Origin of the sequence: Nonomuraea sp. NPDC050202, from assembly GCF_040656115.1 — a bacterium.
Classification (GTDB): Bacteria; Actinomycetota; Actinomycetes; order Streptosporangiales; family Streptosporangiaceae; genus Nonomuraea.
Map to the genome: position 1 here is coordinate 55293 of NZ_JBFALF010000010.1, position 111950 is coordinate 167242.

Annotated in this window: 106 protein-coding genes (2 of these 106 cut by a window edge); 45 read left to right on the top strand and 61 right to left on the bottom strand. The window is 71.7% G+C overall.

Features of this window, described 5'->3' with window-relative positions; genetic code table 11:
* The 3 genes in view from AB0I79_RS26430 to AB0I79_RS26440 are tightly spaced (at most 10 nt apart) and all read left to right on the top strand, a layout consistent with a single transcriptional unit that may run on beyond the window.
* A protein-coding gene (locus AB0I79_RS26430) for a prolyl oligopeptidase family serine peptidase (RefSeq protein WP_357877612.1) crosses the window boundary here: on the top strand, window positions 1-1004 show its end. 1054 nt of this gene lie to the left of the window's left edge; only the last 1004 of its 2058 coding nucleotides appear in the window; the start codon falls outside the window, past its left edge; the stop codon is at window positions 1002-1004.
* A gap of 10 nt (window positions 1005-1014) precedes the next feature.
* Complete coding sequence (locus tag AB0I79_RS26435) at window positions 1015-1818, top strand: AraC family transcriptional regulator (protein WP_357877615.1); 804 nt, start codon at window positions 1015-1017, stop codon at window positions 1816-1818.
* On the top strand, window positions 1815-2165 hold the full coding sequence (locus tag AB0I79_RS26440; protein WP_357877618.1) for a VOC family protein: 351 nt from the start codon (window positions 1815-1817) through the stop codon (window positions 2163-2165). The genes AB0I79_RS26435 and AB0I79_RS26440 overlap by 4 nt, the downstream gene beginning before the upstream one ends.
* Before the next feature lie 3 nt (window positions 2166-2168).
* Here AB0I79_RS26440 and purU read toward each other — a convergent pair whose 3' ends face one another.
* Window positions 2169-3023 carry a formyltetrahydrofolate deformylase gene (purU, locus tag AB0I79_RS26445; protein ID WP_357877621.1) on the bottom strand — a complete coding sequence of 285 codons (855 nt, stop codon included), beginning with the start codon at window positions 3021-3023 and terminating at the stop codon, window positions 2169-2171.
* Between the two features lie 190 nt (window positions 3024-3213).
* On the opposite strand from purU, the gene AB0I79_RS26450 reads away from it, so the two are divergent.
* The 4 genes from AB0I79_RS26450 (at window position 3214) to AB0I79_RS26465 (ending at window position 6316) form a co-directional block, all read left to right on the top strand.
* Window positions 3214-4170 carry an inorganic phosphate transporter gene (locus tag AB0I79_RS26450; RefSeq protein ID WP_357877624.1) on the top strand — a complete coding sequence of 319 codons (957 nt, stop codon included), beginning with the start codon at window positions 3214-3216 and terminating at the stop codon, window positions 4168-4170.
* A 13-nt stretch (window positions 4171-4183) separates the two neighbouring features.
* Window positions 4184-4816, top strand: coding sequence for a DUF47 family protein (locus AB0I79_RS26455; protein ID WP_357877627.1), 633 nt, complete (start codon window positions 4184-4186; stop codon window positions 4814-4816).
* 70 nt (window positions 4817-4886) lie between these two features.
* The gene (locus AB0I79_RS26460) at window positions 4887-5861 is read left to right on the top strand and encodes a DUF523 and DUF1722 domain-containing protein (protein ID WP_357877629.1); all 975 of its coding nucleotides are present in this window, start codon (window positions 4887-4889) and stop codon (window positions 5859-5861) included.
* A gap of 20 nt (window positions 5862-5881) precedes the next feature.
* On the top strand, window positions 5882-6316 hold the full coding sequence (locus AB0I79_RS26465; protein WP_357878262.1) for an NUDIX domain-containing protein: 435 nt from the start codon (window positions 5882-5884) through the stop codon (window positions 6314-6316).
* On the opposite strand, the gene AB0I79_RS26470 is transcribed toward AB0I79_RS26465, so the two are convergent.
* From AB0I79_RS26470 to AB0I79_RS26510, 9 genes are all read right to left on the bottom strand, one after another.
* On the bottom strand, window positions 6297-7043 hold the full coding sequence (locus AB0I79_RS26470) for an MBL fold metallo-hydrolase (RefSeq protein ID WP_357877632.1): 747 nt from the start codon (window positions 7041-7043) through the stop codon (window positions 6297-6299). The genes AB0I79_RS26465 and AB0I79_RS26470 overlap by 20 nt on opposite strands.
* Window positions 7040-7810, bottom strand: coding sequence for a hypothetical protein (locus tag AB0I79_RS26475; RefSeq protein WP_357877635.1), 771 nt, complete (start codon window positions 7808-7810; stop codon window positions 7040-7042). Before AB0I79_RS26475 ends, AB0I79_RS26470 begins: the two co-directional genes overlap by 4 nt.
* 16 nt (window positions 7811-7826) lie before the next feature.
* Window positions 7827-8453 (bottom strand): helix-turn-helix domain-containing protein, encoded by a 627-nt coding sequence (locus tag AB0I79_RS26480; RefSeq protein ID WP_357877638.1) that lies wholly within the window; start codon window positions 8451-8453, stop codon window positions 7827-7829.
* Between the two features lie 14 nt (window positions 8454-8467).
* Entirely contained in the window at window positions 8468-9613 is a 1146-nt protein-coding gene (locus AB0I79_RS26485) for a pyridoxal phosphate-dependent aminotransferase (protein ID WP_357877641.1), read from the bottom strand.
* A 101-nt stretch (window positions 9614-9714) separates the two neighbouring features.
* On the bottom strand, window positions 9715-10155 hold the full coding sequence (locus tag AB0I79_RS26490) for a hypothetical protein (RefSeq protein WP_357877644.1): 441 nt from the start codon (window positions 10153-10155) through the stop codon (window positions 9715-9717).
* An 8-nt stretch (window positions 10156-10163) separates the two neighbouring features.
* Window positions 10164-11891: a tetratricopeptide repeat protein gene (locus AB0I79_RS26495; protein WP_357877647.1), complete on the bottom strand. Its 1728-nt coding sequence runs from the start codon at window positions 11889-11891 to the stop codon at window positions 10164-10166.
* Window positions 11892-12091: 200 nt separating this feature from the next.
* Complete coding sequence (locus tag AB0I79_RS26500) at window positions 12092-13339, bottom strand: DMT family transporter (protein WP_357877650.1); 1248 nt, start codon at window positions 13337-13339, stop codon at window positions 12092-12094.
* A gap of 320 nt (window positions 13340-13659) precedes the next feature.
* Window positions 13660-14148: a GNAT family N-acetyltransferase gene (locus tag AB0I79_RS26505; protein WP_357877653.1), complete on the bottom strand. Its 489-nt coding sequence runs from the start codon at window positions 14146-14148 to the stop codon at window positions 13660-13662.
* Window positions 14145-15695 (bottom strand): XRE family transcriptional regulator, encoded by a 1551-nt coding sequence (locus AB0I79_RS26510; RefSeq protein ID WP_357877656.1) that lies wholly within the window; start codon window positions 15693-15695, stop codon window positions 14145-14147. The genes AB0I79_RS26505 and AB0I79_RS26510 overlap by 4 nt, the downstream gene beginning before the upstream one ends.
* A 274-nt stretch (window positions 15696-15969) precedes the next feature.
* Here AB0I79_RS26510 and AB0I79_RS26515 point away from each other — a divergent pair, with 274 nt between their 5' ends.
* The 4 genes from AB0I79_RS26515 to AB0I79_RS26530 all read left to right on the top strand — a co-directional run bounded on the left by AB0I79_RS26515 (window position 15970) and on the right by AB0I79_RS26530 (window position 19609).
* The gene (locus AB0I79_RS26515) at window positions 15970-16254 is read left to right on the top strand and encodes a hypothetical protein (protein WP_357877659.1); all 285 of its coding nucleotides are present in this window, start codon (window positions 15970-15972) and stop codon (window positions 16252-16254) included.
* A 552-nt stretch (window positions 16255-16806) separates the two neighbouring features.
* The gene (locus AB0I79_RS26520; protein ID WP_357877662.1) at window positions 16807-17670 is read left to right on the top strand and encodes a mechanosensitive ion channel family protein; all 864 of its coding nucleotides are present in this window, start codon (window positions 16807-16809) and stop codon (window positions 17668-17670) included.
* A gap of 10 nt (window positions 17671-17680) precedes the next feature.
* Entirely contained in the window at window positions 17681-18061 is a 381-nt protein-coding gene (locus AB0I79_RS26525; protein WP_357877665.1) for a globin, read from the top strand.
* 18 nt (window positions 18062-18079) lie between these two features.
* Window positions 18080-19609 (top strand): alpha-amylase family glycosyl hydrolase, encoded by a 1530-nt coding sequence (locus AB0I79_RS26530; RefSeq protein WP_357877668.1) that lies wholly within the window; start codon window positions 18080-18082, stop codon window positions 19607-19609.
* On the opposite strand, the gene AB0I79_RS26535 is transcribed toward AB0I79_RS26530, so the two are convergent.
* Genes AB0I79_RS26535 through AB0I79_RS26545 form a run of 3 tightly spaced genes read right to left on the bottom strand, consistent with a single transcriptional unit; the run spans window position 19572 to window position 22623 of the window.
* Window positions 19572-20735 (bottom strand): MFS transporter, encoded by a 1164-nt coding sequence (locus AB0I79_RS26535; protein WP_357877671.1) that lies wholly within the window; start codon window positions 20733-20735, stop codon window positions 19572-19574. The two genes, AB0I79_RS26530 and AB0I79_RS26535, sit on opposite strands and share 38 nt — an antisense overlap.
* Window positions 20732-21169 (bottom strand): thioesterase family protein, encoded by a 438-nt coding sequence (locus AB0I79_RS26540; protein WP_357877674.1) that lies wholly within the window; start codon window positions 21167-21169, stop codon window positions 20732-20734. Before AB0I79_RS26540 ends, AB0I79_RS26535 begins: the two co-directional genes overlap by 4 nt.
* Window positions 21170-21192: 23 nt before the next feature.
* Complete coding sequence (locus AB0I79_RS26545) at window positions 21193-22623, bottom strand: MFS transporter (RefSeq protein ID WP_357877677.1); 1431 nt, start codon at window positions 22621-22623, stop codon at window positions 21193-21195.
* Window positions 22624-22697: 74 nt separating this feature from the next.
* On the opposite strand from AB0I79_RS26545, the gene AB0I79_RS26550 reads away from it, so the two are divergent.
* Window positions 22698-23597, top strand: a complete 900-nt coding sequence (locus AB0I79_RS26550; RefSeq protein ID WP_357877679.1) for an SDR family oxidoreductase — start codon at window positions 22698-22700, stop codon at window positions 23595-23597.
* Window positions 23598-23603: 6 nt separating this feature from the next.
* Window positions 23604-24422 (top strand): MaoC/PaaZ C-terminal domain-containing protein, encoded by an 819-nt coding sequence (locus AB0I79_RS26555; protein WP_357877682.1) that lies wholly within the window; start codon window positions 23604-23606, stop codon window positions 24420-24422.
* A gap of 274 nt (window positions 24423-24696) precedes the next feature.
* On the opposite strand, the gene AB0I79_RS26560 is transcribed toward AB0I79_RS26555, so the two are convergent.
* Window positions 24697-25308 (bottom strand): helix-turn-helix domain-containing protein, encoded by a 612-nt coding sequence (locus AB0I79_RS26560; RefSeq protein ID WP_357877685.1) that lies wholly within the window; start codon window positions 25306-25308, stop codon window positions 24697-24699.
* Between the two features lie 109 nt (window positions 25309-25417).
* Here AB0I79_RS26560 and AB0I79_RS26565 point away from each other — a divergent pair, with 109 nt between their 5' ends.
* The gene (locus tag AB0I79_RS26565; protein WP_357877688.1) at window positions 25418-26572 is read left to right on the top strand and encodes an acyl-CoA dehydrogenase family protein; all 1155 of its coding nucleotides are present in this window, start codon (window positions 25418-25420) and stop codon (window positions 26570-26572) included.
* A 5-nt stretch (window positions 26573-26577) separates the two neighbouring features.
* The gene (locus AB0I79_RS26570; RefSeq protein ID WP_357877691.1) at window positions 26578-28659 is read left to right on the top strand and encodes an acetate--CoA ligase family protein; all 2082 of its coding nucleotides are present in this window, start codon (window positions 26578-26580) and stop codon (window positions 28657-28659) included.
* 188 nt (window positions 28660-28847) lie between these two features.
* Here the strand turns inward: AB0I79_RS26570 and AB0I79_RS26575 are convergent, their stop codons facing one another.
* The 4 genes from AB0I79_RS26575 to AB0I79_RS26590 form a co-directional block, all read right to left on the bottom strand.
* Window positions 28848-29099, bottom strand: a complete 252-nt coding sequence (locus AB0I79_RS26575; RefSeq protein ID WP_357877694.1) for an SCO4226 family nickel-binding protein — start codon at window positions 29097-29099, stop codon at window positions 28848-28850.
* Between the two features lie 64 nt (window positions 29100-29163).
* Window positions 29164-30291 (bottom strand): thiolase, encoded by a 1128-nt coding sequence (locus AB0I79_RS26580; RefSeq protein ID WP_357877697.1) that lies wholly within the window; start codon window positions 30289-30291, stop codon window positions 29164-29166.
* Window positions 30288-30695: a Zn-ribbon domain-containing OB-fold protein gene (locus tag AB0I79_RS26585; protein WP_357877700.1), complete on the bottom strand. Its 408-nt coding sequence runs from the start codon at window positions 30693-30695 to the stop codon at window positions 30288-30290. The genes AB0I79_RS26580 and AB0I79_RS26585 overlap by 4 nt, the downstream gene beginning before the upstream one ends.
* A 56-nt stretch (window positions 30696-30751) precedes the next feature.
* Entirely contained in the window at window positions 30752-31264 is a 513-nt protein-coding gene (locus tag AB0I79_RS26590; protein WP_357877703.1) for a VOC family protein, read from the bottom strand.
* 150 nt (window positions 31265-31414) lie between these two features.
* Between AB0I79_RS26590 and AB0I79_RS26595 the strand changes: the two genes are divergently transcribed.
* Both AB0I79_RS26595 and AB0I79_RS26600 read left to right on the top strand, forming a co-directional pair.
* The gene (locus tag AB0I79_RS26595; RefSeq protein ID WP_357877705.1) at window positions 31415-32725 is read left to right on the top strand and encodes an MFS transporter; all 1311 of its coding nucleotides are present in this window, start codon (window positions 31415-31417) and stop codon (window positions 32723-32725) included.
* A 387-nt stretch (window positions 32726-33112) separates the two neighbouring features.
* Window positions 33113-34432 (top strand): MFS transporter, encoded by a 1320-nt coding sequence (locus tag AB0I79_RS26600; protein WP_357877708.1) that lies wholly within the window; start codon window positions 33113-33115, stop codon window positions 34430-34432.
* 153 nt (window positions 34433-34585) lie between these two features.
* Here AB0I79_RS26600 and ettA read toward each other — a convergent pair whose 3' ends face one another.
* The 11 genes from ettA to AB0I79_RS26655 form a co-directional block, all read right to left on the bottom strand.
* Window positions 34586-36250, bottom strand: a complete 1665-nt coding sequence (gene ettA, locus AB0I79_RS26605; protein ID WP_357877711.1) for an energy-dependent translational throttle protein EttA — start codon at window positions 36248-36250, stop codon at window positions 34586-34588.
* Between the two features lie 171 nt (window positions 36251-36421).
* The gene (locus AB0I79_RS26610; protein WP_357877714.1) at window positions 36422-37579 is read right to left on the bottom strand and encodes a GGDEF domain-containing protein; all 1158 of its coding nucleotides are present in this window, start codon (window positions 37577-37579) and stop codon (window positions 36422-36424) included.
* 855 nt (window positions 37580-38434) lie between these two features.
* Entirely contained in the window at window positions 38435-39472 is a 1038-nt protein-coding gene (locus tag AB0I79_RS26615; protein WP_357877717.1) for a single-stranded DNA-binding protein, read from the bottom strand.
* Window positions 39473-39836: 364 nt separating this feature from the next.
* Window positions 39837-41459 carry a GTP-binding protein gene (locus AB0I79_RS26620; protein ID WP_357877720.1) on the bottom strand — a complete coding sequence of 541 codons (1623 nt, stop codon included), beginning with the start codon at window positions 41457-41459 and terminating at the stop codon, window positions 39837-39839.
* On the bottom strand, window positions 41456-44284 hold the full coding sequence (locus tag AB0I79_RS26625) for a dynamin family protein (protein WP_357877723.1): 2829 nt from the start codon (window positions 44282-44284) through the stop codon (window positions 41456-41458). Before AB0I79_RS26625 ends, AB0I79_RS26620 begins: the two co-directional genes overlap by 4 nt.
* The gene (cobA, locus tag AB0I79_RS26630) at window positions 44281-45513 is read right to left on the bottom strand and encodes a uroporphyrinogen-III C-methyltransferase (protein WP_357877726.1); all 1233 of its coding nucleotides are present in this window, start codon (window positions 45511-45513) and stop codon (window positions 44281-44283) included. The genes AB0I79_RS26625 and cobA overlap by 4 nt, the downstream gene beginning before the upstream one ends.
* Window positions 45514-45592: 79 nt before the next feature.
* A complete protein-coding gene (gene speB, locus AB0I79_RS26635; protein ID WP_357877729.1) occupies window positions 45593-46606 on the bottom strand; it encodes an agmatinase in 1014 nt (337 codons plus the stop codon).
* Window positions 46607-46632: 26 nt separating this feature from the next.
* Window positions 46633-47703, bottom strand: a complete 1071-nt coding sequence (gene cobT / locus AB0I79_RS26640) for a nicotinate-nucleotide--dimethylbenzimidazole phosphoribosyltransferase (protein WP_357877732.1) — start codon at window positions 47701-47703, stop codon at window positions 46633-46635.
* 143 nt (window positions 47704-47846) lie between these two features.
* Window positions 47847-48692 (bottom strand): sirohydrochlorin chelatase, encoded by an 846-nt coding sequence (locus tag AB0I79_RS26645; protein ID WP_357877735.1) that lies wholly within the window; start codon window positions 48690-48692, stop codon window positions 47847-47849.
* Between the two features lie 70 nt (window positions 48693-48762).
* Window positions 48763-49938, bottom strand: a complete 1176-nt coding sequence (locus tag AB0I79_RS26650) for an SAM-dependent methyltransferase (protein ID WP_357877738.1) — start codon at window positions 49936-49938, stop codon at window positions 48763-48765.
* Window positions 49939-50097: 159 nt separating this feature from the next.
* Window positions 50098-51177: a GNAT family N-acetyltransferase gene (locus AB0I79_RS26655; protein WP_357877741.1), complete on the bottom strand. Its 1080-nt coding sequence runs from the start codon at window positions 51175-51177 to the stop codon at window positions 50098-50100.
* A gap of 75 nt (window positions 51178-51252) precedes the next feature.
* Here AB0I79_RS26655 and AB0I79_RS26660 point away from each other — a divergent pair, with 75 nt between their 5' ends.
* Window positions 51253-51660: a DUF2795 domain-containing protein gene (locus AB0I79_RS26660; protein WP_357877744.1), complete on the top strand. Its 408-nt coding sequence runs from the start codon at window positions 51253-51255 to the stop codon at window positions 51658-51660.
* Window positions 51661-51663: 3 nt separating this feature from the next.
* Window positions 51664-52686: a Vms1/Ankzf1 family peptidyl-tRNA hydrolase gene (locus AB0I79_RS26665; RefSeq protein WP_357877747.1), complete on the top strand. Its 1023-nt coding sequence runs from the start codon at window positions 51664-51666 to the stop codon at window positions 52684-52686.
* A 63-nt stretch (window positions 52687-52749) separates the two neighbouring features.
* Here the strand turns inward: AB0I79_RS26665 and AB0I79_RS26670 are convergent, their stop codons facing one another.
* Genes AB0I79_RS26670 through AB0I79_RS26680 form a run of 3 tightly spaced genes read right to left on the bottom strand, consistent with a single transcriptional unit; the run spans window position 52750 to window position 55413 of the window.
* Entirely contained in the window at window positions 52750-53307 is a 558-nt protein-coding gene (locus AB0I79_RS26670) for a lactate utilization protein C (RefSeq protein WP_357877750.1), read from the bottom strand.
* Window positions 53294-54685, bottom strand: a complete 1392-nt coding sequence (locus AB0I79_RS26675; RefSeq protein WP_357877753.1) for a lactate utilization protein B — start codon at window positions 54683-54685, stop codon at window positions 53294-53296. The genes AB0I79_RS26670 and AB0I79_RS26675 overlap by 14 nt, the downstream gene beginning before the upstream one ends.
* Window positions 54682-55413, bottom strand: a complete 732-nt coding sequence (locus AB0I79_RS26680; RefSeq protein ID WP_357877756.1) for a (Fe-S)-binding protein — start codon at window positions 55411-55413, stop codon at window positions 54682-54684. The genes AB0I79_RS26675 and AB0I79_RS26680 overlap by 4 nt, the downstream gene beginning before the upstream one ends.
* An 87-nt stretch (window positions 55414-55500) precedes the next feature.
* Here AB0I79_RS26680 and AB0I79_RS26685 point away from each other — a divergent pair, with 87 nt between their 5' ends.
* Entirely contained in the window at window positions 55501-56199 is a 699-nt protein-coding gene (locus AB0I79_RS26685) for an FCD domain-containing protein (protein ID WP_357877759.1), read from the top strand.
* On the opposite strand, the gene AB0I79_RS26690 is transcribed toward AB0I79_RS26685, so the two are convergent.
* Complete coding sequence (locus tag AB0I79_RS26690) at window positions 56196-57626, bottom strand: sulfatase (RefSeq protein ID WP_357877762.1); 1431 nt, start codon at window positions 57624-57626, stop codon at window positions 56196-56198. The genes AB0I79_RS26685 and AB0I79_RS26690 overlap by 4 nt on opposite strands.
* 82 nt (window positions 57627-57708) lie before the next feature.
* On the opposite strand from AB0I79_RS26690, the gene AB0I79_RS26695 reads away from it, so the two are divergent.
* Window positions 57709-58710: an LLM class F420-dependent oxidoreductase gene (locus tag AB0I79_RS26695; protein WP_357877764.1), complete on the top strand. Its 1002-nt coding sequence runs from the start codon at window positions 57709-57711 to the stop codon at window positions 58708-58710.
* Here AB0I79_RS26695 and AB0I79_RS26700 read toward each other — a convergent pair.
* Both AB0I79_RS26700 and AB0I79_RS26705 read right to left on the bottom strand, forming a co-directional pair.
* Window positions 58707-60647, bottom strand: coding sequence for an FtsX-like permease family protein (locus AB0I79_RS26700; RefSeq protein ID WP_357877767.1), 1941 nt, complete (start codon window positions 60645-60647; stop codon window positions 58707-58709). The genes AB0I79_RS26695 and AB0I79_RS26700 overlap by 4 nt on opposite strands.
* Complete coding sequence (locus AB0I79_RS26705; protein WP_357877770.1) at window positions 60644-61327, bottom strand: ABC transporter ATP-binding protein; 684 nt, start codon at window positions 61325-61327, stop codon at window positions 60644-60646. The genes AB0I79_RS26700 and AB0I79_RS26705 overlap by 4 nt, the downstream gene beginning before the upstream one ends.
* 92 nt (window positions 61328-61419) lie before the next feature.
* On the opposite strand from AB0I79_RS26705, the gene AB0I79_RS26710 reads away from it, so the two are divergent.
* Window positions 61420-62067 carry a response regulator transcription factor gene (locus AB0I79_RS26710; protein WP_357877773.1) on the top strand — a complete coding sequence of 216 codons (648 nt, stop codon included), beginning with the start codon at window positions 61420-61422 and terminating at the stop codon, window positions 62065-62067.
* A 46-nt stretch (window positions 62068-62113) separates the two neighbouring features.
* The gene (locus AB0I79_RS26715; RefSeq protein WP_357877776.1) at window positions 62114-62839 is read left to right on the top strand and encodes a DUF4328 domain-containing protein; all 726 of its coding nucleotides are present in this window, start codon (window positions 62114-62116) and stop codon (window positions 62837-62839) included.
* Here AB0I79_RS26715 and dnaE read toward each other — a convergent pair.
* The 3 genes from dnaE to AB0I79_RS26730 are packed head-to-tail and all read right to left on the bottom strand — an operon-like array spanning window position 62836 to window position 67583.
* On the bottom strand, window positions 62836-66492 hold the full coding sequence (gene dnaE / locus AB0I79_RS26720; RefSeq protein WP_357877779.1) for a DNA polymerase III subunit alpha: 3657 nt from the start codon (window positions 66490-66492) through the stop codon (window positions 62836-62838). The genes AB0I79_RS26715 and dnaE overlap by 4 nt on opposite strands.
* On the bottom strand, window positions 66492-66758 hold the full coding sequence (locus AB0I79_RS26725; protein WP_253759025.1) for a DUF6504 family protein: 267 nt from the start codon (window positions 66756-66758) through the stop codon (window positions 66492-66494). The genes dnaE and AB0I79_RS26725 overlap by 1 nt, the downstream gene beginning before the upstream one ends.
* A 57-nt stretch (window positions 66759-66815) precedes the next feature.
* Window positions 66816-67583, bottom strand: coding sequence for a GntR family transcriptional regulator (locus tag AB0I79_RS26730; protein ID WP_357877782.1), 768 nt, complete (start codon window positions 67581-67583; stop codon window positions 66816-66818).
* A 112-nt stretch (window positions 67584-67695) separates the two neighbouring features.
* Between AB0I79_RS26730 and AB0I79_RS26735 the strand changes: the two genes are divergently transcribed.
* The 6 genes from AB0I79_RS26735 (at window position 67696) to AB0I79_RS26760 (ending at window position 73907) form a co-directional block, all read left to right on the top strand.
* Complete coding sequence (locus AB0I79_RS26735; RefSeq protein WP_357877785.1) at window positions 67696-68850, top strand: ABC transporter substrate-binding protein; 1155 nt, start codon at window positions 67696-67698, stop codon at window positions 68848-68850.
* Window positions 68847-69671 carry an ABC transporter permease subunit gene (locus AB0I79_RS26740; protein ID WP_357877788.1) on the top strand — a complete coding sequence of 275 codons (825 nt, stop codon included), beginning with the start codon at window positions 68847-68849 and terminating at the stop codon, window positions 69669-69671. Before AB0I79_RS26735 ends, AB0I79_RS26740 begins: the two co-directional genes overlap by 4 nt.
* A complete protein-coding gene (locus tag AB0I79_RS26745) occupies window positions 69659-70504 on the top strand; it encodes an ABC transporter permease subunit (protein ID WP_357877791.1) in 846 nt (281 codons plus the stop codon). Before AB0I79_RS26740 ends, AB0I79_RS26745 begins: the two co-directional genes overlap by 13 nt.
* Complete coding sequence (locus AB0I79_RS26750; protein WP_357877794.1) at window positions 70501-71574, top strand: ABC transporter ATP-binding protein; 1074 nt, start codon at window positions 70501-70503, stop codon at window positions 71572-71574. The genes AB0I79_RS26745 and AB0I79_RS26750 overlap by 4 nt, the downstream gene beginning before the upstream one ends.
* Entirely contained in the window at window positions 71564-72142 is a 579-nt protein-coding gene (locus AB0I79_RS26755) for an HAD family phosphatase (protein WP_357877797.1), read from the top strand. Before AB0I79_RS26750 ends, AB0I79_RS26755 begins: the two co-directional genes overlap by 11 nt.
* Window positions 72143-72269: 127 nt before the next feature.
* Window positions 72270-73907 carry a serine/threonine-protein kinase gene (locus AB0I79_RS26760; RefSeq protein ID WP_357877800.1) on the top strand — a complete coding sequence of 546 codons (1638 nt, stop codon included), beginning with the start codon at window positions 72270-72272 and terminating at the stop codon, window positions 73905-73907.
* Between the two features lie 143 nt (window positions 73908-74050).
* On the opposite strand, the gene AB0I79_RS26765 is transcribed toward AB0I79_RS26760, so the two are convergent.
* Entirely contained in the window at window positions 74051-74638 is a 588-nt protein-coding gene (locus AB0I79_RS26765) for a TetR/AcrR family transcriptional regulator (RefSeq protein ID WP_357877803.1), read from the bottom strand.
* A 76-nt stretch (window positions 74639-74714) separates the two neighbouring features.
* Here AB0I79_RS26765 and AB0I79_RS26770 point away from each other — a divergent pair, with 76 nt between their 5' ends.
* Both AB0I79_RS26770 and AB0I79_RS26775 read left to right on the top strand, forming a co-directional pair.
* Window positions 74715-76466 (top strand): ABC-F family ATP-binding cassette domain-containing protein, encoded by a 1752-nt coding sequence (locus AB0I79_RS26770; protein WP_357878265.1) that lies wholly within the window; start codon window positions 74715-74717, stop codon window positions 76464-76466.
* Between the two features lie 65 nt (window positions 76467-76531).
* The gene (locus AB0I79_RS26775; protein ID WP_357877806.1) at window positions 76532-77404 is read left to right on the top strand and encodes a virginiamycin B lyase; all 873 of its coding nucleotides are present in this window, start codon (window positions 76532-76534) and stop codon (window positions 77402-77404) included.
* A 164-nt stretch (window positions 77405-77568) separates the two neighbouring features.
* On the opposite strand, the gene AB0I79_RS26780 is transcribed toward AB0I79_RS26775, so the two are convergent.
* Entirely contained in the window at window positions 77569-78516 is a 948-nt protein-coding gene (locus AB0I79_RS26780; RefSeq protein WP_357877809.1) for a quinone oxidoreductase, read from the bottom strand.
* Between the two features lie 209 nt (window positions 78517-78725).
* On the opposite strand from AB0I79_RS26780, the gene AB0I79_RS26785 reads away from it, so the two are divergent.
* Window positions 78726-79346, top strand: coding sequence for a LysE family translocator (locus AB0I79_RS26785; protein ID WP_357877812.1), 621 nt, complete (start codon window positions 78726-78728; stop codon window positions 79344-79346).
* A 128-nt stretch (window positions 79347-79474) separates the two neighbouring features.
* On the opposite strand, the gene AB0I79_RS26790 is transcribed toward AB0I79_RS26785, so the two are convergent.
* The 4 genes from AB0I79_RS26790 to AB0I79_RS26805 form a co-directional block, all read right to left on the bottom strand.
* On the bottom strand, window positions 79475-79660 hold the full coding sequence (locus AB0I79_RS26790) for a hypothetical protein (RefSeq protein WP_357877815.1): 186 nt from the start codon (window positions 79658-79660) through the stop codon (window positions 79475-79477).
* Window positions 79661-79906: 246 nt separating this feature from the next.
* A complete protein-coding gene (locus tag AB0I79_RS26795) occupies window positions 79907-81037 on the bottom strand; it encodes a helix-turn-helix domain-containing protein (RefSeq protein WP_357877818.1) in 1131 nt (376 codons plus the stop codon).
* Window positions 81037-81828 (bottom strand): ABC transporter permease subunit, encoded by a 792-nt coding sequence (locus AB0I79_RS26800; RefSeq protein WP_357877821.1) that lies wholly within the window; start codon window positions 81826-81828, stop codon window positions 81037-81039. The genes AB0I79_RS26795 and AB0I79_RS26800 overlap by 1 nt, the downstream gene beginning before the upstream one ends.
* Window positions 81806-82717, bottom strand: a complete 912-nt coding sequence (locus AB0I79_RS26805; RefSeq protein WP_357877824.1) for an ABC transporter ATP-binding protein — start codon at window positions 82715-82717, stop codon at window positions 81806-81808. The genes AB0I79_RS26800 and AB0I79_RS26805 overlap by 23 nt, the downstream gene beginning before the upstream one ends.
* Before the next feature lie 147 nt (window positions 82718-82864).
* Between AB0I79_RS26805 and AB0I79_RS26810 the strand changes: the two genes are divergently transcribed.
* A complete protein-coding gene (locus AB0I79_RS26810) occupies window positions 82865-83146 on the top strand; it encodes an antitoxin (RefSeq protein WP_357877827.1) in 282 nt (93 codons plus the stop codon).
* Window positions 83147-83194: 48 nt separating this feature from the next.
* Here AB0I79_RS26810 and AB0I79_RS26815 read toward each other — a convergent pair whose 3' ends face one another.
* Window positions 83195-84532 carry an MFS transporter gene (locus tag AB0I79_RS26815; protein WP_357877830.1) on the bottom strand — a complete coding sequence of 446 codons (1338 nt, stop codon included), beginning with the start codon at window positions 84530-84532 and terminating at the stop codon, window positions 83195-83197.
* A 125-nt stretch (window positions 84533-84657) separates the two neighbouring features.
* Between AB0I79_RS26815 and AB0I79_RS26820 the strand changes: the two genes are divergently transcribed.
* Complete coding sequence (locus tag AB0I79_RS26820; protein WP_357877833.1) at window positions 84658-86145, top strand: cobyric acid synthase; 1488 nt, start codon at window positions 84658-84660, stop codon at window positions 86143-86145.
* Between the two features lie 73 nt (window positions 86146-86218).
* Here the strand turns inward: AB0I79_RS26820 and AB0I79_RS26825 are convergent, their stop codons facing one another.
* The 4 genes from AB0I79_RS26825 to AB0I79_RS26840 all read right to left on the bottom strand — a co-directional run bounded on the left by AB0I79_RS26825 (window position 86219) and on the right by AB0I79_RS26840 (window position 89370).
* The gene (locus AB0I79_RS26825; RefSeq protein ID WP_357877836.1) at window positions 86219-87034 is read right to left on the bottom strand and encodes an SAM-dependent methyltransferase; all 816 of its coding nucleotides are present in this window, start codon (window positions 87032-87034) and stop codon (window positions 86219-86221) included.
* A gap of 97 nt (window positions 87035-87131) precedes the next feature.
* Window positions 87132-88142 carry a 1-acyl-sn-glycerol-3-phosphate acyltransferase gene (locus AB0I79_RS26830; protein WP_357877838.1) on the bottom strand — a complete coding sequence of 337 codons (1011 nt, stop codon included), beginning with the start codon at window positions 88140-88142 and terminating at the stop codon, window positions 87132-87134.
* 25 nt (window positions 88143-88167) lie between these two features.
* Window positions 88168-88983, bottom strand: a complete 816-nt coding sequence (locus tag AB0I79_RS26835) for a patatin-like phospholipase family protein (RefSeq protein ID WP_357877841.1) — start codon at window positions 88981-88983, stop codon at window positions 88168-88170.
* Window positions 88984-89007: 24 nt separating this feature from the next.
* A complete protein-coding gene (locus AB0I79_RS26840) occupies window positions 89008-89370 on the bottom strand; it encodes a MerR family transcriptional regulator (protein WP_357877844.1) in 363 nt (120 codons plus the stop codon).
* 83 nt (window positions 89371-89453) lie between these two features.
* Here AB0I79_RS26840 and AB0I79_RS26845 point away from each other — a divergent pair, with 83 nt between their 5' ends.
* Both AB0I79_RS26845 and AB0I79_RS26850 read left to right on the top strand, forming a co-directional pair.
* Entirely contained in the window at window positions 89454-90152 is a 699-nt protein-coding gene (locus tag AB0I79_RS26845) for an SDR family oxidoreductase (protein ID WP_357877847.1), read from the top strand.
* A gap of 33 nt (window positions 90153-90185) precedes the next feature.
* The gene (locus AB0I79_RS26850; protein WP_357877850.1) at window positions 90186-91259 is read left to right on the top strand and encodes a MerR family transcriptional regulator; all 1074 of its coding nucleotides are present in this window, start codon (window positions 90186-90188) and stop codon (window positions 91257-91259) included.
* Here the strand turns inward: AB0I79_RS26850 and AB0I79_RS26855 are convergent.
* The gene (locus tag AB0I79_RS26855; protein WP_357878268.1) at window positions 91234-91572 is read right to left on the bottom strand and encodes a TetR/AcrR family transcriptional regulator C-terminal ligand-binding domain-containing protein; all 339 of its coding nucleotides are present in this window, start codon (window positions 91570-91572) and stop codon (window positions 91234-91236) included. The genes AB0I79_RS26850 and AB0I79_RS26855 overlap by 26 nt on opposite strands.
* Between AB0I79_RS26855 and AB0I79_RS26860 the strand changes: the two genes are divergently transcribed.
* Window positions 91557-92444, top strand: coding sequence for a hypothetical protein (locus tag AB0I79_RS26860; RefSeq protein WP_357877853.1), 888 nt, complete (start codon window positions 91557-91559; stop codon window positions 92442-92444). The genes AB0I79_RS26855 and AB0I79_RS26860 overlap by 16 nt on opposite strands.
* On the opposite strand, the gene AB0I79_RS26865 is transcribed toward AB0I79_RS26860, so the two are convergent.
* Complete coding sequence (locus AB0I79_RS26865; RefSeq protein ID WP_357877856.1) at window positions 92425-92769, bottom strand: MarR family transcriptional regulator; 345 nt, start codon at window positions 92767-92769, stop codon at window positions 92425-92427. The genes AB0I79_RS26860 and AB0I79_RS26865 overlap by 20 nt on opposite strands.
* Before the next feature lie 182 nt (window positions 92770-92951).
* On the opposite strand from AB0I79_RS26865, the gene AB0I79_RS26870 reads away from it, so the two are divergent.
* Window positions 92952-93320: an STAS domain-containing protein gene (locus AB0I79_RS26870; RefSeq protein WP_357877858.1), complete on the top strand. Its 369-nt coding sequence runs from the start codon at window positions 92952-92954 to the stop codon at window positions 93318-93320.
* Between the two features lie 4 nt (window positions 93321-93324).
* Here the strand turns inward: AB0I79_RS26870 and AB0I79_RS26875 are convergent, their stop codons facing one another.
* A complete protein-coding gene (locus AB0I79_RS26875; protein ID WP_357877861.1) occupies window positions 93325-93612 on the bottom strand; it encodes a hypothetical protein in 288 nt (95 codons plus the stop codon).
* Between the two features lie 92 nt (window positions 93613-93704).
* Window positions 93705-94283, bottom strand: a complete 579-nt coding sequence (locus AB0I79_RS26880; RefSeq protein WP_357877864.1) for a hemerythrin domain-containing protein — start codon at window positions 94281-94283, stop codon at window positions 93705-93707.
* Window positions 94284-94448: 165 nt separating this feature from the next.
* Here AB0I79_RS26880 and AB0I79_RS26885 point away from each other — a divergent pair, with 165 nt between their 5' ends.
* Complete coding sequence (locus AB0I79_RS26885; RefSeq protein ID WP_357877867.1) at window positions 94449-95651, top strand: hypothetical protein; 1203 nt, start codon at window positions 94449-94451, stop codon at window positions 95649-95651.
* Window positions 95652-95657: 6 nt separating this feature from the next.
* Here the strand turns inward: AB0I79_RS26885 and AB0I79_RS26890 are convergent, their stop codons facing one another.
* The 4 genes from AB0I79_RS26890 to AB0I79_RS26905 all read right to left on the bottom strand — a co-directional run bounded on the left by AB0I79_RS26890 (window position 95658) and on the right by AB0I79_RS26905 (window position 102902).
* On the bottom strand, window positions 95658-97022 hold the full coding sequence (locus tag AB0I79_RS26890; RefSeq protein WP_357877870.1) for a HAMP domain-containing sensor histidine kinase: 1365 nt from the start codon (window positions 97020-97022) through the stop codon (window positions 95658-95660).
* Between the two features lie 76 nt (window positions 97023-97098).
* A complete protein-coding gene (locus AB0I79_RS26895) occupies window positions 97099-97731 on the bottom strand; it encodes a hypothetical protein (protein ID WP_357877873.1) in 633 nt (210 codons plus the stop codon).
* Between the two features lie 58 nt (window positions 97732-97789).
* A complete protein-coding gene (locus tag AB0I79_RS26900; protein WP_357877876.1) occupies window positions 97790-101749 on the bottom strand; it encodes a metallophosphoesterase in 3960 nt (1319 codons plus the stop codon).
* Between the two features lie 151 nt (window positions 101750-101900).
* The gene (locus AB0I79_RS26905) at window positions 101901-102902 is read right to left on the bottom strand and encodes a LacI family DNA-binding transcriptional regulator (protein WP_357877879.1); all 1002 of its coding nucleotides are present in this window, start codon (window positions 102900-102902) and stop codon (window positions 101901-101903) included.
* Between the two features lie 243 nt (window positions 102903-103145).
* Here AB0I79_RS26905 and AB0I79_RS26910 point away from each other — a divergent pair, with 243 nt between their 5' ends.
* The 5 genes from AB0I79_RS26910 to AB0I79_RS26930 are packed head-to-tail and all read left to right on the top strand — an operon-like array spanning window position 103146 to window position 108101.
* Complete coding sequence (locus AB0I79_RS26910; protein ID WP_357877881.1) at window positions 103146-104372, top strand: extracellular solute-binding protein; 1227 nt, start codon at window positions 103146-103148, stop codon at window positions 104370-104372.
* 12 nt (window positions 104373-104384) lie between these two features.
* Entirely contained in the window at window positions 104385-105323 is a 939-nt protein-coding gene (locus AB0I79_RS26915) for a sugar ABC transporter permease (RefSeq protein WP_357877884.1), read from the top strand.
* Window positions 105320-106132, top strand: coding sequence for a carbohydrate ABC transporter permease (locus AB0I79_RS26920; RefSeq protein WP_357877887.1), 813 nt, complete (start codon window positions 105320-105322; stop codon window positions 106130-106132). Before AB0I79_RS26915 ends, AB0I79_RS26920 begins: the two co-directional genes overlap by 4 nt.
* Window positions 106133-106146: 14 nt before the next feature.
* Complete coding sequence (locus tag AB0I79_RS26925; protein ID WP_357877890.1) at window positions 106147-106926, top strand: ThuA domain-containing protein; 780 nt, start codon at window positions 106147-106149, stop codon at window positions 106924-106926.
* Window positions 106923-108101: a Gfo/Idh/MocA family oxidoreductase gene (locus AB0I79_RS26930; protein WP_357877893.1), complete on the top strand. Its 1179-nt coding sequence runs from the start codon at window positions 106923-106925 to the stop codon at window positions 108099-108101. The genes AB0I79_RS26925 and AB0I79_RS26930 overlap by 4 nt, the downstream gene beginning before the upstream one ends.
* Window positions 108102-108131: 30 nt before the next feature.
* Here AB0I79_RS26930 and AB0I79_RS26935 read toward each other — a convergent pair whose 3' ends face one another.
* Window positions 108132-109514, bottom strand: a complete 1383-nt coding sequence (locus tag AB0I79_RS26935; protein ID WP_357877895.1) for a S28 family serine protease — start codon at window positions 109512-109514, stop codon at window positions 108132-108134.
* Window positions 109515-109605: 91 nt separating this feature from the next.
* Entirely contained in the window at window positions 109606-110034 is a 429-nt protein-coding gene (locus AB0I79_RS26940) for a hypothetical protein (protein ID WP_357877898.1), read from the bottom strand.
* A 123-nt stretch (window positions 110035-110157) separates the two neighbouring features.
* Between AB0I79_RS26940 and AB0I79_RS26945 the strand changes: the two genes are divergently transcribed.
* Window positions 110158-110979 (top strand): helix-turn-helix transcriptional regulator, encoded by an 822-nt coding sequence (locus AB0I79_RS26945; RefSeq protein WP_357877901.1) that lies wholly within the window; start codon window positions 110158-110160, stop codon window positions 110977-110979.
* Between the two features lie 46 nt (window positions 110980-111025).
* On the opposite strand, the gene AB0I79_RS26950 is transcribed toward AB0I79_RS26945, so the two are convergent.
* Both AB0I79_RS26950 and AB0I79_RS26955 read right to left on the bottom strand, forming a co-directional pair.
* Window positions 111026-111457, bottom strand: coding sequence for a TetR-like C-terminal domain-containing protein (locus AB0I79_RS26950; protein WP_357877904.1), 432 nt, complete (start codon window positions 111455-111457; stop codon window positions 111026-111028).
* Between the two features lie 42 nt (window positions 111458-111499).
* A protein-coding gene (locus AB0I79_RS26955) for an erythromycin esterase family protein (RefSeq protein ID WP_357877907.1) crosses the window boundary here: on the bottom strand, window positions 111500-111950 show its end. It continues 839 nt past the right edge of the window; 451 of the gene's 1290 nt are visible here — the last part of the coding sequence; the start codon falls outside the window, past its right edge — the gene reads right to left on this strand; the stop codon is at window positions 111500-111502.

A 111950-nucleotide genomic window follows, 5' to 3' on the forward strand; every position in this document is an offset into this window, starting at 1 on the left:
TCACCGTGCACGACCTGGCGACCGGCGAGCGCGTCGGCGAGGTGCCGGCCCCCGGGCTCGGTTCGATCGGCGGCATCGCCGAGCGTCCCGAGGGCGGCTACGAGGCGTGGTTCGGCTACACCGACAACACCACGCCGCCCACCATCCAGCGCTACGACGCCCGCACGGGCGAGACCACGCTCTGGGCGGCCTCCCCCGGCGCGGTCGAGGTGCCCCCGGTGCACACCGAGCAGGTGGTCTACCGGTCCAAGGACGGCACCGACGTCCGCATGCTCGTCATCTCCCCCGTCGGCGAGTCGCCTGGCCCGCGCCCGACCATCCTGTACGGCTACGGCGGCTTCGGCCTGTCCATGACCCCCGGCTACTCGGCCTCGGTCCTGGCCTGGGTGGAGGCCGGCGGCGTCTACGCCATCGCCAACCTGCGCGGCGGCGGCGAGGAGGGCGAGGACTGGCACCGCGCGGGCATGCTGGCCAACAAGCAGAACGTCTTCGACGACTTCCACGCCGCGGCCGAGCACCTCATCGCCACCGGCGTGACCACGCCGCAGCAGCTCGGCATCTCCGGCGGCTCCAACGGCGGCCTGCTGGTGGGGGCCGCGCTGACGCAGCGCCCCGAGCTGTACGCGGCCGTGGTCTGCTCCGCGCCGCTGCTCGACATGATCAGGTACGAGCAGTTCGGGCTCGGCGCCACCTGGAACGTCGAGTACGGCTCGGCCGACGACCCCGAGCAGTTCGGCTGGTTGTGGGGATACTCGCCCTACCACCACGTCAGGGAGTCGGTGGCGTACCCGGCGACGCTCTTCACCGTCTTCCAGTCCGACACGCGGGTGCACCCGCTGCACGCGTGGAAGATGTGCGCGGCGCTGCAGCACGCCTCGACGGCCGACCGGCCGGTGCTGCTGCGCAACGAGACCGAGGTCGGCCACGGCGCCCGCTCGGTGAGCAGGTCGGTGGACCTGTCGGCCGACACGCTGACCTTCCTGGCCAGGCACACCGGTCTGTAGTCTCGAAGGCATGGGCACGACGCCGGGGCTCGCCATGCTGGAGGCCACCCCCAGCGCTGCCCTGCGGCCCTACGTGACCCGCCTGTGCGCCTACCGCGAGCACTACGCCGCGCCGGTGACCAGGTCGGAGATGGCGATACCCGGCTCGGTGCTCATCCTGGCCTTCGGCACGCCGATGGAGGCCGGCGGGCAGCGGGTCACGGCGTTCGGCGGCGGCCTCGGCGACCGCTTCACCGTCACCCGCGTCGCCGGGCCGTCGGAGGGCGTGGAGGTGTTCCTCACGCCGTTCGGCGCCCGGCGCCTGTACGGGATGCCGATGCGGCACCTGACGAACCGGGTGGTGCCCATCGCCGACCTGCTCGGCCCGTGGGCCGGCCTGACGGTGGAACGGCTGGCCGGGACCCCGTCCTGGCGGGCCAGGCTGGCGCTGGCCGACCGGCTGCTGCGCGAGCGGATCGCGGCGGGCCCCGCGCTGGGGCCGGAGCTGCCGTGGGCGTGGGCGCGGCTGGTGGAGTCGGGCGGCCGGCTGGGCGTGTCGTCGCTGGCCGAGTCGCTGGGCTGGAGTCACCGCCATCTCGTCGCCCGCTTCCATGACCAGGTGGGGCTGCCGCCGAAGACGGCGGCCCGGGTCATCCGGTTCGAACGGGCGCTGCGGCTGCTGCGCGCGGGCACGGCCCCGGCCGTTGCGGCGGCGGAGTGCGGCTTCTACGACCAGGCGCACATGAACCGGGAGTTCCGGGTGCTGGGCGACACCACGCCGGGTCAGATTCGTCCAAGACCCGGCGACGCGGCCGGGGCATCGTGGGCCTCATGACACGCACCGTTTACGCACTGGCCCGCTACAGCGACTGCCGGGCCGCCATCGACTTCCTGACCGGCGCGTTCGGCTTCCGCGTGCACGAGGCCGCCAAGAACGACGAGGGTGTCGTCAACCACGCCGAGCTGCTCGCCGGCGACGACATGATCATGATCGGTCAGGGAAGGCCCGGCGGCCCCGGCATCTACGTCGCCGTCGAGGACGTCGAGGCCCACCACGACCGCGCGAGGGCCGCGGGCGCGACGATCACCATGGAGCTGACGGACCAGCCGTACGGCTCGCGCGAGTACGCCTGCCAGGACCCGGAGGGCAACCCCTGGTTCTTCGGCACCTACCGGCCGTGACGATCACCTCGGGAAGATGATGGTCTTGTGGCCGTCGAGCAGCACCCGCTGCTCGGCGTGCCACTTGACCGCCCTGGCCAGGGCCAGGCACTCCACGTCGCGGCCCATGGCCACCAGGTCCTCGGGAGAGTGGCTGTGGTTGACCCTGGCCACCTCCTGCTCGATGATCGGCCCCTCGTCGAGGTCGGCGGTCACGTAGTGGGCCGTGGCGCCGATGAGTTTGACCCCGCGGTTGTAGGCCTGGTGGTAGGGCTTGGCGCCCTTGAACGACGGCAGGAACGAGTGGTGGATGTTGATCGCCCGCCCTGCCAGCTTCTCGCACAGGTCCTCCGAGAGCACCTGCATGTAGCGGGCCAGCACGACCAGGTCGACCTGGTAGTGCTCGACCAGCGCCAGCACCTCGGCCTCCTGCTTCGGCTTGGTCTCCGGGGTGACCGGCAGGTGGTGGTAGTCGATGCCGTTGGACTGGGTGAGCGGCCGCAGGTCGGGGTGGTTGGACACGACGGCGGCGATCTCGATGTCGAGGGCCTTGGAGCGGACGCGGTAGAGCAGGTCGTTCAGGCAGTGGTCGAACTTGCTCACCATGATCAGCACGCGCGGTTTCCTGGCCACGTCGCGCAGCTTGAACTCCATGGCGAAGTCGGGCGCGAGCGCGGCGAAGGCGGCGTTCAGCTCGTCCTCCCCCTGCTCTCCCGCGAACTGCACGCGCATGAAGAAGCGCTGCCCCACCCTGTCGCCGAACTGCTGGCTCTCGATGATGTTGCATCCGCGCCCGGCGAGCAGGCCGGAGACGGCGGCCACGACACCGGGCCGGTCGGGACAGGACAGCGTCAGGATGTATTCGGCAGGGCTGGTCATGCCTTCACTCTCACGGACGTCGACGTGCTCGAACGTTGTGGTGCTCGAAGCTTGAGACGAGGGTACCCGTGGCGAGGGCTTGCGGGCGCGTGACCAAGACCGCAGAGACGTTCTGTCCTTTTTGGGTAGTTGTCCGGAGCCGACCCCCTGAAACGCATGTGTCCCGCCGAGGCGGGACGGGATGGAGTGCATGCTGTTGGACGCCTTCGTGCTGATCGTGGTGGCCGGCCTGTTCGCCGTCGTGGCCGGGGTCAACGACGGGGGCGCGCTGCTGGCCACCGGGCTCAAGCTTCCCACGGTGCGCCCGGTGACCGGGATCGTGCTGCTGGCGGCGCTGGTCGCGGCCGTGCCGCTGCTCACGCACCAGGTGGCGTTGACGTTCGTGACCCGGCTGGGCTCCTTCCAGGACCCTGGCGGCCGGCTCGCGATGGTCATCGCGGTGGTCTCGGCGCTCACCGTGGTGGGCCTGCTCAGCGCGAGAGGCCGCCCGACCAGCCTGACGCTGGCCGTGGTGGGCGGGCTCACCGGGGCGGGGCTGGGCTGGGGGCTGCAGGTCTCGCCGGAGTGGGTGGCGCTGGTGCTGGCGTTCGGGCTGGCCGCGCCGTTCGCCGGCGGGCTGCTGGCGTGGGTGCTCATCCGGGTGCTCGCGGCCAGGACCACGGCACGGGGGTTGTGGCGCTGGCACTGGGTGGGCTTTCTGCTGCAGACGCTGGCGTACGCGGCCAACGACGCCCAGAAGATGCTGGCCGTGTTCATGATCGCGATGGGTTTCACCGGCGCGCCGGTGGAGTACACGGTGCTGGTGGCCGTGCTGTTCGCGATCGGCACCCTGTACGGGCTGCCCAAGGCGGGCCGCACGCTGAGCCGCGAGATCATCGCCTCCCGGCCCCCGCACGGGGTCGCGGCCGAGCTGGCCGCGGGCGCCGCGGTGATCGGGTGCGCGGCGGTCGGCATGCCGGTGAGCATGACGCAGGCCATCGCCGGCGGCCTCATCGGCGCGGGCGTGGCGCAGGGCGGCGGCCGGGTCCGCTGGTACGCGGCCGGCAGGATCGCCGCCGCCTGGCTGCTGACGCTGCCCGCCGGCGGCCTGCTGGCCTGGGGGCTGGCCCTGCTGGTGAAGGGGTTCGCGAGCGTGAGAGTGTCATGAGGGGGAAGGCGGCGTGAAGCGGCTGCGGCGGATCAGGGATCTCATGACCGGGCGCATGGACGGCGCGCTCACGGAGGCGCTGCTCGGCCAGCTCAAGGCCACCAAGGAAGGGGCGTGGCTGGCCATGGCCATGATCGGCGGCGAGGTCGGCAGGACGGGCGCGCACGAGCAGATGCGCTCGATCGAGCACCTCGGCGACGAGGAGCGCGCCCGGCTCATCGACGAATTGCGGACCGCGCTCGTCACGCCCATCGACCGGGAGGACCTGTTCCGGCTGTCGCGCTCGATCGACGACGTGCTCGACTCGTTGCGGGACTTCGTCCGCGAGTCCCACCTGTACAGGGTGCCCGACCAGATCCGCTTCACCCCCATGCTCGACCAGGTCATCGTGGGCATCGAGGCGCTGGAGGAGGCCGTGCGCAGCCTGGCCTCGCGGCCGTCCGTGGTCTCCCACGACGCGCTGGAGGCGAAGAAGGCGGGCGGGGCCATCCGGCGGATGTACCAGTACGAGATCTCCCGCATCTTCTCCGAGGAGATCACCGCGAACGCGATGAAGGAGCGGGAGCTGGTGCGCCGGCTGGAGATCGTGGGCGTGGCCATCGGCGAGGCGGCGGACGCCATCGCCGACGGCGCGATGAAGCGCTGAGTCCGCGCGGCCAAATGATCTCCTCGGGCTTGGTTGCCCCTGCGGCCTCCCCCGCGCTGCAATGTGAAGGGTGATCAACGAACCCGGGACGGCAGGCGAGCAGGCGGTACGCCCCCGGGTGGCCGTCTCGGCCTGTCTTCTGGGCGAGCCTGTCAGGTACAACGGCGGGCACAGCCGCGACCGTTTCCTGACCGACGTGCTCGGCCCGTACGTGGACTGGGTCCCCGTCTGCCCCGAGATGGAGGCGGGCCTGGGCACCCCGCGCGAGACCCTGCGGCAGGAGCGCTCCGAGGAAGGCCCCCGCCTGGTGACGCGGACGACGCGGACGGACCTGACCGGCCGCATGACCGGCCTGGCCGCCCACCGCGCCGCGGAGCTCGACGTGGACGGGTACGTCTTCAAGGCCAAGAGCCCCACCTGCGGCATCCATGGCGTGCCCGTCTACCGGCCCGACGGCGCGCCGGCGGAACGGCGCAACAGGGGGCTGTTCAGCGGGATCGTCATGGAGCGGCACCCGCTGCTGCCGGTGGAGGACGAGGGGCGCCTGCACGACCCGCTGCTGCGGGAGAGCTTCGTGGAGCGGGTGTTCGCACACGCCAGGCTGCGGGCCCTGGTCGAGGGGGACTGGCGGCCGCGCGACCTGATCTCCTTCCACGCGCGGCACAAGATGCAGTTGCTCGCCCACGACCCCGTGCTCTACCGGGAGGCGGGCCGCGTGGTGGCCGCGGCGGGCGCCCGGCCACGCGAGGAGGTCGCCGCCCGTTACACCGAGACGTTCCGGCGCACGCTCGCCACGAAGGCCACCACCGGCAAGAACGTCAACGTGCTGCAGCACTGCCTGGGCATGCTCGACCTGGACCCGGTCAGGCGGGCCGACGTGGTGGACGTCATCGACGCCTACCAGGCGGGCCTGGTGCCGCTGAGCGTGCCCACGACACTGCTGCGCCATCACGCCCGGGGGGAGGCGGCGGCGTACGTGCGCGACCAGACCTACTTCTCCCCCTACCCCGACGCCCTGCGCCTGCGTCACCACGTCCCCAGGTAGCGTCTGCGAGCGTGACTGACATGGACGACCGTCCCGCCGCGCGCGTGGTCTGCCTCGACCGCGACGGGCGGGTGCTGCTGATGCACTGGTACGACTCCGTCGGCGACGCGCAGGTCTGGGAGCCGCCGGGCGGCAGGCTGGAGCCCGGCGAGACCCCCTTGGAGGCCGCCAGGCGGGAGCTGGCGGAGGAGACCGGGCTGCCGGGCGCGGCGGTGCTGGACCGCCACGTCGAGGTCGAGCGCGACTTCCGCTGGCTGGGCACGCGGTTCCTGAAGCGGGAGCTGTTCTACCTGGCGAGGTTCGCCGGGGAGCGGCCGGAGGTGGTCCCGGGGGCGCTGACGGAGGAGGAGCGCGCGGCCTTCCTGGGTTACGTGTGGGCCGAGGAGCTGCCGGAGGGTGTCGAGCCGCCCGAACTGGCGAAGGTCGTCGAGCGGCTCACGCGAGATCCACGGTGACGCCGGCCGTGGCGACCGACAGCTCGCCCGTGTACGACGCGGCCGCGGCGGCGAGCGCGGGCTCGGCGGGCGTGCCCGGCCACAGGTGCGTGAGCAGCAGGCGGGCCGCTCCCGCCGACGCCGCGGTGCGTCCGGCGTCGCGCGCGCTGGACAGGTAGGGGGCGTCCTCTTCCGGGACGCGCTCCGGATAGGTCGCCTCGGCCAGCAGCAGGTCCGCGTCCTTGGCCAGGGAGACCAGCTCGGTGGACGGGCCGGTGTCGCCGGTGTAGGCGATCACCCGGCCGGCCGCGCCGGTCAGCCGCAGCCCGGCGTTCGGCACGTGGTGGGGCAGGTCGAAGGTGTCCAGGCGGAAGGGGCCGAGCTCGCTCGGCAGGCCGGGCCGCAGGTCGTGGCGCGTCAGGGCGGCGGCCAGCATGCGCGGCTTGTCCAGCGCCATGACCGCGTCGAGCGCGCCGGGCGGGGCGTGGACGGGCAGCGGCGGGGCCGGGTCGTCGGCCAGCGCGCGGGCCCGCAGCAGCGGGTTGAGGTCGGCGCAGTGGTCGGGGTGGCCGTGGGTGACCAGGACCGCGTCGATCTCGTCGGCGCCCATGAGCGCCAGCAGCCTGGGCAGGGTGGCGTACCCGGGATCGACGAGGACGCGGAAGCCCTCCTCCTCCACGAGGTAACCGCTGCACGCCTGACCGGCGCCCGGCCACGCTCCGCAACCGCCCAGCACGGTCAACCTCACGAGCCCAGCTCCTTCTTCGTCGTCGTCATCAGCCCGCGCAGCAGCGTGCCGGACACCTTCTCGTGCTCCGCCTCCACGGGCAGGCCCTTGCCCACGTTCTCGCGGTAGACCTCGCGCTCGTGCGGGTCGGTGTAGGGCAGCGCGGTCATCGCGACGATCACGCTCACCCTGGTGCCGCCGCGCGGCTGGACGGCCACGGCGTGCGTGCGCAGGACGGTCTCGTCGGGCGCGCCGTACCAGCCGCACTTGACCGCGGCCTGCGGCCAGCCCAGCGCCTCGCGCGCGCCGAACGCCTGCGGCTCGGCCACCTGCCCCATCCACTCCAGCACGGTGCCGGCCACCGGGTCGCCCGCGACGGCCGCCTGGGCGAGCACGGCGTAGGCGGCGCTCACCTCGCCGGCCGTGACCTCGACGGAGCCGAACCTGGACGGGTCGCCGTTCGGCAACGTCCAGGCCACGCCCGTGCGGTCGCGCAGGTCGTCGAGGATGACGCGGGGACCGACCGCGAGCCACAGGTTGAGCGTGTCGGAGTTGGAGGAGACGACGACGGCGGGCTCCGCGTGGCGGCGCCACCGGTCGGTGTCGGGGATGCGGGCCGCGCTCACCCACGCGTACAGGGGCTTGAGCACCGAGGCGCAGCGCAGCCGGGTCATGCCCGCGGTGAAGCTCACCGCGCGCGCCGGCGGCCCGCCGTAGCCGCGTCTGATGCCCGCTGCCTGGGCGGTGGCACTGTGATCAAGGTCGTCGAGCAGCTCGTTGAAGCCCACGCACCCCACCGTAGACCTACGGGGGGCTTCCCCAGCGCCGTTCGTACCACTCCATGGCCGGCGCTTCACCCGGCAGCTCCGTCCGGCCGGGCGCGCGCAGGCCGTCGAGGGCGATGGCCAGCAGGCGTTGCTTGACATGCTCGTGCTCCGGGCGGGGCGGCCCCGCCGCCGGGCGGCTGAACTGCTCCATGAGCAGCGAGATGTCCAGCATGGTCACGTCGCTCCTGAGCACGCCGGCCTCGTGCGCGCGGGCCACCAGCCGCTCGGCGGCCTCGTCGGCGCGGCGCGAGGTGCGCCACATCTCGTCGGTGACCTCGATCGTGCCCGCTACCGGCGCCAGCGCGCCCGACCTGTTGGCCACGCAGGTGCGCACGTAGAGCGCCAGGCCCTGCCACGGATCGGGCTCCGCCAGCGCCGCCTCGGCCGCCTCCACCACCCGCTCCATGGCGATCAGGCACAGGCGCTGGAGCAGCTCCTCCTTGGTGCGGTAGCGGCGGTAGAGGCTGCCCATGCCGACGCCCGCCTGCTTGGCGATGGCCGACACGGGCGCGTCGAAGCCCTGCGTGGTGAACACCTCGTGCGCCGCTTGCAGCAGCCGCAGATCGTTGCGTGCCGCCTCGGCCTGCCTGCCGCGTGTGCCCATGCGGTACAGGATATTCAGGCCAGCGCGGCCTCGAACCTGGCCCGCAGCCCGGCCAGCCGTTCGACCGGCTCGTTGCTGAAGACCAGGCGGACGAACCGCGGTGCCACCGTCTCGCCCCACGCCGTCATGGGGGTGGCGGCGACGCGGCCGCGGTCGAGCAGGCGGGCCGACAGGTCGGCGGCCGTCAGCCCCATGGCCTCCGCGTCCACCAGGCACGACCAGCCGCCGTCGGCCCGCACCAGCGGCAGGCCGTCGAGCTGGGCGGCCACCGTCTCGTGGCGGGCCTGGTACTCGGCCACCGCCTCCGCCACGCCTGACGGGTCCCTGAGCGCGGCCGCGGCGCCGAGCTGGTGGAAGCCGCTGGCCACGGTGGTGTTGTAGATGGTCGCGACCATGACGCGGGACATGATGTCGGCGGGGCCGGCGACCCAGCCGATCCGCCAGCCGATCATGCGGTACTCCTTCGACATCGAGCCGATGATGATCGTGCGCTCGGCCAGGCCGTCGATCCGGCACGGGTGGATCCGCGGATGGCCGTCGAAGACGATGCGCTCCATGGCCGCGTCGTAGATCAGGTACGCGCCGGTCCGCTCGCACACCTGGGCCACCTGCGCCCAGTCCTCCCGGTCGAGGACGGCGCCCGACGGCATCGACGGGCTCATCAGCAGCAGGGCGGCGGCCCGGCTCACCCCGGCGAGGGCCTCGCGGTCGAGCCGCCAGTGCCGGCCGTCCACGCGCAGCGGCACGAGGTGGGGCCGGGCTCCCGACAGCCGTACGCGCTGGAGCAGCCCCGCGTACGTGGGGTCGGTGAGCACCACCGGGTCCCCCGGCTCCGTGGTGGCCAGCAGCACGGGCATCACAGCGGACGTGCCGCCCGAGGTGACGGCGATCTGGCGCGCCGGGTCGTAGTCGTGCCCGGTGCGGACCCGCAGGTCGGCGGCCACCGCCGCGCACAGCTCGGGCAGGCCGGTGAACGGCAGCCAGCTGTTGCCCGTGCCCTCCGCCAGCGAGCGTCTGGTGGCCTCGACGGCCACGGGCGGGGGCGGCACGTCGGTGTCGAGGTTCTCCATGCGCAGCACGCCGGGGTCGGCTCCGGCCGCGGCGGCCACCTTGTCGATGTCGATCGGCTGCACGTGCGCGAAGCGGGTGTTGGGTCGCATGACAGCACCTCCGTGGGAAGTGTTCCGTATATGGAACACTCCGCCGCCGCGGCCCCGCTGTCAAGGGAGCAGCGTCCCGGATGCCGTGCCTGGTGAGGGTCTCAGAGGCCGTGCCTGGTGAGGGCGGCGACGAGCGCGATCGGCAGCAGCGCGGCCACGGCGAGCGCGGTCCACACGCGCCGCCGCCGGGACGCCCCGGACTCCGTCACGAACGCCGCCAGCGCCCCCGCCCCCGCGAACGCCACCCCGGCCACGGCCGCGTCCGCGAGCGACGACGTCCAGGAGGGCAGCGACTCCGCGGCCAGCCGCAACACGACCAGCACCCCGGCCGCCGTCAGCGCCACCCGCCGCCCCGGACGCACCGCCACCCGCTCCAGCGCGAGCGCGGAGCCGGCGAGCAGGGCCAGGCTGATCACCACGACGACGCCGACGGCCGGCACCAGGCAGCCCCAGTCCTCGCAGCCGACGCCGGCCCAGGCCAGCCGTACCGTGGCCCACCACAGCACTCCCAGAGCGGCGCACACCGCGGCCGCTCGCCCCATTCGCCCCCTCATACGCCAATGTTCCCATCAGCCGTCCCCGCCGCCCGATGGTCGTCCGCATCCGCCTCGGCGTGACGGCCCAGGGCGCGCAGGGCGACCGCGCGGTTGGCGTACAGGTCGGGCTGGGGGTGCAGCGCGATGGCATGCGTCAGGTCGCCGACCGCGCCTTCCAGATCGCCGCTCGCGTACCGGAGCGCTCCCCGGCTCCCCCAGGCCGACGCCAGCTCCGGCGCCCGCTCCAGGGCCCGCTCCAGCGCCACCTCGGCCTCGGCGTACCGGCCCGCCGCCGTCTCGAGCTGGCCCAGCACCGTCAGCAGGTACGGGTTCCCCGGCGCCAGCCGGAGCCCGGTCTCGACGTCGGCCCTGGCCTCCTCGTCCCGCTCGCAACCGGCCAGCAGCCCGGCGCGGTTGATGTAGGCGTCCAGGTAGCCGGGGTCGAGCTCGATCACCCGTCCCAGGTCCGCCAGCGCCGCCTCGACCTCCCCCCGCACGGCGCACAGCTCCGCCCGGTTGTAGTACGCCTCCGGCAGCGGCGGCCCGGCCCGCATGGCCTGCTCGAAGTCCGCCATCGCCTCCTCGTGGCGGCCCAGCTTGAACAGCAGGTTGCCCCGTTCCAGGTAGTGGTCGGGAAAGCCGGGATCGATCGCGATCGCCGCCCGGTAGTCCTCCAGCGCCTCCTTGGTCCTGCCCAGCCCGGCCAGGAGCTGGGCCCGGTTGGCCAGCAGCACCATCCGGTGCGGCCGGTGGCGCTCCCCCAGCTCGCGCGCCAGCTCGATGGCCGACTCCACCAGCGCCAGCGCGGCGTCGTGGCGGCCCTGCCGTAACTCGATCAGCGCCAGGCCGTTGCGGTCGAAGCCGAGCTTGAAGGCCCGCTCGGCGGGGTCGGGCAGGATGGTGGAGATCGCGATGGCCTCGTTGATCCAGGCCCTGGCCCGGGTCAGGTCGCGCCGGGCGGGGTCGGGGTGGCGGGCGTCGAGCATGGCGGTGCCGTACGCGGCGGCCGCGTGCATCGCCGGATCCTGGCTGACCAGGCGCACCCGGTCCCAGATCGCGCGGGCCTCGCCGGTGCGCCCGAGGCCGCCGAGCGCGGTCGCGGTGCGCTGGGCGAAGCGCCACCAGCTCGTGCCGCCAGGGGGCGAGGCCGCCATGCCGAGCTCCCCCAGCTCCGCCACGGCGTGCAGGAAGCCCTCGCGGGTGCAGCGGTCCACGACGGCCCAGAGCTCGCCGGCGTCACGGGTGTCGGGCGGAGGCTCGGGGCCTCCGGAGTACGTCATGATCGTCAGGGTGCCGGGCGGGATCCGCCGCATCATGACGTCCAGCAGCTCGGTGTCCGTCGGGTCGGCCGCGTCGGCGTTGCACACGGCGATCGCCCGCCCAGGCCGTACGGCATCGCGGACGAACTCCGCGATCCCGTTGGCCAGCCGCAGCGTGCGGCGGGGCGCGGGCACGAGGATGCGCTCCTCGTCGGGCAGCTCCACGTCGATGGTGACCCGCCTGGCCGGCACGGTCCCGGCCAGTTCGGGGGCGGCTGCCAGGATCTCGATGTCGTGCGCGGCCACCAGCTCAGGGGAGCGCCGCAGCACCGGCGGCACCAGCCGGCGCAGCAGCCCGGCGGCGAAGGTGTAGGGGCCGTGCGGCCGGCGATGCGCGTCGATCAATGGCGTCAGCAGCCGCACGGCCCCCCATCGGGCGGGTGGTTCGCCCTGGACCCTGAGGTGGGACCTCTCCTCAGTCACCCCTTGTGAATGACGCTGGAGGTCCCAGCCAGCCTCGCGGTTCCAGGCTTGCGGACGACGATGCGCTTCATGATGTGCCTCTCCACTCGGGGTTGAACACCCATTATTGGGTCACCCCACCGAATATCAAGGTTTATCGCTAATAAGTGGGAGACTAATGGATAAAATGCACTTGCCTTTTGTGGGGCATATCTAACCTATTAGGACCGAAACCAACGCTGCAATCGTGTGGTATGTACCTGCCCGGATTCCTCCATCAAGTCGCACAGGCACCTGCCCAGCAGCGTGACCGACTGGCAGCAGCCGGGCCCCGGGAGGGTCCTCGCCCGCACGATGTGGGTGGCCCGCTCGATCAGCCGCTCCAGGCTCGGCTCGGCCCCTCCCTTGAGCGAGCGCGTCTGCCAGGGACAGGAGGCCGAGTCCAGGCAGGCGCTCTTGGCGATGTACGGCGCCGCGCCGCTCTGGAGGCGCAGCGGGTCCTCACGCTTGACCCGGTGGCCGGCGAGCACCCGGGCGGCCCGGTTCGCGACGAACAGCAGCCGGCGACGTTGTTTTCTTCTGACCTCGCTCCTGCTCGGCAGCGCGAGCAGCATTGCCCCGGCCATCAGCACCCCGCCCACGACCATGCCCCAGCCCAGCCGCTCCTGGAACCAGATCACCGCGATCGCGGCCACCCAGAGCGGCTGGGACGACATGAGGATCTGGCTGGGCACCGCCGGCAGGTGCGCCTGGGCGTGGGAACGTGCCAGGAAGCCCAGCGCGCACGAGATCACGGACAGGTGCAGCAGGATCATCCAGTCGGACGGCCCGACCGGCACGGAGATCCCGTCGTGCACGGCGAAGCCACCCGTGAGCACGCCGATGGTGAAGAGCTGGATCACGGTCAGCGCGTACGCCGGGAAGCCGGCGGGACGCTCGGACAGCCGGCCGAGGAGCAGGGTGTGGCCGGAGTAGAGCGCGGCGGCGGTGAGCGTGACCCCGAGCGCGAGCAGCGAGATGCCGTGCTCCTCCACCCCGCGCACCATCGTGAAGACGGCCATGCCCGCCACCGCGAGCACGACCCCGGCCCAGATGCGCCGCCGCACCGGCTCCTTGAACAGCACCAGCGACAGGATCGGCGTGATCACCACGCTGCACCCGACGGCGAACCCGGACACCGCCGACGGCAGGCTGCCGAGCGCCATGGCCTGGCCCACCTGCCCCACCCCGAACATCACACCCAGCAGGGCCCCGTTCAGCCAGGTGTCGCGCGACAGCCCCCGAAGGCAGCCGGGCCTGATGAGGAACAGCGTCAGCGCGGCCAGCAGGTAACGCTCGGCGAGCAGGTCCTCCACCGGTAACCGGTGGATGAGATCTTTCATCAGCGGGAAGGCCGACCCCCAAGCGGCGCTGACGAACAACAGAAGCACGGCTCCCAGAAGGGGGCGGGGAGCGGCCACGACTGCCATAGGAAAAGCATGGCACTACTATTCGCAGCCCTAGATGTACAGGGAGCAGCCGGTGATGTTTGCTTACACCTGGGTGGTAAGAGCCTCACCCGCGGGTTCGTACATCCTTATCCGGGGAGCCGCTTTACGGCGCCTCCGACATATCGCTCATGGGAATTAGGCGAAAGTTGTCGGGTGCAGCGGCCGGGGAAACGTCACTCAGCGTGACGGCGAAGGCTCGGCGGGAACGTCACGCCGAGCGGGCCCGGGACAGGTCACCGGGAACGACGGGAGTGGCGGCCCCTGGAGGGGAAGGGCGGGGCCGTGCTTCGAGGTGCGGTCTACAGCTCCAGGACCGCCGGTGGGACCAGGCGTTTCTCACCGTAGACGACCGTCAGGCCGCCGACCCGCTCCCTCGACACCTCGCGCCAGCCCTGGCGTTCGTACAGCGCCAGCGCGGCTTCCTGGTTGAGTGTCGTGTCTCCTCTGACGCTGTGGAACCCGAGCTCCACCGCACGCCGTTCGAGCGCGATGAGCATGGCCGCGCCGTGGCCGCGCCGCTGGAACTCGGGATGGACCCGCAACCGGCAGATCTCCGCCGTGCCGGTGTCGACGGGTCTCAGCCCGCCCATGGCCACGACCCGCGAGCCGATCTCCCCGACGAGGAAGTCGCCGCCGCAGGCCAGGTAGATCTCCTGGATGCGCGGGAAGTCGTCGTCGTAGTAGACGCCGTCACCGGGCACCAGGCCCACCTCGGCGAGGCAGATCCGATGGAGCGCGAGGATGGTGTCGAGATCCGACCACCGGTAGCGTCTGATCGTCAGTGTCATCCATCGCCCCCTTTCAACTCGGGCTGTCTGGACCGCCGGAGGGCGGCCGACAAGCCGTCCAGTCCTGGAACGCTGGCGTCCCGCGCGAGGATCGCCCGTTCGAGCTGCAGCGCGGGCCGCATGATGAGGTCGGTCAGGTATTCGTCGGTGACCAGGTTGAGCGCCCTCGTGGCGATGGACACCGCCTCCTCGACGTCTCCGTCGATCAGCCGGCACTGGGCCTGGTCGAGCCTGATCAGCGTCTGGTCGAGGATGTGGTCCTGGTACTTCTCCAGCGCCTGGTCGAGCACGACCTCGGCCTCGATCGTCTGGCCGAGCTTGGTGAGCACGTCACCCTGGTAGAAGTAGAGCTGCTTCTCGGTGTAGCCGAACGCCACGTCCTCCTGGTCCTCGGGGCGCATGTGCGCGAAGGCGTTCCTGGCCCGCGCCAGCGCGCGCTTGGCCTGGTCGACGATCTCCTTCTTGCTCTCGCCGTTCGACATCATGGCCAGCGCCCTGGCCTCGACGACCGGCGCCATGGCCTGGGCCGCGCACGGCGTGGAGCCGGCCATGTCGCGGCTCTTCTTGGCCAGGGTGAGCGCCTCGCGGGCGTCGCCGAAGTAGAGGGGCACGAGCGACTCGCGAGCCGCGATCCACGCGCGCAGCGCCCGGTCGCCGGTCTCGTCGGCGGCGGTGCGGCCGGTGCGGAAGAACGACCGCGCCAGCCGGTGATCGCCCAGGTTGATCATGATCATGCCGGCCAGCCCGGCGAGCTGGGCGGCCATCCTGCACAGGCGCTCCTGCAAATCGATGGGCTGGCGCCGGGACATCGCCGTGCGTACGGCGCTGAGCTCCAGCAGCACGTCGCACAGCAGCCGCAGGGGCGCCGTCGTGGTGTACTGCCGGCCGAAGCTGACCGTCGACTCCTCCCACTGGTCGAGCATCGCGGCGGACACGGTGGCGGAGACCAGCGTCTCGTCCATCCTGCGCCTGATGCCCTCGCACGCCCCCAGCACGGGGCCCTCCAGATCGGTGAGGTTGGCGTCGGCCTGGAGGGAGTTTAAAAGGGTGCGGCGGAGGATGTTCTCGTTCTCCTCGTCCTCCGGGTCCGTCTCCATCGGCGCGAGCAGCAGCTCGCGCTCCGGGGGCCGCTGCGCCCGCTCCTTGGCCTCCACCGCGCCGAGCACCCCCGGCATCCGGTGGCCGTGGCCGCAGATGCAGGGCGCGTCGTAGCCGAGCGCCCCGGGCTCGACCCGGTAGACCGTGCACAGGTAGTGCAGGTATTCGGGGCCAGGGCGCTTGAGCCCGCTCTCGTACGCGGACAGCAGCGTCTCACCGATGCCGGGCATCGCCTTGCCGTCGCGTTCGAACAGGGCTCGCACCTGCTCGATGACGTCCGCCAGCGCGATGCCGTAGGCCAGCCGATGCGCTTTGATGCGGCTCGTGCTGAAAGCCGCGCACGCCTCGTGGATCTCATCAGCTATCTGAGCCGACGTGCGCCCGGCGGCCAGGCCCTTGGCCCTGATCTGCCGGGCGATCTCCGTCTCTCTGTGCTGTCTGCCGGACATCCCGGCCCCTCTCACGCATGTCTCGACCGGTCCGCAACTGGTGACTCAGCGTAGCCCTCAAGTTGCCCTGCGCCTACCCATGACTATGAAGCAATGCCGAGTTGATTGGAACGCCCACACCGAACCTACGGTTAAGGAACATCCTCCCCGGGACTGTTTCTTACACCCCATGAGGAAGAAGCGACTCCCCGTGAGCGAATCGGCTCGTTGCGCGAGCTCTTGACTTGGGCCATCTTTGGCCCACCAGCAACGATTGCCGAGGGAGGAACGAACGGTGGGGGACGACAACTTCGAGCACCTTGAGCGTCTCGTGGCGGAACTGGACGCGCGCGGGTTGCTCGCACGAGTGGTCCGGACCCAGAGCGGACGGACGTTCGTACGGGTCATCAACCCGAGCGCCACGAGCCTGTCCGAGAACGTCACCTGCCGGTCGGCGACCGTCTCCGACATGCGCGACTGGTGGTACTGCTGGTCCTGGGGCGAGCGGATGCACACGGCCGACGACCCGGCCGGCGCCGCGACGAAGGTCGCCCGCGTGCTCGCCGCCGTGGGGGAGTGACGACCCGGTGAACCGGGTGGAGCGCAGCCACCACGGCTCACCGTACCCACGGCGGCTACTGGGAGCCGGCGGAGTGGCCGGTGCGGAGGGTCTTCCGCACGTCGGAGCCCTGGTCACTCCGCCGGTTCCGGGTCACCTGCGTGCCACGCGGCGCCGCGCGCCGCGTCCACAAGCCGCCCGCCCGGGTCAGCCGGGCGGGTGTTCGGGGGATCCCTCCCGGAACCGGCACGGGACACGCTTCCGGGTGCGTGTCCCGTTCCGAGCCGTCCGTCATCGGAGCGTCTGCTCTCTCCCTCCGCGGCCCAGAGAGCGGGCGACCCCGTCTTCCCCGGCGTGATGTGACGGCGGGCGGTTCGGTCAGCGGTATTTTTGGATCGAAACGGTCCATTTTCCTGACCGAACCGCTTCCGGAGGGGATCCACCATAGTGTTACTGCTGGTGACGCCGTCGCCACCGCCGACGACTCCATCGGTACTGCCCGATATTGACAAGGTGACCTCACAAGTGGCCGTGACCTGCCAAAACGACCCGGTTTGCTCGACGATCGCCGGGGTGTTCAACAACGCGGCCTGGGCACCACTGGCAGCCATGCTGGTCGTCGTCTTCCTGATCCTCGTGTTCGCGATCGTGCTCCGCAACGTCGCGCACCGGGTCATCACGCGGGTGGTCAACCGGGCGGCCACGGGCGGCTCCCTCACCAGCCGGTTCCGTAAGGGGGTGGCGACCGACGGCATCGACGCGCTGCTGCACGAGCGGCGCAAGCAGCGGGCCGAGACGATGGGGTCGGTGCTCAAGCACATCGCCTCCGTCGTCATCCTCGGCACCGCGGTGCTGACGGTGCTCGACAGGCTGACGATTCCCATCGCGCCGCTGCTGACCAGCGTCGGCATCCTCGGCGTGGCCATCGGCTTCGGCGCGCAGGAGCTGGTGAAGGACTTCATCGCGGGCATGTTCATGCTGCTGGAGGACCAGTACGGGGTGGGCGACGTGATCGACGCGGGCCCGGCTGTCGGCACGGTCGAGGCGGTCACCCTGCGCGTCACGAGGCTGCGCGACGTGGACGGCCGCGTCTGGTACGTCCGCAACGGCACGATCACCCGGGTCGGCAACGAGTCGCAGGGCTGGTCGCGCGCGTTCATGGACGTGCCGGTGGCCTACGACGCCGACGTGGTCACCGTGCGGGTGCTGCTGGAGCACGTCGCCGAGGAGATCTGGGCCGACCCCGAGCTGCGCGAGGTCAAGATCGTGGAGCAGCCGCAGGTGTTCGGGGTCGAGCAGCTCTCCGACAGCTCGCTGGTGTTCCGCATCACGGCCAAGACGCTGCCGTCCGCGCAGGCGGAGGTGTCGCGTGAGCTGAGGCTCAGGGTCAAGACGGCACTCGACGGCGCGGGCATCTCGATGGTCGCCACCGCCTAAGCTAGGAAACGTGACAGAGACCTCCTTTTACGACGCCGTCGGAGGCGAGGAGACCTTCCGGCGCCTCGTGCACCGCTTCTACGAGGGGGTCGCGGAAGACCCGACCCTGCGGCCGCTCTATCCGGAGTCCGATCTGGCGGGCGCCGAGGACCGGCTGCGGGGCTTCCTGATCCAGTACTGGGGCGGCCCCAACACCTACAGCCAGCAGCGCGGCCACCCCCGGTTGCGCATGCGGCACATGCCGTTCGTGATCGGCGAGCCGGAGCGGGACGCCTGGCTGCGGCACATGCGTGACGCGGTCGATTCGCTCGACCTGCCCGACGAGCTGGAGACCAGGCTTTGGGACTATCTGGTCTACGCTGCCCACAGCCTGGTGAACTCGCCCACATAACGGGGCATGACACGCCACATGGATATCCCCTGGTGGCGTGACGCAGTCGTCTACGAGATCTATGTCCGCAGCTTCGCCGACGCCTCCGGAGACGGCGTCGGCGATCTGGCGGGGGTGCGCGAGCGCCTTCCGTACCTGCGGGGGCTGGGTGTCGACGCGATCTGGCTCACCCCGTTCTACCGCTCCCCCATGGCCGACGGCGGCTACGACGTGGCCGACTACCGCGACGTGGACCCGCTGTTCGGCACGCTCGGCGACTTCGAGGCGCTGGTCGCCGACGCGCACGAGCAAGACCTGCGGGTGATCGTGGACATCGTGCCCAACCACAGCTCCTCGGAGCATCCCTGGTTCCAGGCGGCGCTGCGGGGCGACGGGCGCGACCGGTACATCTTCCGCGACACCGTCAACAACTGGCAGTCCACGTTCGGCGGGCCGGCGTGGACGCGGACGCCCGACGGGCAGTACTACCTGCACCTGTTCGCTCCCGGGCAGCCCGACTTCAACTGGCGCAACCCCGAGGTGCACGCGGAGTTCCTCGACATCCTGCGGTTCTGGCTGGACCGTGGCGTCGACGGCTTCCGCATCGACGTGGCGATGGGCCTGTACAAGGCGGAGGGGCTGCCCGACGTGGGCGACCAGTCGTTCAAGTCGGTCTCGCCGGTGTGGGGGCAGCCGGAGGTGCACAACGTCTACCGCGACTGGCGGCGCGTGCTCGACGGCTATCCGGGCGAGCGGATGGCCGTGGGCGAGGTGTGGACCGACAGCCCCGAGGACCTCGCCCTCTACCTGCGGCCCGACGAGCTGCACCAGAGCTTCAACTTCGCCTGGCTGCAGGCGCCGTGGTCACCGACGGCGTTCAAGAAGGTGATCGACGACACCATGTCCACGGTGCCGTTCGCGACCTGGGTGCTGTCCAACCACGACGTCGTACGCCATCGCACCCGCTACGGCACGGCCGACCCGGGCACGGGCCTGGCGCGGGCCAGGGCGGCGCTGCTGACGATGCTGGCGCTGCCCGGCTCCGCCTACCTCTACCAGGGCGAGGAGCTGGGGTTGCCCGAGGTGACCGACCTGCCGGACGAGGCCAGGCAGGACCCGGTGTTCCTCCAGTCCAAGGGCAAGCTGCCGGGGCGCGACGGGTGCCGGGTGCCGATCCCGTGGACGGTGGACCCGCCCTCCCACGGGTTCTCGCCCGGCGGGGTGGAGCCGTGGCTGCCGCAGCCGGAGTCGTTCGCGGAGCTGAGCGTCGAGAAGCAGGAAGGGGTCGCGGACTCGACGCTGGAGTTCTACCGGCGGGCCCTGGCCTGCCGTCGCGAGCTGGTGCGGAGCATTCCTTACACCCTGGAGTGGCTGGATTCTCCCGAGGGAGCGCTTTTCTTCGCCCGGGGGCCGCTGATCTGCGCGGTCAACTGCGGCCCCCAGCCGGTACGCCTGCCGCAGCACGAGGAGGTGCTGCTGTCGAGCACGCCGCTGAAGCGCGGGCTGCTGCCGCCCGACACGGCGGTGTGGCTCAGGAGCGCCTCGCCCGCTCCCAGCGCCGGGGAATGACGGGCAGCGAGGCCACGGCGCAGGCCAGCCCCGCCGCGAAGCCGGCCCAGTAGCCCGCGCCGACGATCAGGGCCCCGGCCACCGGCGTGACGGCCAGGGAGACGGTGTTCTGGATCGTGTTGTGGGTGCCGAGCACCTTGCCCGCCCAGCCCGGCCCGGCCAGCTCGCCCGCCGCGAGGTAGGCCAGCCCGTTGCCGGACACCGTCATCACCGAGGCCAGCACGAGCGCCGCCACCCCGAGCCGGGTGGCGGTGAGCGTGCCGGCGACCAGCAGCGCCAGCACCGCGAGGTTGCCGAGGGTGAGGATCAGCAGGGGCCGCATGCGCAGGCCGGTGCGGTCGGACCAGCGCCCGGCCGCGACGCGGATCAGGGCCCCGCCGATCGCGGCCACGCCGAAGAGCCGGCCGGCCGCCACGTCGTCCCAGCCGTAGGTCGTGACCAGGCAGTCCACCCCGTACGTGCTGACCACGACCTGCGGCACCACGTGCAGGGCGCTGGTGGCGTGCACCCGCCACAGGGCGGGCTGCCGGTACGGCGAGCCCGCCCGCTCCGCGCCCGGCCCGGAGATCGCACGCGGCGGCTCGGCCATGAACAGCGCGGCCAGCACGGCGGCCAGCAGGCTCACGCCGGAGCAGAGCAGCAGCACGCCCGGTAACCCGTGGGCCCGCGCCATGGGCGGCAGCGCGAAGGCGGCCACGGCCATGCCGAGGGTGAAGGAGACCTGGCGCACCCCCATGGCGACGCCGCGCTCCGCCGGCTCGAACCAGCGCAGCACGATGCGCCCGCCGCCCACCATCGCGGCCGAGCCGGCGGCGCCCGCCAGTGCCAGCAGCGTGATCACCGCCCAGGTGCTCCCGGCGAAGGCCGTGGCGGCCAACGACGCGGCGGCCATCCCCACGCCGGCGCCCAGGACGACCCGCTCGCCGTACCGGTCGGCCAGCGCGCCCCAGGCGACGAGGGCGCACATGACCCCGATGGCGGGGGCGTTGGCGATGAGGCCGCCCACGGGCAGCGAGACGTTGAAATGTCGCAAAATTTCGGGCATGACCAGCGGCAGGCCGAACAGCCCCAGGGTGACGCCGGCGTGCGCGTTGACGCCCAGCGCCAGCATCCACCAGCGTTTCATTCCGCCGCGTAGCGCTTCAGGTAAGCCCGTTCGTGCTCGGTCAGCCTGCGTGGTGCGGCCCGCTCGACGTCGTAGGCCGCCATGACGGACTTGGCGGTGACGTAGAGCCCCTCCTCGTCGCGGATCTCGTACTGCAGCGTGAACCGCACCGCCCTGATCTCCGTCACCCAGGTCTCGACCCGTACGGGCTGCGCGCGGAAGCCCAGCGGGCGGCGGTAGTCGATCTCGTGCCGGGTCACGACCAGGCCCTTGAACGGCTCGTCGCCCGCGACGTACGGATCGATGCTCAGCATGCCGAAGCGGGCGTCCTCGAGGTAGTCGAGGAAGCGCACGTTGTTCACATGCCCTTGGGAGTCGATGTCGCCGAATCTCACCGCGCGGGGATAGACGTGCCGTTCGGCCGGGGTGCTTTCGGACGGGGTGCGTTCAACCACGTCCGCCACCGTACCCGTCCGGGTCAGGTGGCCCTGCGCCGGGCCAGGCAGGACAGCACGGTCAGCACCGAGATCGCGGCCATGGAGCCCAGCGCCCAGCGGTAGCCGGTGACGAGCTGCTCGACCGCCCCGCCCGACAGTTGCGCGAGCGTGCCGGCGAACACGCTCTGGTGCAGCCCGGCGGGGAGCGGCGCGGTGATGATCGACAGGACCAGGCCGGTGCCGACGACGTTGCCGGTGTTCTGCAGCATGAGGCGCATGGCGTTGACGATGCCGAGCCGGTTGGAGGGCAGGCCGTCCAGGATGGCGGTGGTGTTGGAGGGCAGGAACGCGCCCGAGCCGAGCCCGATGAGCACGAGCCCCGCCGCCACGGCCGGGTACGGCATGTCCGCCGACATCACCGACAGCATGACGACCAGCCCGCACGTGGTTGTCGCGGCGCCGGCCACGGCGAGCGTGCGCGCGCTCATCAGGCGCTGCAGGAAGCCCGAGCTCACCGAGCCGATCATGGCGGCGACGGCCAGCGGCAGCACCTTCAGCCCCGCCTGCACGGGATCGTCGCCGCGCACGGCCTGGAAGTAGAGCGCGACCAGGAAGACCATGCCCATGCGCGCCACGGCGTTGAGGAACGAGGCCAGCGTGCCGAACGCGAAGGCCCGCTCCCTGAACAGGGTCAGGTCCACGACCGGATGCGCCGCCCGCGACTCCCTGAGCAGGAACAGCGGCAGCCCCGCCACGAACGCCGCCAGCCCGCCCAGCACCACCGGATGGTCCCAGCCGAGCCGGGTGAACTCCGACAGCGCCAGCAGCAGCCCGCCGAGGGTGGCCAGGACCAGGACGTTCCCCGGCCCGTCCAGCCCGCCCTCGTGCTCGGCCCTGGGCGGCCTGGGCAGCACGAGCACGCCCCACAGCAGGCAGAGCAGGCCGACGGGCACGTTGAACCAGAACACCCACCGCCAGCCCAGGCTCTCGGCCAGCACCCCGCCCAGCGTCGGCCCGATCAGCCCGGCGATCGAGAACGAGGCCACGTACACGCCCATCCCCTCGCCCAGCCGCTCGCGCGGGAAGGCGTCGCTGATCAGGGCGGCGCTGTTGGTGAGCAACATCGCGCCGCCCACGGCCTGCAGCACCCGCATGGCCACGATCACCCACGCGTTCGGCGCCAGGCCCGCGAGCAGGGCCGCCAGCGTGTACGTGGCCAGCCCCAGCAGGTACATCCTGCGCCTGCCGAACAGATCGGCCAGCCGGCCGAACACCACCATGAGCACGGTCGTGGTCAACTGGTAGCCCAGGAGGATCCAGCTCGCGGCCGTGGCGCCGGCCCCGGTGTGCCTGGCGATCTCGGGCAGCGCGACGTTGATGGCGCTGCCGCTGAGCCCGGTCAGCACGCTCGCCAGGCTCACGACCGACAACGTTCGCCAGGCGTCACGGGTGGGGGTGGTCGTCGCCGGCAAGGGCCCTGTCCTTTCTAGATTTTAATACTAGAATCCAATTCAAAACGTCAGCCGGTCAAGGATCGAGGTGTCGGATGAGCGGGATCGTCGAAGGCCGCGTGGTGATCGTCACCGGTGCGGCCAGGGGCATCGGACGGGGACACGCGCTGGAATTCGCCAGGCAGGGGGCGAAGGTGGTGGTCAACGACCTGGGCGCGGAGGTGGACGGCACCGGCTCGTCGGGCGCGGCGGCCGAGGTGGTGGCGGAGATCGAGGCCATGGGCGGGCAGGCCATCGTCAACGGCGAGGACGTCTCCGACTTCGACGGCGCCGAGCGGCTCGTCCGCGCCGCCGTCGACCACTTCGGCGACCTGCACGTGCTGGTCAACAACGCGGGCATCCTGCGCGACCGGATGCTCGTCAACATGACCGCCGACGAGTGGGACGCCGTCATCAGGGTGCACCTGCGCGGCACCTTCGCCCCGCTGCGCCACGCCGCGGCCTACTGGCGGAACAAGGCCAAGGCGGGCGAACGGGTGGACGCCCGGATCATCAACACCACCTCGTCCTCCGGCATCTACGGCAACCCGGGGCAGGGCAACTACGGCGCCGCCAAGGCCGGCATCGCGGGCCTGACGATCATCGCCGCCAGGGAGCTGGAGCGGTACGGCGTCACCGTGAACGCCATCGCCCCCGCCGCGCTCACCCGCATGACCGAGAACCTCATGCCCGCCGGCGCCACCGGCGCCGACCCCGACGACATCGCGCCGCTGGTCGTCTGGCTCTCCAGCGCGGAGGCGCGCGGGATCACCGGGCGCGTGTTCAACGTGCGGGCCGGCAAGATCAGCGTGGCCGAGGGCTGGCACGCCGGGCCGGAGGCCGACAAGGGCAGCCGCTGGGACCCGGCCGAGCTGGGCTCCGTCATCCCCGCCCTGGTCGAGAAGGCCGCGCCCAACGCGCTGACGAACGGCCGCATCCCCGGACGGGAGGACTGACCCGCCATGGCACTCGACCACTCGCTGATCGGGGCCGACGGGCCCGTGCACGAGCGTACGTGGACCGCGAAGGACACCATGCTGTACGCGCTCGGCGTCGGGGCGGGCACCTCGGAGCTGGAGTTCACCACCGAGAAGGAGCAGCGCGTGCTGCCCACGTTCGCCGTCCTGGCCGCCCAGGCTCCCGGGCGGCGGCTCGGCGACTACGACCCGGCCATGCTCGTCCACGCTGAACAGGGCTTCGAGCTGCACCGCGAGCTGCCCGCGGCCGGTGGCGTGCGGACCACGTCACGGGTGACCGGCATCTACGACAAGGGCTCGGGCGCGCTGGTCACCTCGGAGGCGCGGGCCGTGGACCTGGAGACCGGGGAGCTCGTCATCGCCTCGCGGAGCTCGGTGTTCATCCGGGGCGAAGGCGGCTTCGGCGGGGACCGGGGGCCGCGTGACACGTGGGCGCCGCCCGACCGGGCGCCCGACCACAAGGTCACCTACTCGACCCTGCCCGAGCAGGCGCTGATCTACCGGCTGTCGGGGGACTACAACCCGCTGCACAGCGACCCGTCGTTCGCGGCCAGGGCCGGCTTCGACCGGCCCATCCTGCATGGGTTGTGCACGTACGGGGTGACGGGGCGGGCGCTGCTGCACGCTGTGGCGGGGTCCGATCCGGGGCGGTTCAAGGCCATGTCGGGGCGGTTCTCCAGCCCGGTGTTCCCCGGGGAGTCGCTCACGGTGTCGATCTGGGTGGACGGGGCCGACGTGCTGTTCAGGACCGCCAAGGACGACGGGACCGTGGTGATCGACCGGGGCCGCGCGACCATCACCTGACCCTCTGGCCGAACGCCTCCCGGCGGGCGGGTGGTCCCTTCCCCACCACGCCACCCACCCGCCGGCGGGACGGCACTCCCCTCAGCATCGCCCGCGTCGCGCGGAGCACCGACCCGGCGTCGGTCCGGCGAGGGCGCCCCCACCTATGACGCACCCAAGAAACGGCGCACCTACCTACGGCCCGCCCGCTCCGCCGCCGCGTGCCTCGGCACCGCCGGCGGCATGCCGGACGCCCACCGCCCTGCGCCCGTGGGGCGAGAGGGGGTGGGAGGGGTCAGGTCTCGTCGAGGGCCCGGAGGGGGTCGAGGCGGTGGATCAAGGTCATGGCGGCCTCGATGACCTCCCGGGCCTCCTCCTCGGTGTCCGACGTGGCGACCTCGCGGGCGGCCTCGCCGATGATGCTGGTCAGGACGGCCACGGTGAAGCGGTCGAGAGGGTCGCCGCCCGCGCCCAGCAGCACCGCGTTCTGCCGGACCCACTCGCGCCCCCGCGTGCGGCGGATGAGCTCGAAGCCCGGGGGGCCGTCGCCGTCGATGAAGAGGCGAACCAGGTCGCGCCGCTCCCACGCCCCCGCGAGGTACGCCCGCGCCCCCGCGATCAGCAGCTCCACCGGGTCGCAGACCCCTTCCTTCCTGGCCTTGGCCACGCTGGAGGCGGAGGCCTGCTCGTGGGCGGCCTGGTGGTCCTCGTACAGGGCGAGGAAGAGCTCGGTCTTGCCACCGAAGTGGTGGTAGAGGCTGCCCACGCTGGAGCCGGCGCGGGCGACGACCTCCGAGACGTTGGCCTCGGCGAAGCCGTGCTCGCTGAAGACCTCGCGCGCCGCCTGCAGCATGCTTTTGCGGGTCTGCGCCGTACGGCTCCACTCCCACGAGGACTTGCGTGCCATGACGCCATCCTAGCCGCCGAAATTCTAGAATCAGATTCTTGACACAGAGCCGTAACGGTTAGAATGTCTTCCTAGAGAAGGATTCTAGAAATTGCACCAGGAGGCGGCTGTGGACTTCTCGCTCACCCCCGAGGAACGCCAGATCCGCGACACCGTCCGCACCTTCATCGAGAAGGAGGTCATGCCGCTGGAGCCCGAGGTCCTGCGCAACGAGCGCGAGGGCCGCCCGGGCCTGGACCCCGACGTCCTGCGCGACCTGCGCGCCAAGGCCAGGAAGTCCGGCTTCTGGGGGATCAACACCCCCGAGGAGTACGGCGGAGCGGCCCTCGGCCCGATCATGTCCGCGATCATCGCCATGGAGATCGGCCGCACGTTCGTGCCGTTCTCGTTCGGCGGCAGCGCCGACAACATCCTCTACGCCGGCAACGAGGAGCAGAAGCAGCGCTACCTGATCCCCACCATCGAGGGCGAGCGTCGCTCCTGCTTCGCGATCACCGAGCCCGGCGCCGGCTCCGACGCCCGCAACATCCGCACCAAGGCCGTACGCGACGGCTCCGAGTGGGTGATCAGCGGCGAGAAGACGTTCATCACGGGCGGGAACGAGGCGGATTTCGTCATGGTCTTCGCCGTGGCCGAGGAGCACGGCGTCACCTGCTTCCTGGTGGACCGCGACATGGGCTGGAAGTCCGAGCCCATCCCCACCATGGGCCAGTGGGGCCCGGCCTCGCTCGTGTTCGAGGACGTGCGGGTGCCGGAGGAGAACATCCTCGGCGAGCTCGGCAAGGGCTTCGAGCTGGCCATGCAGTGGATCGGCCAGGGCCGCTACATGATCCCGGCACGCGCCATCGGGTCGGCCGAGCGCATGTTGCAGATGGCCATCGACTACGCCAAGATCCGCAAGTCCATGGGCCAGACCATCTCCAACTACCAGGCCATCCAGTGGATGATCGCCGACTCCCAGGTGGAGATCGAGGCGGCCAAGTGGCTGACGCTGTACGCGGCCTGGCGGGTGGGCGAGGGCCTGGACGCCCGGCACGCCTCCTCGATCGCCAAGCTGAACGGCGCCGTCATGGCCAACCAGGTCGTGGACCGGGTGCTGCAGATCCATGGGGGTATGGGGTACACCAAGGAGCTGCCGATCGAGCGGTGGTACAGGGAGCTGCGCCTGCTGCGCATCTTCGAGGGGACCGACGAGATCCAGCGCCGTACGATCGCCCGCAACCTCATCAAGGGCCACGCCCGGCTCGGACTCATCGGGGAATGACGTACATGTCGGTTGGGGAGCTGTTCAATCCGCGCTCGATCGCCCTGGTGGGGGCCACGGACAAGTCGGGATGGTCGATCAGCACGCTGGCCAACCTGCGTGCGCACGGGTTCCCCGGGCCCGTCCACCTGGTCAACCCGCGGGGCGGCGTGGTGCACGGCCAGGCCGCGTACCGGAGCCTGACGGAGATCCCCGAGCGGGTGGACCTGGCGTACGTGATGGTGCCGACCGCGGCCGTGCTCGGCGTGCTGCGGGAGGGGGCCAAGCTGGGGATCCGGTGTTACGTGATCCTCACGGCCGGCTTCGGGGAGGCCGGGGAGGAGGGCGCGCGGCTGGAGGCGGAGATCGCGGCCTTCGCCACGGAGAACGGGCTGACGATCCTGGGGCCCAACGGCAACGGTTACATCAACGCGGCCGCCGGCGTGACACCGTACGGGCTGCCCATCCCCCCGCCGCTGCTGCGCGGCGCGGTCGGCGTGGTGCTGCAGAGCGGGGCGCTGGCCAGCTCCGTGCTGGGGTTCGCGCAGGCCCGCAACGTGGGGATCAGCCTGCTGACGTCGATGGGCAACGAGTCGGTCGTGACCGTCACGGACGTGATCGGCTACCTGGTGGACGACCCGGCGACCAGGGTCATCGCGCTGTTCCTGGAATCGATCAGGAACCCGGCCGAGTTCTCCCGCGTGGCGCGGCGGGCCCTGGAGGCGGGCAAGCCGATCGTGGCGCTCAAGATCGGGCGCAGCAAGCTGGCCTCGCACACCGCGCAGGCGCACACGGGCGCGCTGGTGGGCGACGACGACGTCATCGACGCGGCACTGCGGCAGCTCGGCGTGATCAGGGTGCGTTCGCTGGAGGACCTCATCATCACGGCCGGGCTGCTGGCTTCCTCGGGGCCGCTGCCGGGACGGCGGATCGGGGTCGTCACCCCGTCGGGCGGCGCCTCGGAGATCATCGCGGACCGGGCCGAGGACGAGGGGCTGGAGCTGCCGCCGTTCGCGCCTGAGACGGTGGCGCGGCTGGCGGAGATCGTCCCGGCCTTCGGCACCGTGCAGAACCCGCTCGACGTCACCGGGTACGTGCTCATCGACCGGACCCTGCTCGGCCGGGCGCTGGAGGCGGTGACCGCGGACCCCCGGATCGACCTGATCATGCTGTTGTCGGAGCCGCCCAAGGTGGCGCCGCCCGATCCGGCTCCGGTGCTGGCCACGTACGCGGCCAGCGCGGGGCGGATCGCCTCCTCGCCGGTGCCGGTCGTGGTGGTGAGCAACGTGCTGACCGACGTGACCGAGTTCGGGCGGCGGGTGCAGGCGGAGACCGGGTTCCCGTACGTGGCGGGCGGGATCGAGCACGGGCTGCACGCCATCGGGGCGGCCGTGCGCTGGTCGGAGCAGCGTGAGCGGGTCCTGTCCCGGCCGGCCCCGCTCCCCCGCGCCGTCGCGCCGCCCGAGGGCGCGCGCGGGGTGTGGGCCGAGCACCGGGCCGCCGCGCTGCTGGCCTCCGCCGGGCTGCCGGTGGTGCCGTCGGAACTGGCCCGCGACGAATCGGCGGCGGTGGCGGCGGCGGAGCGGTTCGGCTGTCCCGTGGTGCTCAAGGCGGCCGCCGAGGGTCTCGGGCACAAGAGCGACGTCGGCGGGGTCCGGCTCGGGCTCGGCGGGGCGGAGGAGGTGCGGCAGGCGTACCGGGAGATCGTCGCCGCGGTGCCGTCGCTGGACGGCGTGCTCGTCCAGCCGCAGCGCCGTGGCGGGATCGAGCTGCTGGTCGGCGTCGTACGGGATCCGGCCTGGGGCCTCACGCTGGCCGTGGGGCTGGGCGGGGTCTGGGTGGAGGTGCTGCGCGACACGGCGCTGCGCGTGCTGCCGGTGGACGCTAGCGAGGCGCGTACGGCGCTCACGGAGCTGCGCGGCGCGGCGCTGCTGAACGGGGTCAGGGGCAGCGAGCCCGCCGACCTGGACGCGGTGGCGGACGTGGTGGCCCGGGTCGCGGCGTTCGCCGAGTCGCTGGGCGACGGGCTGGAGTCCCTGGAGATCAACCCGTTGCTCGTCAGCGGCTCCCGCGTCGAGGCCCTGGACGCCCTGATCACCTGGCGCTGAGGCGATGCCGAGCGGGACGGTGGCGCGGGGCGAACGGCGCTGGAGCGATCGGCACTGGAGCGATCGGCACTGGAGCGATCGGCACTGGAGCGATCGGCGCTCAGGCGATCGGCGCTCAGGCGATCGGCGCTCAGGCGATCGGCGCGCGAAACGGGCGGTCCTGGGGCCGCCCGTTTCGTTTCGGTGGGTTACTCCACCTCGACCGGCAGCTCGTAGATCTCCGTCGTCGGGTGCCCGGCCTTGTCGTGCACCCGCAGCACCGCCTCCTTCGACGGCCCCGACGACAGGCAGAACACCTTCCCCGAGTCCGGGTCGAGCCAGGCGCGCTCGAAGTGCACCCCCTCCCCCGCCTCGATCGCGAGGTCACGCTCGTGGGCGGCGCGGAGCTGCTCCTCCGTGGCGCCGACGAATCCACTGTGCACGTCCATGAACTTCGGCATGGCGCATCCCTCCTCCTGGGCAGAGTGTCCCTCTACCCAGGAAGGCGTTCCATCCCGTGCCACCTCAGGGCAGGCGGTTGGCGAGCACCAGGGTCGCGGCCGAGGCGAACATGCCGCCGTTGCCCAGCACCACGCTCACCTCCACGTCCGGCACCTGGGCCGCCGCCTCGCCGCGGAGCTGGCGTACCGACTCCTGGATGGCGAACATGCCGTACATGCCGGTGTGCGTGTACGACAGGCCGCCGCCGTTGGTGTTCAGCGGCAGCCGTCCGCCGGGCGAGGTGTGCCCTTCCGCGATGAACGCGCCGGCCTCGCCCCGGCCGACGAAGCCCAGGTCCTCCAGGCCGTAGATGGGCACGTGGGCGAAGGCGTCGTACACCATGAGGTGGTCCACGTCCTCGTGGGTGATCTTGGCCTCGGCGAAGGCGGCCTCGCCCGACAGGCGGAAGCCCTTGGAGGTGGTGAAGTCCTCCATCTGCGAGATGATCGGCGACTCGGCGGCCTCACCCGAGCCCAGCAGGTAGACCGGGGAGCGGCGGGCGCGTTCCGCGGAGGTGACGATCAGCGCGCCGCCGCCGTCGGTCACCAGGCAGCACTCCAGCAGGTGGAACGGGTAGGCGACCAGCCGCGACGCGAGCACGTCCTCGACCGTGATGAGGTCGCGGTACAGGGCGCGCGGGTTGCGGTGCGCCCACCGCCGCTGCGCCACCGCGACCTCGGCGAGCTGCTCGTGCGTGAGGCCGGTCTCCTTCATGTAGCGCAGCGCCGTGATGGTGAACGAGGTGGGCGGCCCGACCACCCCGTACGGCAGCTCGAACTGCCCCAGCAACGAGTCGGCCCCCAGCCCGAACCGCCCTGCCCCGACCCGCGACCGCCCCGACTCCCCATGGGTGATCAGCACGGTACGGCACAGCCCTGCCTTGATGGCCGCGGCCGCGTGGCGGACGTGGAACAGGAACGACGAGCCGCCCACCCCCGTGCCGTCCAGCCAGGCGGGTGTGATGCCGAGGGCGTGGGCGATCTGGATCGGGCCTGGGGTGCCGACCGTGGCGACGCCGTCGATGTCGTGGATGGTCATGCTCGCATCGGCGAGGGCGTTCCTGGCGGCCTCCAGGTGCAGTTGCATCGTGGAGTGGCCGGGCAGGCGGCCCACCTCGTCGGTCTCGGCGGCGCCCGCGATCACGACGGTCATCCGGCGCCTCCCACCGGCTCGAAGAGCGGCACGCTGACGTCCCCGCGCCGCTCGAACACCACCCGGAGCTCCATGTCCAGCTCCAGGTGTTCAGGGGTGTTCGGCACGCCGACAAGGTTCGTCATCATGCGCACGCCCTCCTCCAGCTCGACGACGGCGATGGCGTACGGGGCCTCGTCCTCGAAGCCGGGCGCCGGGCGGTGGTTGATCACGTAGGAGTACAGGGTGGCGCGACCGCTGGCGCGCACCCATTCGACCTCGTCGCCGCCGCAGCGCGGGCAGCTCGGCCGCGGGTAGAAATAGTGCCGCGCGCACGGTTTGCAGCGCTGGATCCTGAGCTCGCCCGCGGCCGTGCCGTCCCAGAACGGCTGGGTCTCCGGTGTGGGCTTAGGTGCCGGCTTCATCGGCCTCCCCAATCCTAGTTCTAGAATCACACTCTAGATCTAAGTTCTGCCGGGGCTCAAGGGCTCGGGATGCCGTTGCCGTTCCTGCCTCGTCCGGCCAGCACCTCCTCCAGGGCCGGGCGCGGCTCGTGCGGGTCGCGCCGCCCCGGCTGGGCGAGCTGGATCAGCACGCCGTGCGCCTCCTTGGGGTACAGGAACACCTCCTGCCAGCGCGCGTCGGAGCGGTTGAGCCCGTGCAGGCGATAGCCGCGTCCGGTCAGCCTGGCCACGGCCGCGTCCAGGTCGTCGACGTGGAAGTTCAGGTGGTGGACGCCGCCCCGGCCCCTCGTGAGCTCGAAGAAGCTGTCGAAGAACGTGGACCCGGCCAGGGGCTCCATGAGCTCGACCTTGTTGCCGTTGCCGTAGGTGAGCTGCAGGGTCCGGTAGCCGGCGATCCGGTTGTCACCACCGCCGCCCAGGTGACGGCCGCCGAGCAGGTCACGGTAGATCGGCAGCAGATCCATGATCCGGGGCGCGGCCACGGCCGTGTGGTCGAAGTGCACTTCCAGCCCGTCCAGTTCCAGGTCCACGCGGGGGCTCCTCACATTCGGAATCCTAGAATTTCATTCTAGCCGCTCACCCTTGACGGGCACTCGGCGCGAGGAGCAGCATCACAGAAAGGAATTCTAGAGTGCACTTCTAGAACGTACGGGGGTCCAGCCCGACCAGAAAGGCTAGCCATGAGGCTGTCCTACGTCCGTGAGCTCGACGAGTACCCGACCGGCGCCCGCCGCATGAAGATCCTCACGATGGCCGTGCTGGCCATCCTCATCGGCTCCTACGAAGGGCAGATCGCGCCCGTCGTCCCCCTGCTGCTCGAAGACCTCGACATGACGCTGACCACGTACGGCGCCGTGTCAGGCGCGGCGGCCGTGGCCGGCGCGATCGCCTCCATCCTCGGCGGCCGGCTCACCGACCGGCTCGGCCGGGTCCGGCTGCTCATCCCGCTCATGGCGCTGACGGCCGTGTGCTGCTTCGCCATGACGCTCGTGCACAGCCCCAGGGACCTGCTGATCGCCAGGATCGTGCTGGCGTTCGTGGACGGCGTGGCCATGGCCAGCACCGCACCGCTGATCCGGGACTTCTCCCCGCGCCTGGGGCGGGCCCAGGCGTTCGGCTTCTGGACCTGGGGCCCCGTCGGGGCGAACTTCCTGGCCGCCGCCATCGCTGGATGGACCCTGCCGATCTTCAACGACTCGTGGCGCTCGCAGTTCGTCATCATGGGCTGCTTCTCGCTGGTCATCTCGGCGGTCATCGCGTTCAACATCGCGGACCTCTCGCCCGAGCTGCGCGCCAGGATCCAGCACACCGAGCGGGCCGGCACCGACGTGGTGGACCTGACGCAGCCCGCCCGCGTGCGCTCGCTGTTCGTGCGGCGCAACATCTGGGCGCACGTCGTGGGGATCTCCCTGTGGCTGGTGCTCTACATCACGCTGTCGCTGTTCGGCCAGACGATGCTGGTCGGCGCGCTCGGCATCAGCAGCGCCGAGGCCTCCACGATCATGGCGGCGTTCTGGAGCCTGAACCTGATCACGCTGATCGTGACCGGGCGGTTGTCCGACCGTACGCAGCTCCGCAAGCCGTTCTGCCTCGGCGGTACGGTCGCGGCCGTGCTCGTCACCGCGTTCCTGGCCGTCTCGCTCGGCCAGGAAGGCGTCTCCACCGGCACCCTCATGGTGGTCGGCGCGCTGCTCGGCGGCTCGCTCGGCGTCGCGTACGCGCCCTGGATGGCCAACTACTCCGAGGACGCGGAGGACGCCGACCCGCGGCTGCAGGGCACCGCGTGGGGGCTGTTCGGGTTCCTCAGCAAGGGCATCGCCGTGATCGGGCTGCTGGTCATCCCGCACGTGGTCGAGGCCACGAACTGGCAGACGTGGCTGTTCGTGGCGCTGGGCTGCCTCGTCCTGTTCGTCCCGGCGATCGTGATGTTCAACGGGCCGTGGCGGCGGCGCCCCGCCCCCGCTCCGGCCACGGTCGGCGCCGAAAGCTGACCGCTGTCGAGGTGCTGCTGCCGGCGTCCACGCGCCGGCGCAGCACCACGGCGACCCACATCGCGGTGCCGCACCACGGCGACCCACATCGCGGTGCCGCACCGCGGGGAGCGGCAGCTTGGGGCGCGCGGCATCGCGGGGAGCGCTCCGGGCGGGGACGCTCGCAGTCCATCAGGGCGCGGCGGCAGCTCGGCACTCGCCGTGCATCATGGGCCCCACGCATGATGGCCAGGCACACAGGTACTGGACTGTATCCCTTGGGGTCGCGCAGACTTGACGGGCTGATCACGTCGCCGTGTTCGGGGGAGCGGGCGACACCACGGACGTGACGTGCCCACACCCGCCACGCCCGATCCTTCTCCTGCGCGCATCAAAAGGATCCGCACCATGCCCGACAGCACCCCCGCCGCGCGTCACAGCAGACGCGCCACGATCGCCTCGTTCATCGGCACGGCGGTCGAGTGGTACGACTTCTTCATCTTCGGCACCGCTTCGGCCCTGGTCTTCGGCACCCTGTTCTTCCCCGAGTCCGGCAGCGGGACCGGGACGCTGGCGGCGTTCGCCACGTTCTGGGTCGGATTCCTGGCCCGCCCGCTCGGCGGCATCGTGTTCGGGCACGTCGGTGATCGCATCGGGCGTAAGAACGTCCTGGTCATCACCCTGATCCTGATGGGATCGGCCACCACGCTGATCGGCGTGCTGCCCACCTACGCGTCCATCGGGTACGCGGCGCCGCTGCTGCTCGTCCTGCTCCGTGCCCTGCAGGGCATCGCGGTGGGCGGCGAATGGGGCGGGGCCGTCCTGATGGCCACCGAGAGCACCGCGCAGGGGCGGCGCGGCATGGCCGGCATGTGGGTGCAGCAGGGCTCGCCCGCCGGCGCCATCCTGGCCACCCTCGTCTTCCTGGTGGTGGGGCGGCTGCCCGACGGCGCCTTCCTGGAGTGGGGCTGGCGCGTGCCGTTCCTGCTGTCGGTGCTGCTCGTGGTGATCGGGCTGGTGATCCGGCTCACGGTGCACGAGCCCGCCGAGTTCCGCGCGGCGCGCGAGGCGGAGCCGGCCGTCAGGGTGCCTCTCGTGACGTTGTTCCGGACGGCATGGCCGCTGGTCGTCCTGGGCATCGGGGCGAGCGCGCTGGGAATCTCCGCGGCCTACTTCACGAACACGTTCGTCGTGTCGTGGGCCACCACCGACCTCGGCATCGCCCGCCAGACCATGCTGGACATCCTGCTGGTCATCTTCATCCTGCAGTTCTTCTGGCAACCGGTCGCCGCCCTCGTCGCCCGCAGGGTCGGCGCCGTGCGGGTCATGGCGGGCGCCCTGGCCGGGAACATCCTGGTCGCCGTCCCGATGTTCCTGCTGATCACGAGCCGGGACGCGCTCCTGGTCGGGGTCGCCCTCGCGCTCAGCGTGGTCACCGGGGCCTCGTACTACGCGTTGCTCGCCAACTTCCTGGCCCAGGCATTTCCCGTACGCGTGCGCTACACCGGCATCTCCGTCTCCTACCAGCTCTGCAGCACGATCATCGGCGGGTCCACCCCGCTGGTCGCCCAGTGGCTGCTGATCAGCGGGGGCGGCAGCCACTGGCCCGTCGTGGGGTACTACATCGCCCTGCTCGTCCTCACGCTCGGCTGCGTGCTCGCGCTCGCCCGCCGTACCGGGGACGATCAGCACCCTGCCGTCGCGCAAGCCGCTCTGACCAATCCCTGAGCAGCCGTTCCGGCCGCGGTCTCCATCCGCTGGCCGGCTCCTTGCCTCCGCGAACTCCACCCGCACAGCCAGACAGCCGCACACATGCGGACAACCCGTGGATCACGCCGCCAGGGGCATGATCCACGGGTTGTCAGCCGGCCGCAGCCGATATCAGTCGCGGTGCAGCTTGCGGTAGGTCACCCGGTGCGGACGTGCCGCGTCGGCGCCCAGCCGCTCGATCTTGTTCTTCTCGTAGTCCGCGAAGTTGCCCTCGAACCAGAACCAGTTGGACCCTTCCTCCCAGGCCAGGATGTGGGTCGCGATGCGGTCGAGGAACCACCGGTCGTGCGAGGTGATCACGGCACAGCCCGGGAAGTCGAGCAGCGCGTTCTCCAGCGACGACAGGGTCTCGGTGTCGAGGTCGTTGGTGGGCTCGTCCAGCAGCAGCACGTTGCCGCCCTGCTTGAGCGTGAGCGCCAGGTTGAGCCGGTTGCGCTCGCCACCGGACAGCACGCCGGCCTTCTTCTGCTGGTCGGGGCCCTTGAAGCCGAACGCCGCGATGTACGCCCGCGACGGCATCTCCACGTTGCCGACCTTGATGTGGTCGAGCCCGTCGGAGACGACCTCCCAGACGTTCTTGGTCGGGTCGATGCCGCCACGGCTCTGGTCGGCGTAGGAGATCTTCACGGTGTCGCCGACCGTGATCGAGCCCGTGTCGGGGGTCTCCCCACCGGTGATCATGCGGAACAGCGTGGTCTTGCCGACGCCGTTCGGGCCGATGACACCGACGATGCCGTTACGCGGCAGGTCGAACGTCAGGTTCTCCATGAGCAGACGCTCGCCGAAACCCTTGGTGAGCTCGTCGGCCTTGATCACCGTGGTGCCCAGGCGCGGGCCCGGCGGGATCTGGATCTCCTCGAAGTCCAGCTTGCGGAACTTGTCGGCCTCGGCGGCCATCTCCTCGTACCGCTGGAGTCGGGCCTTGCTCTTGGTCTGGCGGGCCTTGGGGTTCGACCGGACCCACTCCAGCTCGTCCTCCAGGCGCTTCTTGCGCTTGGCGTCCTTCTGGCCCTCGACCTTGAGCCGCTGTGCCTTCATGTCGAGGTACGTGGAGTAGTTGCCCTCGTACGGGTAGCACCGGCCCCGGTCGAGCTCGAGGATCCAGGTGGCGACGTTGTCGAGGAAGTACCGGTCGTGGGTGACGGCCAGCACCGTGCCCGCGTACTTCTCCAGGTGCGACTCCAGCCACTGCACGCTCTCGGCGTCGAGGTGGTTGGTGGGCTCGTCGAGCAGCAGCAGGTCGGGCGCCTCCAGCAGCAGCTTGCACAGCGCGACCCGGCGCCGCTCACCACCGGACAGCTTGCTCACCTCGGCGTCGGGCGGCGGGCAGCGCAGCGCGTCCATGGCCTGCTCGAGCTGGCTGTCGAGGTCCCACGCGTTGCGGTGCTCAAGCTGGTCCTGCAGCTTGCCCATCTCGTCCAGCAGCTCGTCGCTGTAGTCGGTGGCCATCTGCTCGGCGATGTCGTTGTAGCGCTGGAGCATCGCCATCGTCTCGGCGACGCCTTCCTGCACGTTGCCGAGGACGGTCTTCTCCTCGTTGAGCGGCGGCTCCTGCTGGAGCATGCCCACCGTGAAGCCCGGCATGAGCTTGGCATCACCGTTGGACGGCTGCTCCAGGCCGGCCATCATCCGGAGCAGCGTCGACTTTCCGGTGCCGTTCGGCCCCAGGACACCGATCTTGACCCCGGGCAGGAACGACAGCGTGACGTCGTCAAGCACAACCTTGTCGCCGTGCGCCTTGCGCACGCGCTGCAGCGTGTAGATGTACTCCGGCATGCTCTCTAGCTTAGGGGCTCCCAACCCAGGCTTCCGCCGCTCCTCTCCGGTCGCCGCCCTTCCACCCCGGCGAGACAGAGCGGGCGGCCCAGATGCACGACGGAGGAGGCGCGGATGCCGGCAGCGTCTGCGCGTAGCAGCGAGCGCGGGGGAACGGGACGAGGGAGGGGGCTACGGCGTGGAGGGGTCGTTGGGGAGGGGGTGAGGTGGAGGTTGGACGGCGGGGATGCAGACGCGGTCCCGGCCCAGCTCCTTGGCGCGGTAGAGAGCCAGGTCGGCCGCCGCAAGCAGGTCGATCAGATCGTCGCCATGGACGCTCATCAGCGCCACCCCGGCCGAGATCGTGACCCTGACCAGGGTGTCGTCCACGGGGATGGCCATGTGACCGATGCGGACGCGCAGGCGTTCGGCCACCCGGCGGGCCTCGTCGATGTCGGCCCCCGGCAACAGGACCACGAACTCCTCACCCCCGAACCTGCCCACCACGTCATAGTCGCGCAGCTGGCTGCGCAGCATGGAGGCCACCCCGACCAGCACCTGATCGCCGACGAGGTGGCCGTGGGCGTCGTTGACGCGTTTGAAGTGGTCGATGTCGATGATCAGGAGGGCCAGGGTGTCGCCGGTGCGGCGGGCCCGGACGATCTCGGTGTCGGCCTCGCGCTGCCAGGCCGCCGCGTTGAGCAGCCCGGTCTTGGCATCGGTACGGGCCGCGGCCTGGAGCTGGGCGTGCAGGAGGCTGCGCTGCAGCAGCACCACGGGCGGCAGCGTGAGAATCAGCAGGCCGAGGTTGAGGCCGCAGCCGATGGAGACGATGACGCCCAGGCAGAGCTCCACGACGTCGAGCATCACGCTCTCCCTGTCCCACAGCACCTCCCGCCAGGCGCTGTCGGGGTTGGCCGTATGCGCGGCGATGGCGATGAGAGCGATGTTGAGCAGGGAGAACAGCACGGCGGCCAGCACCGCGAAGAGAATCGGCGGCCCGCTGCCCCGCGACAGCGCCCATGGATCCTCCACGAGCCCGTGGAACACGATGGACGCCGTACACCCGGCCAGGCCGATGGCCGCGGAGCTGAACACCCGGCGATAGACCACTGTCGCCCGCACGCGCACCTGAAGCAGTATCTGCAGCACAATAGGCGCGAAAAGGGCATATACCGGCGGCAAGAGCAGCGCCACCGGCAACCACCAGGCCGACAACAGGTCACGTGACACACCGGCGGGCATGCCCAGCCGCCTGCTCGCCTCGATGCACACCGCGCCACAGCCCATGAGAGCGGCGAACGTGAGCGCGTCCCGCCACTGGAAGACGGTGAAAACCGAGAGCGTCATGATCGCCGCAAGATCGAGAGCGACAATCGCACACAAATAGATGACGAGCGACCGACGTTGCCCTAGCAACGGCCAGCGGTCGGCCAGCGTTGACACACCGTCGCGAGACTTTATCGATGCGTGACTGGTCACCGCCATCTTGTCCCCTCTCCGACTAACGATGTGTAACACAATAATTGCGGAGTGTGCGTTATGCGATGGGAACCGATACGTTGGCAGTGACCACACCTGCTCGCTGTATGAGCGGGCCGTGACAAGGAGCAGTGCTGGAAAGGAGCAGCCATGGTGCGGGGCGTGACCTGGACCTGACAGATGCTCTAGCCATCTGACGCGGGCAACACACCATCGGCCGCCCCTCGGGGTGTCAACGGGACCCGGCCGGTGCCCCCTCCCCCCTTCATCCCGGCTGTTACCCGCGCCCTCCGCTACGCTCCCCTCCGCCCTCCCCTACCGGCACCTCCGCCCTCCCCTACCGGCACCTCTGCTCTCCTCTACCGGCACCTCTGCTCTCCTCTACCAGCGCCCCTTCTGCCCTCCTCTACCGGCGCCCTCCGCCCTCCCCCTTGCCCTCCGCTACTGCTCCCCTGCACAATCTCCCGGCTTCTTCCTTGCGCCCTGTCCGGTTTCTCCGCTCCCTCCTCTCACCAGCCAGACATGGCGGGGCACGCGATGACTCCGCACCGCACTGGCGCCGCACCCACTGGCTCAGCGCCCCACTGGCGAAGGCACCCACCGGTGGAGACGCCGCGGTGGCGAGGCGGCGGGGTGGTGGGGCACCGTCAGTGGAGACGCCGCAGTGGCGGGGTAGTGGGGGCACCGTCAGTGGCGGTCGGTGCCCCCTGCGCGTGCTCGTTGCTAAGCTGCTGCCTTCTCCGCCATCGTCAGCTGCTTGCCGTCCCTGCCGGCCTTCTTGCCTCCCGCAGCGCGCCCCTTCCCGTCGGCGTCGCCGCCCAGGATTCGGGCCGTGTCACCCTCCGCTCCCACTGCGCGGACAGCGCCGCCCCTCGGCCCCCGCTTCCGTGCGGGGCTGCCCTCGGAGTCCAGCGGGAAGGCAGCTTCGGTGCCCGGTCCCAGCGGGCGGGCAGCGTCGGCACCCGAGCCCAGCTGGCCGGCCGTGTCGCCACCCGAGCCCAGCTGGCCGGCCGTGTCGCCACCCGAGCCCAGCTGGCCGGCCGTGTCGCCACCCGAGCCCAGCGAGCGGGTCGTGCCGTCACCCCACCCCAGCGGGCCGGCCGTGTCGGCACCCGAGCCCGAGGCGTGGGCGGTTGCCGGGTTGAACATGCTCGCCGCGTCGTCGAACGGCTCCGGTGCGGACGCCGGGCCGTCGTTGGAAGCGGGCATGGGAGGCAGGCCATCGTCGGCGTTCACAGGTCGCGCCCTCTCCGCAGCGGCGTCGTCCGTGTGGAAGGGGTTGGGCTCGTCGCGGGCGACTGAGCGGGCCTGGGAGCGGTGGGCGCGGGGGCCCATGGCCCAGTCGCGGGTTTCCTCGTCCAGGCGGTCGCGCATCTCCTTGCTCACCGCCCCACCTCCACCCCGCTCCGGCTTGGTGAAGGCGCCGGTGCCCCAGCGCAGATCGTGGCCTACCGCGCTCGCCTCGATCTCGGGCATGAAGCGGCGATCCCCCTCGGCGCCGAACTCGCGGATGCGTAGCTTGCCCGACACCACCACGGGCTGGCCCGCCCGTACGGATGCCGCGACGTTCTCCCCCAGTGCGCGCCAGCAGCGGACCGCGAAGCAGACCTTCTCCCCGTCCACCCACTGGCCTGTCTTCTTGTCGAAGTAGCGATGGGTGGTGAGCACCCTCAGCGAAGTGACCTTGACGCCCTCGTCGAAGCTGTACTGCCTCGGCTCTGCCGCGACGTTGCCGGTGAGTGTGATGTAGATGTCGTTCATCCCATGCCTCCCATGTGGCGGGCCGGCTGCCCGCGGTCTGGGGAACACGGTGCCGTGGAGGGTGGGGGACGAGGGCGGCCGAACACGGTTCTGTGGATGGGAGCGCGAGGGGCGGCGGAGGCTGTGGAAGGGGGACGCGGGGGGTGGCGCAACCTGCGGAAGGAGGATGCGAGGGCTAGTGGCGGCTGCGGATGGCCGTACCAGGGGTGGGGTGGATGGAGGGCGAGGCGTGGTGGACCTGTGGATGCGGGGTGAGGCGTGCTGGACCTGTGGATGCGGGGCGAGATTGGTGGACGTATGGATGGCGGTGCGAGGGCAGGGGGCGGTGGGAGCGCGTAGCGCCGGCCGCCCGCCCCACCTCACCTCATACCGACAGATCCCTCATGGCCGTGTAGAAGGCATGGTGACGGCTCAGCTCCCGCTCCACCGGCTCCACCACCATCGTGCCCGCCACCGCCGCGACCCTGCGGCGCATCTCGCGTTCGACCCGCTCACGCTCCCGGGACGCCCCGAGCTCCACGAAGTTGCGGGACGCGATGCCCGACAGCGCGCCGAGCCCGAGCACCGAGGCCATCATCAGCCCCACCCACGGCAGCGTGGCCGTGTCGCCCAGGAGCTCCAGGGACGGCGGGAGCTGGCCGGGCATGAGCAGCCCGGCCGCCAGCCAGGCCAGCCCGGCCACGAACGCCACCACCAGGAAGTACTGCCACACCTTGAGCGCCCGCCACCAGCCCGGCACGCGGTCGAGCTGCGGCGCCACCTTCGCGAGGTCCTCCGTGAGGGCCTGCGGGAGCTGGGCGGCGCGGGATCTGGCCGCCTGGTGCACGGCCGTGCGCCACACCGGGTGCATGCCCATGGACAGCCCGTCGGCCAGCGCCTGGACCGCGTTGGCGACCTCGGCCGACTGGGCGCTCACCGAGGTGGTGGAGATGCCGCGGATCTCCTCGCTCACGTCGTCGAGCCGCAGGCTCTTCAGCGGGTCGCCGCGCAGCTTGCCGATCCAGCGCGGGTACGGCCAGCCGACCCACCGGCTCGACCGCTCCGCGTACACGTTCTCCATGGCCTCGCCCACGGCCGGCACGCCGACCGCGTCGCACAGCGCGTCCGTCAGCCCCATCCTGCGGGCCTCGTCGACCGCCGAGGGCGCGGACAGCGCCTCACCCAGCGGCATGGCCTGGCTGAGCTTCTGCTCCAGCCGCTGCAGGTCGGCCTCGAGCTTCTGGATGGCAGCGCGCCGCCGGGCGACCGCGGTCGCGATGACGCTCTTGAGGCTCTCGATGCCGCGGCCGGTGACCGCGGAGGTCGGTACGACGCTCGGGTGCTCGACGCCCTCCCTGCGCAGCAGGTCGTTGAGGTCGATGACCAGCTCGGCCAGCTCCTCGGTGGTCAGCCGGTCGGCCTGGTTGAGCGCGAACACGGTGACCGCGTCGTGCCCCGCCAGCTCCGTCACGTAGCGCCGGTGCGTGGAGGCGTCGGCGTACTTCTGCGGGTCCAGCACCCACACCACCAGGTCGGCCAGCCCGATCAGCCGGTCGGCCTCCGTGTCGGTGAGCGCCCTGATCGAGTCGTGGTCGGGCAGGTCGAGCAGGATCAGCCCGTGGAGCTGGCTGTCAGCCTTGTCGAGCGCGCTGGCGCGGGAGAAGCGGTGACGCCACTGGATCTGCAGCCAGTCGAGCAGCGGCCCCGCCCCGTCCAGCCCCCACACGCAGGCATGGGTACGGGCGGTGGTCGGCCTGCGTACGCCGGTCGGCGACAGCTCCAGCCCCGACAGCGCGTTGAACAGCGACGACTTGCCGCTGCCGGTGCCGCCCGCGAGGGCGACGACGGTGTGCTCGGAGGAGAGCTTGAGCCGGTTGCCGGCCCGCTGCAGCAGCGTGCCGGACTCGGCGAGCAGCTTCTTGTCCAGCCGCCCCGGGCCCAGCTCCACCACCTTGGTGAGCGCGGTCAGCCGCGGAGCGAGCCCCGGCCTGGTGGTCGTGGTGGTCATCGAGCGACCTCGAGGTTGTACGTTGCCTGGTAGAGCCGGGTTGCGACGGACTCGTCGGGAATGCCCGCGGAGTCGAGCGCGTGCACGTAACGCATGGCCTCCTCGTCGAACAGCATGCCGATCCTGGCCCGCAGATCGCTGAGCGCCTTGGCCCCGATGCCGCGCAGCGACTCGGCGCCGAGCAGGGCGTTGACCAGCCGGTGCGGCACGCCTTCGCCGTTGCTCCCGCTGAACATGGCGACCATGAAAATCACGGCGAGCGACTCGGGGTCGAACGAGACCAGCTTCGACACCGACCGCTTGGCCACGCCTTCCGTGCGTACGAGCTCGCTCAGGTGCTCCTGCCAGGACGCGATGGCCCGCCCGGTGTGACGGATCAGGTCGTCGGACGGCCGGTCGAGGTCCTCCGCGAGCTTGGCCCCCAGCTCCGCGCGGTGCCGCCAGCGCGTCACCACCTCCTCGCAGGCGCGGTTGGCGGCGGCGACGATGACCGACTCCAGGCCGGTGCGGATCGCCGCCTTGAACGCCAGCACCCGCTCCGGCGCCTGCTTGGCCGCCCGGCCGCGCTTGCGCAGTTGCAGCGAGCGTACGAGGTCGCCGGACCCGGCGAAGTCCTGCCACCGGGCGAGCACCTCGCCGTGCAGCAGGGAGCCGTTCCTGGACGCCTTGTCGATCTCGCTGAGCGCGCTCAGGAAGGCCGCCTCCACGTCGCTGCGCAGCTCGGCCCTGAACGCGACCTGCGCCTCCAGGTGCTTGGCCAGCGCCGGTACGCGGGTGCGGAAGCTGTTGAGCACGCCGTTGAGGGTCTCGCGTACGGCCTGCGCCCGGCGCTCCTCGTCCACCGACAGCTCGGCCAGCCAGAGCCGCAGGTCGGTCACCTCGGCGTCGGGCAGCCTGCCGTCGGTCACCTTCGCCTCGTGGATGACGAACCTGTCGATGTCGCCCAGGCCGTACTCGGTGAGCATGCGGACGAAGTGCTTGAGCACCACGTCCGCGGAGCGCTGCTGCACCCGCGACAGGACGATGGCCAGGCGGGCGCCGCGCTCCTTGGCCAGGCGCAGCAGGTTCCACGCGGGGGCGTCGGCGTAGCGGGCGGCCGTGGTCACGAAGATCCACAGGTCGGCGGCGTCGAGCATGCGGTGGGCGATCTCGTGGTGCTCCTCGACCACCGAGTCGATGTCGGGGGTGTCGAGCAGCGCGACGCCCTGCGGGAGCTTCTCGGTCGGGACGATGACCAGGCTGCCCATCCCGGCCTCGCGGGACGGCTTGTCGAGGCGTTCGAGGCCGCCGAGCAGCTCGCCCTCCGCGAACCACTCCCGGTCCTCCGGGTGGCAGACCAGGACGGGGGTGCCGGTGGTCGGGCGGCGTACGCCGGTGCGCGAGACGTTCTTCTCGGCGAGGCTGTTGACCAGGGTGGACTTGCCCGCGCCGGTCGAGCCCGCGATCACGATGAGGGCCGGGGCCGTGCGGGTGCGCACCCGGGGCAGGACGTAGTTCTCAAGCTGGGCCAGCAGGTCCGCCTGGGCCTGCCTCGCCTCCTCCGAGCCGGGCAGGTCGAGGCCGAAGCGGAGGTCGGCGACGCTTTCGCGGAGGGCGTCGAGGGCCGCCATGAGCGCCTCCGCGGCCTCCGCCGGCAGCTCCTCCAGGCTCTCCCCCGGCTGCGCCCGTTGCTCCGCCGGTTCCCCTTGCTTCCCGCCCGGCTGCTCCCGTTCATCGCCCGGCTCTTCGGCTTCGGACTCCGGCTCGGAGGCGGAACCGAACTCGGACTCGGTGTCGGTGGCGGACTCCGGCTCGGGGTGGGGGTCAGTGTCGGACTGCGACTCGATGGCAGGGTCGGACTCCGGCTCCGGGGCGGTGTCGGACGCGGGCTCGGGCTCGGGCTCGGGGGCGGAATCGGACTCGCCGGTGGAGCCGGGCTCGGGCTCGGACTCGCTGGTGGAGCCGGACTTGGGCTCGGAGACGGCCGCAGACTCAGCCGCAGCCTCCGACACAGCCTTCGACTCGGACGCGACCTCGGGGACGGCGTCGGCGTCGGCGTCGGACGCGGGCTCAGGATCGAGGTGGGGTTGGGGGTCGGGATCGGCTGCGGGCTCCGACCCGGACGCGGCCTCGGAAACGACCGCGGCCTCGGGCTCTGAGGCAGCCTGAGCCTCCGGCGCGGGTTTGGGCTCGATCTCATCGGCCGCGTCGTTGGACGGCGTTTCAGAGACGTCCGAGGACGGCGTGTCCTCCGCCTCCTTCGCGACCGGCGCGGCGCCGGGCCCACCGAGCGAGGCAGGCTTCACGAAGAGGGAGGGCCGCTCGGAGGAGGGCTCGTCGGAGGCGGGCGGCGACGGCCGGAACGCCGGGAACGGCTCGTCGCCGGACGGAGGCCGCCGCAGGATGGCCGGCTTCTCGAAGAGGGAGGGCCGGCGAGCAGGCGGCTCCTCGCGCGCAGCCCGGCCTTCCCGCGGATCGCCGGCCTCGTCGCGCACACCCCGCGCCGACGCCCCGTCCCTGCGACCGCCGCCGAGGCTGCCGTCGGAGCGAGCGTCGAGGTCGCCCTCGGGGCGGCCATCACGGCGGCCTTCGGAGCGGCCTTCGGGGCGGCGGCCAAGGTCGCCGCCGAGGCTGCCCTCGGGACGGCCGTCGAGGTCGCCGGGGTCGCCGTCGGAGCGGCCGTCGAGGCTGCGGCCGGGGTCGCCGTCGGAGCGGCCGTCGAGGTCGCCGTCTGGGCTGTCGTCGCCCCGGACCTCGGGGTCGAGGTCCTCGTCCGTCACCGGCCGGAAGCTCAACGTCTGCTCCCCAGGTGACTCCTGCCGCCCGTCATCCATGGCCGTGTTCACGGCAAGCGCTCCGCTCGTACCATCTCGACCTCCTGGCCGACCCGCACGACGTCTCCGACGATGACGATCGCCGGCGGCCGTATCCCAGCCGCGGACACGCGGTCAGCCACGGTGGAAAGCGAAGCGATGACCGCCCGCTGGGTCGGAAGGGTACCGTCCTGTACCACCATTACGGGAGTCTCCGGCGAACGTCCGTCGCGCACGAGCGTCTCGGCCACCTTCGCCAGACGCTCGACGGCCATCATGAGCACCAGCGTGCCCTGGGAACGGGCCAGGCCGGGCCAGTCGACGGTGGACTTGGGGTCGTCGGGCGCCACGTGCACGGAGATGACGTGGAACTCCTGGCTGACGCCGCGGTGGGTCACCGGCACCCCGGCCGCGGCGGGCACCGCGACGGCGCTGGTGATGCCGGGCACGACCAGCACGGGGATGCCGGCCTCGGCGCAGGCGATCATCTCCTCGCCGCCGCGGCCGAACACGAAGGAGTCTCCGCCCTTGAGCCGGACGACGAACTTGCCCTGCCTGGCGCGATCCACGAGCAGCTCGTTGATCGTCTCCTGGGACAGCGACCGGCCGTAGGGCACCTTGGCGGCGTCGATGAGCTCCACGTCGGGGGCCAGCTCGTCGAGCAGGGCGCGCGGCGCGAGGCGGTCGGCGACGACCACGTCGGCCTGGGCGAGGAGCTGGCGCCCGCGCACCGTGATGAGGCCGGGGTCGCCGGGACCGCCGCCGACGAGGGCGACGCCGACCGGCTTGGTGCGGTTGCGCCGGGCGTCGACGGTGCCGTCGCGCAGCGCCTCGACCACGGCGTCCCTGATGCCGGCGGCCCGGCGCGGGTCGCCGCCGGCGGTGACGGCCACGCTGACCTCGTCGACCCGCCCGGTGGCGGGTGTCCAGGCGGCGGAGGCGTCCTTGTCGTCGGCGCGCACGCACCACACGCGCTTGGCCTCCGCCTCGGCGGCGACCGCGGTGTTGACGGACCTGTCATCGGTGCAGGCCTGTACGAGCCAGGCCCCGTCGCAGTCGCCGACCTCGTAAGGCCGGGCGTGCCACGTGACCCTTCCGGCGGCGATCAGATCGTCGAGGGCGGGCGTGACGCCCGGCGACACGACGGTGACCTCCGCACCGGCCTCTAGCAGCGCGGGCACCCGTCGCTGCGCGACGCGGCCGCCGCCCACGACGAGGACCCGGCGGCCGGAAAGCCGCAGGCCGAGGAGGTAGGGACCCATGGGGGGAATCTCCCGTTCGCGAAGGTTGTGTTAGGAGGTAAACCTACCGGCTCCACATGTGTCATTTGCTGCGCACGGGTCAACGCCCGTCAAGAAGGGGCTGCCGCGGATCCCAGCGAGGCCCGCCCTCATCGTCCTTGCGGCGTCTGGCCATCGCTGACAAGGCCTCAAGGATAACCCGGTTCCCGAGGAACGCGGTGATGTCCGCGTGGTCGTACGGCGGCGCCACCTCGACCACCTCCATGCCGGCCACCGGCATCTCATAGCAGATCCGGCGCACCGCATCGAGGAGCTGCCGGGCCGTCAGGCCGCCCGGCTCGGGTGTCCCGGTGCCGGGGGCGTGGCCGGGGTCGCAGACGTCGATGTCCACGGACAGGAAGATCTGGTCGCACTCGTCGAGCGCGATCCGGAACGACTCTGTCAGGCATTCGTCGAGCCCGCGAGCCACGATTTCCGTCATTTCATAGGAACGCATGTTCTGCTGGGCCATCCAGCCGAGCGTCTCCGGCTCCGGCCAGTACCCGCGCAGGCCGATCTGCAGGAACCTGTCGCCCCTGATGGCGCCGGACTCGATGAGCCGCCGCATGGGCTGGCCGTGCCCGTACAGGTGGCCGAAGGTGATGTCGCCCGTGTCGGCGTGCGCGTCGAAGTGGATCATCGAGGTGCGCCCGGCCGCGTACGCCCTGGCGGTCCCCCGCGCGTCCGGCAGCGCCACCGTGTGGTCGCCTCCGAGCACCATCGGGATCGCCCCGGAGGACGCCACCCGGTGCACCGCCTCCTCGATGGCCGCCAGCGAGCCCTCGACGTCCCCCGAGTAGCACTCCACGTCACCGGCGTCCAGCACCCTCAGGTCGCGCAGGGCGTCCACGCGCAGCGCGAGGCTGGGCCTGGAGCCGTCGTGCGGCAGGTAGCAGGCCTGGCGCAGCGCCATGGGCCCGAACCTGGCGCCGGGCCGGTTGGACGTGCCGCCGTCGAACGGGGCACCAATGATCACCACGTCGGCGTCCGCGTAGCTGGCCGGATCGTTCACGTCGCAGCGATCCACCCCGAGAAACGTGATGTCGGGGCCGTACATGGGTCCGTAACGAGACACTGTGCCTACCTCCAGTGCCTCCATCATCACACGGGCTTTTCGGTCACTCCTGCCGAGTCGAACGTCGCCACGTCGTGCATCACGCGCACCGCCGCGCACACCATCGGATGCGCCAGCAGGCCGCCCGTGCCCTCGCCGAGCCGGAGCTCCAGCTCCACCAGCGGGCGCAGCCCGAGGTGGGTCAGCGCGGCCGCGTGACCGGGCTCGGCGGAGCGGTGGCCCGCCACGCAGTGGTCGAGCGCGGCCGGGTCGAGCGCGGCGGCCACCAGGGCGGCGGCTCCGGCGATGACGCCGTCGAGGATCACCGGCACCCGCTGCGCCGCGCCGGCCAGGATGAAGCCGGCGATGGCCGCGTGCTCGAACCCGCCGACGGCCGCCAGCGCCCGCAGCGCCTCGCTGGGCGAGGAGGAGGCGTCCGTCACCGCGTTCGTGCGCAGGGCCGCGCGCACGATGCCGACCTTGTGCTCGTAGGTGTCGTCGTCGATGCCCGTGCCCCGCCCGGTCACCTCGGCGGGGTCCCTGCCGGTGAAGGCGGAGACGAGCGCGGCGGAGGCGGTGGTGTTGGCGATGCCCATGTCGCCGGTGATCAGGCAGCGCGCGCCCTTGGCGACCAGGTCCCTGGCCACGACGATGCCGGCCTCCAGCGCCTGGACGGCCTGGTCGACGGTCATGGCGGGGCCCTGCGACAGGTCGGCGGTGCCGTACGCGATCTTGTGGTTGACCAGGTTCGGGGCGTCGGGCAGGTCGGCGGCGACGCCCACGTCCACCACGGTCACCGACGCCCCGGCCTGGGCGGCGAAGGCGTTGGCGACGGCGCCGCCGGCCAGGAAGTTGGCGACCATCTGCACCGTGACCTCCTGCGGCCACGGGCTGACGCCGCGCGCGTGCACGCCGTGGTCGGCGGCGAAGATGGCCAGGGCCGCCGGCTCGGGCATGGGCGGCGGGCTGACGCCGGCCGCGCCCGCCAGGCGTACCGCGACCTCCTCCAGCACGCCCAGCGAGCCGCGTGGCTTGGTGAGGCGGTCCTGGTGGGCGCGGGCCTCGGCGAGCGCCCCCGGGTCGGCGGGACGGATCTCCGCCAGCGTCTCAGCGAACACGGAACCTCCAAGAGCTAAGCGTCACGGGCCGAACTTCAAGAGCCGAGCGTCACGGGCCGAACTTCAAGAGCCGAGCGTCACGGGCCGAACTTCAAGAGCCGAGCGTCACGGGCCGAACTTCCAAGAGCTACCAGAGCTGGACGTCAGTGGACGAGTTGGAGCGCTTCCTCGTAACGGTCGATCACGACGTCGGCCAGGGTCTCGCAGTCGCCGATCACCTCGGCGCAGCGGATGTCGAGGTCGGGGTGGCCCGCGCCGTACGCCAGCGCCTGCGCCCACACCCGCTCCAGCAGGCCGCCCGCGAACAGCAGGTACGGCACCACGATCACCCGCTTGGCCCCCAGGCGGCGGCAGCGCTCCAGCCCGCCGGGCACCCCGGGCGGGGTGACGGAGACGAACGCCGTCTCGACGGTCATGAAGTCGTAGGCGTGCGTCTCCCAGAACAGCCGGGAGACCCGGTGGACCTCGGCGTTGGCGGTGGCGTCGGTGGAGCCCTCACCGACCAGCACCACGGCGGTCTCCCCCGGCTCGATGTGCTGGAGGTGGTCCTCGGCGGGCAGGGAGTCGACGGCGCGCAGCCGGGGCCTGGCGCCCGCCAGCTCCAGCGCGCGCGGCCTGGACAGCTCGGTGGCGGCCTCGTTGAGCCGCTCGGCCAGCAGCGCCAGCACGCGCGGGTCGGGGCCGAGGGGGCGGCCGTAGTCGTACATCAGCGTGGGGTGGCGCTGCTGCTCCAGCGCCATCGCGGCGGGGAACTCCTCGCCCAGCCTGCTCAGGCTCAGCGGCAGCGCCACGAGCCGGTGGTGCCCGCGCGCGACCAGGGAGGCGACGGACTCGCTCAGCCGCGGCGTGGCCCGCTCCAGGTAACCCCCCGACACGTCGGCGCCGGCCTGGTCGAGTCGGCAGCGCAGGCGGTGTACGAACCTGCCGAACTCGGCTGCGTAGGCGTCATCCTGGGAGCCCTGCCCGATCAGCAGGAGCGGCGGCTTCATCGTGAGGGATTCTCCGGTGCGGTGGACAAAGACACGCGAGGATAACCGATGCGCCCCTGTGCGGAACAGGTCACGCTGCGTGCGCGGGCGTCGCGTGCACCACGAAGACCGGGTCGGAGGCGGCCAGGCTGTGGGAGCCGTCGGGGTCGAGCACCAGCTTGGAGGCCAGGATCTGGGTGCCCTCGCCGCGGTAGCCCTGCTCGCGCAGCCGCCCGAGCACGGCGGCGACCTGCTCGACCTTGCGCAGCGCGCACACGAGCACGCGCGGGCCCCTGGCGGCGCAGGCGACGATCACGTCGAGGCCGCCGCCGCCCACGAAGACGGCGTCGGGGTCGGGCAGCGGCTCCAGCGCGGGCGGCGCCTGCCCTCTGGTCAGGGCCACTTTGACGCCGTGTTCGAGCACGTTGGCGCGCAGCTTGGCGCAGCGTTCCTCGTCGCGTTCGACGGCCATGACGGCCGCGCCGAGCCGGGCGCACTCGACGGCGATCTGGCCGGTGCCCGCGCCCACGTCCCACACCAGGTCGCCGAGGCGGGGGCCCAGCTTGGCCAGCACGTACGCCCGCGCCTCCGGAGACATCCCGCCCTCGAACGGCAGCGCCCACTCCGACGGTCCCGGCTGCGCCCCGGCGACCCAGCTCGGCTCCTTGGGCTGGTGCAGCGGGTCGATGACGAGCACCACGTCGGGGTCCTTCCACGGCCTGGTCGTGGCCTCGCCCATGCGGCTGTGCGTGACGCGCTGGTCAGGCCCGCCGAGGTCCTCGCAGACGATCAGCGCACGCGGCGTGGTGGGCGCCAGCTCCCTGGCGAGTTCGCCGGGGCCGACGCCGGGCGCGACCAGCAGCGCGACCTTGGGGTGGGCGCGGCAGGCGTTGACCGCCCTGTTGAGCTGGCGCGGGCCGGACGGGGCGACGACCAGCGCGTCCTCCCAGTTGAGCCCGGCGCAGGCGAAGGCGCGGGTGACGAGCGAGATGGCCGGCAACACCTCGGGTTTGAGGCCGTGCGCGCGCAGCCTGCGTACGACGCCGAAGAAGCCGGGATCGCCGGGCGCGAGCACGACGGCGGGGCCCTCGCCGTGCTCCAGGTGGTCGTCGAGGGCCTCCAGCAGCGCCCCGTCGGCCGCGGTCGCCGCGGTCAGCTGGAGCTGTCCGAGAGCGGCGTCGGGGCCCACGACGAGCCTGGCCTCCCGCAGCTTGCCCACCGCCTTGGCCGAGAGCTCGGATCCGTCCCAGCCGACAACCGTGATCATGCGCCTCACCGTCCTCACCTCAAGGGTGACGGCTGCGGGGTGGTTTCACAAAGGGGTGCCGGGGTCAGTCCGGTGTCCCCCTCAGGCGGGGTCAGTCCGGCGTCCCCTCAGGCGGGGTCAGTCCGGGGTCCCCTCAGGCAGGGGCAGCCCGGCGTCCCCTCAGGCCAGGTCCGAGGGGATGATGCTGTAGACGACCAGGTCCTCGCCCCCGAGCGAGGCGCGGGCGACCCCCTCGCGGACGAACCCGGCCTTCTCCGCCACCCGCTGGGAGGCGGTGTTGGCGGGGGCGGCGCGGAGCTGGAGCCGGTTGAAGCCGTGCTGCTCGAACAGCCAGCGTGCGATCTCCCGCACGGCCTCGCCCGCGTATCCGTTGCCCCTGGCCCAGGGGGCGGTCATGTAGCCGACCTCGGCGGTCCTGCTGCTCCAGTTGACGTCGCGCAGGTCCACGTTGAGCGCGAAGCGGCCGGTGGCCAGCTCCTCCGCCGTCCAGGCGGCGCCCAGGCCCCTCATCTGCGTGCGCTCCGCGTGCGCGACGTACCCCCGCGCGTGCTCCTCGTCGTAGCCGCGCGGTACCCCCGTGTACGCCTGGGTCAGCGGGTCCGCTCCGGTGACGGCCAGGTCGGGGACGTCCGCGAGCGTCTGCGGGCGCAGGAGCAGCCGCTGCGTGCGCAGCTCCGCCTTCGGCAGGGTGACGGCGGGCAGGCGCCTGTCGTGGCGCAGCAGGCCGAAGATGACGAGGTCGTGCGCCCCGTCCTCGTCGAGGACGGCGTCACGCAGCACGCCTTCCCAGGTGAAGCCCGCCTTGCAGGCGACGCGGAGCGAGGCGAGGTTGTCCAGCCTGGCGGTCAGGTCGATCCTGCGCAGCCCCATGGTGTCGAGCGCCCAGGCCGACAGGCCGCGTACCGCCTCGGTGGCGAAGCCGCGGCCCCGGTAGAGGGGGTGGACGCCGTACCCGACCTCGGTCGTGCCCGCGCTCCACGAGGTCTTGAACAGGCTGATCGCCCCCACGATGATCCCCTCGGCGTCGGTCATGGCCAGGTGGACGCCCTGGCCCGAGCGGCGCAGCTCGTGCACGCCGTGCATCAGCCATGGGGCGATCCCCGAGACCTTGCCGGGCGCGCCCGGAGGGAGGAACCGGGCGCCGGACTGCACGATGGAGCGGATGCGGAGGGTGTCCTTGGGGCCGAACGGCCGGAGCGTAAGCCGTTCCGTGGCGATGCTCACGTCGGGATCGAACACGCTGTGGAGGGTACACAGTCGCGATGTTTGCCCACGAAAGCGGGGGTAGGGGCGAATTGAGAGGAGTGGCTAATTATGGAACGTGGGAGCGACAAGCACGGACCCCGCCTCGACGACGAGCAGAAGCACGAGACCGAGGGCATGGTTCGCGGCGGCGGCACGACGCACGCCCAGGAGTGGAAGGAGCCCGAGGCCATGCCGGCGCCCGGTGAGGAGTCGCTTCACTCGTACCCGCCAGGACACGAGCCCGGCGTCCCGGAAGGCATGACGCAGCGGGACGTCGACATCCGCAGCGACCTCGCCAAGTGGCTGAGCGACACCCATTGGCCCTCGTCCAAGCGCGAGCTGCTGGCCCGCGCCCGCCGCGAGGGCGCGCCAGACCCGGTGATCGACATGGTCGAGTCCCTGCCGGAGCGCGACTACACGAACATGGCCGACATCGCCAAAGCGCTCGGCATCGGCGTGGAGAAGCGGAGGTGGTGAACGGTGCGGCTCGACTTCATCCGGCCGCTGTACGAGCGGCGCGGCCCGTACGCGTCGGTGTACCTGGGCGCGCTCACCGGGCCCGAGCGCGAGAGCCACTGGCGCGGCGTGCGGGACCGGCTCGACGGGCACTCCGGCCAGGCCGACAAGGCGACGCTGGACGCCCTGGAGGGCGAGGCCCTGAGCGCGGCCGCCGGGCGGGCGCTGTTCGCCACGCACGGTGACGTGGTGCTGGCCGAGTCGCTGCGCGAGGCGCCGTCCGAGCTGGCCACGTGGACGCCGCTGCCGCACGTCACGCCGCTGCTCATGCGGCGCGGCGAGAACGTGCCGCACATCAGGGTCATCGTGGACCACGCGGGGGCGGAGGTGACCGTGTTCGGCGGCGGCTCGCCCCGCAAGGCCACCGTCGAGGCCGCCTCGTGGCCGCTGCAGAAGACCGCCCAGGGCGGCTGGTCGCAGAAGCGGTACGAGCGCGCCGTGGACGAGGTCTGGGAGAAGAACGCCCAGGCCGTGGCCCATGAGATCGACGAGCAGGTACGCAGGATCGGCGCGGAGCTGATCCTGGTCGCGGGCGAGCCGAAGTCGCGCTCGTACCTGCTGCACCACCTCGGCACCAAGTCGGCCGACCGGGTGACGATGGTGGAGCACGGCAGCCGCGACGACCACGGCCAGTTCGAGCAGGACGTGGAGCGGGCGCTCGACGAATGGCTCGACCGCAGGCGCGCCGAGCTGCTCGAACGCCACCAGGAGGCCTCGGGCCCCACCGGGATGGCGCGGGTCTCGCAGGCGCTGCGCGAGGGCCGGGTGCACGCGGTGCTGCTGCCCGGCGAGCTGCCCGACCCGGTCTGGATCGGCGAGGGCGGCACGCAGCTCGCCACCGACCGGGGCGAGCTGCAGCGGTGGGGCGTGAGCGAGCCCGTTCAGGAACGCTCGGACTCCGCGCTGGCCAGGGCGGCCGCGATGACGGACGCCGAGCTGTGGTTCACCGACTCCGTGACGGACGTCGCCGCAGTGCTCAGGTACTGATCGCCCGGGCGGCCGGGCCCTCGTGCTCAGGTACTGATCGCCCGGCCGGCCGGGCCCTCGTGCTCAGGTACTGATGATCACTTCCAGGGTGCGGGGGCCGTGCACGCCCTCGACCCGGTTCAGCTCGATGTCGCTGGTGGCCGAGGGGCCGCTGATCCAGGTGAGGGGGCGGGCCGGGTCGAGCCGGGCGACGGCCTCCGGCACGCCCGGCACGATCTGGTCGGCCCGCACCACGCACAGGTGGTAGTCGGGGACCAGCGTCTGCGCCCTCGTGCCCTGGCCGGGGCCGTGGTCGAGGACGATGGTGCCGGTCTCGGCGATGGCCACGGCGCAGTTCGTGACCACGCCGTCGGCCGTGTTCACGTCGTCCCAGCCGCCCGCCCGGCCGAAGCCGTCGGGAACGATCATGCGGCGCCCGCCGAGGCATTCGTCGATCTTGCCGGGGACCTCGGCCGCCGGGACGACGTGCACGATCGCCCGGTAGTCGTCCACCCGCTCGGCGAACAGCCCGACCAGGTCGTCCACCTGCCGTTCCGTCCGGTAGGCGCGCGGGATCTCGACGTCCTGCGCCCCGGCGACGGCCTTGCGGACCCTGGCGAGGATCTCCTCACGCGCGCTCATTCCGCTCCCACCAGTCTCTGAAGGATTCTTCGGGAATCTCGGGCAGGTCCCGGGTGTCCGTCCAGGCCGCCAGCGGCCCGGGCAGCCGCTTGGGGACCAGCTTGCGTACGCGGGTGGCCGCGCGCTGCGCCTTGGCCAGCCGCTCGTGGTCGTTGAGTATCCAGCCGGCCACCTTCATGCCGGCCTTCTCCGCCGCCGCGTGCGGCGCCTTGGCCCGCAGGTCCACCAGGACCTCGGGGATGTCGATGGCCACCGGGCACGCCTCGTAGCAGGCTCCGCAGAGGCTGGAGGCGAACGGCAGCGAGGCGTCCAGCTCGGAGGACATGCCCCGCAACTGCGGGGTGAGGATCGCGCCGATGGGGCCCGGATAGACCGAGCCGTACGCGTGGCCGCCCGCGCGCTCGTACACGGGGCACACGTTCAGGCAGGCCGAGCAGCGGATGCAGCGCAGCGCCTGGCGGCCCACCTCGTCGGCGAGCACGTCGGTGCGGCCGTTGTCGAGCAGCACCAGGTGGAACTCCTGGCCCTCGACGGCGCCGGTCCACATGCTCGTGTAGGGGTTCATCCGCTCGCCTGTGGAGCTTCTCGGCAGGAGCTGGAGGAACACCTCCAGATCCCGCCAGGAGGGCAGCAGCTTCTCGATCCCGACGACGCTGATGAGGGTCTCGGGCAGGGTCAGGCACATGCGGCCGTTGCCCTCGGACTCCAGCACCACCAGCGTGCCGGTCTCGGCCACCATGAAGTTGGCGCCGGAGATCGCGACCTTGCTCCTGAGGAAACGTTCGCGCAGGTGGAGCCGGGCTGCCTCGGCGAGGGCGGGCGGGTCGTCGGTCAGGTCGGCGGAGACGTGCGGCATCTTGTCGAGGAAGATCTCGCGGATCTCCGACCGGTTGCGGTGGATCGCGGGGACCAGGATGTGGCTGGGGAAGTCGTCGCCGAGCTGGACGATCAGCTCGGCCAGGTCCGTCTCGTACGCGGTGATGCCGTGCTCGGCCAGCGCCTGGTTGAGCTCGATCTCCTGGGTGGCCATCGACTTGACCTTGACCACCTCGGTCTCGCCGGTGGCCTTGACCAGGTCCGTCACGATGCGGTTGGCCTCGGCGGCGTCCCTGGCCCAGTGGACGGTGCCGCCCGCCCGCGTCACGGCCGCCTCGAGCTGGAGCAGGTAGCGTTCGAGGTTGCGCAGCGTGTGGTCCTTGATGGCCTTGCCCGCCGCGCGCAGTTCCTGCCAGTCGGGCAGCTCGCCGACGACGCTCGCCCGCTTGCCGCGAATGGTGTGGGTGGCCTTGCGGAGGTTGAAGCGGAGCTGCGAGTTCTGTACGGCCTCCCGGGAGTTTTCCGGGAAACTTCCTGGCATGCCGAGGAATGTCGCGCTCATTGGGCCTCCTCCGTCGATGCGAGGATCTCTGCCAGGTGCATGGTCCTGACTCCGGTCTGCTGGCGGCTCAGGGTGCCGCCGATGTGCATGAGGCAGGAGTTGTCGGCCGCGCACAGCACCTCGGCGCCCGTGTCCATGATGTGGCGGGTCTTATCGGCGCCCATCGCGGCGGAGACCGCCGGGTTCTTGACCGCGAACGTGCCGCCGAAGCCACAGCACTCCTCGGCGCCCGGCAGCGGCACGAGCTCCAGGCCGCGCACGTTCCGCAGCAGCCTGGTGGGCCGGTCGCCCAGGTGGAGGCCGCGGAGCGAGTGGCACGTCGGGTGATAGGTCACCCGATGCGGGAAATATGCGCCTACGTCCTCGACCTTCAGCACGTCGATCAGGAACTCCGACAGCTCGTACACCCTGGGCGCGACCTCCGCGATCGCCGCCGCTCCCCTGCTGCCCGGCTTGGCCAGCTTCGGGTACTGCTCGCGCACCATGGCCGCGCACGACCCCGACGGCGCGACGACCGCGTCGTACCCGGCGAACACCTCCGTGAAGTGCCGGGCCAGCCGCACGCCCTCCTCCCGGTAGCCGGTGTTGACGTGCATCTGCCCGCAGCACGTCTGGGCGGCGGGGAAGTCCACGTCGCAGCCGAGCCTGCGCAGGAGCGACACCACGGCCTTGCCGGTGCCCGGGAAGAGCGTGTCGTTCACGCACGTGATGAACAGGGCGACTCGCACGGCTCTCCTTCCGAAGTATGGTCCGACCACAGTATGGTCAGACCATATCGAACCACAACGTTTCCGGCCAGCATGAGGAGGCTCCGGGTGGAGGACACCGGCTGGCGTCCCGTCAAGCGGACGCGGACGTTCGAGGACGTACTCGCTCAGATCGAGCGGCGCATCGCCGAGGACGGCCTCACCGTGGGCGACCGGCTGCCCGCCGAACGCCAGCTCGCCGAGCAGCTCGGCGTCAGCCGCTCCTCGGTACGCGAGGCGATGCGCGTGCTGGAGACCCTCGGCGTGGTCTCCTCCCAGGTCGGCCGGGGCCCCGACGCGGGCGCCGTGCTCACCTCGCGGCCCGACTCCGCGCTGACCGACCTGCTCCGGCTCCACCTCGGCCTGGCCAGCCTGGAGATGCGCGAGGTCATCGACACCCGGCACATGATCGAGCAGTGGGCCGCCGCGCAGGCGGCCGCGGCGGGGGCCGACACCTCCGCGCTGGCCGCCGCCCTGGCCGGCATGGACGGGGCGCGGACGGCCGAGGAGTTCGTGGAGCATGACACGGCTTTCCACTGCGCGATCGCGGACGCCTCGGGCAACCGGCTCATCGCCGCCATCATGCGCTCGCTGCGCGACTCGATGCGCAGGTACTCGGTCGAGGCGGTGCAACGCCTCGGGGACACGTCCATCCTGCGCGCGGACCACGTACGGATCCTGGAGGCCATCGAGCGGGGCGAGGCGGACGAGGCGATCCGCGCCGTGTCGGAGCATCTCGCGCACGCCTACCCGTCGCTGTTCCGCTAGCCCTGCCTGTCGGCCTGGCGGCAGCTCGCTCCCGCGCACCCGACCATGCCGGCCAGCCGCTGGTCCAGCCGCGCCACCAGCGCCGGGTCTGCGGTCGCCGCCAGGTTCCTGAGCTGGTAGGGGTCGGTGTGCAGGTCGTAGAGCTGCCGCTCCCCCGTCTCGTACCGGACATAGGTGTACTGCTCCGTACGCAACGCCTGGTAGGCGGGCACGGGCGTCTGGGCCGCCGACGACCGGTCGGCGGGCCGGGTGAACTCCACCAGCACGTGCTTGCGCCATTCCGCGGGCGGCCTGCCGCGGAGCAGCGGCACCAGCGAACGGCCCTCCGCGAACGGCGGCACCGCGGCCCCGCCCAGCTCGGCGAAGGTCGGGGCGAGGTCGATCGTGGCGCCCATCCGGGTGATCGTCGAGCCGGCCGCGACGCCGGGGCCGCGCACGACGAGCGGGATCTTGATCGCCTCCTCGAACGGGGTGGTCTTGCCCTGCTTGAGGCGATGTGTGCCGAGGTGGAAGCCGTTGTCCGAGGTGAAGAAGATGTAGGTGTTGTCCAGCTTCCCGGCCTCCTGCAGCGCGCTGACCACCGAGCCGACGAGGTCGTCCACGCCGAGCATGGCGCGCAGCCGCCTGCGGTAGTTCTCGTCCACCTCCGCCTGGGCGTCCAGCGTGAGCGGGCGCCTGTTGCGCAGCCACAACGGCTCGGCGCTCACGTCCGCCTGGTTGAACGACGGCGTGCGCGGCGCCATGGCCAGCGGGAAGGCGTGCGCGTGCCGGTGGGCGGGGTTGGCCGGGTTGTGCGGGCCGATCGGGGCGAGGTAGAGGAAGAACGGCTCGTCCCCGTCGGCGATGAAGTCGCGGGCCTTGCGGGCCAGCACGTCGGACAGGTAGTCCTGCTCCTCCCAGCCGTAGTCGCGCGGCACGCCGTTCTCGTTGAGCCGGTAGCCGTACTCCTCGTAGAGCCCGCGTACCGGGACGTCCCACTCGTTCCACCCCGGCGGCACGTACCTGCCCTCGGCCGTCTCGCCCGGGTAGTGGTTGAGGAACTTGCCCATCATGCCGGTGCGGTAGCCGGCCTGCTGCATCCAGGTGCCGATCGTGGAACGTTCCAGCCCCAGGGTGTGGAAGCGGTCGAAACCCCCTTCCGGGGCGGTGTTGGTCAGCACGCCGTGGCTGTGGACGTGCTGGGAGCGCAGGATCGACGCCCTGGAGGGGCAGCACCAGGAGTTCGTCACGAAGAAGCGGTCGAACGAGGCCCCCTGGCGGACGAGATGCCGCGTGATGTTCGGGAAGAGCGGCAGGGTGCCGGCCTCGAGGTCGTCGGCCAGGATGAGGACGACGTTGGGCCGCGAGTCGCCCGCCGCGACCGTCGGCTCCGCTGCCGGCAGGAGCAACAGCAGCAGGCAGGCGAGTCGACCGAGAGCCTTGAGCACAGAGTGTGACTACCCCGGGAGGTCCTCCATTGACACTTGGGACATCCCCACCCGTAATAGAACTTAATTCCGGAGGTGTCCCATGAAGCTCGGTCTGAACCTCGGCTACTGGCAGCGCAACGCCGACGACGCAACCGAATCGGTCCTGGCGGCCGAGCGGCTCGGCTACGACTCGGTGTGGACGGCCGAGGCGTACGGCAGCGACGTCTTCACGCCGCTCGCCTGGTACGGCGCGCGTACGTCCCGCATCAAGCTGGGCACCTCGATCGCCCAGATCTCGGCCAGGCCCCCGGTCACCACCGCGATGACCGCCATGACCCTCGACCACCTCACCGGCGGCCGGTTGCTGCTGGGCGTGGGAGCCTCGGGGCCGCAGGTGGTGGAGGGCTGGTACGGCCAGCCGTTCGCCAGGCCGCTGGCCAGGACCCGCGAGTACGTCGAGATCATGCGCAAGGTGTGGCGCCGCGAGGAGCCGGTGACCAGCGACGGCGAGCACTACCCGCTGCCGCTGCCCGGCGGGCTGGGCAAACCGCTCAGGTCCATCACCCATCCGCTCCGCTCCGACATCCCCCTCTATCTCGGGGCGGAAGGGCCGAAGAACGTGGCGCTGGCCGCCGAGGTGGCGCAGGGGTGGCTGCCGCTGTTCGCGTTCCCCGAGAAGATCGAGGAGATGTACGGCGAGGCGCTGTCGGGCGCCGAGCCGGGCTTCGACGTGGCGGCCATGGTGATGGTGCTGATCTCCGACGACCTGCGGGCCGCCCTCGACGTGGTCAAGACGATGCTGACGCTCTACATCGGCGGCATGGGCGCCAGGCAGCGCAACTTCCACGCCGACATCATCGGCCGGATGGGCTACGCCGAGGCGGCCGAGCACATCCAGGCGCTGTACCTGGCGGGGCGCAAGGACGAGGCGTTCCGGGCCATCCCGGACGAGCTGGCCGACGGCATCTCGCTCATCGGCCCGCCCGGCCGGATCAAGGAGCGGCTGGAGCTGTGGCATCGCAGCCCTGTCACGAGCCTGCTCGTCATGGGGGTGCGGGACGAACCGTCGCTGAAGCTCGTCCGCGACCTCGTCCTGGGCTAGTCGGGCCGGGGCGCCGGATCCGAGGTGACGGAGCGGAGCAGCGGGCGGCTCAGCGCGCCCGCCGCGATCACCCCGGCGAAGCCCGCCACGACGCAGCCGGCCAGCGTGAGAGTGCCGGCCACGTTCATGCCACCGATCATGAACGGCACCGCGCAGAACGCCCCGACCAGGATCGCCCCGCCGCCCATGACCGTCAGCGGGACGAGCGTCTCGGCGCGGCGGGCCCGGTCGAGCACCTCCAGCGGCGTGCCCGCCAGGCGCAGCAGCCCGTACGTCTGCCGCCGGTCCAGGATCGACGACGTGGCCGTGATCCCCGAGCTGGCGATAGCCACCAGGAACGACACCGACAGCACCACGATCGTGCCCACCCGGACGTCGGCCAGGAGCTGGATGCCGAACCGCTGGTCGTCGCGCTCCGTGGTGGGCGTGCGGCCGGGCACCAGGCCGGCCATCGCGGTGCGGGCGCGGTCGAGGGTGGCGGTGTCGGCGGTGCTGCCCAGGGCCGCGACGACGACGTCCTTGACGGGCTTCACGTCGGCCCGCACGCCGGACGCGCGCAACCGCTCGCGGGCCTGCTCGGCCACCTCCGCCGCCTGCCCGGCGGGCGCGGTGACGCGCAGCTGCGGCGGGCCGGCCGCGTCGCCGTCGAACGCCGACGGGCTGAGCAGGCCGAGGAAGCCCGCCACGAAGCCGGTCAGCGCCACGCCGCTCACCGTACGCCAGGCCGAGCGCGGGTCGTCCACCAGCCGGCGGCCGGCGAGCAGCCGGGCGGGACCCCGCGCGCTCGCCGCCGTGATCCGGCCGATCATGCCGACCACCCACGGCCCCGCCAGGTTGATGCACAGGAACGCCAGCGCGAGCGCCACCGCGATGATCGTGACGCTGGTGCCCCTGGTCAGCATCGGGAACACGGCCAGCACCGCCAGCAGGGCGAGCACCCGTACGAAGCGCATGGCGGGCGGCGTCTCCCGCTTGGCCACGCCGAGCGGGCTCACCACGACCCGCCGCAGGCCGGCCACCGCGGACAGCCCCACCAGCAGCGGCACCGCGACCAGCACCCCGGCCAGGACGAGCGGCCCGGGGAACAGGTCGGCGGCGAACCACGGCCCGCCCTGCATCTCGATCCCGGCCAGCAGCGGCACGGCCAGCGCGAAGGCGACGGCCCCCGCGAGCGCGCCGGCCAGCGCGACGATCACCGCCTCCGCCACGGTCATCCCGACGACCTGCCCGGGCGTGGCCCCGACCAGGCGCAGCGCGGCCAGCCGCTGGTCACGCCTGGCCACCGTGAGCCGGGCCGCCGCGCCCCCGAACACCAGCAGCGGCACCACCATGAGCACGCTGGCGACGAGCGAGAGCACCCGGTACGCCTCCGCGTCCTCGCTCGGCTGCCCCGCCAGGCTCGCGACCTTCACGGGCGGCTTGGCGACGACCCAGTCGTCGGTGCGGGCCGCGGTCATCGCGGGGCTGTCCGACGCGTGGCCGACGACCGCGACCAGCTCGTCCGGATGGACCAGCCCCTCGTCGCCGAGCACCCCCTCCGGGCCCGGGTAACGGTCGCCCAGCTCGCCGGCGGGCAGCTCCCTGGCCAGCTCGGCCAGCGCCGGCGACAGCCACACCTCGCCGGGCGCGGGGAAGCGGGGCAGGCCCGGCGGCGGCGCGGGCGACCTGCCCGGGAGCGCGGCCAGGTCGATGACGGTGATGGCCTGGTCGCGGACGAAGTCGAAGCGGGACGCCTCCACGGCCACCGCGCCGGAGGCGGCCGGAACCGGGTTGCGCCAGGCGCCGCGCTCGGCCCTGGCCTGGAAGGCGGAGTTCGCCGCCACGGCGAACAGCAGCAGCGCCGTGGCCACCGCGACGGCGCCCAGCGTGAGCCAGGTGCCGAGCAGCCCCCTGCGGCCGCCGCCCTTGAGCAGCCGCCAGGTCAGGTCGAGGTTCACGCCATCGCCCCGCTCGTGCGCGCCAGCAGCCGGCCGTCGCGGACCTCGACCGTGCGGTCGCACCAGGCGGCCACGTTCGGGTCGTGGGTGACGACGATCAGGCTGGCGTCGTTGTGCTTGGTGGCCTCCACCAGCAGCCGCATCGTGTCCTGCCCCGTCTGCTGGTCGAGCGCCCCCGTGGGCTCGTCGGCGAAGACCACGGCCGGCCTGGTGACCAGCGCCCTGGCGATGGCCACCCGCTGCGCCTGGCCGCCGGACAGCTCCCCCGGCCGCCTGGACTCCATGGAGTGCAGGCCGAGCGGGGCGAACCACTCGCGGGCCTGCCGTACGGCCTGGGTCCTCGGCACGCCGCCCAGCATGAGCGGGAGGGCCACGTTCTCCTCGGCGGGCAGCTCGGGCAGGAGCTGGCCGAACTGGAAGACGAAGCCGAAGCGGGTGCGGCGCAGCGCGCTGCGCTTGCGCTCGCCCAGCGAGTCGATGCGCTGGCCGAGCAGGTGCACCTCGCCCCCGTCCGGCTTCATGATGCCGGCCAGGCAGTGCAGCAGCGTCGACTTGCCGGAACCGCTCGGCCCCATGATCGCCACGGCTTCGCCCGCCCGTACCGCGATGTCCACGCCGCCCAGGGCGACCGTCTGCCCGAACCGCTTGGCCAGGGCATGTCCAACAAGCACGTCGTTCATGCCGTCCAGGCTCCCGCCGGAGGGGGTGCCGGGGGATCGGCCGTGCGTCCATATCCGCCTCGGCCGAACGGCTGATCCCTAGAGTTGGGGCCGTGACTATTCGGGTTCTCATCGCAGACGACCAGCAACTGGTGCGCACCGGCTTCCAGATGATTCTGGATGCCCAACCGGACATGGAGGTCGTGGCCGCGGTCTCGGACGGGGCCGAGGCCGTCTCTGAGGCCAGGCGGCTGCGGCCGGACGTGTGCCTGCTCGACATCAGGATGCCCAAGCTCGACGGGCTGGAGGTGACCCGCGTGCTGGCGGGCCCCGGCGTGGAGAACCCGATGCGGGTCGTCATCGTCACCACCTTCGACCTGGACGAGTACGTGTACGGAGCCCTGCGCTCCGGCGCCACCGGCTTCCTGCTCAAGGACAGCGGGCCCACGCTGCTGATCGAGGCGGTCAGGGCCGCGGCGGCGGGCGACGCGCTGGTGTCGCCGTCGATCACCGTGCGGCTGCTGCAGCACCTGGCCCAGCCCCGCCGCGCCGCGCTGCCGGTGAACGACCCGCTGACGGACCGCGAGCTGGACGTCGTACGGCTGGTGGCCAGGGGGCGGACGAACCAGGAGGTGGCCGGAGAGCTGTTCGTGTCACTGTCCACCGTGAAGACGCACCTGGGCAGCATCCAGGCCAAGCTCGGTGTCCGCAATCGGGTTGAAATCGCAGCTTGGGCGTGGGAATCCGGCGTGGTGAGCTGATTAACAGCGGGGCTGCCGGGATACAAGTGAATCAGAACCTCAGCGCATGGCCCGGGGGGAGATCAACGTGCGCTACACCCAGGCATCGCCCGCCAGAGCCGCCTCTGCCGTTTACGTGACGCTCACCGCCCAGATCCTCTCCCTCGGCGCTCTCGTGAGCTTCGAGCTGTCGCGCGGGCGCCGGCTCGCCGCCGAGCTGGCCGCCTTCGGCGGACGTCCGCAGGGCGCCGACGCCGAGGCCGTGGTCGGGGCGGTGACGATGTTCGCGGTGCTGATGATGCTGGTGGCCGGCACCACGATCGCCGCCGCTGCCGCCTACGTGACCTGGCTCGTACGCGCCAGGCAGGCCAACGACCGCTCGGCCGCGACCGGCCCCGTCGCGGCGGCCTGGCTGCTTCCCGGCGTCAACCTGATCGCGCCGGCGGTGCTGGTCGACGAGATCTGGCGCGGCACCCGCCCGCCGGCCGGGCGCCGCGGGCGGTGGCTGGCGCTGCTGGCGGGGTGGTGGGCGGCCTGGCTGGCCGCGCTCGCCCTGGTGACGATCCGGCTCCCGCTCGGCGCCTCCGCGGGCGACCTGACGGGGGTGGGGGTGCCGGAGCTGGCCTGCGCCTCGGTGGCCGCCCTGCTGTGCGCCTGCACCGTGCGGGAGCTGACCCGGCTGCAGCGGGCGGCCCGCTCGGCCCGTCCCGTCGAGGCCGGCACCGTACGGACCTTCTCGCCGCAGGCACCGCAGCCCGCCCCGGGGTCCACGGCGATGGGACGTACGAGCTAGGCCGCCGTGGGCCCGGAGCTGCCCGGGCTGGCGTGCCAGAGCTGCCTGGGCGGGTTGGCGGTGATGGCCGGGCCGAGGTCGGAGTAGGGCGAGAGGCGGAAGCCGTTGGCGTACTCGATCTTGCGTCCGCCGACCCCCGCCAGCTCCTCCGGCGCCCGCTCGACGACGGCGCGCACCGCCTCGATGCCCCGCGAGCGCCACAGCGCGTCGAGGTCGGCGAGGTTCCAGCAGTCGACCGCCCGCAGCGACACCGCCCGCGTCCCCGTGCGCCGGACCACCCCCCTGGCCAGCATGAGCCACGAGCCGAACACGATCGACGCGCACCGCCCCTGCACCGACTCGAAGAACGTCAGGTCGACCGGCCCCGTCGAGTCGTCGAGCGTGGTGAAGATGACGCGCTGGCCCGAGCGCACGGCCGGCGTCTGGGTGGCCACCTTGACCCCGGCGACCAGGATCTCCGCCCCGTTGCGCTGGGCGAGCAGGTCTCTGGAACGCACCACCCCCAGCGCGTCGAGCAGCTCGTCCTGGAAGCTGATGACGTGCCGGCTGACGTCGATGCCGAGGATCTCCAGCTCGGCCTCGACCATCTCCGTCTCCGTCATCTCGGGCAGCTCCCCCGGCGACAGCCTCTCGCCGAACCCGAGCGGAAGCTGTGCCGCCGGGGGAGCCGCGTTCCTGGAGAGATCCATGTGGGAGTTGTAGCGCCTGGACTTGCGCGGGCCCGCCTGCACGCCGATCGCCGAGGCCCGGTCGAGCGCGCCGACCTGGGCGATCAGGTCGCGCCTGGTGAGCTCGCCGGGACGCCAGCGCTGGTGCCCGCCCGGGTGCAGGTCGTGCAGCGCGTCGAGGCCGCCGACCTGGACGATCCGCTCGATCGTGGGCCGCGAGGGCCTGGCGCGGTCCCAGAAGTCGGCCAGCGACGTGTACGGCTGCCCCGCCACCATCCGCTCGACCTCGGCCTCGCTCACGCCCTTGATCGCCGAGAACGGCACCCGCAGCGCGTACCCCCTGCCGATGTCGCCGATCTTGAAGTCTCTGACCCGCCGCCGCGCGTCGTCCGGGGAGCCCAGCTCGGCGGGCCGCACGCGGACCTGGACGCGCGGCCCGAGCCGCTCCACCTGCCAGTCCTTGCCCGACTTGTTGATGTCCAGCGGCAGGATCTTCACCCCGCACTGCCTGGCCTCGTCGATGATGACCCTCGGCGGGTACATGCCGGGCTCGTGCGTGAGCACCCCGGCGAAGAACGCCGCCGCGTGGTGCCGCTTGAGCCAGGCCGACTGGTACGTGGGCAGCGCGAACGCCGCCGCGTGCGCCTTGCAGAACCCGAACGAGCCGAACGCGTCCAGCACCTGCCAGGCCCGCTCCACGGCCGCGTCGTCGAACCCGTTGGCCTTGGACAGGGGGACGAACGCCCTGCGTACCCTGGCCCGCCCCTCGGGTGTGTCGAGCGTGCGCCGCAGCTTCTCGGCGTACGACAGGTCGCGCCCGGTCATCACCGAGATGATCTTCAGTACCTGCTCGTGGAAGACGACGACGCCGTGCGTCTCGCTCAGCGCCTCCCGCAGCCGCTCGTGCGGATAGTACGGCTGCCGCCACCCGTGCCTGGCCTCCAGGTAGGGGGTGACCATGTCGGAGTTGACCGGCCCCGGCCGGAACAGCGAGATGTCCACGATCAGGTCGTGCATCCTGCGCGGCTCCAGCTTGGCCACCAGCTCGCGCTGCCCCGGCGACTCGATCTGGAAGCAGCCGAGGGTGCGGGAGGCGCAGATCATGTCGTAGGTGTCCTGGTCGTCGTGCGGCACGTACTGCTTGGCGGGGTCGTCGCCGCTCTGGGTGTCGAGCTCGACCGCGACGTCGTCCACGCGCTTGATCTCGCTCAGCGCGTACGCCAGCGCGGACTGCATCCGCACGCCCAGCACGTCGAGCTTGAGCAGCCCCGCCTCCTCCACGTCGTCCTTGTCGAACTGCGACATCGGGAACTCCAGCAGGCTGCGCTCCACCGGCGTGCGGTCGCGCAGCCCGGCGTTGCCGATCAGCACGCCGCACGGGTGCAGCGCGATGTGCCTGGGCAGGCCGTCGAGCTTCTCCGCCAGCCGGAACACCCGGTCGAGCCCGGCCTCGCCGAGCCTGCTCTCGCGCAGCTCGGGCAGGTCCTCCAGGGACGCGGTGATCTGCCTGGCCCTGATGTGCGGGAACGCCTTGGCGATGGCGTCGATCTCGTGCGGCGGCAGGCCCATCGCCCCGGCGACGTCGCGGATGGCGCTGCGGGCCCGGTAGGTCTCCATCATGGACACGCAGGCCACGCGGGACTCGCCGTAGCGGTCGAAGATGGCCTGGTAGCAGTCGAGGCGGCGGGCCGACTCGACGTCCACGTCGATGTCGGGCAGCCCGATGCGGCCCTCCGACAGGAAGCGCTCCATGAGCAGGCCGTGGTCGAGCGGGTTCACCTCGCCGATGCCGATGAGGTAGTTGACCAGGCTGCCGGCGCCGGAGCCGCGGATGGCGCAGCGGATGCCCATGCCGCGGATCATGTCCGTGATGCCGGCCACGGCGATGAAGTACCCGGACAGGCGCTTGCGCTCGATGATGGCCATCTCGTCGCCGAGCCGGTCCCTGGCGTCGGCGGAGCGGTCGAGGCCGCGCCGGAACAGGCCGTCCTCGACCCGGTGGCGCAGCAGCGGCACGGGGTCGCGGCCGATCTCCGGCAGGTGCAGGCCGGGCGGGTCGTTGCGGAGCGCGAGCAGGTCGAGCGGCTCCATCGCGCACGCCTCGGCCAGCCGCCTGGTGGTGAACAGCAGCCTGGCCACCCGCTCCTGGTCCGCGCCGCACACCTTGGCCGCCACCTGCCACATCTCCTTGGTGCTCTTGAGGTAGGCGTGGGAGGTGGTGCGCTCCAGGTGGCGCGGGTGCAGCGGGACGAGCTGGCGGGCCGCGTCGAGCACGTCGCCGACCTGATGGTCGGCGGGGTCGAGGTAGCGTACGGCGTTGGTCAGGATCGCCGGCACCCCCGCCGACTCGGCCAGGCCGAGCATGCGCACGGCCGTGGTCGCGTCGCGGAAGCCGTACTGGTCGACCAGCTCGATCACCACGCCGGGCACCGCCGCCCGCCACATGCCGAGCAGCGCCCTGGCGTGCTCGTCGCGCCGCTCGGCCACCGCGCGGCCCACGTCGGACCTGGGGCCGAGCAGCACCACGAGCCCGTCCTCCGAGCCGAACCCGTGATCGCCGCCGGGCCCACCCGCCCACTCGCCGACCAGCTCGCGGGTCACCTTGGGCGCGCCGCGCTCCCCCGTGTGGTGGGCGGCCGTGACCAGGCGGCACAGGCGCGACCAGCCCTTGCCGCGGGCCAGCACGGTGACGCGGTCCTCGGCGTCCGGGCCGGTGCGCGGGCGCGGCGCGCGGGCCCCCGGCACCGGGGTGAAGGCCGGGGCGGGGGCGTCGAGCGCCAGGTTCACGCCGAGCACCGGCGCGATGCCGGCCTCGGCGCACGCCTGGGCGTGCTTGATCGCGCCGTAGAGGCCGTCGCGGTCGGTCAGCGCGAGGATGTCCATCCCGTGCTCCACCGCCCGGTTCACCAGCGCTCGCGGGAACGCGGTGCCGTAGCGCATGGAGTAGGCGGAGCACACGTCGAGGTGCGGGAACGGGGGCGCCATCAGTCCCACGCCCTCAGCAGCAGCCAGCCGTTGCCGGCGGTGTCGTAACGCAGCTCGTAGGAGCCCACCTCGCGGCCCGGGCTGGCCTCCACCCGCCAGAACTGGCGCTCGCCGGGGTCGCCCTCGCCGGTCTTCCACCACTCGCGCGCGACCACCCACTGGTCGAGGACGCGGCGGACGAGGTAAAGCCGGTCGCGCCAGACGAACTGGGTCGGCTCCCCGTCTCGGGTCCACACCTCTATCGGATCGCCATAGAGTCTGCTCAAGACGCTTCTCCCCGCGGCTCTGGTCCGTATGCTGAGCCACCCGGGGGAAGGCGGGCGCTATGACTCGAACATATGTTCTCCGGCGCCGAAACGCAAGTCGCCCGCCTGCCGTACGAGCGGGTTGGCGCCGATCGAGTTGCGGATGCTGAAGGCCACGCTGCCTGCGCGGTAACGGTCGTCGGACGTCTCCACGGGGCGGCCCTCATGGGTGGTCGTGGTCCTGCGCTGGCGCAGCAGCGGGCTGCCCCGGCGCACCCCCAGCAGGCGGGCGTCCTGGGCCCCCGCGGGCACCGCGTCGATGAGGTGCTCGCCGTAGGCGAACACCAGGCCGATGGACTCGTACAGCGCCTCGGTGACCGACTCGCAGTCGGCGGGCAGCTTCTCGACGGCGCCGGCCACCCACTCGGCGTACACCGTCCGTTCCAGCAGCACGGGCTCGCCCTCCAGCGTGCGCACGCGCAGCACCTCCAGCACCTGCGCCGAGCCCAGCCTGGCGGGCTCGGGGCCGCGGGCGGCCCGCCGGCGCTGGGCGATCACCTGGCCGCCGTAGCGGCAGCCGTTCGCGCGCGCCCACTGCGCGAAGCTGTGCAGCTCGGCGAAGCTCTGGCTGCGCGTCCTGCCGAGCACGATCCGCCTGGCGCCCTGCCGGGAGCCGACCAGCCCCTCGGCGGCCAGCACGGCGATCGCCTGGCGTACGGTGCCGCGGGCCGCGCCGTGCCGCTCGGCCAGCTCGGCCTCGCTGGGGAGCTGGGAACCGACCGGATGCGCGCCGGACAGGATCTCGTCCCGCAACTCATCGGCTATCCGTTCATAGCGCGCAACCATCCCCGATCCTTCCCATTCACTGAAGAGCAACATTGATGCGACTTACTTGGGCTCGCTTGTTTGTACAAGTTCTCCTACGTTCTTGACATACCCCCTGGAAAGTGGAGGCGTCGTGTTCACACCTCGCGCCCGAGCGGCCGGCATTGTCGCAGCCCTTACCGTAGTCACCGCGGCGTGCGGCGCCGCCCCGAGCACCCAGCAGACCACCCAGGCCTCGCCAGGCGGGGTGAACGCCGCCACCGCCACCTCCGCCGCGGACTTCGGCGGCTTCGACAAGCTGGTCGAGGCGGCCAAGAAGGAGGGCGCCCTGCACGTCATCGCCCTGCCGCCCGACTGGGCCAACTACGGCGAGATCATCGAGAAGTTCCAGGCCAAGTACGGCATCAAGATCGAGAGCGAGACCCCCGACGCGGCCAGCGCCGACGAGATCAACGCCGTCAAGACGCGCAAGGGCCAGGACCGCGCGCCCGACGTGCTCGACCTCGGCCAGTCGTTCGCGATCAGCGGGGCCGAGGAGGGCCTGTTCGCGCCGTACAAGGTGCAGACGTTCGACCAGATCCCCGAGGGCCAGAAGGAGCCGACGGGGCTCTGGGTCAACGACTACGGCGGCTACGTGTCCATCGGCTGCGACGCCAAGAAGATCAAGACCTGCCCGACGAGCTTCGCCGACCTGCTCAAGCCCGAGTACAAGGGGCAGGTCGCGATGAACGGCAACCCCACCGAGTCCGGCTCGGCCTTCGCCGGCGTGTACGCCGCCGCCATCGCCAACGGCGGCTCCTTCGACGACATCCAGCCCGGCATCGACTTCTTCAAGAAGCTCAAGGAGGCGGGCAACTACAACCCGGTCGAGACCACGCCCGCCACCATCGAGAACGGCGAGACCAAGATCAGCATCGACTGGGACTACAACAACGCCGCCTACGCGCCCCAGCTCACCGCCAAGGGCATCGACTGGAAGGTGAACGTGCCCGCCGACGGCAAGTACTTCCAGATGTACGCCCAGGCCATCAACAAGGACGCCCCGCACCCGGCCGCCGCCCGCCTGTGGCAGGAGTACCTCTACAGCGCCGAGGGCCAGAACCTCTACCTCAAGGGCTTCGCCCGCCCCGTCCTGCTGCCCGCGATGACCGCCGACGGCACCGTGGACAAGGCGCTGGCCGCCAACCTGCCCTCGGTGGAGGGCGAGCCCGCGTTCCCGACGACCGAGCAGGTCGACGCGGCCAAGGCCAAGCTGGCCGCCGGCTGGGACACCGCGATCTCGGGATGAGCCGCTCTCGTTCGCGTGGATGGGTGGGGGCGCTGCCGCTGCTGGCGTTCTTCGCGCTCGTGTTCGGCGTCCCCGCCATCGTGCTGGTGGCGGGGGCGTTCACCGCGCGGGGGCGGCCCAGCCTGGCCAACCTGTCGCAGAGTCTGCAGGGCGGCTACCTCACCGCCCTGCTCGGCAGCGTGCGGCTGTCGGCCGTGGTGGCGCTGCTGGGGGCCGTGCTCGGCACGTTCCTCGCCCACGCCGTCGTCACCTCGCGCAGCACGATGCTGCGCGAGGCCGTGCTGACCGCTTCCGGCGTGCTGGCCAACTTCGGCGGGGTGCCGCTGGCGTTCTTCTGGATCGCCACGCTCGGCAACTCCGGCGTGGTCAGCGGCCTGGTCGGGCTGCCCTCCGGCTCCCTCTACACGTTCTGGGGGCTGGTCGTGGTCTACCTGTACTTCTCGATCCCGCTCATGGTGCTGGCCATGGCCCCGGCGCTGGACGGGCTGCGCCCGCAGTGGCGTGAGGCGGCGGCCAGCAGTGGGGCCACCGCCTGGCACTACTGGCGCTTCGTCGCGCTGCCCGTGCTGGCGCCGGCCATGCTGGGCGGCGTGGTACTGCTGTTCGGCGGGGCCTTCTCCGCCTACGCCACCGCGAACGCCATGGTCGGCACCGTCGTCCCGCTCGTCACGCTGAAGATCGCCAGCGCGCTGACCGGCGACGTGCTGGTCGGCTACGAGAACATCGCGCTGGCGCTCAGCCTCGACATGGTCGTGGTGGCCGGGCTGGTCATGGCGATCTACCTGCCGCTGCAGAGGAGGACCTCCCGATGGCTGCACTGACCGGCCTGGAACGGGTCTCGGGGGCCGCGCCGCGTCGGCCCAGGGCGTGGCGCGGGCTGGTCTTCCTGCCGGCCGCCGCCTACTTCCTGGTCCCCCTGGGGACCGCCTTCTGGTACACGATCCACACGCCCACCGCCGGCGTGTCGCTGTCCGCCTACGGGGAGCTGCTGACGGCCGACGGCTTCGTCCGGTCGCTGTCGCTCTCGCTCGGGCTGGCCCTGGCCACGATCGTGGTCGTGCTGCTGCTGGCGCTGCCGGCGATGCTGGCCGTACGGCTCTTCGCGCCCCGGCTGCGGCCCGTCATGGAGGTGCTGTGCACGTTGCCGCTGGTGGTGCCGCCGATCACGTTCGTGGCGGGGATCGGCACGGCGCTGCGCGGCGGGACCGACCTGCTGGCCCCCACCCCGTTCTGGGCCACGCTGATCGCCGTGCAGGACCCGGCGTTCCCCGTGGTGCTGGTGCTGGCGTACGTGGTGCTGGTGCTGCCGTTCGTCTACCGGTCGCTGGACGCGGGGCTGCACACCATGGACGTGCGGACGCTGGTCGAGGCGGCCCGCAACCTCGGCGCGTCGTGGCCGTACGTGCTGGTGCGGGTCATCGTGCCCAACCTGCGCTCGGCCCTGGCCAGCGCGTCGTTCCTGACGCTGGCGCTGGTGCTGGGCGAGTACACCGTCGCCAGCCTGCTCGGCTACGAGCCGTTCGCGGTGTGGATCGTGACGGTGTCGGGCTCCAAGGGACAGCTCTCGGTCGCGGTGTCGATCCTGAGCCTGCTGCTCATCTGGCTGCTGCTGCTCGCGGTGTCCACCATCTTCAGCAAGGAGAAAGGGAAATGACCGCATCGGTGGAGTTCCGCGCGCTGCGGCGGACGTTCGGCAGGACGGTCGCGCTGGACGGCCTGGACCTGGTCGTCGCGCCCGGGGAGTTCGTCGCCCTGCTCGGCCCCTCGGGCTGCGGCAAGACGACGGCGCTGCGCTGCGTGGCCGGGTTCGAGCGGCCGGACTCGGGGGCCGTGCTGGTGGACGGCAAGGACGTGACGGACGTCCCCGCCAACAAGCGGGACGCGGGCATGGTCTTCCAGTCCTACTCCCTGTTCCCCAACCTGAACGCCCGCGACAACGTCGCCTTCGGCCTGCGCGTGCGCAAGGTCCCCGTGGCCATCAGGCGGGCCAGGGCGGACGAGCTCCTCGAACTCGTCGGCCTGCCCGCCCACGCCGGCCGCTACCCGCACCAGCTCTCCGGCGGCCAGCAGCAGCGCGTCGCGCTGGCCCGCGCGCTCGCCCTGGAGCCGCGCGTGCTGCTGCTGGACGAGCCGCTGTCGGCGCTGGACGCCAAGGTGCGGGTCGCGCTGCGCGAGGAGATCCGCCGCCTCCAGCTCGACCTGGGCATCACCACCATCTTCGTCACCCACGACCAGGAGGAGGCCCTGTCGGTCGCGGACCGGGTCGCGGTGCTGCGCGACGGGCGCCTTGAGCAGGTCGGAGCGCCGGCCGAGGTGTACGACCGGCCGGCCACGCCGTTCGTGGCGGAGTTCGTCGGCACCATGAACCACCTGGCCGGGCGGGTCTCCGGCGACCAGGTGACGGTGCTCGGCCAGCTGCTCCCGGTGGACGGCCCCGTTCCCGCGGATCCGTCCGTGGACGTGCTGATCCGTCCGGAAGCCGTGCAGGTCGTCCCGGTCGAGGACGGGCCCGCCGAGGTGCTGGCGGCCTCGTTCCGCGGCGCCTCCGTACGGCTCAGGCTCGCCGTGGAGGGCGGCGAGGTGCTCGCGGACGTGCCCGGCCACGAGGCGGCCAGGCTCGGCCCCGGCGCGCGCGTCACGGTGCGCCTGGTGGAGCGGCCCGTCCTGGTGGCGGCCCGCACCGTCACCGCCCCCGCCCCCGTCGTGGCCGCCGATGCGGTCTGAACCGGCGGCCGTCCTGCTGGACATGGACGGCACCCTGGTGGACACCGAAGGGCTGTGGTGGCAGTCCGTCGCCTCCGTCGCGGGACGCCCGCTCACGGCCGTGGACCTGCCCTTCGTCCACGGCCGCACGATCGAGGACGTGGCCGCCTACCTCGGCTCGCCCGAGCTGACCGGCCCCCTCACCGACGCCTTCGCCGACCGCATCCACCGGGACCTGACGGTCGTGCGGGGAGCGCCCGAGCTCCTGGCCGGCCTGGCCGCCGGCGCCGTCCCCACCGCCCTGGTCAGCGCCTCTCCCCGGAGCATCGTGGAGCTGGTGCTGCCCAGGCTCGGGCACGCGTTCGACCTGGTGATCGCCAACGAGGACACGGAGCGGGGCAAGCCGTGGCCCGACCCGTACCTGGAGGCCGCCCGGCGGCTCGGGGCCGCGCCCTCGCGGTGCGTGGCCATCGAGGACAGCCCGGCGGGGATCGCGGCGGCCCGGGCGGCGGGGTGCCGCGTGCTGGTGGTGTCGCCCGGGAAGGGGCTGCCGTCCGTGCATGCCGTACGCGCCTGGCAGGAGGATTGAAACCGGCTGATCGTGGAGGTCATCCGCTGGCCAGGATGGCGCCGCCGGCCGTTGCCCCCGGGCCCCGTACGCGTGTCTTGGCGCTGGATCTGCGGCGGGAAGCCCCGCATCGGTAAGCTAGCGCGCCGTGAGCGGTGAAACCTCCCACATCGGGCGCTACAGGCTGCTTGGCGTGCTCGGGCGGGGCGGGATGGGCACGGTGCATCTCGCCGAGGATGCCGCTGGGCAACGGGTCGCCGTCAAGGTGATCAACCCCGAGCTCAGCCAGCACGAGCAGTTCCGCATGCGCTTCCGCAGGGAGGCGGACGCGGCTCAGCGGGTGCGCAGGTTCTGCACGGCAGCCGTGATCGAGGCCGCGCTGGACGGCGACCAGCTCTACGTGGTCACCGAGTACGTGCCGGGCCCCAACCTCGAGGAGGCCGTACGCCGGTCGGGCCCCCTGCGCGGCTCCAGCCTCGACGCGCTGGCCGTGAGCGTGGCCACCGCGCTCACCGCCATCCACGCCGCCGGGGTCGTGCACCGCGACCTCAAGCCGTCGAACGTGCTGCTGTCGCCCGTCGGCCCCCGGGTGATCGACTTCGGCATCGCGCGGGCGCTCGACACGCTCGGCGGCGTCACCGGCACCGGCGAGATCGTCGGCACGCCCCGTTACATGGCCCCCGAGGTGCTGCGGGGCGATCCGGTCTCCCCCGCCTGCGACGTGTTCTCGTGGGGCTGCCTGGTGGCGTTCGCGGCCAGCGGGCGGGCGCCGTTCGGCGGCGACACCCTGCCCTCCATCGTCTACCAGGTGCTCAACAGCGAGCCGAACCTCGACGCCGTCGAGCCCGGCCTGCGCGAGCTTGTCGCGGCGGCGCTGCGCAAGGACCCGGCCACCCGGCCCACCGCGCAGCAGCTGCTCGACCACCTCGTCGGGCGGGCGGCGGCGCCGGAGCAGGCGGCGCACACCGTCCAGGTGGCCTGGCAGACGACTCCCTACACGTCCGGCTCGCCGGTCGCGGTCGCCGGGAAGCGGGCACACCGCGGGCGGCTGTACGGGGCGCTGGCGGCGGCCGCCGCGGTCCTGGTGGCCGGGGGCGTGGCCGCGTGGGCCCTGCTCGTGCCCGGCGGGCCGCCCGACGACATGGGCGTGCTCTTCCGGGAGGACTTCACGCAGACCTCCGGCGGCTGGAGCGGCGTGTACGACCCGGAGGACACCACCAGCCAGGGATACCGCGCGGACGGCACGTACGGGCTGGACGCGGAGTGGGACGGCGGCCGCGACGAACGCTGGGCCAAGGCGCCCGTCCCCTTCCTGGTCAGCACGCCCACGGGCACGCCCGACCCGTCGGCCAGCCCCACACCGATGTTGCCCTCGTCCGTCGTCATCGCCGTCACCGCCGACGTCACGAAATCCGTCGGGTCCGGCGAGTATGGCATCTACTGCCACAACTCCGACCAGGACGACACCTACTACGAGTTCGGGCTGGACACGAAGGGCAGTGCCAGGATCCGGCGCATCGTGGACGGGGCGGGCGGGACGATGGCCCAGCCCGTACAGGTGACCGACCTTGGCCGCAAGGCGCGGCTGGTGGCGGCGTGCGAGCAGGCGGGCTCGACCGTGCGGCTGCGGATGTGGGTGAACGACGAGCTGGTGCAGGACGTCGAGGATCCGAACGGGATCGGGAACGGGACGCTCGGGCTGTTCGCCCGCACGCCGCAGGACGGGCAGTCGTTGCTGAGGGCCACGTTCGACGACTTCGAGCTACGGGGGCGCAAGGAGCCCTGACCGAGGAGCTCCGAGGGGCCCTTGGGAGCTCTGACGAGCCTTGAGGAGCCCTGAGGGGACCTTGAGGAGCCCTGATGCCCGTTCGCCCGGGCGCGAGGACTCGGGCGGCGACGCTGGGAGCACACCGGCACGGGTCGCGGCGCTCAGAGGACGCCTGCGCGGGCGGCGGCCAGGGCGGCGTCGGCGGCGCGGTCGGCGTCGCGCTCGGTCACCGGCTCGTGCGCGACGAACAGCCGGTAGTAGACGGGCGCGACCGCCACCCTGATCACCTCGTTGGGATCCACGACGTCGGGCAGCTCGCCGCGCGCGATCCCCCGCCGCACCACCTCGGCCGACTGCTCGTGCCTGGCCGCGAAGAACTCGTGCAGCGCCCGCGCGGCAGCGGCATCCTGTACGGCCGCCGCCACGAACGCCGTCGACACCGGCCCCAGCTCCGGATCGGCGAACCCGCTGCGGACGAGCTGCACGACCCCTCGCAGATCCCCCTCGACGGAGCCGGTGTCGGGGATGGGCCACGGCTCGTCCCTGGCCAGCTCCAGCGCGTCGGAGATCAGCCCCTCGACCCCGCCCCAGCGCCGGTAGACGGTCGTCTTGTGCACGCCTGACCGCTCGGCGACGCTCTCCACCGTCAACCCCTGGTAACCGCGCTCGGCCAGCTCGGCGAGCGTGGCCTGCCGCACGGCGTCACGGACCCGCGCGCTCCGCCCTCCAGGGCGCTTGCTCGTCTCCAAAAACTACTCCAGTTGCATTAACTTCTCCCACGTGGCACACTAACGCTACCTCAGTTGCGATTGGAGTTCCATCCTGATCAGTCTCCGCGAAGTCTCCAAGTCCTACGGCGATCGCGCCGTCCTCACCGGCGTCTCCCTGTCCGTGGGGCCGGGCGAGCGCGTCGGCATCGTCGGCGAGAACGGCTCGGGCAAGTCCACGCTGATGCGCCTGATGGCCGGCGTCGAGCGGCCCGACGACGGCGAGGTGCGGGTGGCCGGCGACTTCGGCTACCTCGGCCAGACGCTCGGGCTGCCGCCCACCCACACCGTTCAGCAGGCCGTCGACGCCGCGCTGGCCGGCCTGCGGGCCATGGAGCGCAGGATGCGGGAGCTGGAGTCCGCGCTGACCGAGGAGGTCATGGACGAGTACGGCGAGCTGCTCACGGCGTACGAGCTGCGCGGCGGCTACGAGGCGGACGCCCGCGTGGACCGGGCCTTCCACGGCCTCGGGCTGGCCCGCGTGGGCCGCGAGCGGCGGCTGTCCAGCCTGTCGGGCGGCGAGCAGGCGCGGCTCGGCCTGGCCTGCGTGCTGGCCGCCGCGCCGCGCGTGCTGCTGCTCGACGAGCCGACCAACCACCTCGACGAGTCGGCGCTGACCTGGCTGGAGGCCCGGCTGCGCGAGCACAGGGGCGCGGTTGCCGTGGTCTCGCACGACCGCGTCTTCCTCGATCGGGTCGTCACGGCGATCGTCGAGGTCGAGCACGGCACCGCCACCCGCTTCGGAGGCGGGTACACCGGTTTCCTCGCGGCCAAGGCGGCGGCCAGGGCCCGCTGGGAGCAGGCCTACGCGGCGTGGTGCGAGGAGGTGCGGCAGGTCCGCGAATACGCGTCCACCACCGCACACCGGGTGGCCGCCGGCCGGCTGATGCGCGACAACAACAAGATGGCCTACGACCGCAACGCCGGGCGGGTGCAGAGCTCGGTGGCTAGCCGGGTGCGCAACGCGCACGAGCGGCTGCGCCGCCTGGAGGCCGACCCGGTGCCCCGCCCACCGGCCCCGCTCCGCTTCCGCGGCACCTTCGACACGGGCTCGGCCCCTGGAGGGCCGCACGAGGCCGAGCAGGCGAGCGGGCACGGCCTCCCCGGCGACGCGGCGAAGCAGGCCGGCCAAGGCACGGCCACCCACGATCCCGCCGAAGGCACGACCATCCACGATCCCGCCGAAGGCACGGCCACCCACGATTTCGCCGATGGCACGACCAGGCGTGACCCCGGCGCAGCCTCGTCCGGCGACGCAGGCGGGGGCGCGGCGGCTCGCGTGCTCGTGGAGCTACGCGACCTGCGGATCGGCGATCGGCTGCGGATCGAGTCGCTGACGATCAGGGAGGGCGAGCGGCTCCTGGTCCGGGGCGCCAACGGGGCAGGCAAGTCCACGCTGCTCCAGGCCCTGGCCGACCGGGCCGGCTGCAGGGTCGGTCATCTGGCACAGGAGGTGACGTTCGATCCCGAGCAGAGCGTGCTGGAGGCGTACGGGGAGGGTCATGCCGACGAGCGCCGCGCGGCGCTGCTGAAGACCGGCCTCTTCAGGGCGCACACCCTCGACCAGAAGACAGGCGCGTTGTCGGTCGGGCAGCGGCGCAGGCTGGCGCTGGCCCGGCTGCTGGCACGAGAGCACGACCTGCTGCTGCTCGACGAGCCGACCAACCACCTGTCGCCGGTCCTGGCCGAGGAGCTGGAGCGGGCGCTTGACGCGTACCGGGGCGCGCTCGTCCTGGTCTCGCACGACCGCGCGCTCGTCCGGCGCTTCCGCGGGACCGAGATCGAGCTGACCGGAGGGCGCGTACGTTGACCAAGACCCCGGCCGCCGCCGACCGGCATCCATCGACACCGACCACCACCATCGGGGGGACATCCATGTTGACCATGATCGAAGCGGGTGCGCCGTACGGCATCGCGACCGCGGCCGACGGAGCCATCTGGTTCACGCTCGTCCACCAAGGCTGCGTCGGCAGGCTGGTGCCCGGCGAGGAGCCCGTGATCCACCGGCTCGACCCGGCCGACGGGCTGCCGACGGTGATCACACCTGGGCCCGACGGGGCGATGTGGTTCACCGAGTACAAGGGCGGGCGCATCGGCCGCATCACCACCGAGGGCCGGCTCACGGTCCACGAGACGACCACGCCGTACGGGATCACCGCCGGGCCGGACGGCGCGATGTGGTTCACCCAGCTCGAAGCCACGAAGATCGGGCGGATCGGGGCCGACGGTGCGTTGACCGAGTTCGAGGTGCCGGTGGAGGGCGGCATGCCGTCGTTCATCACGGCGGGGCCCGACGACGCCCTCTGGTTCACCCTCAACCAGGGCAACGCGATCGGGCGCATCTCGCTCGCGGGCGAGATCACCGTGCATCCGCTGCCCACCGAGGGGGCCGCGCCGGTAGGGATCACGCTCGGGCCCGACGACGCCCTCTGGTTCGTCGAGATCGGGGCGGGGCAGGTCGGGCGCATCGACACCGCCGGCAAGATCACCGAGCATCCGCTCCCTGACCGGGCCGCGCGGCCGCACGCGATCGTCACCGGAGCCGACGGCGCCCTCTGGTTCACGGAGTGGGCGGCCAACCGCGTCGGGCGCATCACCGTGGACGGCGTCATCGAAGAGCACCCGGTGCCCAGCGTGCCCGGAAAGGGTGAGGATGAGGGGAAAGCCGAACCTCACGGGCTGACGGTCGGGCCGGACGGGGCGGTCTGGGTCGCGCTGGAGGCAGGCGCACTGGCCCGCCTCGGCTGACGACTGATGGGCTGCACGCGCCGCCGTGGGCCGGTCCGGATGCGAATCGAACACCCCGGCCCGGCCCAACCCCGTCAGCCCTACGGCCCCACGGCCCTGCAGCCCCAGGGCCCGACTGACGCCCCCGGCTCTACGGTTTCGGCGCCTTCTGCCCTGGGTGGCTCTCAGGGGATCAGGAGCAGCTTCCCGGTGGTGCGGCGGGCGGCCAGATCCTCGTGCGCCTGCCGCGCCTCGGCCAGCGGATACCGGTGCGAGATGTTGATCGCGAGCTGCCCCTCGGTGATCCACCCGAACAGGTCGGAGGCACGCCGCAGCAACTCCTCCCGCTCGGCGATGTAGTGAACGAGCGTGGGCCTGGTGAGGAAGAGCGAGCCCTGCTTGTTGAGCGTCTGAGGGTCGAACGGCGGGACGGGCCCGCTGGCGGCCCCGTACAGGGCCATGAGGCCACGCGGACGCAGCGCCTCCAGCCCGCCGTCGAACGTGGACTTGCCGACACCGTCGTACACCACGTCGATCGTGCCGCGCAGCGCCTCGGCGAAGTCGTCGTAGCGCAGCACCTCGTCCGCGCCCGCCTCCCTGGCCAGCTTCTCCTTCTCGCTGGTGGAGACCGTGGTGTACACCCTGGCGCCCTTGAGCTTGGCGAGCTGGATCAGCAACTGCCCCATGCCGCCCGCCCCGGCATGGACGAGAACCTGGTCGCCCTCCTTGACCTCATGCGTGGAGTGGGTCAGGTAGTGGGCGGTCATCCCCTGCAACATCGTCGCAGCCGCCACCTCGGCCGACACCCCGTCCGGCACCGGCACCAACCGGTGCGCCGGCACCACGGCCTTGTCGGCGTAGCTGCCGAGCACGTTCGCCCACGCGACGGTGTCGCCCACGGCCACGTCCCGCACCCCCGCCCCGACGGCCGACACCGTGCCCGCCCCCTCGGAGCCGATGGGGGTGGGCAGGGGGAGGGGGTACGCACCTGAGCGGTGGTAGATGTCGATGAAGTTCACGCCACTGGCGGCGACGTCGACCACGACCTCCCCGTCACCGGGGACAGGGTCGGGCCGCTCGACGTATTCGAGAACCTCTGGGCCGCCTGGGGCGGAGACGATGATGGCATGCATGGTCCTAGTCAACCCCTCCCCTCAGGACCAACGCCACCCGGGCCCGGACCCGCCCCACACCCCGCCACCGCCTCGCTCGACGTCTCCCAGGCTTCGGCTGACATGCACTGCCCCAGCCGACTCCCGGTCATGACGCAGAAGTCCCGAAAGGCCTGAGGCGTCGTGAAATTCAACGAGATCTGGTGATTGCCTGTTGTAGCCTCACGTGCGTGGACATCGCAGGATCCATCTGGTCGTTCGCTGCCGTGGTCGCTCTGCTCACGCTGACGCCCGGCCTCGACACGGCCCTGGTCCTGCGTACGTCCCTGCTGGCTGGGCGGCGGCCCGCCTGGGGTGTGACGCTGGGCATCCAGCTCGGCACGCTCTGCTGGGGCGTGCTCACCGCCGCCGGGCTGTCGGCGCTGCTGGCCGCCTCTCAGATGGCCTACGACGTGCTGCGCTGGGCCGGAGCGGCGTACCTGGTGTGGATGGGGCTGCGCATGCTGCTGAGCAGGCATGGGGAACTGCCTGAGGCCCAGCAGCAGGAGGAGATGCGCTTCGGCAAGGGGTTGCGGCGCGGGCTGCTGACGAACCTGCTGAATCCCAAGGTGGGCGCGTTCTATGTGGCCATGTTGCCGCAGTTCATCCCCGCGGAGGCGCCGCACGCGCTGATGGGGCTGGCGCTGGCCGGGGTGCACGTGGCCGAGGGGCTGGTGTGGAGTGCGCTGCTGATCGGGCTCGCGTCGTGGATGGGCGGGATCCTGCGCTCGGCTGCCGTCCGGCGGTTCCTCGACCGGCTGACCGGCGTGGTGATCGTGGGGTTCGGGGTACGGCTCGCCGTGAGCGACTGAGTCGTACGTCAGCGGCCGACCACCACCCCAGGAGGGCGCATCGCCCTTTGATGATCTTTCATGCGGCGAGGCCAGTACGTTGCCGCACCACAAGCCGCTTCTTGTTCGGACAGGCGCGGGCGTGCCGCTCACGATTCACCGTCGTCCTTCTTCCACATGCTGAGGGCGAAGCCGAGGACCCCGCCCAGGGCGACACCCAGCGAGAGCCCGATGGCGAGGTCGTGCACGGCGATCCCCAGGACGGCGCCGAAGAGCAGGCCGAGACCGATCCCGAAGCTGAACCCGGCGCCCGGGGGCATCTTCTTGTTCGTCATCGCATCTCTTCCGGGGACGTGGGCGGAATGGCTGACGATCCGGCGACCCACCAGGGCGCATGCGCGCCATGTTCCTCGCCCGACGAAGGTCCTGGCACAAGCCCGGAGGTGAGAATGCCGCATCGCCGCCGACGCCGGCCCTCCCCAGCGCCGCCGCCCCCGCTGACCTCCACCCCGGCCACAGCCACCTTCTGAGGGACCGAGCCGAACGTCAGCGGCCGGCCTCCGCCCGAGCGACTGCGCATGTCACGGGAGGTCAGCCGTGGGCGGCCAGCCCAGCAGGCGGGCGCCGAGGACGGCCGTTTCCAGGGTGAAACGCTGGGTCGGGTCGTCGGGTGAGAAGCCGGTCAGGCGGCGGATGCGTTCCAGCCGGTACGTCACCGCCCGCGGGCTCACCCCCAGCCGCCGTGCCGCGGCCGTCTGGTTGCCGTGGGAGGCGAAGATGGCCTCCAGCGTCTCCAGCAGCGGCTCGTGCCCGCCCCGCGCCTCCAGCAACGGGCTGAGCACGCTGTGCACCAGGTCCTCGATGGCGCTCCTGTCGCGCAGCAGCACGGGAAAGACCAGCAGGTCGGCGGCCTTGACCACGTCGATCTTGAGGCGGAGCCCGTCGGCCAGCTCCAGGGCCTGCGCCGCCTCCCGGTAGGAGGCCACCACTCCCCCGGGTCCCCGGTGCGCGCGGCCGACGCCGACGCGCCAGCCAGGCGGGAAGCGGGCGCGTACGTGGTGGGTGAACTCCCCCACGGCGGCGGGCAAGGTGGCCGGGGCCACGCACACCAGCAGCCCGTCGCGTACGGCGACGAGCACGTTGTGGGAGCCGAACCGGGTGATCAGGTCGCGCTCGATGCGGTCCCGATCGCGCTCGATGCGACCGCCAGGGTCACGCCCCACCTGACCGGCCTCACGCCCTACCTGGCCAGGGTCACGAGCCTCCCGGTCAAGGCCACGGTCGGCCCGGGCCTGGCGATCGTCGCGCAGGCCGCGGGCCACCGTCACCACGTACGACTCGGCCAGCCGCAGCCCGAAGTGCTCGGCCCGTTCCGCCAGCCGCTCGGCCCGCCCCTGGAGCAGGTCGTCCACGAACTCCCTGCGCGCGCTCTCCTCGCTCCGGATGGCCGCGAGCTGCGCCGCCTCGTACCCCTCCATCAGCGCGGAGACCGCCTTGCGCAGCACCGGCAGCACCCCTGGCAGGTCCTCGCCGGCGGCGAGCGCGGCGTCGACCAGGGCCCGCAGCGACAGCCCCCGCTCGGCGGCCCTGGCGCCGTCGGCGCGGTAGGCGTCCAGCGCCTCCCTGTCCGGTAACCGGCCCGTCGCCGCGTGGCCGGCCAGCCGCTGCCAGTGCCCCTTGAGCAGGTCGGCGGGCAGCTCGGGGATCGCCATCAGACTCCTACGTCACGCCTGTCGAAGGCGAGCACCGCGGTGAGCGCGAGTACGGCCGTCGCCCCCGCGAGGACAAGGTAGTCCCCGACCGGCAGCCCGTCGTACAGGGGCCTGCCCTCGGCGTAGTAGTGGAACGGCGAGACCCACTTCAGCCAGGCGATGGCGTCCACGGACCGGCCCACGGTGACCACGGTGTAGCCGGCCGCCGCCCACACGCCCACGACGGCGGAGGCGACGAGCCTGCGCCCGGTGGCGGCGCCGGCGGCCAGCGCCACGGTGCCGGAGAACAGCCCGAGCAGGAGCACCCCGGTGTGCCCGGCCAGGATCCGGTCGAACGGCACCCCGGTCTTCATGAGCGCGCTCATCCCCACGGCCACGACGAGCGTCACGACGGCCACCAGGAGCAGGCCCAGGGCCAGCGCGGCGAACTTGCCGAGCACGAGCCGCCGCCGGTCCACCGGCAGCGTGACGACCAGCTCCAGCGTGCCGGTCTCCTCGGGCCCGGCCAGCGCCCGGTTGGCCAGCAGCGTCGCGCAGGCGATGAACAGCATGGGGACGAAGAGCTGGTAGACGACCGTCTGGAGGTAGCCGGCGCCGGACACCATGTCCGTCATGCCGCCCATGAGGTCGCGCAGCGGGCCGGGGAACTTGGCGACCGCCGCGGGCCCGTACGTCTCCGGGCTCTCCCGGATGCTGCCGTAGACGGTCAGGTAGAGGGCGATGAAGGCGCTGATGCCGATGGTCCACCAGATCAGCATCCGCCGGTAGTCACGCAAGCTTCTGGCGATCATCGTGCTCCTCCTCGCCGCTGTAGTAGGTCAGGAAGATCTCCTCCAGGTCGGGCTCGGCGCTGACCAGGTGGACGACCGTGAACTTCGCCGCCGCCTTGATCAGCGCGTCGGGGCGGCCGTCGATCGTGCAGCGCACGCCGGCCCCTTCGACGCGCAGGTCACGTACGCCGGGCAGGTTCTCGAAGGCGGCGGCCGGCACGGGCGACTCGAAGTGCAGCTCGACCCTGCGCACCGCCTTCTCGCGCAGCGCGGCGATGTTCTCGACGGCGACCAGCCGCCCCGAGCGCACGATGCCGACCCGGTCGGAGACGCTCTCCACCTCGGCCAGCACGTGCGAGGACATCAGGACGGTACGGCCGGACGTGCGCACCTCGCGCACCAGCGCCAGGAACTCCTGCTGCACCAGCGGGTCCAGCCCCATGGTCGGCTCGTCGAGTATCACGAACTCCGGCTCGTGCATGAACGCCTGGATCAGCCCGATCTTCTGCTTGTTGCCCTTGGAGAGCTTGCGCATCGGCACCGTCAGGTCGGCGTCGAACCGCTCGGCCAGCGCCTCGATCCGGGAGGCCGGCACCCCGCCGCGCACCCGGCCCAGGAAGCGCAGGTAGTCGATGGCCCGGTCGCGGCCCTCCAGCACCAGCTCGCCCGGCAGGTAGCCGATCCTGGCGCGGGTGGCGGGGTCGCGCGGGGCGCCCCCGAGCACGCGTACGGCACCGCGGGTGGGCCTGATCACGTCGAGCAGGAGGCGCAGGGTGGTGGTCTTGCCCGCGCCGTTGGGCCCCAGGTAGCCGAAGATCTCGCCCGGCTGGATCTCGAGTGTGAGGTCCTCCAGGCCCCGGCGCCTGCCGTAGTACTTGGTCAGCCCTTCGGCCTGCACTACTGCTGTCATGCCCGCATCGTCCCGCTTGCCGGGCCTGGCGTCATTGAGCGAGTACGGCAGCTTGCGCCCGGGTTCGCTTCCGGAGCCCGGCAAACATCAATCAAGGCCCCGAGGGTAGGGGCAAGGGTCGAAGTCTGAAGGAACGGGGAATTGGCCATGAGCCGCATAGGAGACTGGCTGAAGAAGGCGGAGAACCTTGCCAGAGGGCACTCCAAGCAGGCCGACCAGGTGCTTGACCGCGCCGAGCGGTATGTGAAGGAGCGCACCGGCCACAAGTACGACGACCAGATCAGCAAGGGTGCGGACGCTGTGCAGCGCCGTTACGGCGGGGGCACGAACGGCACCACGGGTGAGCAGCGGCCGCCGTACCCGCCCCAGGAGCCGACCCAGCCGTACTCCCAGGAGGAGCGCGAACGGCGTACGCCGCCGCAGGGCTGAGAGACCGAGGGGGCGTGGCCGCCGCCACGCCCCCTTGACACCCGCGGGTCAGCGGCCGGCGGCCTCCATCACCTTGCGCGCGTCCCGCTCGAACGAGGCCCTGGCCCCCAGCGTGAGCAGGCCGCCGACGGCCATGGGGAGCACCAGCACGTACATGCCGGTCAGCAGCGAGCCGGACTGGTCCGACACGATGCCGACGACCAGCGAGCCGAACGCGCTGCCGGCCGTGAGCAGCAGTTGCAGTACCGCGAACCCGAGGCCGCGCGAGGCGGCGGACACGACGTCGGCCAGGCAGGCCGTCATGTTGGGGATCGCGATCGACATCAGCGAGCACGCGACGAGCACCAGGATCGTCAGCGCGCCGAGGGAGTCCATGGACAGTGCCGCGGCCAGCACCAGCGAGCCGGCCGTGATGCCGCTGCCGCCCGCCAGCAGCCTGCCGCCCTTGCGGGTGCCGTGCCACTTCCTGCCCAGCCACGAGCCGACCAGGGTGCCGATCAGCGTGCCGGCGATGGTGATCAGGCCGCTGATCGAGCCCGCCGTGCCGACGCTCGCGCCGAAGCCGCGCACCATGAGCGTGGGCAGCCAGAAGAAGATGCCGGCCAGGCCGAGGCTGAGCAGTGCCAGGCCGGCGCAGACGAAGAGCAGGGTCGGGATGGCCAGCACCTGACGGAGCTGCGCCCAGAACGGCGGCTTGTCCTGCGGCTTCACCTGGGTCTCCGACGTCTCCGGCGGCTCCGCCGGCGTCTCTCCGGTGGCGACGAGCCGGTCGAGCTCGCCGCGGCGCGGCTCGCGCAGGAACCACACGAGCAGCGCCGTGAGCACGCCGGGCACGACCATGATGAGGAACGCCGTGCGCCAGGAGAACGCGTCGGCCAGCACCCCGCCGAGCAGGGTGCCGACGCCGCCCAGGTAGGTGGTCACCCGCGTCAGCCCGTACGCCTTGGCCCGGCTGACCGGCGGGTAGTAGTCGGCGAGGAGGCTGCCGGCGGCCGGGTTGTCGATGTTCTCGGCGGCGGCCAGGAACACGCGCATCAGGTAGAACATCGCGAAGCCGGTCGCCATGCCGGAGCCCAGCGTGGCGATGGCCCAGCAGAAGACGACGATCGCGATGATGCGGGTGCGGCTGAAGCGGTCCGCCAGGTATCCGGCGGGCAGCGACACCACGACCGCGGCCAGGGCGGCCGCCGTGGGGATGGACCCCGCGGCGGTGTCGCTGAAGCCCCATTCCTTCTGTATGAGCGGGAGCACGCCCGACAGGAGGTTGTGCTCGATCCGGTCCACTAGTCCGACGATGAAGAGCACCACGAGGGGTGCCCAGCCGAATGGCGCGCGGGACTGCGCGTCGATGGTGCCTGTACGCGGCGAACCGAACGTCCCGACCATGCCCACCCTTTCCGTAGGGAAATCTAGAATTCCGTTCTAGGGCAATGTTCTAGCCAGAGTGGCAGAAGTCACAGCGTTCGTAAATGGGGAATTACCGTGAATTTGCCTCCGTGTACCGTGATCCCATGGTCAAGGGGGCTGTGCTGGTCGCGGGCACCACATCGGACGCGGGCAAGAGCGTCGTCACGGCGGGCATCTGCCGCTGGCTGGCCCGCCAGGGCGTCCGCGTGGCGCCCTACAAGGCGCAGAACATGTCGCTGAACTCGTACGTCACCGCCGACGGCGCCGAGATCGGCCGGGCGCAGGCCATGCAGGCGCAGGCGTGCGGCCTCGAGCCCGTGGCCGACATGAACCCGATCCTCCTCAAGCCGGGCAGCGACCGCCGCAGCCAGGTCGTGCTGATGGGCACCCCGGTGGCGGACGTGGACGCCATGGAGTACGGCGCGCTGAAGGACCTGCTGCGCACCACTTCCCTGGAGGCGCTCGGCCGGCTGCGCGAGCAGTACGACGTGGTGGTCTGCGAGGGGGCGGGCAGCCCGGCCGAGATCAACCTGCGCCGCGGCGACATCGCCAACATGGGCCTGGCCAGGGCCGCGAACCTGCCGGTGATCGTGGTCGGCGACATCGACAGAGGCGGGGTCTTCGCCGCCTTCTACGGCACGGTGGGCCTGCTGGACGCCGCCGACCAGTCGCACGTCGCCGGCTTCGTGGTGAACAAGTTCCGGGGCGCGAAGGAGCTGCTGGAGCCGGGGCTCGACATGATCAGGGAGCTGACCGGGCGTCCGGTGTACGGGGTGCTGCCCTGGCTCGACGGGCTCTGGCTGGACGTGGAGGACTCACTGGCCCTCGACAACCGCCAGGTCGCCGTGCGCGGCCCGTACGGCAGGCAGACCCTCAGGGTGGCGGTCGTGCGGCTGCCCAGGATCTCCAACTTCACCGACGTGGACGCGCTGGCCGCCGAGCCGGGCGTGGTGGTGCGCTTCGCCACCGATCCGGTCGAGCTGGACGATGCCGACCTGGTCGTGCTGCCCGGCTCCCGCGCCACGGTCCGCGACCTGGCCTGGCTGCGGGAGACCGGCCTGGCGGCGGCCGTCCGCGCCAGGAAGGGGCCCGTGCTCGGGATCTGCGGCGGGTTCCAGATGCTCGCCGACGAGATCGTGGACGGGGTCGAGTCGGGGACGGGACGCGTCGAAGGGCTGGGGATCCTGCCGGTACGGGTGACGTTCGGGCGGGAGAAGCGGCTGGCCAGGCCCGAGGGGACGGCCTACGGGCAGCCGGTGCGGGCCTACGAGATCCACCACGGGGTGGCCACGGTCGAAGGGGGCGAGCCGTTCCTCGACGGCTGCCGGGTCGGCGACGTCTGGGGCACCACGTGGCACGGCGTCCTGGAGAACGACGGCTTCCGCCGCGCCTTCCTCGCCGACGTGGCGGCGCGGGCCGGGCGCGACTTCGTCCCGGACCCCGCCACCGACTTCGCCGGGCTGCGCGAGCAGCGGCTCGACGCGCTCGGCGACCTGGTCGAGCGGCACCTGGACACGGACGCGCTGCTCCGCCTCATCGAGCAGGGCCCGCCCGCGAACCTGCCCACGCTGCCGCCCGGCACGGTGCGGTGAACACCCGCGGCCGACCTCGCCGCCCGGCACGATGCGGGGAACGCCCGCGGCGCACGGCGATCCCGGGTGGGGGCTACGGCTTGCGGCCGACGGCGCCGTACTGGAACACCTCGCGATCGGTGAAGCTGGTGCCGGGCTCGGGCCGCCACTTCGGCAGCGACACCAGACCGGGCTCCACGAGCTCCATGCCGTCGAAGAAGGCGAGCAGCTCCTCCTCCGTACGGAGGGTGAGCGGGGTCGCGCCGGAGGCGTTCCAGCGGGCGGCGGCCTCGTCCATCGGCGGGCACTTCAGGCTGTGGGCGACCGCCAGGTAGCTGCCCGGAGGCAGCGCCTTGAGCAGCGTGCCCACCGAGGCGTGCGCCTGTTCGGCGTCGGGGACGAACTCCAGCACGCCCATCAGCATCAACGCGACCGGGCGGGAGAAGTCGAGCGTCCGCTCGGCCTGGTGCAGGATGTCCTCCGGCTCGCGCAGGTCGGCGTCGATGTAGTCGGTCTCCCCCTCCTCGGTGCCGACCAGCAGGGCGCGGGCGTGGACCAGCACGATCGGGTCGTTGTCGACGTACACGATGCGGGCCGCGGGGTTGACCGCCTGCGCCACCCCGTGGGTGTTGCTCTCCGTCGGGATGCCCGTGCCCACGTCGAGGAACTGGGCGATGCCGCACTCGCCGGCCAGGTGGCGTACGGCGCGGCCGATGAACTCCCGCTCGGCGCGGGCGTTGACCGGCAGGTCCGGCATGATCTTCACGATCTCGTCGCCGACCTCGCGGTCGGGCGCGTAGTTGTCCTTGCCGCCCAGCCAGTAGTCCCACACGCGAGCCGGGTGCGGGACGGAGGTGTCGATGCGGGCCAGCTCCGCCGCCCTGTCGATCCTCTGGGGCCCCTCGTCCATCAATGCCTCCCCGTCGGCATCCATGTTCCTGGTGTCAGAGATCAACATAGACGCCGGAGGCCGGGCATGTGGGGCGAATCCCCACCAAGACTCGGGTTCAGCCGGGCCTGGCGGCCATGCGCTGGGCCGTGATCCACTCGTCGATCCGCTCCCAGTGGTCGTACAGCCAGAGGATGCGATCCTCGCGGCCGCGCGGGATGGCGGTGGCGGGCACCCGCCACCACTTCGCGGTGATGTGCGCGCGGATGGGCAGGTAGCGCCAGATGTCGTGGAGCGTGACCAGGTCGTCCAGGCCGGTGTGCGCGACGAAGACGACGTCCGCCGACGGGCACGCCTCGATGGCCGCGATGGCGCCGTTCGGGCGGGGCGGGAGCAGGTGGTCCATGCCGCGCGCCCGCCCCGCCTCGGCGAGCAACCCCTTCTCCTCCAGGCGCGTGATCGCCTTCTGGCGGCGGCGCGGGGTGAAGTTCCCGCCCTCGGGGAAGATCACCAGGGCGTCCTGGCCGCTCATCGTGGCGGCCAGGCGGCGGATCTCCTCGATCACCAGGGTGCGCCCGGACTTGCGGGGGACGAACGCGTTCGGCAGCCGGTTGATGATCACGTCGAGCGAGGGGTCGTACTGGAGCGCGGCCTTCATGACGATGCGCGGCCGGCGCTCGTAACGCTCCAGGAGATGATGGATCAGCAGGAAGGAGTCGCCGGGTCCCGCGTGCCGGGACAGCACGATGATCGGCTTGGCCGTCCGGCCCGCCGGCTCCTCGTCCGCGGGTTCCGGCTCCTCGATGTCCACGCGGAGCTGGAAGATGTGCACCGCGGTCGTGTACACCTTCTCCAGGAACCACTTGATCAGCGCGTAGTGGTGCTCCTGCCGCCGGGCCCCGCCCGCCACCCACAACCACGCGCAGGCGACCAGCACGGCCGACTCCAGCGTCAGCCACACCGTCGCGAACCAGACGAACCGCGCGCTCCTGCGCTGCGGCGGCGGCAGGCGGAGCGCGGCGGCGGCCGCGACGACCAGCCAGAACGGCAGCGTCACCACCATGAACACGGTCAGCACGATGACCAGGGGCGCCAGCACGAGCCTGCGCAGGATCCGAGGTGGGAGCACCCGGGCCTCCTTCAGGGGTCTTCCTTCATCCTGCCCTGTTCCGCAAATAGCTGGAAGACGCCTGGTAGGCCCGGTCGATGCAGGCCGAGATCTGCGACACGTCGCGATGGCGCAGCGGCGAGAGCGGCTCGGTGATTCCTGACGGAAGCACGTGCACCTCCACGCCCGGCGGCAGCGTGGCCAGGTCCTCGGCGAAGCGGTGCCGGCGGGCGATCTCGAACGCCACCATGCCCACCTCCCAGAACCGCCTGGGCGGCGAGAGCGGGCGCTCGATGCGGCCGACGTGCAGGACGTAGACCCGGCTCGCGCCGAGCATGACGGCCCGCCCGATCGGGATGCTGTGCACCAGCCCGCCGTCGTAGAAGTGCTCGCCGCCGATCACGACGGGCGGCAGCAACCCGGGCACCGCGCACGACGCCAGCACCGCCTCCACCAGCGGCCCGCCGGTGAACCAGTGCGCCGCCGCCCGCTCGACCGAGGCCGCCACGCACTGGAACGGGACGGCCAGCTCCTCGATCCGCGAGACCTGCACGGTCCTGCTCAGCACCGCGCGTAACGGGCCCATCGGGTGCAGGTGGGTCCCCGTCCTGGCCAGCGTGGACAGCCGGGACACCCAGGACCCGGCGAACGCCGTACGGACGACGTCGGACTGCCACAGACCCGTCAGCCTGGCGACGGCCTCGGCGGGGTCGGCGGCGATGACGGCGCCGTTCAGCGCGCCGACGGACGTGCCCACGACGAGGTCGGGACGGATGCCCGCCTCGTCGAGCGCCTGCAGCATGCCCACCTCGTGCGCGCCGAGCACGCCGCCGCCACCGAGCACGAACGCGGTCCCGGCCATGCTGGAATTCTGCACCTTACGCGCTCACCTGGGACAGGTCCGCCCCTCGTAGGCGGAGGCCACGGAGATGATCGTGTCCAGCTTGTCGCGGGTCTGGACCAGGTCGTCGATCCGCCCCTCGATGCGCTGCCGCTCGGCCCGCAGCCGCTTCAGCAGCTCGGGCGTCACCTCGCCGGTCATCACGCACGGCAGCAGCGGCTCGATCGACCGGCTCGGCAGCCCGGCCGCGTACAGGTGCTGGATCATCCGCACCCGGTCCACCGCGCTGTCCGGATACACGCGCTGCCCGCTGGGGCTGCGCTCCGAGGTGAGCAGCCGCTGCTCCTCGTAGTAACGCAGCGCGCGCACGCTCACCCCTGTCCGGGCGGCGAGCTCGCCGATCCGCATGGTGATCCCCCTCACACCACTTGCCTCTGACGTCAACGTCAGGTTTTAGCGTATCCGCACAGCACCTCTCTCAGGAGACAACCATGAACATTTCCGGATCCGTCGCCCTCGTCACCGGCGCCAACCGCGGCATCGGCAGCCACTTCGCCCGGCAGCTGCTGGAGCGGGGCGCGAAGAAGGTGTACGCGACCGCGCGCGACCCCCAGCGCATCGACCTGCCCGGCGTGGAGACCCTGCGGCTGGACATCACCGACCCGGCGTCGGTGTCCGCGGCGGCGGAGGCGGCCGGGGACGTGACCCTGCTGATCAACAACGCCGGCATCGCCACCTACACGAATCTCGTCACGGGCGGCCTGGACAAGATCCGCCTGGAGATGGACACCCACTTCTACGGCACGCTCGGCATGATCCGTGCCTTCGCCCCCGTCCTGGCCGCGGGCGGCGGCGGGGCGATCGTGAACGTGCTCTCGGCGCTGTCCTGGTTCTCCTACGACGGCGCGAACGCCTACGCCGCGGCCAAGGCAGCCGCGTGGAGCCTGACCAACGGTGCCCGCCTGGAGCTGCGCGGCCAGGGCACGCTGGTCACCGCCGTGCACCTGGGCGCCGCCGACACCGACATGATGGCCGGCTACGAGGGCGAGCTGCTCGACCCGGCGGACGTCGCGCGGGCGGCGCTCGACGGCGTCGAGGCGGGCGCGTACGAGGTCGTGGTGGACGCGTGGTCCGCGCACGTCAAGGCGTCGCTGTCCGGCGACCCGCGCGCGTTCTACGACGCCGCTTGAGTCTCCAGCGGGGGGAGACGCCAGAGTGAGCACATGGACGGGGACACGCTCTACTCGATCGGCGACCTGGCCCGGCGCACCGGGCTGACGGTCAAGACCGTCAGGTTCTACTCCGACGCGGGCATCGTGCCACCCACCTGCCGCAGCCCCGCCGGCTACCGCCTGTACGACCGCGCCGCCGCCGCCCGCCTGGACCTCGTGCGCACGCTGCGCGACCTCGGGCTCGACCTGCCCACCATCCGCAAGGTCGTGGACCGGGAGGCGTCGCTGCCCGAGGTCGCGGCGGCGCACGCCGAGGCCCTGGCGGCGCAGATCCGCACGCTGCGGCTGCGGCGGGCGGTGCTGACGGTCGTGGCCGGGCGGGGCTCCACCCCGGAGGAGATGGAACTGATGCACGAGCTCGCCAAACTGTCGGAGGCCGAGAGGCACCACCTGATCGGCGACTTCCTCGCCGCCGCGTTCGGCGGCCTGGGCCGCGATCCCGCGTTCGCGGGGGCCATGACCTCGCTTACCCCCGAGCTGCCCGACGACCCCGAGCCGGAGCAGGTGGAGGCCTGGGTCGGGCTGGCGGAGCTGTCCAGCGACCCGGACTTCCGCGCGAGCATCCGCCGCATGGCCGAATTCCTGGCCGCCGACCGGCACGGGGACCCGGCAGCCACCGTCCGCGACGCGCCCGACACCGCTCGACGCGACACGCCCGACACCGCTCGACGCGACACGCCCGACACCGCTCGACGCGACACGCCCGAGGCCGCTCGACGGGACACGCCCGACGCCGCTCGGCAGGACGCGCCGGCTGCGGCCGGGCGGACCGGCGCGCCGGGACCCGTCATCCGGCCCGAGCCCGCCGCGATGGCGCGCGACCTCGCCGCCCCCGCCCTGGCGGCCGGCATCGACCCGGCGTCCCCCGAGGCCGAGCCGTACGTCGCGGCGCTCCTGGCCACCTGCGGTGAGGCCCGCGCCGAGCTGGCCGCCCGGCTGGAGGCGGCCGGCGACCCGCGCTGGGACCGGTACGTCCGGCTCCTGGCCGTGATCAACGGCTGGCGGCCGCCGGAGCCCCTGGCCCCGGCGCTCGCCTGGTTCACCCAGGCGTTGCGCGCCCGCTGACGACGCGGCGCAGGAAGTCGTCCGCGAGCCGATCGGTGTACGCGCGCCCGATCGGCTCGTCGGTGACCAGCACGCGGTAGTAGAGCGCCCCACGAGCCGATCGGTCTCGGCCGCCACGTCGAGACCGGCGGGGCAGCTCGCCCCGCGCCACCGCCCGCTCAACGGCAGCCGGTCGCGCCGCCGCTGCTCGTCGAGGTACCGGGCGCGGAAGTCCGCCCCGAACGCCGGGTCGTGCTGCGCCTGCGGCATCGAGATCAGCTGCCGTCTGCAGTCGTACGGGCCGCCTACCATACGCGCATGACCACGCACGGATTCACGCTCACCGCCGAGGGCCCGTTCGACTTCGCCGACTCGCTGCGTTTCGTCGAGGATTGGCCGGCCACGAGCGCGCTGCCCTCCGACGGCCGGGCGCTGCGCTTCGCGTACTGCGCGGAGTCCGACTGGCGGCCGATCGGCGTGACCGTGACGGGCGCGCCTGGCGGGGTGGCGGTCACCACCACCCGCCCGGCCGGGCCGGGCATCCGCGGCGAGGTGGCGCGCATCCTCTCCCTCGACGTGGACGGCGCCGGCTTCGCCAAGCTGGGCGAGGCCGACCCGGTGCTCGGCGACCTGCAGCGGCTGCGCCCGGGCCTGCGGCCGGTGTGCTTCTGGAGCCCGTGGGAGGCGGCCTGCTGGGCGGTGATCGTGCAGCGCTCCTCGATGCTCATCGCCTCCCGGATCAAACAGCGCATCGCCGAGCGGTACGGCGCGCGGGTCGAGGTGGACGGGCAGCCGTTCACCGCCTTCCCGCCGCCCGTCTCGCTGCTCGACGCGGGCGGCCTCGGGCTGCCCGCGCAGAAGGAGGAGTGGGTGCGCGGCCTGGCCAGGGCGGCGGTCGACGGCCTGCTCACCACCGAGCACCTGCGCTCGCTCGCCCCCGAGGAGGCCCTGGCCGAGCTGCGGGCCCTGCCCGGCGTGGGGCCGTTCTCGGCGGGTCTGATCCTGATCCGCGGCGCGGGCGCGCCCGACGCGTTCCCCGGGGACGAGCCGCGGCTGTTCGCGATCCTGCGCGAGGCGTACGGGCTGCCGGAGGACGCGCCGCCGTCGGCGTACAGGAAGCTGGCCGACTCCTGGCGGCCCTACCGTTCGTGGGCCTCGTTCCTGTTCAGGGCGACCGCGTACGGCGTCATGGACGATCGGGACTGAGCTCGTCCGCCTTGCGGTCGTGGGACAGGTCGTGCTGGGTGAACATGTCGATCAGCAGCCTGATCGGCAGGCCGGCCTCGGTCGGGTAGCGGAAGTGCTGCTCCAGGTTGAGGCTGTAGCGGTTGCGCCGCCCGACTCTGTCGCGGCTGAGGTAACCGCCGTCGTGCAGGTCGCGCACGATGTTCTGCACGGCCCGCTCGGTGATGCCGATGCCCGCGGCGATGTCACGCAGCCGGATGTCGGGGTTGCGGGCGATCTCCACGAGCACGCGGGCATGGTGGGTGAGGAACGTCCAACTGGACGCTCGGTCGTCGGCTGAGCTCACGTCCTTCGCCTCTTCGCCCCGATCCTGGCCCTCAACGGGCGAGTGAAACACCTAGCATGAAGATCTTATGACGAAAAGTCTTTCAGGTATCTATCTACGGGCATAGAGTTTGCGAACAACGGCAGGCATACCGCGGTAACCGTCCACCCCGCCATCGGTCCGCCCCACCGCCAGGAGTGCCCGTGAACCTCACCTGTCGCCATCTCCCCGGCGCCACGCTGATCGCCGTGGCCGGGCAGGTCGACACCAGGACGTCCGCCCAGCTGGAGGAGTACATCGACCAGCAGCGCGAGCGGCTGGACGAGCATCTCATCATCGACATGAGCGAGCTGTCCTTCCTGGACAGCTCCGGCCTGGCCGTCCTGCTCGCCGCCGCCACGCTCGCCCGCGCCCACGGCGCGGGCGTGCACGTGGCGGGGCTGCAACCGATGCCGGCCCGGCTGCTGGAGATCACTGGAGCCGGGCGCGCCGTGACGGTGTACGACCATGTGGAGCAGGCGATCGCCGCGATCGAGGGCCTCGACCTGGTCAACCCCTCGGAGCCGGCGTAGGAGGCTACGCGGGCCGGCGGTGCACCCCCACCAGGTGACCGTTGTGCCGCACCTGCGCCTCGTCGTAGGGGCACAGGGGGCGCGTCACGTACGCCTCGGCGATGCTGTCGGCGTGGCCGCGGTCCACGCCCCAGCCGATCGTGTGCCAGCGCGCCTCGCCGTCGCCGCCCGTGGTGTCCAGAACGGTGATCTCGAACAGCTCGGCGGCGGCAGGAGGCGTGCAGCGGACGCGTACGGGGCCATGCCCGTCAACGGTGCGAACGTCCCTGCCGCCGATGCCCCGCTGGTCCATGTGGATCTCCCTCCGGTCCTGCAACCCTGGTGCGGAGATCCATGCCCCGATCATCCGCCGGTCAGTCATGCCGCAGCCCGCGGGGCATCCGCTCAGGGCCGCTTGCCCATCGCCTGGCGGACCACGTCGCGGATCCGGTCCATCATCGCGATCGGGGTGCCGACGAGCACGTTCTTGGTGGCCGACTCGGTACCGGCGTGCGGATGGGTGGGCGCCATGGCCTCGGCGGCCTTGACCCCGACCGCCATCGCGCGGCGCTCGGCCTCGGTGGTGTGGCCGCGCAGCTGGGTGAACTCGTAGCGCTCCTCGCTGCGGGCGTGCGCCTCCACGGCGGCGCGCAGCATCAGCAGGTTCTCCATGAAGTCGGGCGCCTCAGGACCGGCCTCGTCCATGCGCGTCAGCAGTTCCTTGGCCTCGTTCTCCTCCTCGAGCCGGTCGTCGACCACGCCGTCGCCGCCGTCGATCTTGCGGCGGGCGTAGGGGTGGACGATCTCCTCCTCGGCGGTCTCGTGCACGGCGAGCATCCGTACGAGCCGGGTGAACGCCTCCCCGCGCTGGTCGGCGGGCGCCTGCTCGACCTCGTCGAACAGGTCTCTGATCATCGCGTGCTGGGCCAGCAGCAGGTCGATGACATCCGTCTCGGACATGGTCTCTGGAGCGGTTCTCGTCATGACGCTCCTGCCTACCCGGCGGGATCGGGGTCACTCCGCTCCCGCAGAGATCCTTACCGAGTGCGGGGATTTCGGCGGGAGCGCCCAGAGATTGGACCGGGAAGCCTCGGGTAGGGCGGGCGGGCAGGTCGCACGCCGACGACGAGCGCGAAGGAATTCACGGACATGACCTTCAATCCACTGCGTGAACGGGGCATCCCGCTGGACAAGCAGCTGCGTAACTGGCGGGAGCTGAACGTCACGCCGATCGACCCGGACCACGCCGACCCGTACACGCGGTGCCGGATCATCACCATGAACGGGATCGAGGTGGAGGCCATCCTGTTCAGCCACCAGCTCGCCCGCCACTGCCCCGACCTGGAGATCAAGCAGCACCTGGCCAGGGTGCGCTACATCGAGGCGCAGCAGCAGAAGGTGGTCAACTGGCTGCTGCCCGGCCTGGCCTCCGTGCTGGAGACCACGATCGCCTACGAGCAGGTGGCGGTGGACCTGACCGCCTGGGTGGCGCGGATGGAGCCCGATCCGTACCTGCAGCAGGCCTACCAGTTCGGCGTGCTGGAGGACTTCGACCACCTCTACCGGTACGCCAACCTGTACGAGATGATCGAGCACCGCAAGGCCGAGAAGATCGTCGACGGGCTCACCGAGGTCATGCCCGGCCGCCCCACGTACCTGCACCACCGTGACCCGGTGGACAACGTGCGCGAGCCCTACGACCGCGAGAACACCGCGCCCATCAGCAAGCTGCACGCCCTGACGATCATGTCGGCCGAGCAGCAGACGATGAACTTCTACATGAACGTCGGCCCCACCTACATGGAGCCGATCGCGCGGCAGCTCTACCAGGAGATCGGCCTCATCGAGGAGGAGCACGTCACCCACTACGAGTCGCTCGTGGACCCCGGCGAGAGCTGGTGGGAGATGCTGCTCAACCACGAGTACAACGAGTGCTACCTGTACCACTCGTTCATGGAGACCGAGTCCGACCCGAAGGTGAAGAACATCTGGGAGCTGCACCTCAACATGGAGCTGGAGCACCTGCGGCTGGCCGCGGAGCTGTTCAAGAAGCACGACGGCCGCGACCCCGAGCAGGTGTGCGCGCCGGAGCTGCCCCAGCCGGTGACGTTCGAGCCGAACAAGGCCTACCTGCGCGAGCTGATCTCCACCCAGATCGACTACACCACGCTGGGCACCGGGTACGTCCAGGACGCGCACGAGCGCTTCGAGAAGATGCAGGAGGCGCTGATGGGCGGCGAGAAGGCGCCCTCCGAGCGGATCATCGACGACAACCGCGCCAAGTCCGGCGAGGAGTACCGGCTGCAGACCGAGGGCGAGCACCCCGTCGCCAGCCTGGCCTTCCACCGCTGACCGGCGTCAGGCCTCCTGCACCGGCAGCCTGAGCACGAACCGGGCGCCGGTGTCGGAGTCCTCGATGGTCAGCGTGCCCAGGTGCGCCGTCGCGATCTCGCGGGCGATCGGCAGGCCGAGCCCGGTGCCGCCGGCGTCGCGGCTGCGCGAGGCGTCCAGGCGGGTGAAGCGCTCGAAGACCTTCTCGCGGTGCTCGGGCGCGATGCCCGTGCCGTCGTCCACCACTTCCAGCACCGCCTCCTCGCCCTGGCGCCGCAGGGTCACGATGATCTGCGACTCGGCGTGCCGCTCGGCGTTGTCGAGGAGGTTCGTCAGCAGGCGGGCCAGTTGCAGCCGGTCGCCGTCGACGACCACGCCGGTCTGCAGCGTGGTGACGACCCGCTTGGCGCGCGGCCTGGCGGTCTCGGCGGTCACCAGGTCGGCCAGGTCGAGGGGCTCGCGCTCGTCGGGGGCGCCCGCGTCGAGCTTGCTCAGCGTGAGCAGGTCCGCCACGATCGCCTGGAGCCGCTCCAGGCTGGCCAGCACCTCCGTGCCGGTCTCCGGCCAATCGGTGTCCTCGGGGTGGAGCAGGGCGTCCTCGATCTGGGCGCGCATCGCGGTGATGGGGCTGCGCAGGTCGTGGGAGGCGTCCGCGGCGAACTGGCGCTGCCGCTCCATCGCCACCTGCAGTTGCCGCAGCGCCGACTCCAGCCGCTCCAGCGTGCGGTTCCCGGTCTCGGCCAGGGCCCTGATCTCGTCGTCCGTCTCGGGCACGGGCACGCGCATCCCGCCGCCGCCCGCACTGATCTCGGCCAGCCGCTTGGTGATGCTGCTGACCGGCCGCAACGTCCTGGCCACGACGCGGGAGACCCCGAACCACGCCAGCGCGACCAGCGCGGCCGTCACGGCGGCCTGGAACGCGATCACCTGCGGGTCGACGTACCAGGGCACGGCCGGGTCGAAGGCGTAGATCAGCCACTCCCCCTCCGGCTGGAACGCGACCAGCACCACGACGACCTTGCACTCGCCGGGAAAGCGCGGCAGGTCGCAGAGCCTGGTGACCTCGTTGGCCTGGGTGTGATGCGGGATCTCGCTCGTCAGGCGCGGCGCGCCGGCCAGGTTCGGCGTCGAGGCGACCGGCCGGCCGCGCGGGTCCACGACCTGGATGCCGTCGAGCCCGTACTGGGGCAGTATCTGGGGCAGCCTGTTGCGCTTGACCATGAGCAGGACGCGCACGGCCTTGCCCGCCACGTCCCGCGTCTTGATGTCGGCCACTTCGTTGCGGATGCCGAACAGCACGAAGGCGCTGACGACGACGTTCAGCAGCAACATCGTGATGCTCGCCCACAGCGCCAGCCGTGTCCGCAACGAACGGCCCAACCGTCTGCTCACGCCCCTCCCCCGAGGATCAGCAGAACACAACGGGCGCGTTCGCCGCTAACCTCGGGAGATTCCCCGACAAATCCGCCTACCGGCGCAGCCGCCTGAGCAGGGGGAAGAGCGCGGCGAGGGGCACGAGCAGGGCGCCGAGCAGGAAGAGCCCGCCGGTCCGGCCCGGTTCCGCGCGCTCGCCGACCTTGAGCGTCGGGCTCTCGGCGACCAGGACCGCGGAGCCGCGCTCGCCGCCGAGGTCGTAGCGGACGAGCGTCTCCGTGCTGTGCACGAACGTCTCGGCGTCCGGGAACAGCGCGCTGGAGATCGCGTGCGTGCCCCCGGGCTCGCCCTGGCAGGCGAAGGCGAAGGTGAGCACGGCGAAGGTCTTCTTCTCGCGCGGGCGCACGTCGGCGTCGCGGGTCAGGGTGGGGGCGCAGGGCCTGTCGTCGTAGGCGACGGCGAAGCGCTCGGTGACGTACGCGGCCACGGCGTCGCGGTTGAGCCGGAGCTGGCGAAGCTGCTCGGCCCGCTCCTTGGCGTCGTAGGCGGTGGCGTAGAGCCAGGCCGACTTCATCAGCAGGTCGTACTCGAGGTCCAGCACGACCCGCACGTTCACCCCTGCGCCTGTCACCTCGGCGCGAGCGGTCGTGGTCGCGTCGTGAGCGGCGGCGGGGGCGGGGAACAGCAGGACGGCCGGCAACACGAAGGCGGGCAGCCAGCGCAGCATGTCGGGTCTCCAGAGGGGATGCCGCCCCGGGCTTGACGGCCCGGGGCGGCCGGTCGAACTAGTGGTTGAACCAGCGGTGCATGGGCGAGTCGGCGTCCCACCTGCCGGGGCGGCCGTGCTCGTCCCTGGTGACGAAGACGCTCGGCTCGGAGGCGGTCACGCCGCCGCCGGCGGAACGGGCCGTGACGAACCAGGCGTAGGCCGTGTCGTCCTTGAGCCTGTCCCACTTCACCGAGGCCACCTGGCCGGAGGCGACCCTGTCCCGCCCGATGACCCGGGTGGGCTTGTAGATCGCCAGCGAGTCGGTCTGCAGGGTGGTCGTCCGCGAGGTGAGGTCGACGGGCAGCACCATGTTGTCCTCGAGGCCGTTGTAGCGGCGCAGCGGGTCGTACTCGGTGGCGCCGAACTCGTTGAGCAGCGGCGAGAAGGTGTCGACGATCAGCTCCGAGCGCTTGACGTCGAACTGCAGCATCCGCAGGAAGCTCGCGCCGAACTGGAGCTGGTCGGCCGGGTTGTACCCGCCGATCTCGGTGAGCCCGAGCCGGTCGGCGGAGACCGTGTAGAACTGGTAGTCCGCCAGCAGCTCGACGACTCCCTTGCCGACCTGGCCCACCTTCGGCTTGACGTTGGTGCCCACGCCGTGCTCGTGGCCGGCGAGGATGAGGAAGACGTTGGCGTTCTTCTCGACGACCGTCTTGTACAACATCGAGCCGTCGGGGGCGGCGAATCCGGCGCCGCGGCCGTCAGGGCTCGTGCTCGGCACGATGTAGTCGTGCGAGAGCAGGATGCCGTTGCGGTTGGGGTACTTCTTGAAGATCGAGTCGGCCCATTCGGCCTCGTCCCTCGTCACCCCGTACGACAGGCCGACCACCACGAAGTCCAGCCCGCCCGCGGAGAACAGGTCGTAGTGGTTCTGGTTGTCGCCCTCCTTCCACGGGCCGCCGTACTCCGCGTGCTGCCAGCCCTGCGAGGCGGTCTGGTAGCGCGAGGGGCCGTAGTACTGGTTGTAGAGGGCCCCCGGGCCCTCCTCGGTGCCCGACTGGTTGTCGTGGTTGCCGGCGATCACGCCGTTGGGGATGCCGGCGTCGTCCAGCACGCGCTGCTGCTTCGAGGAGACCTCGAACTCGCCGGCGATCTGCCGCTGCATGGACTCGTCGGCGGGCTTGCGGATGTTGTTCTCGATGATGTCGCCGGTGTGCGCGACGTACGAGATCTTCCGCTGGTCCTTGTTCTCCTTGATCCAGTTCACGATGCCGGCGTAGGCGGACTCCCACACCGCGCGCTCCTCGGCCGTCTCCTGCTCCACCGCGCCCTCGCTGATGTACTGCGTGTCGGTGAAGTGCACGATCGAGAAGTCGTACGTCGAGGGGTCGGCGAAGCCGTTGGGGTCGCCCGGCTCGATGTCGTCGGCGAACGGGTCCTCACCTGTCACCATGACGTGGACCTGCTGCCGGTCGATGTACTTCGGGTCCACGACGGCCGTGAGGGCGGTCTTGCCCTCGGGGGCGCCGCGGGAGCTGGTCAGCAGGTCCCAGGCCTTGGCCCTGGTGTTCCAGACCCGCAGCGACGCCAGCCGCTCGGGGTCGATCGAGCCCTCCCAGCGCAGGACGGGGGCGTCCGCGTGCCCCTTCACCTGGACGTCGAAGCGCTGGTAGACGAGGTCCTGGCCGGCGGGCGCGTCGAGCGTCCGGCCGTCGGCGGGGTCCAGCCCGCGGGCGCCGGCCTTCTTCTCGCCGGGCACCCGGAGCGTGGTCGGCAGGGCCTTGGCCGTGCCCTGGTACACCTCGTTCGGGGTCAGGATCTCGGCCTGCGAGAACGTCGCCGTGACCTGGCCGCCGTCCGGCTCGGCCACCTTGGCCGAGAGGGTGGCGGGGTCCGACACGTCCACGGCGCCCAGCGCCGGGCTCAGCTCGGCGGGCACGTCCGGGATGCCGGCCGACTCGAAGACGATCTCGCGGGTCGCGGTGTTGCCGAGCCCGTCGGCGCCGGTCACGGAGAGCGTGTGCGCGCCGGCCTTCAGCCCCGGGCCCACCTGGGCGCCGGGCTGGATCGGCCGGCCGTCGAGCTTGACGTCGGGGCCGGAGACCACGCCGGAGGCGTCCTCCAGCTTGACGTCGAGCACGACCGTGGCCCTGATCTTCTCGCCCTCGGCCGGGACGCTCCTGGACACCCTGGGCGCGGAGTTGTCGGTGATGAGCAGGCGGGTCGCGCTCTCGCCGGTGCTCGACTCGGCGGCCAGCGTGTGCTTGCCGTCCTTGACGGCCGTGGTGTCGAGGTCGGCGCGCAGGCCGCCGGCCGGGGCGTCCACCAGGAACTGGAGGTCGATCTCGGTCAGCGGGTTGACCGAGTCGCCGCAGTTGCCGTCGCCCATGCTGTAGGAGCTCTTCAGCATCTGGCCGGTGGCCGTGCCCTGCGCCGGGGTCAGGACGAAGTTGGAGATCGCGTAGTCGTCGCGGTTGTTGCCGCAGGACGTGGGGAAGGTGCCGGCCACGAAGTCGATCGTGTTCCAGCCGGGCACCAGGTACTCGTTCGGGATCGTCAGGTCGACGCGCTTGCTGACGAAGTCGCCGTCCACGACGATCTTCTGGCCGTTGACGAGCAGGTAGCTCTGGTAACGGGCCTCGATCGAGTTGCTGCCGACGTTGAAGCTGAGCTTCGCCTCACCGGACCCGAGCGTCTCGACGAGGTGCACGGCGGGGGCGTCGATCGTGTAGCGCAGCTCGGCCTCGGGCCTGGCCGCCTGGTTGTCGCCGCAGGCGCCGTCGCCCATCGTGTACGACGGCTCGACGCCCTGGCCGGTCACCGTGGCGCCGTCGAGGGTCAGGGCCAGGTTGGAGATCGTGAAGTCGTCGCGGTCGTTGCCGCAGGACTCCTTGTAGTCGCCGGTGACGACCTTGATCGTGTTGTCGCCCGGCGTCAGGAAGCGGGCCGGCACGGCGACGGTCGCGCGGCCGCCCGAGTACGAGCCGCCGAGGTCGATGCGCTTGCCGTTGACGAGCAGGAAGTTGTTGTACTTGTCGTCCAGCGCGTCGGCGCCCACGTCGAAGGCGAGCATCGCGGCCCCGTTGCCGAGGGTGGCCTTCGTGACGGGCTCCTCGCCGTCCACGGTGAGCTTCCTGACGCCGCCCGAGCTGCCCGCCGGGACGGTCGCGAAGACGGCCTTGGTGCCCGCGACCAGGGTGCCGTCCGTGGGCATCAGCCGCGGCGCGCCCGCCGGGGCGTTGTTGACGGTCACGGTGTTCCTGACCGTGACGCCCGCCGCGGTGGTGGCGCTGAGCACGTGCGTGCCGTTGGCCAGCTCGGTGGTGTCCACGTCCGCGGTGAGGCCGGTGGTGCCCCGCGGGTCGGACTGGGTGAAGAACGTGAGGGTGGCGCGCTTGAGCAGCGAGGTGTTCGTGCCGCAGCTCCCGTCGCCGAAGGAGAACGTGTACGGGTTGTCCTCGCCGTCCGCGATCTCGCCGAGCAGTTGGAGGCCCACGTCCGACAGCACGAAGTCGTCGTAGTTGGTGCCGCAGGACGACTGGATGGCGCCGACGACGATCTCGACGGTGTTCTCGCCCTTGACGAGGTGCTCGTTCGGGATGTCCAGCGTCACCCGCTGGCTGACGTAGTTGCCGATCTCGACCTTGTACGCGCCGTTGACCAGCACGTAGCTGTGGTACTGCGCCTCGGTGGAGTTCGAGCCGACGTCGAAGGCGAGCTTGGAGACGCCCACCGTACGGGTGGCGCCCTCGATCGCGGCGTCGTCGATGGCGAGCTTCGTGACGCTGTCGCCGGCCGTGGCCGGGACTGCCGCGGCCTTGACCGTGCCTTCGAGGTAGGAGCCGTCGGCGGGGGTGAGCGCCGGCGGCGTCTGTGAGGCGGTGGGGGTGGGCGTCGGGCTCGGCCTGCCGCGCTCCTGCTGCTCCGGGTCGGCGTGCGCCGCCGTCACCAGGGTGTTGACCAGCAGCGCGGTGAGCGTTGCGGCAATGGCCAGCCGCCCGCGCTTCCGTAATCTTCGTGATGCCGTTGGCTGCATCGGGTGCAGTCCCTTCTCAGACGTTCAGGGGCGCCGGTCAGGCGGCCCCCGGGCACCTTGGGGCGCTCGTGTGAACGCTGAGCATGGAGTGGCTGAAGAGAACAGGAAATGTCTCCTCATTCTGGTCATTTGTCACGAACGGCGACAGGGGTCAGCGAACGGGACCGACCGACTCCCCCGGCACCAGCGTGCACGGGATGAGCGTGCGCGGCGGCGCGTCGGGAACGCCTTCGAGCTGGTCGATGACGGCGTCCACGGCCAGGCGGGCCAGCTCGGCGGCAGGCGCGGCCATGACGGTCAGCTCGGGCTCGATCATCTCGCCCAGCTCCCGGGTGGTGGACGCCGAGATGATGGACAGGTCGCCGGGGACGGTGCGCCCGGCGGCCCGCACCCCCTTGGCCAGCCCCGCCGAGGCGCCCTCGTTGACGAGGATGGCGGCGGTGCACCCGGGATGCTCCTCGCACAGCGTGCGCGCGGCCTCCCGCCCGCCCGCCGACGTGCTGTCGACCGCGATGACCACGGGCGGCCCGCCGAGCGGGGCGATCGCGTCGCGGTAGGCCGACTCGACGCGCATGATCCGGCCAGGCCCCGGCCCGTCCTTGGCGCGGTCGGTGATCAGCGCGATGCGCTCGTGGCCGTAGGAGCGCAGGTGGGCGACCGCCTCGCGGATCGTGGCGGCGAAGTCGATGTCGACGTACGGCAGGTCGTCGTTCTCGGTGCGGCCGATCAGCGCGAACGGGATCCCCGAGGCCACCAGCCGCTCGACCCGGGAGTCGCGGATCTGCACCTCCATGAGCAGCGCGCCGTCGACCAGCCCGCCCGCGAGCAGGTGTGACATCTGCTCGTCGTCGTTGACCGGCCACAGCACCAGGTCGTAGCCGCGCTCGCGGGCGCCGTGCGCGGCGCCCATGACGAACTGGATCACCGTGGCGTTCGCCCGCGACTCCAGGTCGGGGTGGAGCAGGGCGAGGATGCGGGTGCGCGAGCTGGCCAGGGCCCGGGCCACGACGTTGCGCCGGTAGTTGAGCTCCTCGATGGCCGCCTCGATCCGGGCCCGGGTCTCCGGCGCGACCCGCTTGGTGCCGTTGAGGACGAAGGAGACCGTGGCGATGGAGACGTTCGCCCGCGCGGCGACGTCGCGCATCGTGACCATGGATGCCAGCTCTTTTCATGAGGAGCACCGGGCACTGCGACTATATATCCCCGCGACCTTCGGCAAAACGCTTAACTTGTTGTTGACATCACAGACAGATCGGCGCAACATACACAACAAGCAAACGCCGGTTAAGCGCTTTGATCGATCAGCGCCTGCCTGGCCCATCACACCATCTCCCCTGCTCGCAAGCCCTCCACGGCCGATTTCCGCGACCCGCGTCAACGGGACAGGAGTCTTCACATGGAGACAGCACAGAAGCGCCCGGGAAAGGCGCCCAAAGTGGCTGTCGCGGCGGCGCTGCTCGCCCCGCTCACGCTCACCGCGTGCGGCGGGGCGGCCGCCTCCGGCACGGAATCCCCCAACTTGCTGACCATCCAGGACTATTACGACGAGGCCCAGGACCCGATCTACCACTCGTGCGCGCGCAGCACCGGCGTCTCCATCGAGATCAGCCACGTCGCCGGTCCCGGGCTGATCCCCAAGGTGCTCCAGCAGAGCTCCTCACGCACCCTGCCCGACGTGCTCATGCTCGACAACCCCGACGTGCAGCAGATCGCCGAGTCCGGCGCGCTCTCCCCGCTGTCCGACTACGGCGTCACGGGCGAGGGCATGGTGCCGGCCGTGGTCAAGGCCGGCACGTACGCGGGCAAGCTGTACGGGCTGGCCCCCGCCGTGAACACGCTGAGCATCTTCTACAACCAGGACCTGTTCCGGCAGGCCGGCATCACGACGCCGCCCAGGACCTGGGACGAGCTGCGCGCGGTCGCGAAGAGGCTGACCGGGCCCGGCCGCTACGGCTTCGCGATGAGCACCATCAACACCTACGAGGGCACCTGGCAGTTCCTGCCGTTCATGTGGGGCAACGGGGGCACGGAGCAGGACATCACGACGCCGGCGACCGTACAGGCGCTGCAGTTCCTGGTCGATCTGCAGAACGACGGGTCGATGTCGCGCAGCTCGATCATCTGGAGCCAGGACGACGTGATCGACCAGTTCATCGCGGGCAAGGCGGCGATGGTGGTCAACGGGCCGTGGCAGATCCCGGCGCTGCGGGAGCAGCAGGACGTGAAGTGGGGGGCCTTCACGATCCCCGAGCGGGACGCCTCGCAGGCCACGGTCGCCCCGCTCGGCGGTGAGGTCTTCACGGTGCCGCGTACCGGGAACCAGGCCAGGATGGCCAAGGCCGGGCAGTTCGTGAAATGTCTCGTCTCTCCGGAGAAACAGCTGGAGACGGCGAGGATCAAGCAGAACGTGCCGTCCAACCCCGAGGTCGCCGAGCAGGCCGGGAAGGAGAACCCGGCGCTCGCCCCGTTCGTCACGACCGTGCGGACCGCGCGCTCGCGTACCGCGATTCTCGGCCCCGACTGGCCGAAGGCGGCAACCAAGATCTACAACGCCGTGCAGATCGCGCTGACGGGCAAGGCCGCTCCCGCCGAGGCCCTGCGCCAGGCGCAGGGCGAGCAGTAAGGAGCACCGCTGATGACCTCGGCCCCTCTGAGCCTCTCCGTCGCGGCGGGCGAGCGGCGCGCGTTCCTGTGGACGCGGCTGCTCCGGCGGGCCACGCCCTGGCTGTTCTGCCTGCCCGCGGTCGTGTTCGTGGCGATGTTCTTCGGCTACCCGATCGTCCAGAACGTCGTCATGAGCTTCCAGGAGTACACGACCTCGACGTTCTACAGCGGCCAGGCGCCCTGGGTCGGCCTGGCCAACTACGTGACGATCCTGTCCAGCTACCTGTTCACGACGACGCTGGTGAACACCGCGCTGTTCACGATCGGGTCGATCACCTTCCAGTTCGCGATCGGGCTCGCGCTGGCGCTGTTCTTCCGGCGCAACTTCCCGCTCAGCGGGTTCCTGCGCGCGATGTTGCTGCTGCCGTGGCTGATCCCGCTGATCGCCTCCAGCGCGGTCTGGAAATGGCTGCTCGACCAGGAGAGCGGCGCGCTCAACCAGTTCCTCGGCCTGTTCGGCGTCCCGGCCGTGCCCTGGCTGGTCGATCCCACGCTCGCGCTCGCCGGCGTGATCGGCGTCAACATCTGGCTGGGCATCCCGTTCAACGTCGCGATCCTCTACAGCGGCCTGCAGGCCGTGCCCAGGGAGCTGTACGAGGCGGGCTCGCTGGACGGCGCGACCGGCTGGAAGGCGTTCAGGCACATCACCTGGCCGAACCTGCGCCCCGTGGTGAGCGTCGTCATCGTGCTCGGCGTGGTCTACACGCTCAAGGTCGTCGACATCATCCTCGGCCTGACCGGCGGCGGGCCGGCCAACTCCACGCAGACGCTGGCCACGAACGCCTACAACAAGTCGTTCGTGGAGTTCAACTTCGGCGAAGGCGCCGCAATCAGCAACGTCCTCATCGTCGTCTCGCTCGTCTTCGCCCTGGTCTACCTGTACCTCTCGCGCCGGGAGCCGTCCGAATGAACCCGAACGTCCGCCGACTCCCCATGACCGCGCTGGGCGTGCTCTTCCTGGCCGTGATGCTCTTCCCGGTCTACTGGATGGTCAACAGCAGCCTGCAGTCCAGCTCCGGCGCCACCACCCGGGACTGGTTCCCGCTCGACGCGACGCTCTCCGGGTACGCGAAGGCCATCTCCGAGCAGGGGCAGAACTTCGTCACCAGCCTGCTCATCGCGCTCGGCACCGTGGTGCTGACCCTGGTCGTCGCCACGCCCGCCGCCTACGGCCTGTCGCGCTTCCGCTCGCGGGGCACGAACACCTTCGTGCTGGTGCTGCTGATCACGCAGATGATCCCCGCCATGGTCATCGCCAACGCGCTCTACCCGCTGTTCAACTCCCTCTTCCTGATCAACAACGTCTTCGGCCTGATCCTCGCCAACACCGCCGCGGGCATCCCGTTCGCGGTGCTGCTCATCCGGGCGTTCATGGGGTCCATCCCGCGGGCGCTCGTGGAGGCGGCGATGGTGGACGGGGCCGGCCAGCTACGGGCGTTCGTCTCGGTCGTCGTGCCGATCAGCAAGAACGCGATCGTGACCGCCGCGCTGTTCACGTTCCTGTCGGCGTGGAGCGACTTCCTGTTCGCCCTGACCCTGACCAGCACGCCGGAAGTCCGGCCCATCACCCTCGGCATCTACGACTACATCAGCGCGAACACGCAGGACTGGGACACGGTGATGGCCACGGCGGTGCTCGCCTCCGTCCCCGCGGCCCTGCTCCTGATCTTCGCGCAGCGTTACATCGCGGCAGGCGCCGTCGCCGGCGCCGTCAAGTAAGGAGATCTGCGAACATGACGATCCGTGTCCTGGTGTGGGGCGAGAACCGCCACGAGCAGGCCGAGCCCGAGGTCGCCAAGATCTACCCGGACGGCATGCACAACGCCATCCGGCGCGGCATCGAGGCCCGGCTGGGCGAGCGTGCCGCCGTAAGGACCGCCACCCTCGACGACCCCGAGCACGGCCTGACGGAAGAGGCACTCGCGAACACCGACGTGCTCACCTGGTGGGGGCATGCCGCCCACGCGGAGGTGGCGGACGAGGTGGTGGAGCGCGTGCACCGGCACGTGCTGTCGGGCATGGGCCTGCTGGTGCTGCACTCCGGTCACTGGTCGAAGATCTTCACCAAGCTGATGGGCACCACGTGCACGCTGCGCTGGCGCAGCCAGAACGACCGCGAGCTGATCTGGACGGTGAACCCGACCCATCCCATCGCCCGCGGCGTCCCGCACCCGATCGAGATCCCCGCCCAGGAGATGTACGGCGAGCAGTTCGACATCCCGACGCCCGACGAGCTGATCTTCATCAGCTCCTTCACCGGGGGCGAGGTGTTCCGCAGCGGGTGCACGTTCCGGCGCGGCAACGGGAAGATCTTCTACTTCAGCCCCGGCGATCAGGACTATCCCGTCTACCACCATCCGGACGTGCTGCAGGTCATCGCCAACGGCGTGGAGTGGGCGGCCGGGGACCCGGCGCGGCGGGAGATGCCGACGCTGCTGCGGTACGAGATGGGCGACTTCTTCAACGGGCACGGGTACCGGGGGGCGATGCACAACAAGGAGGGCTCCCAGTGAGCGGGCGTCCGCTTCGTGTGGTGCAGGTGGGGGCGGGGGCGATGGGGCTGGCCTGGCTGCGTACGCTGGCCGCCGCCGAGGACGTCGAGCTGGTGGGGGTGGCCGATCTCGACGTGGCCCGGGCGGAGGCGGCCGTGCGCGCGGTCTGCGACTCGGGCGTCAGCCCGGCGGGCGGCTCGGCGGGCGGCTCAGCCGTCAGCCCGGCAGGTGGCTCGGCGGGGGGCTCGGCGCGGGGCTCGGGCGGCGGGGCCGTCAAGGTGGCGGGCTCGCTCGGCGAGCTGCTCGCGGCGACCGAGCCCGACGCCGTCGTCAACGTCACCGTCCCCGATGCGCACAGCGCGGTGAACATCGAGGCGCTCTTCGCCGGGGTGCCCGTCCTGTGCGAGAAACCGGCCGCGCCGACCCTGGCCGAGGCGCTCGTCCAGGCCGCGGCGGCCGAGGCCACCGGGCGGCTGCTGATGATCAGCCAGTCGCGCCGGTACTTCGCCGCCCTGGCCGCCTTCCGGGAGCGGATCGCCGAGCTCGGCACCCCCGGCCTGCTCACCACGGACTTCTTCCGCGCCCCGCGCTTCGGCGGGTTCCGCGACGAGATGCCGCAGCCGCTGCTCGTGGACATGGCCATCCACGCCTTCGACGCCGCCCGCCACCTGCTCGGGCAGGAGCCGGTCTCGGTCGTGTGCGAGAGCTGGAACCCCGCCTGGAGCTGGTACCAGGGCGACGCCTCCGCCACCGCCACCTTCCTGTTCTCCGGCGGGACCCGGTACGTGTTCACCGGGAGCTGGTGCGCGCAGGGGCGGGACACGTCCTGGAACGGCGAATGGCGGGCCGTCGGCGCGGGCGGCACCGCTACGTGGGACGGGGAGCGGTGCGTCACCTCCAGCGTCGCCGGGCCGGCCGAGGAGGTGGCGCCGGCGGCGCACGAGCAGATCGCCGGGGCACTCGCCGAGTTCGTGGGCGCCGTGCGGACCGGCGCGGAGCCGGACGGGGCGATCAACGGCAACGTGCGGAGCCTGGCGATGGTCGAGGCAGCCGTCCGGTCGGCCGAGACAGGGGAACGGGTGGGGATCGGGGCGTTGCTGGAGCAGGCGTACGAGGAGGCGCTGGCGTTGCCGGCCCGGGACGAGGTGCGGGAGCGGCTGAAGTCGTGGGGGGCGGCGGCGACCGTCCTCGGCTGAAGTCCTGGGGGCGGCGACCGTACTCCGGCTTCAGGACGATCGGTGGCGGTCGGGGAGCATCGGATCGTCCGGAAGAGGCGGCGCCGCCTCCGGGGCCCGCCGGGCCGGCGAGACGTCCGCCCAACGCAGCAACGTGGCCGTCGCCGCCGCCCGCTCTGCCTCGGGCAGCAACGCGATGGAGGCTCCGTGGTTGGCGCCCGGCGCCACGTACAGGTAGGAGTCACGCCCGCTCGGGGTGAACCGCTCGGCACTCCACGGATCGTTCTCGCCGTAGACGAACAGCATGCGTTCCGAGCGCGTACGCACCCAGTGGTCCACGTCCAGCATCGGCCACGGATCGTGCCGGGAGCGCAGCTCGGCGGGCAGCACCGCGTTCGGCTGGTAGAGCCCGCGGTGACGGGTCAGCCCGCGCAGGTGCCGGAAGGCGAGGTCGGGCCAGCCGAGCTGGGTGGCCGCCTGGTAGTAGTACGGCGTGTAGTACTCCATGCCCTGGTCGGTGTAGAACGCGAAGGAGGCGACGTTGTCGATCCAGGCGTACAGCTCCTCGTCCGTCGCGCTCGCGGACGGCACCGACGGGCAGTCGGCCACGGAGAGGTACTGCCAGAACGCCCACGCCGTGTCGAGGACCGTCATCTCGAACGACCGGTCGGCGCTGCCCAGCGTCCTGGCGAAGGTGTAGCCGTTGCGCGCGGCGTCCGCCTCCAGCAGCGCCACCATCCGCTCGCGCCGCTCGAGCGCCTCACGCTGCACGTTCTCCAGCGCGGTACGGCACGCCTCGGTGCCGACCCGTGCGAAGAACCGGTCGTAGGCGTGATCCAGCGGGTTGATCGGATCGTTGGGCGCGACGTAGGCCACCACGCCGTCCACGTCGCCCGGGTAGAAGCGGCGGTGGTAGACGGAGGTCATCCCGCCCTTGCTTCCGCCCGTCTGGATCCACTTCCCCGAGTAGATCGTCTTGAGTGCGCGCACGATCCGGTGCTCGTCGGTGGCCTCCTGCCAGATGGTCAGGTCGTCCCAGTCGGCCGGGGAGGGGCGCGAGGAGCGGAAGAAGCGGTGCTCGACGGAGACCTGGTTGCCGTCGATCAGGCGGGTGGGCTCGGTACGCGAGGCAGCCGGGTTCACGGGCAGCCCGTAGCCGCTGGTGGCGAGCACGACAGGCGCCTGTTCCGAGCGGTGGAGCAGGGTGAGGCGCTGCTGGAAGGTGCCCTTGCCGGGGTTCCGGTGGTCGGCGGGCTGCGTGTAGGACAGGACGAAGAACCGGTAGCCGGACGGCTGGGTCTCCGACACGACGGTCAGTCCCGGGATGGCCTTGAGCCGTTCCAGCAGGTCGTCCTGGACTGCGGCGGTGGCCGGTGGAGCGGGCAGGACGAGAGCCAGCAGGGCCGTCAGCGCGGCCAGAAACCGTGATCGCACGGTACGCGCTCCTTCGGAGGAGGACCGGTATCGCCCGAACGTATACCGATCATGCCCCTCCGACCACCCCATCCCACCCCGCACCTTCACCTCATCGCCCACCCCGCAGCCGCCGGAGCCCGGCCAGTTCGAGCCCGGCATAGACGGCGACCACCAGCGCGCCGACCAGCATGAACGCCACCCCCAGACCGGTCAGCGGGATCACCTCCGTGAACGCCAAGGCCAGCAGCGCCACGCACGACAGCGCGTTGCCCGCCACGACGAACGCCACATGTCGGGCGGGGATCCGCGGATGAGCAGCGATGAGGCCGAGCGCCGCGGCCCCGCCCAGCATGGCCACGCCGAACGGGATGGACCAGGCGGTCGGCAGGCCGAGCGGGCCGCTGAGGGGCTGGGCGGCGGCGAGCATGACCACGCCGAAGACGGCGGTGCTCCACCCGTCGATCCGCAAGATGGTGCGCAGCGGGCCCGCGGTGTCCGTCTGCGGACGCCGGGCGGTCTCTCCGGTGGGCGTGCTCATCCAAGGTCTCCTTCGCCTGAGTGGATCCTGGCCGGAGAAGACCATGTCACCGCGGGGGTTACGCGCTCAATAACCTCCGAGGTCATGGCGGCGCCCACCTGGGGGTGGCCTATCCTCCTCGGCATGGACGTGGAACAGCCGTCACGGGTGGGCGCCCTGCTGCGGGAGTGGCGGCAGCGCCGCAGGCTCAGCCAGCTCGATCTCGCCAACCTGGCCGAGACCTCGGCGCGGCACCTGTCGTACATGGAGAACGGCCGCGCCCGCCCGAGCCGCACGATGTTGCTGCGCCTGTCCGCCGCACTCGAGGTGCCCCTGCGCGAGCGCAACACGCTGCTGCTGGCCGCCGACTACGCCCCGGCCTACCGGGAGAGCAGCCTGGACGACGGGTACATGGCCTCGATCCGGTCCGCGCTGGAGACCATGCTGACGGCGCACGAGCCGTACCCCGCCGTCGTGGTGGACCGGGTCTGGAACGTGCTGCAGGGCAACCGCGCCATGAGCGTCCTGATGGACGGCATCCCGCCGCACCTGCTGAAGCCGCGGCCGAACGTGTTCCGGCTGGCCCTGCACCCCGATGGGCTGGCCGCGCGGCTGGCCAACCTGGAGGAGGTCAGAGCGCTCTTCCTCGAACGGCTGTCACGCCAGGTCAACGCCACCGGAGACACCGAGCTCCACCGTCTGCACGAGGAAGTGTCCGGCTACCCGATCCCGTCGAGGAGCGAAGAAGCTCACCCGAACGCAGCCTCGCGACACCGGCCGAGCCCGATCCAGGTGCCCCTGAGGATCCGCACCCCGTTCGGTGAGCTGGCGATGTTCAGCACCATGGCCACGTTCGGCGCTCCGGCCGACGTGACGCTGTCCGAGCTGGCGATCGAGCTCTTCTACCCGCTCGACGACTTCACCGCCGATGCCCTGCGCGCCCTGTCAGGTGCCGGGTCGTCCTGAGCCGCCCGGGCGCCGCGCGGACCCGTGCCCGCGGTGGAGCGGCGCCCTAGGCGGTGAAGCGGGACAGGAGGAGGGCGAGCCTTCTGTCATGGTCGTGGCTGGGCAGCCTGCCTGAGCGCATGAGCGTCGCCAGACCGTGCAGGGCCGCCCAGAACGTCTCGACCAGCAGCCCCAGCTCGCCCTCATCGCCGGAGAACGGCCGCGCGGCCTCTTCCAGCTCGCCGTACGCCGCCCACAGGGCGGGCGGCGCTTCGGGATCGGCGAACGGCAGGTCCACCCTCTGGTGGAACATCGCGTCGTAGAGCGCCGGCCGCCGGCCCGCGAAGGACGTGTACGCCCGCGCGACACCCGCCAGAGCGCCGGCCGCGTCCCCCGCCTCCGTACGGGCGGCGCGCAACTCCTCGGCCAGGTCGGCGAACCCCTCCACCGCCACGGCGGCCACGATCGCGTCCTTGCCCTTGAAATGGCTGTAGAGCACCGGCTGGCTGTATTCGACCCGCTCGGCGCGGCGTGCACGACTTCACCCCTCGGCGCGTGTCAACACGTGATCGGTGCCGGTGGTCCGCGACACGTGCGCGATGGCGTCGAACGCCTCGAACACCGGTATGTCCAGGAAATAGTCGGCCATGCGCGAGTGCTGGAAGGACGCCGCGTCGTCGATGTGCGGACGGGCCGCGCGCAGGTCGGCGAGCGTCCAGAGCCGGTCGGTGGGAAACGCCGCCTCGATGCTGCCTTCGGCGGGCGGTGGGAGCGGCGCGTCGTACCAGGCGCCCTGGGGCCGCTCCGGGGTCGGCTCCCCCAGCGTGGTGGTGCGGCCCAGGCTCGACGTGACGCCGATGGCCCGGTAGTCGTCTCCCAGGGCGGCAGCGAGGTGGGCGCCGGCCGGCAGAAGCGGGTTCCCCTGGCTGTCGGCCGCCGGTGTGCGCTGGATGTGCCAGTTGTGTGCCGCCAGCACCACCCGCGTGCCGCCC

Excerpts from the sequence above, each read along its gene's own strand:
- AB0I79_RS26435 (WP_357877615.1), top strand. The coding sequence starts at position 1,015 with ATGGGCACGACGCCGGGGCTCGCCATGCTGGAGGCCACCCCCAGCGCT.
- AB0I79_RS26440 (WP_357877618.1), top strand. The coding sequence starts at position 1,815 with ATGACACGCACCGTTTACGCACTGGCCCGCTACAGCGACTGCCGGGCC.
- purU (WP_357877621.1), bottom strand. The coding sequence starts at position 3,023 with ATGACCAGCCCTGCCGAATACATCCTGACGCTGTCCTGTCCCGACCGG.
- AB0I79_RS26450 (WP_357877624.1), top strand. The coding sequence starts at position 3,214 with ATGCTGTTGGACGCCTTCGTGCTGATCGTGGTGGCCGGCCTGTTCGCC.
- AB0I79_RS26465 (WP_357878262.1), top strand. The coding sequence starts at position 5,882 with ATGGACGACCGTCCCGCCGCGCGCGTGGTCTGCCTCGACCGCGACGGG.
- AB0I79_RS26480 (WP_357877638.1), bottom strand. The coding sequence starts at position 8,453 with ATGGGCACACGCGGCAGGCAGGCCGAGGCGGCACGCAACGATCTGCGG.
- AB0I79_RS26485 (WP_357877641.1), bottom strand. The coding sequence starts at position 9,613 with ATGCGACCCAACACCCGCTTCGCGCACGTGCAGCCGATCGACATCGAC.
- AB0I79_RS26490 (WP_357877644.1), bottom strand. The coding sequence starts at position 10,155 with ATGGGGCGAGCGGCCGCGGTGTGCGCCGCTCTGGGAGTGCTGTGGTGG.
- AB0I79_RS26500 (WP_357877650.1), bottom strand. The coding sequence starts at position 13,339 with ATGGCAGTCGTGGCCGCTCCCCGCCCCCTTCTGGGAGCCGTGCTTCTG.
- AB0I79_RS26505 (WP_357877653.1), bottom strand. The coding sequence starts at position 14,148 with ATGACACTGACGATCAGACGCTACCGGTGGTCGGATCTCGACACCATC.
- AB0I79_RS26510 (WP_357877656.1), bottom strand. The coding sequence starts at position 15,695 with ATGTCCGGCAGACAGCACAGAGAGACGGAGATCGCCCGGCAGATCAGG.
- AB0I79_RS26530 (WP_357877668.1), top strand. The coding sequence starts at position 18,080 with ATGGATATCCCCTGGTGGCGTGACGCAGTCGTCTACGAGATCTATGTC.
- AB0I79_RS26535 (WP_357877671.1), bottom strand. The coding sequence starts at position 20,735 with ATGAAACGCTGGTGGATGCTGGCGCTGGGCGTCAACGCGCACGCCGGC.
- AB0I79_RS26550 (WP_357877679.1), top strand. The coding sequence starts at position 22,698 with ATGAGCGGGATCGTCGAAGGCCGCGTGGTGATCGTCACCGGTGCGGCC.
- AB0I79_RS26555 (WP_357877682.1), top strand. The coding sequence starts at position 23,604 with ATGGCACTCGACCACTCGCTGATCGGGGCCGACGGGCCCGTGCACGAG.
- AB0I79_RS26560 (WP_357877685.1), bottom strand. The coding sequence starts at position 25,308 with ATGGCACGCAAGTCCTCGTGGGAGTGGAGCCGTACGGCGCAGACCCGC.
- AB0I79_RS26570 (WP_357877691.1), top strand. The coding sequence starts at position 26,578 with ATGTCGGTTGGGGAGCTGTTCAATCCGCGCTCGATCGCCCTGGTGGGG.
- AB0I79_RS26575 (WP_357877694.1), bottom strand. The coding sequence starts at position 29,099 with ATGCCGAAGTTCATGGACGTGCACAGTGGATTCGTCGGCGCCACGGAG.
- AB0I79_RS26580 (WP_357877697.1), bottom strand. The coding sequence starts at position 30,291 with ATGACCGTCGTGATCGCGGGCGCCGCCGAGACCGACGAGGTGGGCCGC.
- AB0I79_RS26585 (WP_357877700.1), bottom strand. The coding sequence starts at position 30,695 with ATGAAGCCGGCACCTAAGCCCACACCGGAGACCCAGCCGTTCTGGGAC.
- AB0I79_RS26595 (WP_357877705.1), top strand. The coding sequence starts at position 31,415 with ATGAGGCTGTCCTACGTCCGTGAGCTCGACGAGTACCCGACCGGCGCC.
- AB0I79_RS26600 (WP_357877708.1), top strand. The coding sequence starts at position 33,113 with ATGCCCGACAGCACCCCCGCCGCGCGTCACAGCAGACGCGCCACGATC.
- ettA (WP_357877711.1), bottom strand. The coding sequence starts at position 36,250 with ATGCCGGAGTACATCTACACGCTGCAGCGCGTGCGCAAGGCGCACGGC.
- AB0I79_RS26610 (WP_357877714.1), bottom strand. The coding sequence starts at position 37,579 with ATGACGCTCTCGGTTTTCACCGTCTTCCAGTGGCGGGACGCGCTCACG.
- AB0I79_RS26615 (WP_357877717.1), bottom strand. The coding sequence starts at position 39,472 with ATGAACGACATCTACATCACACTCACCGGCAACGTCGCGGCAGAGCCG.
- AB0I79_RS26620 (WP_357877720.1), bottom strand. The coding sequence starts at position 41,459 with ATGACCACCACGACCACCAGGCCGGGGCTCGCTCCGCGGCTGACCGCG.
- cobA (WP_357877726.1), bottom strand. The coding sequence starts at position 45,513 with ATGGGTCCCTACCTCCTCGGCCTGCGGCTTTCCGGCCGCCGGGTCCTC.
- AB0I79_RS26645 (WP_357877735.1), bottom strand. The coding sequence starts at position 48,692 with ATGAAGCCGCCGCTCCTGCTGATCGGGCAGGGCTCCCAGGATGACGCC.
- AB0I79_RS26650 (WP_357877738.1), bottom strand. The coding sequence starts at position 49,938 with ATGATCACGGTTGTCGGCTGGGACGGATCCGAGCTCTCGGCCAAGGCG.
- AB0I79_RS26660 (WP_357877744.1), top strand. The coding sequence starts at position 51,253 with ATGGAACGTGGGAGCGACAAGCACGGACCCCGCCTCGACGACGAGCAG.
- AB0I79_RS26670 (WP_357877750.1), bottom strand. The coding sequence starts at position 53,307 with ATGAGCGCGCGTGAGGAGATCCTCGCCAGGGTCCGCAAGGCCGTCGCC.
- AB0I79_RS26675 (WP_357877753.1), bottom strand. The coding sequence starts at position 54,685 with ATGAGCGCGACATTCCTCGGCATGCCAGGAAGTTTCCCGGAAAACTCC.
- AB0I79_RS26695 (WP_357877764.1), top strand. The coding sequence starts at position 57,709 with ATGAAGCTCGGTCTGAACCTCGGCTACTGGCAGCGCAACGCCGACGAC.
- AB0I79_RS26705 (WP_357877770.1), bottom strand. The coding sequence starts at position 61,327 with ATGAACGACGTGCTTGTTGGACATGCCCTGGCCAAGCGGTTCGGGCAG.
- AB0I79_RS26715 (WP_357877776.1), top strand. The coding sequence starts at position 62,114 with ATGGCCCGGGGGGAGATCAACGTGCGCTACACCCAGGCATCGCCCGCC.
- dnaE (WP_357877779.1), bottom strand. The coding sequence starts at position 66,492 with ATGGCGCCCCCGTTCCCGCACCTCGACGTGTGCTCCGCCTACTCCATG.
- AB0I79_RS26730 (WP_357877782.1), bottom strand. The coding sequence starts at position 67,583 with ATGGTTGCGCGCTATGAACGGATAGCCGATGAGTTGCGGGACGAGATC.
- AB0I79_RS26740 (WP_357877788.1), top strand. The coding sequence starts at position 68,847 with ATGAGCCGCTCTCGTTCGCGTGGATGGGTGGGGGCGCTGCCGCTGCTG.
- AB0I79_RS26745 (WP_357877791.1), top strand. The coding sequence starts at position 69,659 with ATGGCTGCACTGACCGGCCTGGAACGGGTCTCGGGGGCCGCGCCGCGT.
- AB0I79_RS26750 (WP_357877794.1), top strand. The coding sequence starts at position 70,501 with ATGACCGCATCGGTGGAGTTCCGCGCGCTGCGGCGGACGTTCGGCAGG.
- AB0I79_RS26755 (WP_357877797.1), top strand. The coding sequence starts at position 71,564 with ATGCGGTCTGAACCGGCGGCCGTCCTGCTGGACATGGACGGCACCCTG.
- AB0I79_RS26775 (WP_357877806.1), top strand. The coding sequence starts at position 76,532 with ATGTTGACCATGATCGAAGCGGGTGCGCCGTACGGCATCGCGACCGCG.
- AB0I79_RS26780 (WP_357877809.1), bottom strand. The coding sequence starts at position 78,516 with ATGCATGCCATCATCGTCTCCGCCCCAGGCGGCCCAGAGGTTCTCGAA.
- AB0I79_RS26790 (WP_357877815.1), bottom strand. The coding sequence starts at position 79,660 with ATGACGAACAAGAAGATGCCCCCGGGCGCCGGGTTCAGCTTCGGGATC.
- AB0I79_RS26795 (WP_357877818.1), bottom strand. The coding sequence starts at position 81,037 with ATGGCGATCCCCGAGCTGCCCGCCGACCTGCTCAAGGGGCACTGGCAG.
- AB0I79_RS26800 (WP_357877821.1), bottom strand. The coding sequence starts at position 81,828 with ATGATCGCCAGAAGCTTGCGTGACTACCGGCGGATGCTGATCTGGTGG.
- AB0I79_RS26805 (WP_357877824.1), bottom strand. The coding sequence starts at position 82,717 with ATGACAGCAGTAGTGCAGGCCGAAGGGCTGACCAAGTACTACGGCAGG.
- AB0I79_RS26810 (WP_357877827.1), top strand. The coding sequence starts at position 82,865 with ATGAGCCGCATAGGAGACTGGCTGAAGAAGGCGGAGAACCTTGCCAGA.
- AB0I79_RS26815 (WP_357877830.1), bottom strand. The coding sequence starts at position 84,532 with ATGGTCGGGACGTTCGGTTCGCCGCGTACAGGCACCATCGACGCGCAG.
- AB0I79_RS26820 (WP_357877833.1), top strand. The coding sequence starts at position 84,658 with ATGGTCAAGGGGGCTGTGCTGGTCGCGGGCACCACATCGGACGCGGGC.
- AB0I79_RS26825 (WP_357877836.1), bottom strand. The coding sequence starts at position 87,034 with ATGGACGAGGGGCCCCAGAGGATCGACAGGGCGGCGGAGCTGGCCCGC.
- AB0I79_RS26835 (WP_357877841.1), bottom strand. The coding sequence starts at position 88,983 with ATGGCCGGGACCGCGTTCGTGCTCGGTGGCGGCGGCGTGCTCGGCGCG.
- AB0I79_RS26840 (WP_357877844.1), bottom strand. The coding sequence starts at position 89,370 with ATGCGGATCGGCGAGCTCGCCGCCCGGACAGGGGTGAGCGTGCGCGCG.
- AB0I79_RS26845 (WP_357877847.1), top strand. The coding sequence starts at position 89,454 with ATGAACATTTCCGGATCCGTCGCCCTCGTCACCGGCGCCAACCGCGGC.
- AB0I79_RS26850 (WP_357877850.1), top strand. The coding sequence starts at position 90,186 with ATGGACGGGGACACGCTCTACTCGATCGGCGACCTGGCCCGGCGCACC.
- AB0I79_RS26860 (WP_357877853.1), top strand. The coding sequence starts at position 91,557 with ATGACCACGCACGGATTCACGCTCACCGCCGAGGGCCCGTTCGACTTC.
- AB0I79_RS26875 (WP_357877861.1), bottom strand. The coding sequence starts at position 93,612 with ATGGACCAGCGGGGCATCGGCGGCAGGGACGTTCGCACCGTTGACGGG.
- AB0I79_RS26880 (WP_357877864.1), bottom strand. The coding sequence starts at position 94,283 with ATGACGAGAACCGCTCCAGAGACCATGTCCGAGACGGATGTCATCGAC.
- AB0I79_RS26885 (WP_357877867.1), top strand. The coding sequence starts at position 94,449 with ATGACCTTCAATCCACTGCGTGAACGGGGCATCCCGCTGGACAAGCAG.
- AB0I79_RS26895 (WP_357877873.1), bottom strand. The coding sequence starts at position 97,731 with ATGCTGCGCTGGCTGCCCGCCTTCGTGTTGCCGGCCGTCCTGCTGTTC.
- AB0I79_RS26900 (WP_357877876.1), bottom strand. The coding sequence starts at position 101,749 with ATGCAGCCAACGGCATCACGAAGATTACGGAAGCGCGGGCGGCTGGCC.
- AB0I79_RS26905 (WP_357877879.1), bottom strand. The coding sequence starts at position 102,902 with ATGGTCACGATGCGCGACGTCGCCGCGCGGGCGAACGTCTCCATCGCC.
- AB0I79_RS26910 (WP_357877881.1), top strand. The coding sequence starts at position 103,146 with ATGGAGACAGCACAGAAGCGCCCGGGAAAGGCGCCCAAAGTGGCTGTC.
- AB0I79_RS26915 (WP_357877884.1), top strand. The coding sequence starts at position 104,385 with ATGACCTCGGCCCCTCTGAGCCTCTCCGTCGCGGCGGGCGAGCGGCGC.
- AB0I79_RS26920 (WP_357877887.1), top strand. The coding sequence starts at position 105,320 with ATGAACCCGAACGTCCGCCGACTCCCCATGACCGCGCTGGGCGTGCTC.
- AB0I79_RS26925 (WP_357877890.1), top strand. The coding sequence starts at position 106,147 with ATGACGATCCGTGTCCTGGTGTGGGGCGAGAACCGCCACGAGCAGGCC.
- AB0I79_RS26940 (WP_357877898.1), bottom strand. The coding sequence starts at position 110,034 with ATGAGCACGCCCACCGGAGAGACCGCCCGGCGTCCGCAGACGGACACC.
- AB0I79_RS26945 (WP_357877901.1), top strand. The coding sequence starts at position 110,158 with ATGGACGTGGAACAGCCGTCACGGGTGGGCGCCCTGCTGCGGGAGTGG.